Source organism: Candidatus Planktophila vernalis (genome assembly GCF_002288185.1).
GTDB lineage: Bacteria > Actinomycetota > Actinomycetes > Nanopelagicales > Nanopelagicaceae > Planktophila > Planktophila vernalis.
In genome coordinates, this window is record NZ_CP016776.1 from 1,028,251 (window position 1) to 1,143,593 (window position 115,343).

The window sequence follows — 115,343 nt, forward strand, 5'->3', positions numbered from 1 at the left end:
CACCCAACGTTGCAATGATTCGCGCAGCATTAAGGACTGCGGATCTAACCAACGACCCTCATAGAGCAGGCGACCTAAGCGACGACCCTCTGCGTGATAGTTAGCAATAGTGTCTTCATTATGAATTGCACTGATCAAGCGCTCATAAGCAATAAATAGAAGCGCCATTCCTGGAGCTTCATAAATTCCACGGCTCTTTGCTTCAATAATACGATTTTCAATCTGATCAGCCATTCCAAGACCATGGCGACCACCAATTGCATTGGCTTCTTTCATCAAAGCCACAACATCATCAAATGACTTACCGTTGATGGCAACTGGGCGACCTTGAACAAAAGAAATCTTCACATCTTCAGTTTCGATCTTTACAGCTGGGTCCCAGAAGCGAACTCCCATAATTGGTTGAACTAGTTCTACTGAAGTATCTAGATTCTCTAAAGATTTTGCCTCATGTGTTGCACCCAAGATGTTGGCATCAGTTGAGTATGCCTTTTCAGTGCTGTCGCGATAGGGAAGCTTGTGAGCAACTAAGTACTCAGACATCTCTTTACGTCCACCAAGTTCATTAACAAAATCAGCATCTAGCCATGGCTTATAGATTCTCAAATTTGGATTAGCTAAGAGGCCATAACGATAGAAACGCTCAATGTCATTGCCCTTATAGGTTGAACCATCACCCCAGATATTTACTGAATCTGCATGCATGGCACGAACCAGCATGGTTCCTGTTACGGCGCGGCCCAGTGGGGTTGTGTTGAAATATTGTTTTCCGCCTGAGCGAATATGAAAAGCTCCGCAAGCAATTGCTGCTAAACCTTCTTCAACTAAAGCGCTCTTGCAATCAACTAGGCGTGAGATCTCTGCGCCATATTCCTTGGCACGAACTGGAACTGATTCAATATCTGGCTCGTCATATTGGCCAAGATCTGCGGTGTAGGTGCAAGGAATCGCACCCTTTTCGCGCATCCATGCAACTGCCACAGAAGTATCGAGACCACCAGAAAAGGCGATACCGACTTTTTCTCCTACAGGAAGAGATGCAAGGACCTTAGACATGAGTGAAGTCTAACCGATAGTGAAGGTGGGAATTTTCTTAGAAAGGGCAGGCACTACGCCCCACTGTGTGGTGATTTCGCGATATCTGTCGATATCTAGCGCATCAGGTTGTGCCCCAGTCTTTACTGCACGAATCATGATATTTCGAGGCGTGTGTTCACCCCCGATAAATTCAATTATCTCAACGCGATAACCGACAATGCGCAATATCTGTGCACGAAGTGCATCTGTAAGTAAATCGCCCATCCGCTCTTTCATCACACCAAACTTAGTGATCGCCCCCCATGGCTCGGGGCTTTGATCCATCTGCTTTTGAATATCGTGATGACAACAAGGAGCAATCAAAAGTAGTTTGGCCCCGCCATTGACTGCCCAGGCAATTGCATCATCTGTTGCTGTGTCACAGGCATGTAGAGCGATTGCAACATCGGCCTTGTTGGCAGTTGTCGAAGCAATTTCCTCTGCCTTAAAAGTAATTGTGTCTGTGATTCCAAGCTTTGCAGCTATCTCATTGTTTCGATCACGCGATGCTGGGCGAACATCAATTCCAGTGACATGAACGGACATTCCCATGCTTCTTAAATACTGGTGGGCTGCAAAAGTTAGATAGGCATGACCACAACCCAAATCAACAATTGATAGCGGCTTATCTTTGCTTGGCTTTGCAATCTGACCAGCTTCAATTGCTGCGTTAAGTGTGGGAACGAGTAAGCGAAGGAACTCTTCTACTTGTTTGTATTTATCATTCTTCGACGGCTTGATTTGGCCCTTGTGATCTGCAATTCCAACTTCTAGGAGAAAGGGATCAGCAGGATCTAATAGGCGTTCTTTCTTCTTATCGTGAGAAAGGTTCTGTTCAAGGCTTTTGTTTTCAAAGTGGACCTGAGCCTCACCACTTTTGGTCACACGAATACTTGTTGAGCCCTCCACGTTATCCACGGTGATATTTGCATAACCGCTTGAAAGCAGCTCTAGTACTTGAGATTTATCTGCAGCAATGTTTTTTGTAGTTGTTGCTTTGCCATCGTTATAGGTGAGTTGTAAAACTATGGAGCCTTTAATTTCAACAGGTCGTATATCAATTCGCTCGTGCTCTACCTGCATATTGCGTCTTCGACCAGAGAGAACAACTCGAACTAAGGTTTTGGTATCAACGATGAGCGCGCATGCCTGCTCTAGAGCTTGTTCTATTGATTGAGGCATGTGTTATTTAGGCGAAATTACCGCTGTGCCCTTTTCGTGTGGGTAAATGGTGAGAACGTGATTAGGAAGAGCTTTAGCAAAACTCTCAGCTAACTTACGCTCTCCCTCACGATTGACGTCATCTATAACAATAACTGCCTTAGGTGAGAGCTTGGCGATGAACTCAGCGCGGGCTGGCATGCGTGCCTCTGGATTTTTAGATCCTGGTGGACCATCAACTATCAATAAATCAATGCGCTTTAAATCCTTTAAGACCGCTGTGTCATACCAATCAACACCTGAGATATGAGCTTTAAGTTGTGCAACTCTAATCTCAACACCACGTACTTTGTGCTCTTTTAAGACTCCACGAGTTATATCTGCAAATTCGCCTGAGTGATCAATACTTATTACCTTCTTTGCCCCAGCCTTGGCGACTACTAATGTGGAAACTCCTGAACCAAGTTCAACAACTAATTTCGGATTGTGTGTGCGAACTAGCTGAGCCAGAGTTAACAAAAGATCTGGAGAGGCTGCCCAGCTACGCGTTGGTGGAACTGGTGCGCTAAATTTTAAAAGGGATAACAATTGTTGCATTGCCTCACTCTGGCGATAGGACTGCCAAACTTCGGCCTTTAGCTCCTTGGTGGATGCAGCAATCTCTCGTGTAGTTCGCTCAGATCGTGAACTGACCTTTTGATGCAGAGCACGTAGTGAGCGGATGCAATAGGCAATACCTAGTGCGATGATGATTAGCAGTACGAGCGAGAGAAGTTTCACCTAGTAAGTCTAAGTGCGAGGCAGGTGAACTTCAATTGCCAAGCCACCGAGTTCGCTCTTGCGAAGAGTAAATGTCCCCTTATGTCTTTCAATAACTGCATTCATGATGCTCATACCCAGTCCCGTGCCGCCAGTATCTCGGGAGCGAGATCTATCAAAGCGCTTTAAGCCTCGGATTTTCTCTCCATAGGATTCAGGTGGTAAGCCCGGACCACTGTCTTCAATAATGATTGTGATCTGCTTTTCGGCCTTAACACTTACTCGTACTGAGGTGCTTGCGGGTGTGTGTAAGCGAATATTGGTGAGAGCGTTTTGGATAAAGCGCTGTAAATACTTTTCAGAACCAACTAATACGGCACTCTCATCAATCTGAGTGGTAACTGGATGAGTGGGTGCTATTTCTTTAAAGTCAGAGACGCTCTCACGTACTAACTGGGCAATATCAATACTCTCGAACTCAATGTTTCCTTCTTCTCCCAGCTGGGCCAACATCAATAAATCACCAATGAGGAAATCCATTCGCTTTAGCTCGCTGTTGAGTCGCTCAAATGCTGCACTCTCTCGCTCTGGATCTAACTGCTTGCCTTTGAGAAGTTCGGCATATCCCTTCACGACAGTCATTGGCGTGCGCAGTTCATGGGCAGCATCACCTATGAACTCTTGCATCTTCTGCCTTTGCGCCCGCTCTTGTGCCAAGGCCCCAGAACGAGATAACAGTGATGTTGCAATTGATGCCAGGATGTTTGCAAGAATGATGAAAATGAGAAGTCGCCAGAGATTGATATCGAGTGATCGATTGATATCCACTAATGATCCAACGACTATTAACTTATCCCCTTCAGGGATTGGAATAGTTCGAACTCGAAGATCTGGTCCCTCTAATGGTGTGCCAACAGATTGACGTAAAACAGTTACTTCACCACTTGGAGTTGCAAAACCTAAAGTTAAGTCAAGATTATTTTGCTCGATACTGAGCAGGGCGATGCTGACTGCATCCATCGGATTTACTCGAATATCACTTTCAACTTGATTGAGACGTTTATCAATCATGGCAATCTCACTGCGATATGTGCTCACAACAGCAAAGCCACCAATAAGAATTGAGAGGACCGAAGTCACAAGAGCAGTTGAGATAAGTTGCCGAGTTCTTATTTTCATGAAGACTATTTAGGCTCCTGGATTTGAAATCCCACGCCGCGAACCGTCTTAATACCTTCAAAGCCATCTCGGTGCAGTTTCTTGCGAAGGTATGAAATATAGGTATCCACAACCGTGCTTTCGGATTCGAAAGTGATTCCCCAGACTTCATCCAGCAAGAGATTCTTGCTGAGCACTCTGCCCTTTTTCTCTATCAATATCTGTAATAAGCGGTACTCGGTCGGTGAAAGGTCTATTTCTTCACCATTAAAGCTCACTAAATGCTGATCGTCATCGATTGAGATTGGTCCACATGAGAGTAGAGCAGGAGTATCAACATTTTTAGCTGAGCGGCGCAGAATCGCTTTAATGCGCAGAATCAACTCTTCAATTCCAAATGGCTTAACAACATAATCATCGGCACCAATTTTTAGTCCCCGCGTGATGTCGGCTTTATCTTCCCGCGCCGTGAGCATAAGGACTGGGGTTAAATCATTGGTGCTTCGCAAGCGCTCAACTAATTCAAATCCATCCATTAACGGCATATTGATGTCAATAACTAAGAGATCTGGCTTGTGAGTGCGCAAAAGCGTTAACGCAGACATTCCATCTGTGGCTTCGACGGTCTCAAAGCCGGCAATGCGCAAGGTGTCATTAAGGAGTGCTCGGACCCCCGGCTCATCATCAACGATCATAATTAACTGTGCCATAGGGCCACTCTTGCATGATGGGGCTATAAATCCAATAATTTTTCACTCTTCGAGGCCATTTCACAGAATAATCACAACAGTTGGATGCATCATTTAGGCATGAGACTCCGAGGGATAGCACTAGTTGTCATCTCGCTGACCCTCCTCTTTTCATCCAGCATTAATGCATCAGCTGAACCAACGCCTTCACCTTCACCTTCACCTGATTATCAGATTTTAATGAATCAATACAGATTAGATTTAGATCGATACCGTGATTTAGTGCAGGCTCGTGAAAAAGCACGCTCACAAATTAATCGCACATTTATGGTTGCCGTTAATGATGCAAACCATGAGGCTCGTATGACAATGAAAGTAGCGAAAACGGCTGCCATTAAAAATGAAATTCTTTCTAAACAAAAAATCGCTGTTACTGCAGCAAGTGTTGCTCGTGATGCCGCAATAGCTGCACTCGGTGCCCTACCAACTCCGCCTGTAAAGCCAATAAAGCCAGTTGAAATGGGAACGCTCAATAAAATGAAAAATAAGAAATCTTCTCCTTCTCCAACACGATAAAGAATTTACTCAACATCACTTTTCACTAAGTGAGATGTAACATTGAGTGACCGCCCTTATGCATTAAATCGTTATAAAAGCGAGACATTGCTGACCTCAGTTTCAGTCTTCTTGCATTGCTTGGGTTCATCAGATTCGCATAAGTTCACCTCATGAAATCTGCACCGTGGTGGAAAGAAGCCACGATTTATCAGATCTACCCACGCTCATTCTTTGATAGTAATGGCGATGGCGAGGGAGATCTGCCTGGAGTTACTAGCCAACTGGACTATGTGAAGAGCTTGGGTGTGGATGCAATTTGGTTGAGCCCTTTCTATACATCCCCTAACAAAGATGGTGGTTATGACGTTGCTAATCCCCGCGATGTTGACCCTCGATTTGGAAATCTTGAAGATGCGAAAGAGTTAATAGCACAAGCTCATAAGCGCAATTTGCGAGTAATTGCAGATATTGTTCCCAATCATTTCTCCGACCAACATGAATGGTTCCAAGCAGCATTGAAAGCTGGTCGAGGTTCGAAAGAGCGTGAGCGATTCCATTTCTATGATGCAAATGAAGATGGAACTCCCCCCAACAACTGGATCTCACTCTTTGGTGGTCCATCCTGGACCCAAGTGGCAGATGGTCAGTTCTACTTACATCTCTTTGATTCTTCTCAACCAGATTTGAATTGGGAGAATCCTGAAGTAAATGCTGACTTTGAAAAGACTCTGCGTTTTTGGATTGATTTAGGCGTAGATGGATTCAGAATTGATGTGGCCCATGGGTTGATAAAAGAAGACGTATTGACGAATCACTCTGATCCGCAAGGGTTGAGTAACGCATTGCGCCTTGATGTGGCAATGGATTCTGAAGTACGCAACGCACTCTTGCTTACAGTGCCATATTTTGATCGCCAAGGCGTGCATGAGATTTATAGAAAATGGCGCAAACTATTTGACTCATATGTAGGCCGCGAGATCATGGCAGTTGCAGAGGCTTGGGTTCATCCACCAGTAAATGCAACACGTTATGTCCGAGCAGATGAACTCCATCAAGTCTTTAACTTCGATTTACTCACAGCTGAATTTGATTCAAAGGTTCTATTTGATGTTGTAGAGAGATCTATTTCTCTTAATGCCACGGTCAATGCCCTGCCCACATGGGCTTTAAGCAATCATGACTCACCACGTGTTGCTAGCCGTATTGGTGAAGAACAAGCACGCGCACTTGCATTATTTGTTTTTGGTCTGCCTGGCTCTGCCTATGTTTTTGCTGGCCAAGAACTGGGATTACCTGATGGGCAATTACAGGATTCAGATAGACAAGACCCAACATTTCTTAGAACCAATGGGCAGATTAAAGGTAGAGATGGTGCACGTGTGCCATTGCCATGGAGCGGAAACACAACTCCGTTTGGATTTAGTACTGGAAAACCATGGCTCCCAATTTCACAGTGTTGGAGGGATCTAACAGTTGAGAGTGAGCTGGCTGATCCAAAGAGTTCACTTCATTTGTATAGAAATGCCTTAGAGCTGCGTAAAGAGTTCTTAGTTGGAGCAGGTGGAATTGCTTGGCTTGAATCCTCCCAACACGGTGCTAAAAACGATTCTTTGCTCTCATATTCCAGAGGATCTATCACAGTGGTCATGAATCTTTCAGATTCTGCCAAAGAGTGTGATGCATCCGGCAAACTGATAATCGTCAGCGGGGGCACAGTTGATGCTCGAGATGGAAAAAAGGTAATTCCAGCACGTTCAACAGCTTGGTTCTTGGCTTAACTAAATTACTTCTTTGCCTCTTAATGTTTCTCGATTGTAATCTTTACTTTTTTCATGAATCTTACGGATTTGAATATCAAAGCTCTTCATTGCAGCATCAAACGCGGCAAGATCATTGAATTCACTTGCCTCTGCTCGAAGCAGCGGCCCTGAACCATGAGAAGTCAGTATCACTCGGTGTGAGTGCTTACCTAAGCGTGGATTGGATTCATGAAGTATCTCTACTTCAACGCGGTCAATGACCACACCAAAGCGCTCCATGGAATTTAATTTCTCTTCTGCGATATCTCTAAAGTCTTCGGCAAGTTCGGCATTACGTGCATGAATTTGTATCTTCATGTTTATAAGGGTAGTACTAGAACCGCCAATGTCGCTACGAAAGCTAGAAGAAAAGATTTCCCAAGAATCTTTAACGCTGTGGCTCGATCTGCTGCTTTGTCTTGTGGGTCACTCACTCGGGAGAGATCACCGAGTTTGCCGAAATTGAACGTGCCAGCAAAACCATAAGCCAAACAGAACTTACTGCGCGATTGAACAAAGCCCACCGCTGCAACCATTAAGGGTAGAAATATTCCTACTCGTGCACCAGTTGGAGCACTAACTGAAATCAGTCCAATCAAAGATGATATGGAAAGAAATAAACCAACTACAGCAACAAATTGCCTTCTACGAATCTCTTTCTGTCCAATGTTGCATGTTCCTGCTACGTAGGTTGAATCAGACATCTTCAAACTCATCTTCGTCGATCCACGTATCTGCCGCAGTATCTTCTTGGTGTTCTATCCATGAAAGAAATGAGCCCACGGCGCGAAAAGCCAACACGGCAACAGTTACTGCTGCAATGACTCGACGAAAGGCTTTGATCATGAGACAAAAATACTCTCTATTGGGATTTCCCGCGCTAGATAGCGTTCAGGGCCCTAGTTATGTCGTCCCAAATGTCATCAACGTGCTCACAGCCCACTGATAGGCGAATGAGCTGCTCTGGAACAGTTGGAGATTCAATTGGCCAGCGGCGTCTGCGCTCCCATAGTGACTCAACTCCACCCAAAGATGTGGCATGGGCAATCATTGTTGATGATTCACAGACTTTTTGGGTTTGTTCTGCAGTTCCATCAACTTCAAAAGAAACAATGGCACCAAAACCTGGATAGCGAACACGTGAGATTTTTGGATGACTCGTGAGTCGTTTTACTAACTCCTTGGCACTCTCTTGTGACTTATTAAAGCGCAGCGGGAATGTGCGCAATCCACGCAGTGCAAGCCAAGCTTCAAATGGACCTGGGATAGAGCCATTAAAACTACGTGAATCATGCAGACGCTTAAATAGAGCAGGATCACTAATTGAGAGTGATCCCATCAAAACATCACTATGGCCAGATAAGAACTTAGTAACAGAGTGCATAGCAATGTCAGCGCCCATCGCCAAAGGATTTTGCACAAGTGGAGTTGCGAAGGTGTTATCTACAGCAACACCTATTCCTAATTTCTTAGCGGCGGTAATCAAGGCAGGAAGATCAGCCACATCTAAACATGGATTTGTTGGTGACTCTAACCAAACCAGAGCTGCGCCCTTCATTGCATCAATTACTTCTTGAGTATTGACCACATCTACGAATCTAACTTCTAGGCGACCACTTGTGTGAAAAGAATTCAGCAAACTCATCACACCGCTATAGCCTTGATTTGAAGCCACGATTGGTGCACCCATTGGAAGAATTGAAAAGACCGCACTAATTGCTGCCATGCCAGAAGAAAACGTAAGAGTTTGTCCACCCTCTAACTCACTAATTGCATCCTCTAACGATGTCCATGTTTGGTTTCCATAACGGCCATAACCAATAGGGCCACCAGAGTGAAAAGTTGATGTTAAATCAATTGAAGGATTCAGTGGTGCATCTGGTGTGACTGCTGGACGTCCTGCAGTAATTGCGCTGGTTTCAATCTTTTTGCTCATCTGCTAATCCTATGCCGATGCTTCAAGCACTGCCATTGCAGCGTTGTGGCCTGGAATGCCACTGACTCCGCCGCCACGGATTGCACCTGCCCCGCAGATAAATACGCGTGGATCATCAGTTTCCACTCCCCAACGTGTTTGCTGGCTGTCTTCACCGAATGGAAAACTCAAATCCTTATGGAAGATATTGCCACGCGGTAGGCCAACATCGCCCTCAATATCTAGCGGTGACTTAACTTCAATTGCTGCAATGACATTCTCAAGTGGTTCTACTAAATATTGATTAAGTGAGGCTAGAGCGGCTTTAAGTGCAGCAGCTTTAGCCATTTCATTATCAGTATCAAAGAGTGCAGCAGGTGTGTGCAAACCAAAAACCGTCAGCGTCTGATATCCCTGTGCCTGCAGATCCGGGCTAAGAATTGATGGATCAGTGAGCGTGTGGCAATACATTTCAATAGGAAGCATTTCTGGCACAGTGCCACCCTTTGCTTGCAGATATGTTGATTCACACTGCGCAAAAGATTCTTGGGCATGAAAAGTTCCAGCAAAAGCTAATCGTGGATCTATTCCAGATTTTAGTTGAGGCAGAGATTTCAGCAAAATATTGATTTTCATCTGCGAACCTTCAAGACTTGCAGGTGGAGTCTTTCCTCGCAGTCGAGCCAAAACTTGTGGTGCTGCATTGCTCAATACAAAGCTAGAGGTAACCGTAGTTCCATCTTCTAACGTGAGAGTTGCATTTTCTGTATCTGTTGCTACAGATTTAACTCGTGCGTTAACTTTAATCTCAACACCAGCTGCAGTTGCCACACGCACTAACTCTTTGACAAGTGCACCCATTCCACCGCGTGGAACTTTCCACTCACCAGTTCCGTTTCCGATCAAGTGATATAAAAAGCAGATGTTGGCTTGCATCTCAAATGCCGATGAAAACGTACCAATAAGCGCATCAGTCAATACAACACCGCGAACTAGATCATCCTTAAATCGTTCTTCAATTACCTCACCGATTGGGCGCTCCATCAAGTAATCCCAGACTTCTGGCATATTGATCTCTGCCTTTAACTCACTTCTACTCTTTAGAGGCTGCAGCATTGATGGGGCGATTTTTACTGCAAACTCGGCTATTTCATTATAGAAATCCTGCCAAGCCGCCCACTCTGCACCACTTGGATCTAACTCATTAAATGAATCTTCAGTTTCTTTGTCCCAATGGCGTGCCACATAAAGTCCAGAGTCTTTCCCGTTTCGAGAATATGGTGTGTAGCTAGAAACTGTTCTTGAAATGCACTCAAAATCTAACCCCAAATCACTGACAATTTGATCGGGTAATAGTGAAATCATATAGGAGTAACGCGAGAGCATGGCGTCGTATTCGGGAAATGCTCTAACACTCGTAGTTGCTCCGCCCACCTCGGCATTAGCTTCAAGAATGACTACGGACTTTCCAGCTTTAGCTAAATATGTTGCTGCAACAAGGCCGTTATGGCCACCACCAATTATCGCAACGTCATAATGAGTCACTACAAAGATTTCACAATTCGATCAATTGCTTCGGTCAAAATTGTTGGGCTTGTTGCGTAATTTAATCGCACGAACTGTGAACTTTGTGGGCCATACATATATCCAGCATTGAAAGCCACTTTGCCACGCTCTAATAGAGTTTGTGCAGGGTTCTCCCCTAAATTCAATGAAGTTAGGTCTAGCCAAGCAACATAGCTGGACTGCGGCAAATGAGTCTTTACTGATGGCAGTTTGGCGCTCAGTAAATCGCGAACCATTATTGAATTCTCTTCAAGAGTTTTCAGTACTGAATCCAGCCAGACTTCGCCATCTTTAAAAGCGGCGGCCGATGCAAAGGCTCCAAGAATTGATGATCGAAATTTAACTGCTAATGGCATCAACGCCAGCACTTCATCAATTTTCGCATTTTGTGAAACGATCAAAGCTGACTTAAGCCCAGCGATATTCCAGCCCTTAGAGGCAGAGGTAACTGCAACACCAACTTCACGGGCTGTTTCACTGATTGCCAAGAATGGTACGAATTCATGTGATTTAAAAACTAATGGCGAGTGAATCTCATCGCTAATCACTAGGACGTTGTACTTCTTGGCCATATCTGCAATCCGAGTTAGTTCAGCGCGTGAATAGATGCGACCTAGTGGATTATGTGGGGAGCAAAGAAGGTGCACCTTGATTCCAGAGGCATAAACTTTTTCAACTTCGTCAAAATCCAAACTCCATGGATTTACATCGTCACTTTCTGAACCGCTTTTAACAAAGGGAACATCAACTTTTTCTAACTGAACTTCGTTGATCCAGTTATAAAAATTTTGATAGACAGGTGAATTGATAAGAATGCGATCACCTGGCTTCGTAAAGACACGCAAAACTTCAACACAGCCAACCCCAACATCTGCTGCAATTCTTACCTGGGACTTATCTATCTCCCAGCTCCAACGCTTTGCACAGAATGAAGCAAAGCCATCGGCTAATTCAGGAACTGGCCCTAGATATCCAAGGTCTGAGTGATTCACCATCTCGATTAACACATCGCGAATTGGCTGCGCTATCGGAAAGTCCATCTCCATAACGGGAAGAGGCAGAACATCTGCTGCAAAACCTCGCCATTTTTCTGAGCTGTGGGTGAGAAGTTCACTGAGCGCAGGTGCAACAACGTTGTTATCTGACATAGCGGCTAGGTTACCCTGCCCGGCTCAATTAGCGAAAGAGGCTAAAACTAGGCTTCTTCTGGGCTAATGCGCCGTGTTGAATTGCGCACAACTAATGTTGTTGGAAGTACGAGTGACGGTGGATCAATATTTGGTTTGCGCAATCTCTCCATAATCGACCACGCTGCCATTTCACCCATCAATTGCACGGGTTGCTCAATTGTCGTTAACTCCGAAAACTCTGCCATCTCATGACCATCAAATCCAACTATAGAAATATCATCAGGTGCTTTAAGTCCATGTCGGCGCAGTGCTTGCATTGCACCCATCGCCATTTCATCAGATTCACAAAAAATAGCAGTTGGTCGGTTAGGACGTGCTAAGAGATCATCCATTGCACGAGCAGCAGTGTGCATTGTGAAATCGCCGTGGACTTCACGCTGTGGCAACCATTCAAGGCCATTTTCTGCCAGTACTTGCATGAATCCTTTGCGACGATCTTGGGGAACACTAAAGTTAAACGGGTCATCAGGGCGTCCTGACATTAATCCGATTTGCTTATGCCCTTGATTAACTAAGTGTTGAGTTGCTGAGCGAGCTCCAGCAATGTCATCGATTTTTACAGAGGCACATTTTTCATGCTCCATACCAACGAGTGCAATGGGGATTCCAAGGCTGAGCATAGAATCAAACTCTTCAACTGTTGGCGGCAAGCTAATAACAATAAGTGCATCAACGCGGCCCTTGAGTAATTGATGTTGAAATAAGCGCTCTCGGCCTTTCATTTGGCTGAAGTTATAGAGAAGAAGATCAAGTCCAGCTTCGCGCAAGGCTTGTTCTGCACCGCTGATAACTTGTGAGAAATACCAGCGTGAAATATATGGTGCTACAACTCCAACGCTATTTGTCCGCCCAGAGGCGGTATTTGCCGTCGAGGGTGTGAGCGGATAACTTAATTTCTCCGCAGCTGCAATAATTTTTGCGCGAGTGGAATCATTAACATGATGAAGGCCTCGAAGTGCGCGTGAAACAGTTGCCGTGGATACCCCGGCTTCCTCCGCAACTTCCTTAATGCCAGCCATCAAATGCCCCCGCATGCTGTAAAAACCTGCAAATAGTTCCGCAAGAGACTGCAAAATAGGGCATCAGCACTGCAAATGGCAATAGCTAGGAGCGATATAGGACTAAATTGGTGACCATGAGCAATCAAATTGAAACCCAGATTGATGTGTCCCTGACCGAGCGAAATCGTTTAACTGCATTTTTTCGCCTAATCCTCATTGCGCCAATAGCGATTTTCATTTTATCTTTTGCTCCGCAGCAGTTTGATTCCGACAACATGTCATTGATCGCAGGATTTTTTGTTCTGCCTGTAGCTCTATCCATAGTTTTCCGCCAGGCATATCCCTCATATTTATTGGCCTTTAATGATGCCTTCCTATCTCTCTCCACTCGTATTGATGCATACCTGCTCGTACTTACAGATGAATATCCTTCATTAGAAGAAAATGATGTTGTAAGTGTGACTTTCCCAGAAGTAGATCCAAAAGCACTTAACCGTTACCTGCCTCTTGTGAAGTGGTTCTTGGCAATTCCTCTTTACATAGTAGGTCTGATTTATGCCATCTATGCCTTCTTCCTTACAATCTTTGCTTGGGTAAGTGTTGTCCTTACAGGAAACTATCCAGAGTGGTGTGCTGAAGGTGTAGTCGGAACGATTGCTTATTGGAACCGAATTGTCGGTTATGCACTTCTTATGGTTACTGACGAATACCCAACGTTCTCCCTTTAATCTATGGCGGTCCACTCTGCGCAAAAGATGCGACGTATTGTTGCTGAAGTTGCAGAGATGGATCGCAAGTTTGCACCACTGATTGCTCGTCGCCCCCTTTGCACAATTGGTCGGAGTGCCCCAACAGAGTCACATTTTGAATCCTTAGTGAGTTCAGTTATCTCCCAACAACTAGCCGTAAAGGCTGCCGAGACAATTCATGGGCGCTTAGTTGATCTTTGTAAGGGAACAATTAATGCCAAAAAACTAATCAAACTCGATGACAGTGCGCTTCGAGAAATAGGTGTTTCTGGTGCAAAAGCTCGCACATTAAAGGGCCTAGCTGGGGCAGTTGCCGATAAATCAATTCCCATAGATACCATCGATGAAATCCATGATGATCAAGAGATTTATGACAAGTTAACTTCACTATGGGGCATAGGGCGCTGGACTGTTGAGATGTTTATGATGTTTCAACTGGGGCGCTTGAATGTTTGGCCCACTGGAGATTTAGCGGTGCGTCGGGGTTGGGACATGATTCATAAGAACAAGGAAGAAACTCTGGCTAAAGCTTTAGATCTAAAGGGCGAGAAACTGCATCCATACCGAAGTGTTGTTGCCTGGTATTGCTATCAAGCAGTTCATGAAAGCCGCGGGTTGGATTACTAAATATCCTCAAGGATTAATGAGACAGAGTTAATGCACCAGCGTTCATCCGTTGGGACGTCATAACCCTCACCTTTAAAGATATGACCTAGGTGTGAACCGCATGCAGCACATCGCACTTCAGTTCTAACACGTGGAAATAGTGAACGATCTTCAATGAGCTCAACAGCATCATCTGCAGTTGGAGCATAGAAAGATGGCCAGCCGCATCCAGAGTGAAACTTGGTTTCACTGCGGAAAAGTTCGGCGCTGCACGCTTTGCACTTATAGACGCCTACTTTGTCAGTGTCAGTGTATTCACCAGTAAATGGTCGTTCGGTTGCAGCGTTGCGTAGCACTTCATATGAAAGTGGGTCTAGCTTTGCTTTAAGAGCAGCCTCATCAATTGAGACTGGATAGTTCTTTTCACTCATGCATGTATTCCTGCACTTGGGTATGCAATGCCTGTGCTTGAGTGGCAGTCATAACCATTAGGGTTTTTCTGCAAATACTTCTGGTGATATTCCTCTGCTAAGTAGTATGGGACTCCATCAGCGCTTTTAATCTCAGTAACAATTTCATCTAATCCCGCAGAAGTTAAAACGTTTTGATACACATTACGTGAATTAACTGCTGTTACATACTGCTCAGGTGTACTTGTGTAAATCGCAGATCGGTATTGCGTTCCAATATCGCCACCTTGCTGATTTAAAGATGTCGGATCATGCATTGTCCAAAACTCTTCTAACAATCTCTGATAACTCACTTTTGACTCATCAAATGTGACTGCAACCATTTCAGCGTGACCAGTAACTCCTGTGCAGACTTGTTCATATGAAGGGTTGGGACGTGCGCCGCCCATGTAACCAACGGAAGTTTCCTTCACTCCATCCATCTGCCAAAAGCGGCGTTCAGCGCCCCAAAAGCAACCTGTTGCAAAATATGCGATTGAACTCATAGCGCTCATTCTGACAGTAAGGCGAGATAACTGCACCCGCTGATAACCTACTCATGCTCATGAGCCCCCGTAGCTCAGGGGATAGAGCACCGCCCTCCGGAGGCGGGTGCACAGGTTCGATTCCTGTCGGGGGCACTCACTTGATGCATATCACCCTATTTTTCACAATCTTTTTCGATTCATCCTTGTTTATCACTGCATAACAAGGGAGAATTACCTTCTTGCGCAACATTGATGTGCGTATATCAACCGAAAGAATTTACGTGATTTGGGTATGCCCAAATCCTTTATATGAAGGGGGTCTCCCATGGATTGGCGACATCAATCAGCCTGTCGTGATGAAGATCCTGAACTCTTCTTCCCGGTTGGAAATACTGGTCCAGCAATTACCCAAATTGAAGAAGCTAAAAAGGTTTGTAATCGTTGCATCGTTAAAGAACCATGTCTTGCATGGGCGCTAGAGAGCGGACAAGATGCTGGAGTTTGGGGCGGCCTTTCAGAAGATGAGCGTCGTGCACTTAAGCGCCGCGCTGCACGAAATCGTGCACGTTTAATGGAGCAACAGAACCAATTCTAAAGCGGGAATCGTAAGTTAGCTTGAGTTCCTGAATCAGTTGATTGCAATTTCAATACACCTTTAAGTTCATTTTCTGTCAAGGTTCTAACAATCTGAAGTCCTAGATTTGAAGAAGTAGCTAAATCAAAATCCTTAGGTAAACCAACTCCGTCATCAGTAATGTTGATGACACATTCATTGCTATAGCGAGATAGTTCAATAGTGAGAACCGAACCCTGCTCAGCTAAACCATGCTCTAGAGCGTTGTGCATTAACTCTGTAACAACAAGGGAGAGCGGCGTTGCCAGCCTTGATTCAAGTGAACCTAGCTCACCTTTTCGCTCAATTCTTAGTTCACCCATTCGAGGATTTAACTCAAGTGCATGAGTAATCAAACTAGTGAGCACTTCATCAAATGCAACTTCGTTTTCACTACTTGTAGAAAGCGTGTCATGAACAAGTGCGATGGAAGCAATTCTGCGCACCGCTTCATTAAGGGCCGATGATGCACTCGGGTCCTCAATCCTGCGCGCCTGTAAGCGAAGAAGGGCTGAAACAGTCTGAAGGTTGTTCTTAACACGGTGGTGAATCTCTCTAATGGTTGCATCCTTAGTAACAAGCTCTCTATCGCGCCTGCGAAGTTCAGTCACATTTTGAAGCAAAACAATGGCACCAATTCGATCTTCACCTTGCAACAATGGGAGCACCAGTAAGTCAATAGTTGCGCCTTGGTTATCAATATCAACACGTCGCAAGGTCTTTCCATTAAGGCGTGTGCGAATTCCTTCTTCATGAGGATTAGGAGAATTCTTGGCTACTGCTTCTGCTACTTCGCCTAATTTGTTGTTTTCAATCTCACTCTTCCAACCCATTCGGCTAAATGCAGATCTAGCGTTGGGACTTGCATAAGAAATAACGCCATTTACATCCAGGCGAATCAAACCATCTCCCACACGTGGCACTGGCTCAAAAAGTGAACCGGCATCTTTATAAGGAAAGAAACCTTCAGAGACCATCCGATAAAGGCTGTGTGCAATTTCGCGATAATTTAATTCTAAGCGGCTAGGTGAGCGCATTAACTCAGCATTGCGGTGGCGGGTTATGACAGCTATAACTTGCCCATCAAAAACAACAGGGATGGCTTCTTCCTTAATCATTAGCTCGCCGACTTGTTCAGCCTCTGAATCACGAACAATCTCACCGCTAGATAATGCAGAGTCAATTCGTGGACGGTTTCCCCACATCACTTCATCACCAATAACATCATTAGTAAAAACTGTTGCTGCAGTTGTTGGGCGAATATGTGCCACAGCAACATGGCCAGTTGGCCACATCTTCATATCTTTACGGATAGGAACCCAAAGAATGAGATCAGCAAAGGAGAGATCTGAAAGCAGTTGCCAATCAGCAACTAGCTCGCGCAGTTTGTGAGCCTGATCGATTGTCACAGAGCTACGGCTATGGATCAATGTTTCAAACTGGGGCATGTTATTTCCACTCCCCCATATTGATTTCAATCTCTTGGGTAGCAAACCAGATGAGCTCTTCTTCATCAGGAAAGAGAAGGAGTGCACATTGCACTTGTTCCCAGGTGATTGCTGAGTTCAAGGTAACCGAATTCTCATTGACTGTATTGACCTGCTTGGGCTCTAATTCAATGGCTAGAACAATTCCTGGTGCTTTATTCGATGAACGAAGTTCGAGTGCAGATTGCGCTGCCTCAAGAGATAAGAGGTATTCAATCTCTTCTTCACCTAAATCTTCATTCTCCCCAACATAAAAAGGCGTTGGGGCTAAAATTGATTCCAGTTCTTTGCTTCCAGAATTTAGGAAGGCAGCAAGCTCATCATGAGAAATTGGAAGATAGGCTCGCATGCCTTAATAGTATTAGAAGTTAGCGCTTGAGCTCACTGGCCATTGTTGCAATTGATTTACGCAGCGCAGAGCGCATATTGACCTCAATGAGTGTGGCTTTCTCCTCTAGAGCCTTAGATGCCGCCCGAAGATCACGGTTAATGGTTCGAACGCACAAAGGTCTCAGTCTCGTAGTAATTGCCAAAAACTGAGCCTCTTCATCAGCACCTTTCTTGCCTTGAGATCGCATGTTGAGTGTGAAGCTAAGCGCAGATCTAATAGAGGTTTTTTCAAGTAAGGAACAGACTTGTTCTAACCGGTGAATCCCAAGTAAGTCCGGACGTGCAATAACCATGAGTTCATCACCTTGGTCACAGCTCCATGTGGTCATAGTTGAAGTCCAGCGTCTATCTGTAAGGCGATTTGAGAGCCCAGAGATAGATCCTAAATCAATGACAATGTTGTCAAAACTTTGTGTTGCATTTTCCATGAATTGATCAATAGTTCCAGCTTCTTGCTGAGTAATTTCAGCTATAGCAAGTTGTGGGGCAATAGTTCGCCATCCAGATTCTGATTGCACATTGCGAATTGCAATAAGGGCAGCAATAGATGGTGCTCGAAAGTTTGCATCAATGAGCAGTGTTGATTTACCTAAGACACTCAATTCCATAGCTAGGTTGAGCGCAATTGTTGTGCAGCCCGTGTCACTGCCTGCAGAGCCAATTGCTAACACATGAGCTTTGCGATTTGCTCGATTGATCGCACTCACCTGGCGCAGCATCGGGGCCCGCACAAAGCCACGAACAATACTCACCAAATCTGTGGCGGTGGTAGGAATGGGATGTAAGTCCACAAACTCTGTATTTGTCTGAGTTGAAAAGCCAACGACTTGTTTAACCTTTGTGCTCAATTGTTTAACCACATCAAGTGTAATTCCAGGCAAATCTGGTGAATAGATAAGAAGTGAACTAGAAGCTTGTTCCACATTATTTGAGCAATATCTTTCAACCGCTTCAGTATCTATAGCCCGAAAAACCACACTCCATCCTTGGGCAAATAGCGTTCCAGAAACAAAACCTTCAAACTGGGCATCTGAAATTGCCGTAATTACTACTGGTAATTCTTGATTAGACATTAGAACTAATCACCACCAAGCGCCCCATAGTTGTGGCGCTCAGTAGTCGAAGAACTTGAGTTTGCTCCACTGAAACAGTAATCGCAGCATCTGTGCCAAAGTTCTTATTCTTCACATCGGCACTAATTATTGGAACGCTACCAAGAATGAGAATTGGTTCCTGAGGAGATTCACCATTGAGACTATCAATCACCCAGTAGATATCCACCAATGCACCAACATAGATTCCAGCAGCAAGGTCAACAGATCGAATACTTAAAGGGACTGCGCTGCTGGCCATAGTTTTAGCGGTGGAGCTCACTGAATTAACACTCATCACTTCCCCAGCAACAATGTTCTTAATGACAACTTGTCCTAGAGGGTCTAGATCTTTAGGTAGATAAATCATTGAACTCGCAGCTAAATCCATGTCCACTAAAGAGAGATCTCCAGTTGAGATTTGATGTCCACTCTGCAAATCAATAGTTGCAACCCAATACTGTGTCGTTGATTGGGAAAAGGTGGCTAAAAAGAATGCTGAAATAAAGGAGGCGGCAATAAGGGAAATTGCCAGTGGCATTCTGGATCGACTACTTGACGGTGGTTTTCTCATGAGTGCACCTAATTGCATCGGCGGACAAGGCTCATAGCTTTATCCACACTCATCCTTTGTGATGAGAAGAAATCAACCAAATGGTTGAGCAAAGTTAGTGTGGAAAGTTGAACCCTTCACTCATGACCACTAATCGAGTAGTAGAAGAGATATCTATAAGCAGTTTTCGCATTGAGAAGCTAACAAGTGCCACAAACGTTGATTGGCAGCATCCGCTACTGGAAATCTTTAGACCACAAGGGCTGCACCAATCAGCCAAGCCCAGCAAGCTCTACCTTGTTCCATCTCGATTTGATGATGAGTTTGATCCAGATTTTGCACCGGAACCAACATCTGCCAGAGATCTTCCTGAACTACAAGGGTGGACTGAGCGCTTTGCTCATTCAATTGTTGAAATTTGGGCTGGGCGACGATCCCCACGACAAGTTGAATCTCTGTGCCATCACAGAATTTTCTCTGAGTTAGTTCGGCAATCTGGCTCACAGAAAGAAATTGGCCATATTCGTAAAATTCACATTCAAGAGCCTTTGGATGGAATTTGTGAAGCAACAATTACTATTCGATATGAGAACCGCCTGCGCGCGATGCTTGTGCGATTTGAAGGTATAGATAAGCGTTGGTTATGTACTGCTCTTATTTTGCTTTAAGCAGCACCATGACAACGCTTGTATTTCTTACCTGAACCACATGGGCATTGTGCATTACGCGAAACATCCCCAGTAGTTTTCACGCCAGACTCATCTGCTGCCGTGTATTGCAGACCGCTAGAAGAAAGTGGCTTAGCTTCAAGACCTGCACCACTTACTTCTTTGCCTGACGCCTCAACAGTCACCTCGATATTGAATAGGAATCCTGCAATCTCTTCTTTGATTGCATCCATCATTGCTGAGAACAAATCAAAACCTTCGCGTTGATACTCTACGAGTGGATCACGCTGGGCCATCGCACGCAAGCCAATTCCTTCTTGCAAATAGTCCATCTCATAGAGATGTTCACGCCATTTACGATCTAGAACTGAGAGCAAGACTTTGCGCTCAAGTTCGCGCATAGCCTCTGAGCCCAGTGACTCTTCGCGCTTTGCATAAGCTGCTTTGCAATCTTCAATAACTGTAGCTATTAAGAACTCTTCATCAAGTCCAGCTCGTGAACCAACACGAGCAATAAGCTCATCGATAGTAAATGAGATTGGATAAATAGTCTTAAGTGCATTCCATAAGGTATCTAGATCCCAATCCTCTGAATAACCTTCAGAGGTGGCCATGCTGACATAGGCAGTAAGCGTGTCACTAACAAAAGTGGCTACCTGATCCTCAATATCAGCACCTTCTAGAACCATTCGACGCTCACCATAAACCACTTGGCGCTGGCGATTCATTACATCGTCATACTTCAAAACATTTTTGCGCATTTCAAAGTTCTGAGACTCAACTTGAGTTTGTGCTGAGCGAATTGCATTACTGACCATTTTGGATTCAATCGGAGCATCTTCTGGAATGCCTGCAGCTGTTAAGAAACGCTCAACCATTCCTGAGTTAAATCGACGCATTAACTCATCTTGAAGTGAAAGATAGAAACGTGACTCACCAGGATCTCCTTGGCGACCAGAACGACCACGCAACTGATTATCGATGCGTCGAGATTCATGTCGCTCGGTTCCTAAAACATAAAGACCACCGAGTGCAATTACTTCTTCATGACCAACTGCAACCGCTGCCTTTTGGCGAGTGATTTCCTCTGGCCAAGCTTTTTCATATTGCTCTGCATCATCTACAGGTGAAATTCCACGGCGCTGTAATTCAAAATCTGCCATGAACTCAGGGTTTCCGCCAAGCATGATGTCGGTACCGCGACCAGCCATATTTGTGGCAACAGTTACTGCGCCTTTAACACCTGCGCGAGCAATGATTGCTGCTTCGCGCTCGTGGTGCTTGGCGTTTAGAACTTCATGTGGAACTCCTGCTTTGCGCAAGAAACTAGAAAGCTCTTCTGATTTTTCAACGCTGACTGTGCCAACTAGAACTGGTTGACCTTTACGGTGCTTTTCAACAATATCTGCAGTTACAGCAATGAACTTGCCGGCTTCTGTTTTATAGACAAGATCAGGTTGATCTATACGGACCATGCTTCGGTTTGTTGGAATTGGAACAACACCTAGCTTGTAAATCTGATGAAATTCTGAAGCCTCTGTCATCGCTGTACCAGTCATGCCTGAGAGTTTGTCGTAAAGGCGGAAATAGTTTTGCAACGTAATTGTTGCAAGAGTTTGGTTCTCATCCTTAATTTCAATGCGCTCTTTTGCCTCTAGAGCCTGGTGTAGACCCTCGCTATAACGACGACCAGCGAGCATACGACCGGTGTGCTCATCAACGATAAGCAGTTCACCATTCATGACAACATAATCCTTATCGCGCTTAAAGAGCTCCTTCGCACGCACTGCATTATTGAGGTAACCAATCATCGGCGTATTTGCAGCCTCATAGAGGTTTCCAATTTGTAGAAGCTCTTCAACCTTTGTCACGCCATCTTCAAGAATTCCGATTGTGCGCTTCTTCTCATCAATTTCATAGTGAGCATCGCGCTGTAATTTACCGACAAGGTTTGCAAATTCCACATACCACTTGGTTGCTTTATCGGCAGGTCCACTAATGATTAATGGCGTACGTGCTTCATCAATTAAAATAGAGTCAACTTCGTCAACTACAGCGAAGAAATGATCGCGCTGCACGCACTCTTCTAGCGACCATGCCATGTTGTCGCGCAAGTAATCAAAACCAAATTCATTATTTGTGCCATATGTAATGTCAGCAAGGTATGCCTCGCGACGCTCTGCTGGAGTCATGTTGGCCAAAATCACGCCAACCTTTAAACCGAGGAAGCGGTGAATACGGCCCATCCACTCACTGTCGCGCTCTGCTAAATAATCATTTGTAGTAACAACGTGGACTCCACGACCAGCTAAAGCATTTAAATAAGATGGCAGGGTTGCAACTAAAGTCTTACCTTCACCAGTACGCATTTCGGCGATATTGCCTTTATGCAGCGCGGCTCCACCCATAATCTGAACGTCATAATGACGCTGTCCCAAAGTTCGCTTAGCTGCTTCGCGCACTACAGCGAAAGCCTCTGGCATCAAATCATCTAATGTCTCGCCTTTTGAAAAGCGATCTTTGAATAGTTCTGTTTGTTGACGAAGCTCTGAATCAGACATTGCAACGATGCGAGCTTCATGTTCATTAACGACAACAACAATCTTGCTCAGTTCACGAAGGATGCGACCTTCGCCTGCACGCATAAGCTTGTCAAAAAACGCTGGCATCAATGCAACCTTTCAACGCTCACGAACTAATCTCTCGTACCAGTCTCCTATCTTAGAGGCTGAGCCACACAAGCGGTAACCGAGCCCAAGACGGCAAATCCATGTGAATTCAGGGCTCTGGCCGCCTCGCAGACGGTGGCTCCTGTGGTGACTACATCATCAATGAGAATTAAGTCACCCCGAGGATAAATCTTCTGCGCTATTCCAAATGCGCCATGCATATTTTTAGTCCTTGCCGGTGCACTAAGCGTGCTTTGATCTTTTACTTTTCGAAGAATTCTTAACGCTGGAATTACAGGGATGGAAGTTCTCTCAGAAATTTCATCACAAATATCGGGAATAAAACTTCTACCCCTTCTTCGCCTGTTTATCGCCGACGATGGAATCGGCACGAGGCGAACATTGTATTTATCAAAATTTGCCCTGCTCAGTACGTGAACAATCGCATCGATGATTAATTCATCTGCTCCCTTTAATCCACGTTCTTTAGCGGCCAGAATTATCTTGCTAGCAGTTGGTGAATACAGGACCGCCGAATTAACTCGCAATCCGCCAATATGGGTGAGGTAGTAATGAGGATGCCATTCTCTTCTGCAGTTAGAGCAAATAGAGATTCCAATTGCATTACAGCCATAGCAGCGAGTAGGAAATAGGAGTTGACTCAGTTCTGAAAAAACCTGCATGATGCCAAGTTATCGTGAAAAGAATTAAGCAGAACCTACTTGTGGAAACTAGGCTTGAACATCATCTGGAATTAACTTAATCAATCTTGATTCAATTCCTTGTCTAGTTTGACGAGGCAGTGTTAAAACAAAGTGAGCTCCTTTGCCAGGTCTTCCCCAAGCCTCAAGCTCTCCATTATGTAAACGGGCATCTTCTAGTGCGATTGAAAGCCCTAAGCCAGTGCCTCCACGTGTTCGTGCTCGCGAGGGATCAGCGCGCCAGAATCGATCAAAGACTCGGGTAAGGGCATTTTCATCCAAACCAATTCCATGGTCCCTCACACCAACTGCCACATCATGCTCACTTGCCACAATTGTGATTGCAACCGGCTTCTCCTCGGCATGATCAATGGCATTAGAGAACAAATTGCGCAAAATGCGCTCAACTCGTCGAATATCGGCTTTCACAGTGATGCTCTCAGCGATGCTATAAATACGAAGATCTGTAGATTTTTCCTTTGCCACTAAGCCCAAATCTTGCGCACATCGATTTGCTAATAAAACAATGTCGAAATCAACAGCTTCGATGACAGCAACTTCGGCATCAAAGCGACTTACTTCCAGTAAATCCTCCAGTAATCGTTCAAATCGATCTAGTTGTGCCACTAGAAGTTCTGTACTTCTAGCTACGACTGGATCAAAACCATCGCGAGATGCGTTAATTACTTCAGAGGCCATACGAAGAGTAGTCAGTGGTGTGCGAAGTTCGTGGGAAACATCTGAAACAAAACGTTGCTGAACTCGAGAAAGGTTTTCTAGACGTGCAATTTGTTTCTCCAAAGACTCTGCCATCTCATTAAATGCCGTTCCCAAAGTGGCAATTTCATCTTGTGACACCACCTTCATCCGCTGGCGGAAATCTCCAGATGTGAACTCAATTGCAATCGCTGCAGCTTCTCGCACCGGTCGAACAACTTGGCGCACCACCAGCCAAACAATCAAAGAAATTAAGAGAACTAGAGCTAGACCTGTTAGAGCCAAAAGCCGTTGAATAAGATCTAACGTTGCATTTTGGTTTGCAAGAGAAAAGAGCATGTACATTTCATACTGACCAGCACCAGGGATCTGTACTTTTTGACCAAAAGCCAATCCAGGAATTCTTAATCCGCCTGTGTATTGGATAGTGATATTTGAAGAGACTAAATCTGCATTCTTACGCACAAGCTTACTCAATCTCTCTGGAATTGATGTTGGGTCAACTTGATTAGAAGTTATCTCGTAGTTTTGAATTCGAGTATTGCCAGGGCTTCGAATGAAAACAACTTCCCTAGCATTTTCATTTGTTGTCAGTGAAGTGGCTGAACTAATGATGTCGTTGATAACCTTAAATACAGCTTCCTCTTTTTCACCTTCTGCCAACAAAAATCGGTATTCAGCTGAAAATATCGTTGAGCGCGCTTCAATGCGTGATGATTCTAGGTTTACCTTCTTGATACCTGTAGCTAACTGCGAGTTGAGCGCTGATCCCGTTAAATAGATAACGCCTAAGGAAAGCAGAACTGTCGAAATAATGACTCTCGTTGCAAGAGAATTACGAAGGCGTAAGAAAATACGGTTCATAGTTTAGGAACCGCCCATCACTCCAGCTTTGTAACCAACTCCACGCACAGTCACCACAATTTCTGGTCTCTCTGGATCATGTTCAATCTTTGAGCGCAGGCGTTGAACGTGGACATTGACCAGGCGCGTATCAGTGGAATGGCGATATCCCCATACTTCACTGAGCAATGCATCACGGGTAAACACACGGCCTGGCTCTTTAGCAAGAGCTACCAATAAATCAAATTCCAAGCGAGTTAATGAAATCTGTTTGCCTGCTCGCAAAACTTGGTGTGCTTGAACATCAATTGCTAAATCACCAATAGTTAACAAACCTGAGATATCAACATTTGTTCGACGCAAACGTGTGCGGATTCGGGCAATTAACTCAGAAGGGTGTCTAAAGGGTTTAACCATGTAGTCATCTGCGCCGGCTTCAAGGCCTCGAACAACATCATGGGAATCACCTTTAGCCGTCAACATAATGATTGGAACCATTGATTCAGCACGAATTAATTTACAAACTTCAATTCCATCAAGTCCAGGCAACATAACATCCAACAGAACTAAATCTGGTGGATTGTTACGAAATACATCTAGAACTTCATCCCCGCGACTTACGAGGTCTACATCAATACCTGCACCGGTTAAAACAATGCCGAGCATTTCGGCAAGGTCCTGGTCGTCATCGACGACCATAACCAATGTCATTAGCTACCGTGCTCCCAAGAGTTCAAGTACATATCTTGTGCTGGAGTAAGTGTGTCAATGAGACCGCCCATGCTCTTCAACTTCAAGCTAGCAACTTCCTTATCGATATATGTAGGAACGTTGTGAACGCCTGGCTTCAAGTTCTTAGCTTCCTTAACAAGGTATTCAGCAGTTAAAGCTTGATCAGAAAATGACATATCCATAACTGATGCTGGGTGACCCTCTGCTGCGCCTAAGTTAACAAGGCGACCCTCTGCGATGAGAAGTAAACGGCGACCATCAGCCATTACATATTCATCAGTTTGGTGGCGCATCTTTGCATTCTTTTTCGCTGCATGCTGTTCTAGCCAAGCAACGTCGATTTCAATATCAAAGTGGCCTGAGTTAGCCATAATTGCGCCATCCTTCATTACTGCAAAGTGCTCATCGCGCAATACATCGCGGTTGCCTGTAACAGTAATGAAAACATCGCCAAGCTTTGCCGCATCTGCCATTGGCATAACGCGGAAGCCCTGCATCATTGCATCTAATGCCTTAGTTGGATCGATTTCAGTAATGATTACGTCAGCGCCCATTCCCTTGGCGCGCTCTGCAACACCCTTACCGCAGTAACCAAATCCAGCAACAACAAGAATGCGTCCTGCTAGAAGGAAGTTAGTTGCGCGAAATACTGCATCCAGAGTTGATTGACCTGTTCCATAACGGTTATCAAACATGTGCTTTGTGTCTGTGTCATTCACAGCAATCATTGGGAACTGAAGTGCTCCATCTTTTGCCATCTGGTTCAGACGGATAACTCCTGTTGTGGTTTCTTCGCAGCCACCAGCAATATTTGGAATTAACTCTTTACGTGTTGTGTGAAGAGTGTTGACGAGGTCGCAACCATCATCGAAAACTTGGTGTGGTTCGATATCAAGAGAAGCATTGATGTGCTTGTAGTAGCCATCACGATCAACAGCGTTGCGAGCAAAAACTGAGATTCCGTACTCATGGACCAAAGCTGCTGCAGTGTCATCTTGAGTTGAAAGTGGATTTGATGCACAGAGAGCGATATCAGCGCCGCCAGCTTTTAGCACGCGCATCAAGACAGCTGTCTCAGTTGTTACGTGCATACATGCAGAGATGCGAACACCGGCAAAAGGTTGTGACTTTTCAAAACGTGCACGGATTTGAGAAAGAACAGGCATATTGCGCTCTGCCCATTCAATGCGCATGCGTCCTTGTGCAGCAAGAGATGCATCTGCAATATCGTGCTTTGGAAGAGTAGAAGTTACAGGTACGTTCACGAAAAGCTCCTTTTATCGACTGCGGTCAGGAGCCTAGGTTACTGCCCCCACGCCTAAAGCGAGTCATGAAGGCGCGCACCTAGCCACGAATAAGGGCGAGAACCTCGTCACGTAGTGCGTTCATACGCTCTGGCTCCCTGGCCTCAACGTTAAGTCTTAGTAGTGGCTCTGTATTAGAGGGGCGCAGATTAAACCACCATGTGTCCCCATTAACCGTGAGTCCATCAAGATGATCAGTTGTCACCCCGGGCATTGAGCTAAATGTGGCTTCCACCAATGCAGTTGCTGCAGCTGTATCGGCAACTTTTGAATTGATTTCACCACTAAGGCAATATCGCTGATACGGCTTTAAAATCTGCGACATCGATTTATCTGACTCCCCCAAAGCTGCAATCGCATGAAGTGCTGCAAGTGCTCCAGAATCTGCTCTCCAGAAATCATCAAAGTAAAAGTGCCCTGAGTGCTCTCCGCCAAAGATCGCTTTACTCTCCGCCATCATTTTCTTAATATAAGAATGACCAACTCGAGAGCGAAGTCCAACGCCACCATTTTCTTCAATGACTTCTAATACAGCCCTTGATGAGATTAAATTATAAATAATCTTCGCTCCAGGATTTTTCTTGAGCTCACGCTGTGCAATCAATGATGTTAAGTCGGATGGATTAACTGCATTTGCTTTCTCATCAACTAAAAAGCATCGATCAGCATCGCCATCAAAAGCTAAGCCCAAATCCGCTCCATGTTCCAAAACTGCCTTTTGAAGATCTCTCAAATTCTTTTCATCTATTGGATTTGCCTCATGATTTGGAAAAGTTCCATCAAGTTCAAAGTACATCGGGATTAATTCACAGTTAAGGCGTGCAAATATGGCAGGAGCCGTGTGGCCAGCCATGCCATTTCCTGCGTCCACAACGATTTTAAGTGGACGAATATTGGAGAGATCCACAAGGCTTAAAAGGTGATCCACATACTCTTCAAGCATGTTCCGTTGTGTTTCAACCCCCACTGATCGAAGCTCAAGTGGAGAACCTTTTCGAACAAAGTTCTCGATTGTTAGTAATCCAGATTCCTTACCAATTGGGCGAGCCTGACTTAAGCAGAGTTTTATACCGTTGTATTCAGCGGGGTTATGGCTGGCGGTAAACATCGCACCCGGTAAACCAAGTTTGCCCGAAGCAAAATACAACATGTCTGTTGACGCTAAACCAATTCGAATGACATCCATTCCTAAGGAAGTGACTCCAGCAGAGAATGCATCTGCAAGTGGAATTGAGGATGGTCGCATATCTTCACCAATGACAACTGTTCCTGGTTCACGTTGCTGTTGTAGGAAGTGTGCAAAGGCAACACCTGTAGCAAAAGTGAAGTCAGGAGTTATCTCTTCATCAACGAGTCCTCGAATGTCATAGGCTTTAAAAATATTTGCTATCTCTTGCGACATTAATCAATCCTTAGGATGGAACAGCTCGTAAATGACCTCGACGTCCGATGGAGGCATGTGAATCATCTTCACTTGATTCTGCAGGAGTTTCTTCAGTGCGCTTTGCAACTTCACGCACTGCATCTGCAATAGCCATCAAGTCATCATCTGAAGGACCTGGTTCATTTCCAGTTAACTCTTGTTTAATCACATTCCATCCATGTGGAACCTTCAAGCGCTCTCCATGACTTGCACAGAGATCGTAAGCATGTGGTTCTGAATACGTAGCAAGTGGTCCAACTACAGCAGTTGATTCAGCATAGATATATGTAAGAGTCATTGTTGCAACAGAACGGCAGCCCACGCGAGAGCAAGCGCGTCCAACCTGTGCTGGTGACTTCATGGTTAGAACATTAGTGGCCTGTGTGCCAATTTTTTGGGATTGTTAGGGATTTAGAACGCGAATGTTTGAATTTGGAACTTCCACTCGGGTCAGAGCGCTACCGTTCACAATAGGGATAAATCCATAACCATTAGTTGAGGCTATGAGTGCGCCGGCAAAGACTCCTTTACTGCTGGAAACAATGGTGATTGATCGGGCATTTGCAGGAACGCGCCATGTAGCAATATCGCTACCTTTAACTGATGCACTCACAGTCTTACCATTTACTAATTTGGCTTGGACTTTCACAGAGATTGATTCTCCAGCAAATGTGATGAGTGGTGATAGTCCCGTCACAGCAATAGACATTGGCGTAAGGGGTGGCGTTGCCGTGCTCCAAACAAAGTCCTTGTGGCGACTGATCGTCACAGAAGAGGAAACTGAAGCGACGATTGGTTCTGCAGATGTCACTCGAACCGCAAAGGCACTAGCTGAGATTTTTGGCTCAAAGGAAAACTCAGAGACAACTCCTGCTTCAATTGAACGCGAGCTCATGCCGACAGGTATGAACTTTCCATCAGCAGATAAAACTTCTAATGTAAATGTTGTGTTGACATCTCCTGGTGTAAGGATTCGTAACGTATGTGAGGCTGAAGCTTTTTGACCCGCTTTAGGAAGCTGGTTTGGAATCGCTGGGATTACAACTTCCTTAGATGCAGTGGGATATGAGTTTACAAAATCACCACCGAGAGCCTTTAATCCAGCACCTTGTTCATCAATCATGAATGCATTTACGCGACCAGATCGTGGAGTCACTTGAACTGCCAAAGATTTATCCCCCGGTGCAAGTGAGTCTAGTGAGAGTTGAATGTAGCTCTTCGACTTTAAATTCACAGATTTAATGGGTTGCTTCGCATTCTCGGTATAACTCTGAACATCCACAATGGAATCGCTCAATCCACTATTTATGAGAATTAATCGTCCGCGGCTTGTGACATTTGCCGTACCACCAACAAACCATGCTGCAGCGTTTGGACCAGAACACAATGTTCCACCCGCCCAACTTCCAGTTCTACTTTGCCAAATAAGTGGAGTGGTTCCCTCAGCAGAAATAACTAGGGAATCTTTGGTTACTGGAAAGCGAAGTGCCTTAAAAGGCACAGTCTTACTGCTTCGATTTTCCAATCGTTGGTATTGAGTCTTACGTGAAGAGATAGATATCTGTGAAGTTAAACCATTGAGCGTTGGCGGACAAACCACCACTGGGTAGCTTTCAGAGAAATTGCTTGGCTTCGAGACTGTCGTTACCCCTGATGCAATCACGAAACATGCAATAAGTGCAGATAAGAAAAGAAAAGGCTTTTCGAATTTCATGCCAGCTCCTTCTCTGAAATTTCGCGCTTTCTGCGACCAGCAGGTGCAGCCAAGATAATTACCAAGGTCCAAGCGATTAGCTGAAGTGACAGCCACGCTCTCCTAATGGTTCCATCGTGAAGCAATGATATTTCGCCAGCTTCCTTTACCTGGAACTGTGGCAATGACTGTTCATCTTTAGCGCGATCTAATCGATATCCATTTTGCAAGATTTGCCATGATCGATCAAAAGTTTCTGTCAACGTAATGGAGCCTGGACCGTTAACGGTGGTACGAGCTCCTACTTCACCAGCCTCTAACACAGAACGTGTTCCATCTTTTGCAGTAAAAATGATTCTTCCAGTAACTCCAGTGACTCTCCAAACAACACCAGCTGAAGTTGCTGATGTGCGAGCAAAACCACCAAGACCATCGATGGTGCGGATAACATTGCGACTAAATGGGTTTTTAACAAATACATACTTGATTCCATAGGAAGAAAAGACTTGGCTACTGCTAATTCCAGAACCATCAATGAGTTCTTGAGCTGCTAGTTCAATCGCTCGTACTTGCCCAGGTGCCACATCTGGTTCACCCAGTGAAATATCCTCACCTCGTGAAATGTAGTACTGAATTGATTTTGAGTTCTCAGCGCCAACTTCACGTAAGACTAATGTTTTAGTATCAGCTTCAGCAGTGAGAAAAGCTGGCATAACTCCCTTCATATTGCTCTGCACAGGTGAATCTGCACCAGCAGTAATGGACCAGCCAACACTAGAGAGTGAATAAAGCGAGGTAATAATTAAAAGTAGGCCAGCTAAAATATGCCGGTAATGAATATTGCTTGCAATGAGCACAGTTCGTAAACGATCCAAAATGACAACACCGGCTGCCACAGATGCAAGAGTTGCTCCAACTAAGAAAGTTCCAACCCAAGTTCTAGTCCCAGCGCTATTGCCGTGCACTGTGATTGAGATAGATGAGAACAGAACTGCTGCAGACAAAAATGAAATACCAACTTGTGCGAAAGAGCGCGCATTGGAGGATGAAAAAAGAGCGATAACTAAGAGAAGCAGAATCGGACTAATTGCCCACCAAGGAAGAGATCCAGCGCCTCCAGGATTACCTGAGAGAACTAGCGCGGTAGGACCGCCTGCAAGGTTTAAACCTGGTTCAGCAAGAAAGCGTGCAGGGCGAATGAGTGCTTCAAATGAATATGGAGCAACCAATACAAATGGGAATATCAGCAACGTTAAACGCTTGTAGAGCCTTGCCAGAAATAATGGCTTCTCCAATTTCTCGTTGTAGTCACCCAAAATTGCAATTCCTATAACTCCCAAGCTCACAAGAGTTGTTATCAAAGTAAATGAAGTTAAGACAGCTAGCAAAATAGTTAACGCATAGATGCGACGCCAGTTGTTGGTCTCTACTTGCTTCCAATCACTGAGGATCATCGGGATTTGCGGTGCAATTATTAAAGCCACAAGAGTTGCCAATCGCCCTGAGTTCACTGAAGCTAAAGCCACAGGTGAGAGGGCATACAAGAAACTAGCTGGGATTGTTATGAATTGATTACTAGAGAGCTTTCGCAGGAATGTGTGGGCCGACCACATAATGAGTAAAGGTGCAGCTAAAAAGAACAATGTTATGAGAAGCGGTGCTTTACCCAGAAATAAAGTGGAGGCTAGTGCCACAACTGCAATCCATGCTGGGGATGCATGTGAACTACCCATTCCAACTTGGTGCCACGATTCAAAATAGAAGCCCCATAGATCTCGAGCGCCACTTGGCGAAGCAGCAAGTGCGCCGCCATTTAAAGCACCGAGACGATTTCGAGATTGAATAAGTGTGATTATGGCCAGTAAGAGATATCCAAAGATTGCTGGGTTCTTTAAGACTTTACTAATCTGGAAACGTTGAGTTGGTACTAGTAAATCCTCTTCCTCGAGTGAGCTTAAAACAGATGGTGAAGAGCTCTCTGGAACAGGAAGAATTCTGGCTCTAATTACTTCAGTAACACGCGCTGCCGATAAGCGAATCTGTGACCATCGAGGTGGAATGTAAGAAGAGATGACTCGAGCAGAAACTAACCGCTTTGTTTTTCTAAATTTTCTAGCTTTAACTATTTCAGCTGGCTTAACAATCAAGGTGGCCACAGCCAATAATTCATCGGCTGCATACCCAGGTAGTTTTGCAAGCAAATAACCAATTGAACGTGCCATCGCAGATCCGAGTAACTGAATTGATAGCCATGGAATCATCCACCACGATGAGTTAGCTAATAAAACATATGCTGCATTACGGCGATCTAAAAGTAATGGTCGGTGTAAGAAGGCGCCGTTAACATCCACACTACGTCGCTCTGATGCCGAAGCCTGGGCATGGTGAGCAACAGCAGCTGTCGTGGCGATAACTCCATGACCGGCAACTCTTGCCCTCCAGCCAAAATCAATATCATCGCGAAACAGGGAAAGGTTTGAATCAAAACCGCCAAGTTCTTCGAATATGTCACGGCGTATTAGAGCGCCTGCAGTGCTAACTGATAAAACATCATGAACACCATCATGTTGACCTTGGTCATATTCATCGGTCTCTAATCCAGTCCAGCGAGCACCGTTACCAGCAATGCTTATTCCAGCTTCGAGTATGTGAGTGCGATCATGCCAACCAAGAAGTTTTGGACCAACCATTGCAACTTGAGGTCGATCTTCAATTGCTTCTAAGAGTTTTTCAAGGGCGGTAGGTGTTGGTGCGCAGTCATCATGGATTAACCAAATCCATTCGCTATTGCCTTCAATGTGTTTTGGCATTTTTGCTACTGCGAGCGCAACCGCATCGCCAAATCCGCAATCACGATCTGCAGAAATTAAAGGAATACGGGCAGCTTTAATAAGTTTTGTGGATGAATCATTGGAATCTGTATCAACTGCAACAATTTGGTCTGCAGGTCTAGTTTGAGAAGCTAATGCTGCGACAACTGCAGGCAACCAAGTTTCACCGTCGTGTGTAACAACAATTGCGGTGACTAAATGTCTATCGGTTACTGCCACAACTAAACCACCATCTCTTAAAGAGTTGGGATTAAAAGCTTACGCAGAACGGCGCTTTAAGCGACGACGTTCGCGCTCTGATAGTCCGCCCCAAATTCCAAAACGTTCGTCATGTGCAAGTGCGTATTCCAAGCACTCTGAACGAACATCGCAGGAAAGGCAAACACGCTTTGCTTCGCGAGTTGAGCCGCCTTTTTCAGGGAAGAAAGCTTCTGGATCTGTTTGCGCACATAGTGCGCGTTCTTGCCAAGAGAGTTCAATACTCTCGCCGGTCGCTAGTGTGATTTTTGGGCCAGTCGTGGGGGTTGGGGAGTTCGTGGCTTCAGGTTTAATCGGCATAGTCGATTCTCCTTGAAAACTTCTGGTCTCATCCCTCTTGGAAAAGACTTACTTAAGAGTGAATTACACGCGTGTAAGTCGAATAAGTCAAGCCGAGACGAGCCCTTATTGGAGGAGATTTACGCTTAAATCAAGCTGGGATTTCAATTATTTCTGTATTTGTCACAAAAGATACCGATATTTTAGCGAAATCGGCCACTACTGCCCCGGATGCGATAAATGAATTAACAATTGTTGCACCTGCTCCCACGTGAGCTCCTGATTCAATAATCGATCCAGAGATATGTGCATCGGCGCCAACTACTGCCCCACGCGAGATGCAGCTACCGCCATCAATGCGGGCAGATGGGTCTACCTGCGCGCCCTTCATAGTTAAAAATTCCTTGCCCGCGCTCTCAACGAGTCCTGAAGTTAAGGCTGAGGCATCAGCTATCCCTGTTACTAAATCCCGTGATCCTTTAAGAAGTGCTTGTGGTGTGCCGATATCTAGCCAATAAGAATCATCAATGAAACCAAATACTTTGCCGTGGCTATCTACAAGATTTGGGAAAACTTCTCTTTCAACACTGACAACTCGATCTGGCTCAATTGATTGAATTACTGAAGATTTGAAAACATAGCACCCAGCGTTGATGGTATTTGTAACTGGATTTTCCATTTTTTCTAGAAAAGCTGTGACACGACCATCAGAATCTGTAGGAACACAGCCATAAGCACGAGCATCCTCTACTGCAGTTAAATGCAATGTTACATCGGCATTATTCGCTTCATGTTCTTGAATTTGAAGGGCTAAGTTGTGTGAACTTAAGACATCTCCATTAAAAACAACAACAGTTTCATCTCCAGGCAATAATTTTGCAGCATTTCTAATGGCACCGCCTGTTCCCAAAGGCTCTTTTTCAACGGCATAAAGCAGTTTCATTCCCCATTTAGATCCATCGCCAAAATAAGGGATGAATACTTCAGATAAATATGAAGTAGCAAGAACTACTGTTGTAATTCCTGCCTTTTTTGCCAAAGCTAGTTGGTGCTCTGTTACGGGCAAACCAGCAACTGTGAGCATTGGTTTTGGTGTGTTTTTAGTAAGTGGCATCAGACGTGTGCCAAAGCCACCAACTAGAAGGATTCCAACTGCCATCGGCTAAGCCTTTAAGCGGTTAACTGCATCTTTTATGGCTGCATCGGTCACAGTCATTGCGATGCGAATGTGGTTCTTTCCCTTTTCACCATAGAAACTACCTGGGGTTGCCAGGATTCCGCGCTCGGCTAACCAGTCAACACTTGTCCATGCATCTTCATCACGTGTGCACCAGATGTAGAGACCTGCATCGCTAAATTCAATTTTAAATCCGCAAGCTTCAAGTGCTGGTCTTAGCGCATCACGTCGTGCGTTATATCGCGCGCGTTGCTCGGCAACATGTGAATCATCACCCAGTGCAACAGTCATTGCTTTTTGCACGGGCAGTGAAACCATCATGCCTGCATGCTTTCGAAGTTCACGAATCTTTGCAATGAGCGAAGAATCACCAATCAAAAATGCAGCACGATAGCCAGCCATTGATGAGCGCTTAGATAATGAGTGAAGTGCCAGAATATTCTTGTTATCGCCTTGAGTTAAAGCCATGATTGAAGTTGGTGCTGCACTGTGCTCAAACTCCAAATAGCACTCATCTGAAATCAGGACTGCATCATTGGCGCGTGACCATGCAATGCACTCTTTGATTTCTTCAACACTATGAACTCGCCCAGTTGGATTTGATGGTGAGTTCAGCCAGGCTAAATCAGCGCTCGGCCAGCTCTGTGCGCTAATTGGAACTGGTACTGACTGTGCTTGTGCGATCAATGCACCCACGTGATACGTCGGATAGGCAATTTCTGGAATGAGAACTTTCTTAGATTCTAAAATTGTAGGTAACCATGCAACTAACTCTTTAGAACCAATGACAGGTAGAACATCAAAATCACCGGTGGCACCTAAACGAGATTTTGCCCATGCTGTTATTGCAGCTCGTAGTTCGGGTGTGCCCGCAGTTACTGGGTAACTAGGTGAGTTAGAGGCATCGCGTAAGGCTGTTTGAATAAATTCAGGTGTGGGATCTACAGGAGTTCCAACGGAGAGATCAATAATCCCACCAGGGTGAGCGCGAGCCTTATCTCCATAGGGGGCAAGAGCGTCCCAGGGGAAATCTGGGAGTGAAGAGCGCAAGAAGAATTACTCGCTCTTAGGTGGAAGAGCTTTTACTAGTTCGTGGTCGGTGCCAGTTGCTCCGACTTTGCTTGCACCACCTGGTGAACCGATTTCAACGAAAAATTCAGTGTTAACTTTTCCAAATTGCTTCCACTGTGGTGGGACATCATCCTCATAGTAAATAGCCTCAACGGGACACACAGGCTCACACGCACCGCAGTCAACACATTCATCAGCTTGGATATAGAGCATGCGGTCGCCTTCATAAATGCAGTCCACAGGACATTCAGCGATGCATGATTTATCTTTCACATCGATACATGGTTCGGCGATCACATAAGTCACGACTTGCCTCCGTAAGAAATATTAGTTACCAACTCTCAGATTCTAATCGTATCGGCTCTCCTGGCGCGATATTTGAAGTTAAGGTTTATCGTTGAGCCATGAATCAGGGTCTAGAGGCCACTTTTAGCGCCCTCATCGGAAAGCGAGTCACCATCCGCTTGCATGATCCCGAGGGTGGATTTCGCGACATCGTGGGCCATCTCGAGTCCCCTATCACCCTTCGCAATCGACATGGAAAGCTCATCGAATTTTCCTACGACAAGATTGCTCTCTGGAGAGAAGTGGTTGAAAAAAAGTGAGCCTTCGACTCTATGACACAGCTTCCAGAAAGCTTGAACCTGTCACTTCAACTAATGGCACGACAACTATGTATTGCTGTGGGCCTACCGTTTATCGGGATGCACATGTTGGAAATTTAAGGACCTTCCTACTTTCAGATTTGGTGCGCCGAGTTCTAACCGTCAATGGCGTTAATGTGAAACTTATTCAAAACATTACCGATGTTGGGCACATGTCTGAAGATATTGAGAACGAAGACAAAATGCTTGCCCAAGCTAAAGCTGAATCTATAGATCCATTTACTGTGGCTCGAAAATATGAGGCAGGTTTTCACACAGACTTAGCACGCCTGAATATTGAAAAAGCAGATGCTTATCCAAGAGCTAGCGAATCAATTGAGTTAATGCTTGCCATGATTGAGGAACTCATCTCTAAGGAATTTGCATATGTGGGTGAGGATGGCACGGTCTATTTTTCTGCCCAAGCATTTCCAAGTTACGGCGCAATAAGTGGTAATCGCTTAGATGCACTCAAGCCTGGCCATCGCTATGAATACAGTGAAGATGGCGCAAAACGTTTTCACGCTGACTGGGCGCTCTGGAAGAACGCTGGTGGTCGTAAAGAAATGATTTGGGATTCACCATGGGGTCCAGGTTTTCCTGGTTGGCATATTGAATGTTCAGCAATGTCACTTCATTTCTTGAATTCACATATCAATCTTCACGTTGGAGGAATTGATCTGCGTTTTCCACACCATGAAAATGAGCGAGCTCAATCAAATGCCATTACAGGAAATGAGAGCGTGGATCTCTGGCTTCATGGAGAGCATCTGCTTTTTGAAGGCCGCAAGATGTCAAAAAGCGCCGGAAATGTTGTTCTTCTTAAAGATGTTATAGAGCGCGGCTTTGATCCCCTTGCCGTCAGACTTTGTATTCTAGAAAACCGCTATCGATCTCAAATGGACTTAACGTGGGCCTCAATTGAGGCTGCTGACTCAACGTTGAAACGTTGGCGCAAAAAGATAAAGACATGGGGAACGCAGATTCCTGTGAAAGATGCAGAGTTCTTAGAAATTCTCGATAACGATTTGGACACTCCAAAAGCCATTCAGTATCTGCGCACTTTGGAAAAGAATGAAAACATCAATAATCGTGCAGCGCACTTTCTATTTGCAGATCAGATATTGGGGCTTGATCTTGCAAGAGAAGAAGTAATTAGCGCTTTAACTTTAGAACAAGAAGACATTCTTAAACTGCGCCAGATTGCAAGAAATGAAAAGCGATGGGCAGACAGTGACGAGTTAAGAGTAAAACTAGAGCAGAGTGGCCTTGAAATTATGGATGGTCCTGATGGGCAAACTTGGAATTGGCGTTAAGCAGGAAGTAAAACTGCAACTACTAAAGCTAGAAATCCAATATTGATCAGTGATATTCCAACAGAGGTACCTTCAATTAAGTACTCCTGATTGATACCTGGAAAGCCTGCACGTAAGACCACGAAGGTCCAAGCTGCTGCTGCCAATACTTTTAGAGTTCGCCCGCCCCACATGCGACCAATACTCCAAATACCGACCAAGGTTGCAAGTAGAACAAAGATCAAACCAAATGGAACTAAAGAAGCATGAAGAAAAACCGAACCCGCTCCGAGTCCAGCGCCAATCACAATTGCATGGATTTTTCTCATCACAGAACAACTCCAGAAGTTAAATCACTTTCACGGCCTTGTTCATCAAAAGGCTCACTCTTTGGCCCTTTAACTAAGGTGTAGTACTCATGGCCCCAGACTTGTAAACCTAGGTTGTTTGAAAGGGCAAAGAATGGCCCATCTAACGCAATCTGTGTTTCATGGGCTTTCATAGCTGCCATCTTGGCATCCACAAAATCATTACCGTCAATTAAAGTGGTTACAAATGAATCATCTTTTACAAATGGCAGATCATCAATACTTTCAGCCCCAAAGAAATCAGAGCCAATCTCTTTCATGGCTTCCATCCCTTGCGCGATAACTGATTTAGGAACCGTATTCCAATAAATCTTTTGGATTTGCCACGTTGCTAATTCACTTGCCCTCATAGCAACTAAATGCGCTTTTATATGATCTGGGTGTCCATAGCCACCGATTTCATCATAAGTAATCAAAACGTGCGGCTTTATCTCTTCAATTATTGTGACTAACTCGCCAGCTGCCAAATCCAAATCTGCTTGCCAAAAAACATCAGGGCGATTATTTGGTTCCGTTCCCATCATTCCACTATCTCGATAGTTTCCTAAAAATCTAAAATCTGTAATGCCCAGTGCTTTCATGGCAAGTGCTAATTCAATTTCGCGGTGCTTTCCTAATTCATCTTTTTCGCTGCTAGCTAAATGAGAAAGGGAGGGGACCAGAACTTCTCCCTCTTCACCACGCGTGCACGTCACTAAAGTTACTTGTGCGCCTAATGATGCATAAAGAGCCATGGTTGCACCGTTGTTAATAGTTTCATCATCTGGGTGCGCATGCACAAGCAGAATTCGATAACCCTGATAAGAATTTTTCACTGCTTCTCCCATGCAAGTATTCCCCCGCCTAGGTGGCGTGAATTCATAAAGCCTGCTCCTTGAATGATGGCTAGACAATGTGCAGATCTAACCCCAGAGCGACAATGAAGAATAATCTCTTTATCTCTGGGAAGTAGATCTAAAGCCGTTGCGTCGAAAAAATGCGCCTTAGGAATCAATACTGAACCAGGGATTCTAGAGCTTGCAAATTCATCAGGCTCTCTGACATCAATGAGAATAAAGTCATCATTTGCAGCAAACTTCTTCTTTAGGTCTTCAACGGAGATTTCTGGTGCTGAAGCAACACCGCAAAAGCTTTCATAGTTCTCTAAAAGGCTCACCTGCGTTGGATTCTCACCGCATATTACACAGAGTGGATTTTTGTGAATATCAATCTTTGAATGCTCTGCCTCTAACGCTTCATAGATCATGAGCTTTCCAATTTGAAGCTCGCCTATGCCGGTGATGGCTTTAATAACTTCATTAACTTGAATCGATGCAATTGATGCACACAAAACACCCAACACGCCTGCATCTGCACAGTTTTGAACTGTCCCTGGTGCAGGAGGTTCTGGATGTAGACAGCGATAGCAAGGTCCAAGAGAGCTCCAGAAAACTGCAGCTTGCCCATCAAAGCGATTAACTGAACCCCACACATAAGGTTTGTTGAGTAAGACTGCTGCATCGTTAATTAAGTAGCGCGTTGCGAAGTTGTCTGTGGCATCAATAACAATGTCGTATCCGGCCATAATTTCAAGAACATTTGAAGGATTGACTCTTACTGGATAAGTAGTGACTGAAACTAATGGGTTACTTTCTTCAATTTTTGATTTAGCAACATCGACTTTCTTTTTTCCGATATCAGACTGGCCATAAAGGACTTGGCGGTGCAGATTGGTTTCATCAACAGTATCAAAATCAACTATTCCAATAGTTCCAACGCCAGCTGCTGCTAAATACATAAGCGCTGGAGAACCAAGACCACCTGCACCAATGCACAAAACCTTTGCATTTCGAATGCGCTCTTGGCCACTTGCTTGAATCTGTGGAATAACAATCTGGCGACTATATCGACGCGCTTGCTGAGCACTCAGTGCTGGGCCAGGATTTACAAGCGGTGGTGTTTTCATAGGAGGTTAATTCTGCCGTATTCACGCATGTGTTGCTACAGCTATTAGCGCATTCACCTATAGAGCCTCTACGATTACACCAATGAGCACTATTGATTCATCAAATAAGCCGCGTTTGCCGCGTGACGAGCGCCGCGCACTTTTGCTCTCAGCAGCCCTAGAGGTTTTTACTGCTGCTGGTTATCACTCTGCGGCAATGGATGAAATCGCAGATCGCGCAAATGTTAGCAAGCCAGTTTTGTATCAGCACTTTCCGTCAAAATTAGAGCTTTATCTTGCAGTTCTTGATTTACACATTGACTCATTAGTTTTTGAAATTCAGAGAGCTATCGCCTCAACTCCTGATAACGCTAATCGTGTGCATGCCACTGTTGATGCATATTTTGCTTTTATCGAAAAAGAGGGTGAAGCTTTCAGACTTCTCTTTGAAAGTGACATGAGTGTTGAGCCATCTGTGCGTGAGCGCCTTAATCGAATGACTTATGACTGCGCAGCTGCTGCTAGTGCCGTAATTTCTATTGATACAGGTCTTCCAAAAGAAGCTTCAATGCTCTTAGGTGTTGGAATGATTGGCTATGCCCAAGTAACAGCGCGGCATTGGTTAGATCGAGACAGTGCATTAACGCGTGAACAGGCAGTTGAATTGGTCAACAACCTCATGTGGCGAGGAATTTCGGGTTTCCCTCGCAATTAACTCCGATAGGATTACTTCTATGAGCTCCACTAATAAACAAATTTCTGGCGCCGCTTAACGTGTCGAAAACTTTCGCAGAACTCCCACTACGCCCTGAAACCATTGAGGCTCTTCATGCTCATGGCTTCATCGCTCCATTTGCTATTCAAGAGATGGTTTTGCCAATCGCACTCAGTGATGGTGATGTTATTGGTCAAGCTAAAACAGGCACCGGAAAGACTCTGGCCTTTGGCGTTCCAGTTATCGAGAGAGTTATTGCACCTAATGACAAAGAGTGGGCAGATTTTGAGCACAAGGGAATGCCACAGGTTTTAATCGTCGTTCCAACTCGCGAACTTTGTACACAAGTAACCAAAGACATTGAAGAGTTAGCAAGTAATCGTGGAATTAGAACATTAGCTGTTTATGGTGGACGCGCATTTGAACCACAAATTGAAGCGCTACAAGCTGGAATTGAAATAGTTGTTGGAACACCTGGTCGCTTGCTAGATCTTTCTCGCCAAGGACAGCTGCGCCTAAAGCAAGTTTCACGCTTAGTTCTAGATGAAGCAGATGAGATGTTGGATCTTGGTTTCCTGCCAGATGTTGAAAAGATTTTGGCAAACACACCAAATCGCATGCAAACCATGTTGTTCTCAGCAACTATGCCTGGAGACATCATCGCTCTTGCCCGTCGCTTTATGAATCAACCTATTCATATTCGAACACAAGATTCAGAAGATGAAGGCGCAGTTGTTACGCGTATTAAGCAGCATGTTTTACGCGCTCATGCCATGGATAAGATTGAAATGCTCGCTCGTATTTTGCAAGCCGAAGGTCGTGGACCAACCATGGTTTTCTGCCGCACCAAGCGCACCTGCCAAAAGACGGCAGAAGACTTAATGGAACGAGGCTTTAAAGCTGCGCCTATCCATGGAGATCTTGGTCAAAATGCGCGTGAAAAAGCTTTGGGTGATTTCAAAGCAGGCAAATCAGATGTTCTTGTTGCAACAGATGTTGCGGCACGTGGAATTGATATTGATGGAATTACACATGTAATTAATTACCAGTGCCCTGAAGATGAAAAAACTTACGTGCACCGTATTGGTCGCACAGCTCGTGCCGGAGCACATGGAATTGCAGTCACATTCGTTGACTGGGATGAATTAGCTAGATGGAAGATGATTAACCAGGTTCTAGATCTCGGTTTAGCTGAACCAGAAGAGACTTATTCCTCTTCTCCACACCTCTATGAAGTTCTAGATATCCCAGCAGGTTCAACAGGGCGAATCACGAAGAGCAAGCCCGTAATAGAACAAAAGGCTGCCCCTGAAAAACGTGTTGAGAAGAAGGTTGAATCAAAGCCAAAAGTTGAGCGAACTCGCACGCGTACTAAGAAGTTTAAAGAGAGTTAAGTAGTAACAAAAACTCGAATTGCATCCACCAGCATCTGAACTGCAATGGCGGCAAGTAACAAACCAGCAATGCGTGCCACAAGTGTTACGCCAGCTTCCTTTATTACTTTCATGATGGTTGTGGAAGCCATCAGCGCTGCTGCAATAGCAACATGAACTGCAATTACTGCACCAACTAAGCCCGCAGCCATGCTTGGGCTATCTATTTGCTGAACGAAAATCATTGTTGCAACGATTGCACCAGGTCCAGCAAGTAAAGGTGTTCCTAGAGGCACAAGTGCGATATTTTCATCTTTAGAATCACCGCGACCGCTTCCCTTGCCTCCGGTTAAAAGATCTAAGGAGATAAGCAAAAGTAGTAGTGCGCCAGCAGCTTGTAATGCTGCGATTGAGACATTGAGATAGCTCAAAATAAAGCGACCAAATAATGCAAACATCGAAATTACAAGCAGAGAAACTAAAGCAGCTTTGATAGCAAGAATCCTGCGCTCTTTTGCAGACTTATCTGCAACGAGGGCTAAGAAAATTGGCGTAGCACCAGGTGGATCCATGATTACAAATAAAGTTACAAATGACTGGACGGCAAAGGTTAAAGCGCTAACTTTCATGCCCGTACCACCCTTCGTTTATCAGCAAGAGATTCCAGTTTTTCCCATTGAGCTGGGCTGGTTTGGAACTCTGCAAGTGCGTTGAGTTTACCGCTTCCGTGATAGTCGCTGGAGCCAGTTATTACTAAATCTAATTCCGTGGCAATTGAGCGCAACATCTCTCTTTCCTCTGGATTTTGATCTCTGTGATCAACTTCTATTCCGTTTAATCCAGCAGCAACTAACTCTTGAAAATCACTTGCCTTAAGAATTTGACCGCGATGTGATGCAAAAGGATGTGCAATTACAGCCACTCCTCCAGCCTTTCGGATCATTGCAATTGCTTGAGCAGGAGTGGGTGCTGCGTGAGAAACATAAAACTCGGATTCATTATTGAGCATGCCTTGAAAAGCTTCATCCCGCGTGCTTATGACTCCCTTGTTTACTAATGCATCTGCTAAATGAGGACGCCCAAGAGTTGCACCTTCAGGGCGCGCAGCTTCAACATCTGCCATTGAAATATCAATTCCAGCAGCTTGCATCTTTTCAACCATCTTGCGCATCCGCGGTAATCGTCCATCGCGCGTTTCCTCAAGCATGACTTGCATCTGCTCATGTGCACCATCAAAGAGAAGCCCCAACATATGCACGCTAATGCCGTCTTCGGTTAAGCAGGATATTTCACTGCCCAGTGCTAGTTGTAAATTTCCACGTAAACTTTCAGTGGCCTCTTGCCAACTAGAAGTGGTGTCGTGATCACTGATACCCAGAACCGTTAATCCTTGAACTATTGCTTTATTTACTAGCTCGCGGGGACTATCTGTTCCGTCGCTTTTGTTGGTGTGCGTATGTAAATCAATCATGGAGCCAGCTCCACTGCCCCAGGTCTTGAGCGAGTAACAACTAAAACACATCCAATTAATATCAAAGCGATTCCAGGCAAAATTCCAAGTGGTGGTTTTTGTCCAAGCCACCAAATCGCAAGTAGTGAACTTACAGGTACTTCGAAAAAGATAATAAGAGAAACAATTGCTGGTGATACTCGCTTGAGTGCGGCATTAAACATTGAATGGCCCAAAATCTGTGCGCCAACAACTAGGCCTAAAAGAATCCACCATTCGCGCCCATCAAAATTAAATATTGGAAATCCCATCAGCAACGCCATTGGTAGAGCGGTCATGGCACAAACGAAATAGCAAACTGTCGTGTATACGGTTGTCTCCACTGTGCGCTGTGCTCGTGAACCAGCCATCATGTAAAGAGCAGCCAGGGCTGCAGAAACTAGTGCGGCAATATCTCCCAAAAATGCTCGAAGAGAGATCTGTAAATCAATCCCTGAAATCAAAAGCACGCCAGAAAAACTAACAACCATCCCAAGCCAGGCTTTGGAAGGAATATGACCACCACTGAGCTTTACAAACAAAGCAGCAAAAATTGGTTGCAGTGCAACAAGTGCTGTACCTGCTGCAACTGTTGTCCAGCGCATTGCTAGAAAGAATCCAACGAAGTGAATAGCTAAAATGAAGCCGGCAATAACCGACCACTTAATGCCTTCGCGATCTCTTGGATGTTTAAGAGCAAAGGGAAGTGTTAATAACGACCCACCAAGATTTCTCCAAAAAATCAACGTGGGAATTGACATTGCACTCATTGCAATAAGTGGGCCTGAAGTTCCAATGCCCATGATTCCAATACCGAGACGAATTAAGTCGGGTCTTGCCGGAATAGTTGTGTGACTATCGCGCGAATCTGCTTGCGAACTCAATTGCTCTCCGGAGAAATACCTAGGCGAACACCCACTAGAGATTTACTTCGCTTAACGAGAATTTCTGCAATCGCAAGAATTGACTGCGCAGAATCAGAATCAGGTGCAGCTTGAACTAGCGGTACTCCATCATCGCCACCGGTTCTAAGCTCTGGATTAAAGGCGATCTTGCCAAGAAGCGGAACATCGATGCCAACAAGTGCCGATAAGCGCCTTGAGGTTTCCTCACCGCCACCAGAACCAAAGAGTGCAATCTTCTCACCGCATGTTGGGCAGCCATATTCAGACATGTTTTCAATAACACCGATAACACGTTGATGAATTTGGTGCGCAATTCTCCCTGCACGTTCTGCAACCTCGGCTGCAGCAATTTGAGGTGTTGTTACTACAACTATCTCTGAGTTTGGAATCAGCTGTCCTAGAGAAATTGCTAAATCGCCAGTGCCAGGAGGTAGATCAATGAGCAAAACATCTAGATCACCCCAGTGAGCATCTGAAAGAAGTTGCTCGAGCACGCGGTGTAATAGTGGCCCACGATAAGCAACTGGATCTGAGCGCTCTGGCTTAAACATCTCCATTGAAACTACTTTTACGCCAAAAGACTCCAGTGGGATAAAGAGCTGATCAATAGCAGTTGGTCGCTGACCCATTAAACCCATCAAACGAGGGATTGAGTGACCATAGACATCTGCATCTAAAATTCCAACGCGTAAACCTTTTTTAGCAAATGCAACTCCAAGGTTTGCAGTCACAGATGACTTTCCAACACCACCTTTTCCAGAAGCAATGCCAATAACTCGTGTCAGGGATTCTGGTTGGGCAAAGGTAATTGTTTTTTCACGGCCACCACGAACCACTTTTTTAACATAATCACGTTGCTCTTGTGACATGACTCCAAAAGCTAATTCAACGCTCTTCACGCCTTCGACATTCTTTAGGGCCGTAGTGATATCACCACGTAGTCGATCTTGCATTGGACAACCAGAAATCGTTAACAAAACTTTAATACTCACGTCGCCGTTGACCTCAGTGAGCTCTTCAACCATTCCAAGTTCAGTTATAGAACGATGGAGTTCTGGATCCTGAACCTTTGAGAGTGCAACATTGAGTGAATCGATTAAGTTCATATGAGGTCTGGGTCAATCTTTGCAGTTGGTCGTTTTGGTTTTGTCGCTGGAGTTTCATCCAATAAATCACCCAACTGTTTTTTAACAAAAGTCTTTGGATGTAGATCTGCTGGCTGAAGATTTTCAAAGCCAGGTCCTAAGTTCTCTCGAAGTTCAGCAGTTGCTGTCTGTGACAAGGTGCGAACCTTCTTAACCCACTTTGCAGCCTCTGCAGCAGCCTTTGGAAGTCGCTCTGGACCCAGCAAAAGCATTCCCACAATAGCCAGGCCGAGAATTTCACCCGCGCCGAGATCAAAGAACATAGCGAAAGCCTACCTGCTAAATCGGTCTCTAGTTATTGCCAGCTACCAAGGTAACGGTGACCGTGACCTCTTTATTATCTCGGATATAAGTCAGGGTGACCTTATCCCCCACATTCATAGCGCGTATGGCAACAATTAATTGTTCAGGGGAATCAATGGCCTTATTTTCAAATTTGATGATTAAGTCACCCGCACGAATTCCAGCTTTAGCTGCTGGTCCGCCAGGCAAAATAGATGTGCCCGAATTAGCAACAAGTGCACCAACTCCACTGTAATTCATATCCAATGAAACGCCTAAGAACGGATATGTTGCTTTACCAGATTTAATCAATTGATCCGCAGTTTTTCTCGTTTGATTAATTGGAATTGCAAAACCCAAACCAATGGAACCGGTCTGTGACACTGAACCAAGGGTTGCGATTGCTGAATTAACGCCAATGACCGCCCCCGTTGCATCAACTAGTGGGCCGCCAGAATTTCCTGGGTTGATTGCAGCATCAGTTTGTAGTGCATTAATGAATGAGCTTCCAGAACCAGAATCACCAGCAGTTACAGGTCGATCCTTAGCGCTAATAATTCCAAGTGTCACAGTGCCTGAGAGTCCAAGCGGTGAACCAATTGCAATCACTGAGTCTCCGACAGCAACTTTGTCACTGTCTCCAAACTCAAGTGCCGGCAGATTTGTGGCACTGATTTTTATAACCGCTAAATCATAAGAAGCATCACGACCAATGATGGTCGCGCTGTAGATATCACCATTGTTTAAGGTAACTCGTATTGCACCATTTCCGTTACCGACACTGGCAATAACATGATTATTGGTCAGGATGTAACCATTGCTATCGAAAATAAAACCGGAACCAGTTCCCCCACGACCTGTTGCTGAGCGAGTATTAACAGAAACAACTGAGGGCAAAACTCTGGCAGCAATACCTGCAACAGAATCTGGTGCACGCTCGATTGTGCTGGAAGAATTAACAATGTTGGCAGAATTAAAAATAGTTCCACCTGTAGCTGTAACTCCTAGAAAACCACCAAGGCAACTTGCCAGTAACGCGATGATAAATACCTTGCCTCGCGAGCTCTTGCTTGGCGCACTTGTTTCCCACCAAGGTCGAACACTGTGGGTTACCTTTTGTCTAGGAAAAATCATGTTCATATCTTCCTATAACTTTGTTGCAACTAACAAACCATCGCCAGTTGGAAGCAAGGTACTCACCCAATGCTCTGTGTCATTTTTAATGATTTTCCCAGCATCGCGAAGTGCCACAGTTTTAGGGTCTCTCTGAGCTGGATCGTTGACCTTTGAGCCTCCAAAAAAGCTATCAATAACCATTGCCCCGCCACTTCGTAAAATGCGATGCGCTTCACTGATTACAAAGGCTAGATCTTGAGGATCATGGCGGACTACAACTAAGTCATAAGCTCTATCAGTTAACTTTGAAATAACATCTAGAACTGAGTTGGTAATTAATCTGTAGCGAGTAGGAGAAATCTCTGCATCAGCAAATGCCAACTTTGCAATCTGTGTATGTTCCATTTCATCATCTATAGAAGTTAGAGTACCGCTAGCCAACATGCCATCTAGCAACCACAGACTTCCAACACCTGAGCCTGTTCCAATTTCAACGACTGATTGCGCGGAGAGTGTAAAAGCTAAATGCTTGAGATAAGCACCTACACCTGGTGTGACATCGTGTGCACCAATTTCAACGCCGCGAGCACGTGCATAGGTTTTGAATGGATCTTCAGTTATAAAGCTTTCTGCATATGAATGAGGATCTATTTTCATTTAAGATTCATAATCCACTGAGTTAACAAGCGAACCCCATATCCAGTTCCACCTTTAGGATTCTCTCCTGCATCAGCTTCACTTCGTGCAGGGCCAGCAATATCTAAGTGAACCCAACGGCGATTGCCAGCAAAGTGTTCTAGGAAAAGTGCTGCAATAATTGAGCCCCCAGAGTATTTTATTTTTTTAGCTATATTATTGAAATCAGCCACATCACTTGCAAGAGCATCTCTATAGTCATCAACTAGTGGCATATGCCAGACTCGATCACCAGATTCAATTCCTGCAAACTCCAAATCACGTGCAAGTTGCTCATCTCGCGTATACATCGCGGCATGCTGCTTACCAAGTCCTAGGGTTGCTGATCCAGTTAAAGTTGCAATATCTACCAAATAATCAGGATCTAAGTTTTTATCGGCATATGCCAAGCCATCAGCTAGAACTAAACGTCCCTCTGCATCAGTATCAGTTACTTCAACAGTTGTTCCGCCATAGTGAGTAATAACATCACTTGGACGCTGGGCGGTGCCTGAAAATGCGTTCTCAGCACACATCATTAACGCTGTGACGCGAATATTTGGTTGCAATTCCTCCAGCGCAGTTAGCGTTGCCAGAATTACCGCCGCTCCTGTCATGTCACTTTTCATTGGGATCATCAAGTCATAAGGGCGTTTGAGAACTATTCCACCAGTGTCATAGGTGATTCCTTTGCCCACTAATACAACGTGCGGAAGGGCATTAATCGCGTTTTTCTTCTTTGAAGGCGCGTACCCAACTTCAATAAAACGTGGTCCAGGTTTGGGAGATGAATTACCAACAGCTCGCAATCCACCAAATTCTTTGAGTTCTTTTCCAGCAAGTACTTTTACTGTGAGCCCGGTTCCTTTGGCGAATTCTTGGGCTTTTGTAGCCATCCACGCAGGATTCTTAATATTAGAAGGCGTATGCACCAAATCACGAGCGCGCGTAATTGCTTTCGAAATAGCGATAGCAACATCTATAACCTCTTTTTCATTTGTAGCTACTAGGAAATTTGGCTTACCTGCAGGCTCTCCAGTTTTGAGATTCCAAAGGTAGGCACCTAATGTCAGAGCGATTGCATGTGCTTTAACGTCTTTACTATTCATTGCACATGCAGAGTAGACGGTGGTGTTCTTGCCACGAACTTTTCTAGCAATTGTTGTGGCGGCAATACGAAGTGATGCAGTTGATGAATCACCAACTCCAACTAGAAATATACGATCTGTTTGGGCATCCTGTGAACTAACAGGAATTTCAAATAATTCCCCCGATTTGTAAGTGGGAGAAAAGAATGACAGCTCATCCAAAAGGTTGATTTCAAAAAACTTTTCAATATCCTGAACTAGATTGCCAGGAGCAGAAAATGAAACAACTCCTTCTGAATCTTTAGCAAAAGCGAGCGCAATTGAATCAGCGCTAGTGGCTATTGAGAGTTGAGGCTTGGCAGCTTTAAGTGTCCAGAACATGCGTTGAAGGCTATCGCCTGTTAGTGATTTACTTCTTAACTAATGCAACCGCGGCATGAAGTGCGGCGCTGAGATTATTAGCTTCTTCAGAGTTGAGTTCGACGACTAGGCGTCCGCCACCCTCTAGTGGAATTCGCATCACAAGTGAGCGAGCCTCTTTAGTGACCTCCATTGGACCATCACCGGTACGAGGTTTCATGGCTGCCATGTGGGGACTCCTTTAAAGATGGACGAGGAAAGTTCAAGAGGAGAAGTATCTCGCATTTAGAGCACAAGCGCGAAATCGAGAAGGCGTTAAAAGCCTAGAACCGCGCTCAATCTGGCTTTTCCAGCCGAAATGACAGCATCAACTGCGCGCTCTGGCACCTGAAGCGTTAGGGCAATCTCACTCGGTGACATCTGGCGCATGTAATGCAAGGTCAAGATGATCCGCTCTTCTTCAGGCAGCGAGGCCAGCACCTGGGCCAATGTTGGGGACTCGCTCATGGTTATAAGGCTACTGGCTCTTAACGCCTATGCGGGTGAGGATGCTCTCAGCGGAATGTTCGTGCAAAGCGGGATAAAGAGATTCGCACACCAATATAGAGCGCAGGAAGCATCGCCAAGAAGAGTACGCGCGGAGCTATTACTTCTTCAGACCAGTCAAAGATTGTTGTATCTGAAGAGATTTCACGTAAATGAAATCTGCCTGTTCCTTTGATTATTTTGCCGGTATGGAGCACATCGCATGTGTGTGGAGGCTGCCATGAAGTAACTGTCATTGAATCCAAAACTCCTAATGGACCAACGCCAGTGAATGCATTAATAGATGTTCCAACGCCTTCTGTGATCTCTGAAGTCACCCAGACTTTAGTCTGAAGCATCCACTCGCCTTGTTTTTCCCATTGCGCCAGCGAATCCCAAACTTTTTGTATTGGTGCATTAATTTTTAAAGAAATTGCAATGTGATTACTTGACATTAAGAACATGCCTTTAGTGCTTGCGTTACATCTGTTGTCCAAGAAATTAACTCACGCATTCCCGGCTTAATAAAGTTTTCAACTTCTAGGTGCTCGACTAGTTCATGTAAGGGGTTATAGATTCCAAATGGATCTAGAATTACAACTGGCTTATTGTGAAACTTTAAATAACGTCCCACCCAAATCTCAAAGAACTCTTCAAGAGTTCCTGCGCCGCCAGGCAATGTAATAAACGCATCTGCGATATCGGTAATCATCGCCTTGCGCTCACCCATCGTCTCAACGACATGTAGTTCATCGTTATCGTGATCAGCAAATTCAATATCAACAAGGGCTTGTGGGATAACGCCGATAGTTCGTCCGCCGCCCTGACGAGCTCCCCTAGAAACTGCGCCCATCATTGAAATGTGACCGCCCCCAGTGACTAATTCCCATGAGTTAGCTGCAATAGCCCCACCGAGTTCAAAGGCAAGGTCTACATACTTAGGGTCAATCGTTGGCGAAGATGAACAAAAGACTGCAATGCGCATGCGGGTAAGGATAGGGGTTAGGCTTAGGACATGACCACCATTGCATCTGGCCACGGCATTGCAACGATGGCTGCCGGAAAAACTCTTGATGTTTGGTTTCCAGCGCCGCAACTTGCTTCCTTGTCAGCAACTGTTCCAAATGAACTAAGCGCGTTAGTCGGCAAAGATGATGCTCGCGGAGTGACTCGAGAACTTGTTGCAGTTGAAATTGATATCACCGCGGCGCCTGTTGATGCAAAAGATGCGTATTTGCGTTTACATCTGTTATCACATCGCTTAGTTAAGCCTCATGGCCTCTCACTCGAAGGCGTTTTTGGCTTACTCAATAATGTTGTCTGGACAAACTTTGGTCCTTGCGCTGTTGAAGGTTTTGAATTAACTCGAGCACGTCTAAAGGCTGCGTACGGTCACGTAACTGTTCTTTCTGTCGATAAATTCCCACGCATGGTTGATTACGTAATTCCAAGTGGAGTTCGAATCGCTGATGCTGATCGCGTAAGACTGGGAGCACACTTAGCTTCTGGCACAACAGTCATGCACGAAGGATTTGTGAATTTCAATGCCGGAACACTTGGAACTTCAATGGTTGAGGGTCGCATCTCAGCTGGGGTTGTTGTTGGCGATGGCTCAGATATTGGTGGCGGCGCATCCATTATGGGAACGCTCAGTGGTGGAGGAAAAGAAGTTATTTCAATCGGTGAAAAATCACTTCTGGGCGCAAACTCTGGCTGTGGAATTTCACTCGGTGATAACTGTGTGATTGAAGCTGGAACTTATGTAACAGCTGCTTCAAAAGTTCGTTTGCCTGATGGAGAGATTGTGAAAGCTGCAGCACTCTCTGGTGGCAATAACTTACTCTTTCGTCGCAATTCACTCGATGGAGCACTTGAAGCAATTAACCGCACTGGTACTTGGGGCGGACTTAATTCAATTCTGCACGCTAACTAAGCTAAACCATGCTGAAGGTATTTTAGTTCTACTTCTAAAAGTCTCACCGCGCAGAGCAACCTTCACGCCAGTACTAGACGTTGCTTGAATCTGAGCAACTGTTCCACTTTCATTCATTCCTAAGATCTCTAAACTCACTACATCAGGCAAAACAAATGCGGCAGCAATAACGCTCTGTGGTACTTCTCGATTCCAAGTAACAAATCGTGGATTGATAGTGAGGTCCAATGAACCAGGATCATCAACAATCTGCGTGTAAGCCCTGGCACTACCCCAGGCATTTATCGAAAGCTCTGTCTTGCCACCTGATGAAGAGGAGAAATAAGCAGTAATTGGCAAACCAGATTGTGTGATCGTTAAACCCGCAGTTCGCGTTACAACATCTTTCCAAACCACACCGAACTTCTTTTCAATCTCCTTGGCATAACCCAGGAAAGTTTGATCAGAAATCGTTCCATATAAATCACAATCACAAGCACTTCTATATACCCCCGCCTTACTCAACGCATAGGTGCGTGAAGCAATTGCTTGCGCTTCAAGTGCGGCAATCGGCCAAAAGGATGGCATCTCACTAATACCCCAGAGGTATTCATCAGCTAACCGAACTGAGTTTGTCATTGCAATTCGATATCCCGTTGGGGTTTTAATAGCCTTTACTTGAATCTGTCCATATCGAAGTCGCTGAGATACACCTGAGTGATTAACGGATATGACTGTCTCTGGTCCTTCTAAATAGCGAGTGCCAGACCAACGAACCGTGAAAACTCTGCTGCGAGGTAGTACTTGTGAAGTTTTCCCATTTGTTATCCGTGGGCTAACCGTTGAACCAATAATTGAGAAACTAATTGAATCTGCCAAGGAAAATACTGGGATAACGCTTTCACCACCCGCATCACCTTGAATGATTTGAAGCTGTGATCCCTTTAACGTGCTTGAAATCTTTGCGCTAGAAATGAGGTTTCCAATATTGACTCGTAGAATTTTCGAATCATCTTTTGGTTCAATCTCAACATCCTTATAGAAATACTTAATAATCTGCTCAGCACTTTGACCAGCATTGGCCATGTAGCGTGCACCCATCTGACTTAAGCCAACGCCATGACCATATCCTGAACCTTGAAATGAAAAGGTTGCAGGTATATCCACTGCATGTGCAGTGGGAATCAATGTTGAAAAAACTAGCAATAGCGCTAGAAAAGCTTTAGACATCCTCATCGATGGCTGCGCTCTTTCCTAGCTGCAAAAACTCGCGATATGCAGTAATTACAGTTTTTGGATCTCCGCGTTGAACGAGCTTTCCCTTATGGAGCCAAGCAACGTCATTGCAGACATCTTCCAAAGTAGCCATTGCATGACTGACTAAAATTAATGCACGATCATCACTTCGTAGTTCCTTGATGCGATTAAGAGATTTTTCTTTAAACTTTGCATCACCGGTGCTCAATGCCTCATCGACAATCAAAATATCTGGTCGAACAGTTGCTGCAACCGAAAATGCTAAGCGGGCATACATACCTGATGAATATGTGCGCATTGGGGCGTCGATTGCCTCACCTAATTCCGAGAATTCTGCTATTTCTTCGAAGTGGCTATCAATTTCATCGCGTGACATTCCTGCAGCTAATCCACCTAAATAAACATTGTCTCGGCCTGACATTGAAGGGTTAAAACCAACGCCCAGAGCAAGCAAAGTACTAACGCTTCCATAGACTTCAATTCGCCCTTGTGTGGGAGGCAAAATTCCTGCAATAACGCGCATCAGTGAAGATTTGCCTGCACCATTTGTTCCAATAATTCCTAATACCTGGCCATATTCAACATCAAGATTTACTTCATCCAATGCACGGATAACGCGAGTTTGTTTTCCGCCACGACCCAATGACTTAACGCGTGCTTTTAGAGTTGGTCTACGATCAATTGCAGTGGTGTATGTAAGGCCAAGTCCGCGAACTGATACGGCAACTTCATTGGTCTTATGAGAGTTAGAGACGGACGGCAAATTCACGCTCCCTTGATAAAAAGAAGTATGTGCCTATCAAGAAAATTCCAACTGCCCAACCAAGACCGATGAGCATGTGAGAAGTAAGTGGTGCCTGCCCATGAACTAAAGCACGCGACCAACTATCTAAAATTGGAAACAGCGGATTGAAGAGTTCAAGAGTTCTTAGCTCAGGCTTCAAGTCGGATGCTTCATACAAGATGGGTGACAAATACAAAAGTGTGCGTGTCATGTATGGCAAGAAACTTGCAATGTCGCGGAAATACACATTGATACAGGAAATTGTCACCGCAAGGCCCAATGCCAACAACATGGTTATTAGCAGTACTGGAATAGCCCAAAACATTTCCCAAGCAAATGGCAGACCCAAAACTGTCCTGATTGCCAGAAAGACGGCAAGAGTTGGCAGGAATTTAAAGATTGCAATTACAACTGCTGAGACTGGCAACATAATTCGAGGAAAGGCTGTATTTAGAATTAAGCGTTGGCCTGCTGTAATTGACTTCACGCCACCTGTTAAAGAGTTAGCTACTAAATAAAAGAGAAAAAGCGTTGCAGTGAGATGTGCATACCGCGTGCTGTCAGATGACCCGCTAATGATCACGATTAGCAAGAAATAAACAGCTGATAACAGCAAGGGATTAAGAACTAGCCATAGTTGACCAAATGCTGAGTCAAAATGCTGTTCCCGAAGTTCTGAGCGCGAGTATTCAGAGATGAATGTGCGGCGCGACCAGAGAGACTTCCAATATTTCCTCAGGGGTGGCAGGCCAGCACGAAATGGCTCATAGACCTGCGTTGGAGTGCTCACGGTCGTAAGGTTACCGCAGGCGCTAACGACTTTGGCGAAGTTAGAAAGCCAATACCCCATGTCATATGCATTGTCAGCAAAATAAGTGGCAACGAGACAAATTCAGCAAGTGATTTTCCAATTCTTGCCGATGCGATGAGAATAAACAACGCATATACCAATGCTGGTACGAAAAGAATAGGTGAAACAACTGCGCCAAGAATCAGTGATGAAGCAACGCCGATTACGGTAAATGGTGGGGCAAGATATCTGTAGTTAATTGTTCCCTCATGTCTGCGAGATACAACTCGTCGCCAACGGCCATATTCGAAATACTGTTTAGCAAGAGCTTTAACAGTTGAACGCGGACGATAAGTCACAACTAATCGAGGATCAAAAAAGATTGTTCCTCCAGCAGCACGCAAACGAAAATTAAGCTCCCAATCTTGTGCACGTGTGAATCTCTCATCAAATCCACCCACTGCAACCAAAGCTTGTTTTCTAAATGCCCCTAGGTAAACCGTATCCACCGATGCAGCTCCACCACCTGTGTGAAAACGTGAGGCACCAACACCTAAAGGACTACGCATTGCTCGCGCAACGCCTCTCTCAAAAACAGTGTGACCTTCTGCAGCCATGATTCCGCCAACGTTTACGGCACCAGTTTCTTTCAAGATTTCAAAAGCAAGAGATAGGTAATTCTTAGGGATTTTTGAGTGGCCATCTACTCGCACAATGATGGAGTATCTACTTGCAGCAACTGCCAAATTAAGTCCTGAAGCTGTGCGTCCTGAAGGATTTGAAACAACTACAACACGCGAATCCACTTTAGCCAATGATTGAGCAATCACTTCTGTTCCATCATTGGAAGGCCCAATTGCCAAAATAATTTCAATCTCGCCGCCAAAATCCTGATCAAGAACAGCCTTCACAGCCTCTTCTAAATATTTTGATTCGTTGAGGACCGGCAGGATGACTGAGATTTTGGGCTCCGGTGAGCCATATAACTCATTTGCTGATGTCGTCATAACCCCTACACCGTATCGTCCAAGTACTCTTACACGGTGAAAGCGACGCGACCAATACGCATTATTACTTCCCTATCCCTTGCCGTTGTCGCAATCTCGGCATTTTCTTGGTTGGGATTAGGCCAAGTCAGCGGAGCAATTAACCGTATCGATGTGTTTGGCTCACTCGATAATCGCCCAGATAAGCCAAGTTCAGCACTCAATTATTTGTTGGTGGGTTCAGATACACGCGAAGGTTTAACTAAAGAACAATCAAAGTTGTTGCGAGTAGGAACTACCAAGTCAGCAGCAGGTGCACGATCAGACACAATGCTTCTTGTTCACATCAGTAAATCTCGAGATAAAGCAACCATCATCTCTATTCCACGAGATTCACTTGTGACTATTCCAGAACATCCCTCTTCCTTAAACAAAGAAAAGATTGTTCCTGCAGCAAAAGGAAAAATTAACGCTGCTTTTGCTTGGGGTGGAGCACCACTTTTAATTCAAACTATCGAACAAGAAACAAACATTAAAATTGACCACTATATTGAAATCGGCTTCGCTGGTTTCGCAGGAATGGTTGATGCATTAGGCGGAATTGATGTTTGTACAAAGCGCGACATTGATGATCCAAATAGCCACCTTGTATTGAGCGCTGGAGTTCACACTCTTAATGGAATTGAGTCGCTCAAGTATGTTCGTACTCGTGACTTTGACGGCATGGGTGACCTTGGGCGCATGCAACGCCAACAGCAATTCATGAGCGCAGTGCTAAGAAAAGTGACAAGTACTGGCGTTCTTCTCAATCCAGTTAAGTTAGTCAATTTCTTCAATGCCACTATTGCAACAGTTCGAACAGATTCTGAACTCAATCGAAATGACTTAATAGTTTTGGCCAAACAACTCAAGAATCTCTCCCCAAGTAAGGTCCGCACTCTCACAATTCCTTTAGGTAACGCAAATGCTCGCGTACCAGGGCTTGGATCGGTTGTGACCTGGGATTCAGTGCTTGCACCTGATCTATTTAACCGTTTGCGTGAAGATCTACCGCTAGTTGATGAGGTAACCCCTTCACCTTCAGCATCTTCAAGCGCTTCAGCATCACCAACTGTGATTGATAAATTCAAGACTCGTACCGCTGATGAAAATCCTTGCGGAGCACTGAAGTAAACTCGCGCCCATGACTTTGACTCTCTCAGTAGTTGGCTGCGGCTATCTAGGCGCAACACACGCCGCATGCATGTCTTCTCTTGGCTTTACCGTTATTGGTGTTGATACCGATCCCAATAAAGTGGCGATGCTGCAAAATGGCGAGCTTCCTTTCTACGAACCTGGGCTAGATACCTTGCTTGCACAAGAGATGAAGACAGGTCGACTTTCATTTACTACTGATTTCTCTGCAGTTAAAGATGCTGATATTCACTTTGTTTGCGTTGGAACTCCACAGAGTAAAGATGGACTTGCTGCTGATCTGACTTACGTGCGTTCTGCAGTTGCTGAAATAGCACCGTATCTGAAAGATGGCTCTTTAGTTGTTGGAAAATCAACTGTTCCTGTTGGAACCGCGCAATCACTTCGTGATGAGCTTGCAAAAACGGCGCCGCAAGCAGATCTAGCCTGGAATCCAGAGTTCTTGCGCGAAGGTTTCGCTGTTGAAGACACACTCACACCTAATCGCTTAGTCGTCGGTGTTGCTAACGATCGCGCTGAGCAGATACTTAAGGAAGTTTATAAGCCAATCATTGACTTAGGTACTCCATGGATTAGAGCGGATCTTCCAACAGCAGAGCTAGTAAAAGTTGCGGCTAACTCATTCCTTGCGACAAAAATTTCTTTCATCAATGCTATGGCTGAAGTTTGTGAAGCTGCTGGCGGTGATGTGACAGTCCTTGCACAAGCAATTGGATATGACCCACGTATTGGAAACAAGTTCTTGCAAGCTGGTATCGGTTTTGGTGGCGGTTGCCTTCCAAAAGACATCCGAGCATTCATGGCACGCGCAGAAGAGTTGGGCGCCAAGCAAGCCCTTGAGTTCTTGCGTGAAATTGATGCAATTAACTTGCGCGCACGCCAGCGTGTTATCGATGTTGTTCGAGACGAACTTTCAGAGGATCTAACTCAATACAAGATTGCTGTTCTCGGAGCTACTTTCAAACCAGATAGTGATGATGTGCGTGACTCCCCAGCACTCGACATCGCAGTTCAGTTACAAGCAGCTGGAGCAGCTGTGGTTGTTCATGATCCCAAAGGAATTGAACCTGCACGCAAGCGTTTTCCAAAGCTTGAATATGCAGAAGTAGTCACAAATGCTGTTAAAGACGCTGACTTGATCTTGCACTTAACTGAGTGGAAAGAGTATCGAGCAATCGATCCATCAACTCTGTCTTCACTCGTTAAAAGTAAAATCATTATCGATGGTCGCAATATGCTCGACCGAGAACTATGGCGCAAAGCTGGTTGGAAGTTCCATGCTTTAGGACGCACTGATTAACGAGCAAGAAAGCATTGATGCAGTCCTTGCAATGAAAACCTGGGCTGTTGTTGGGCTTGGAAATACCCCAGAGCGCGCAGCGTTCGGCGTGGCAAAGCTTTTACAAGATAAAGGTCACCGCATCATTCCTGTTTATCCTCGTGCAGAAACTGTGCATGGTGAGGTTGGCTATAAAACTCTTTCAGAGATTCCAGGTTCCGTAGATGTTGTTGATTGTTTTGTTAATTCCACTCTTGTTGGCAAAGTTGTGGATGAAGCAATCGCTATTGGTGCCAAAGCAGTATGGCTGCAATTAGATGTTATTGATAACGATGCAATTGCTCGTGCACAAGCTGCGGGGTTAGTAACAGTGATGGATCGTTGCCCAGCTATTGAATATAGAAAGAAAAGCTAAAAACCAGTTTTTTGCCCACGACGTGAATTTAAGTTCGCGCCTTTAGCTTTAGCTTCAGTATTAATCTCCTTTAATGCATCTGCAACTTTGGCGCTAATTGCTGAATCAGAGATTCCTAGAATTCTGGCCGCCAGTAAGGCTGCGTTCTTGGCATTACCCACTCCAACAGTTGCCACGGGAACACCTGCAGGCATCTGCACAATAGAGAGAAGTGAATCCATTCCATCAAGGTTTTTTAGTGCAACAGGAACACCAATTACTGGAAGTGTGGTTAAGGAAGCAACCATCCCAGGTAAATGCGCAGCTCCACCAGCGCCAGCAATGATTACTTTAAATCCTTTGCCTGCGGCGCTTTGTGCAAACTCAACCATTTCAAGTGGCATGCGATGAGCTGAAACAACATCTGCCTCATAAGAAATTCCCAATTGATCTAGAACTTTCGCAGCCTCTTCCATTACCGGCCAATCAGAATCTGATCCCATGATGATTGCTACATCACTCATCAATTTCTCCGCTCATGTAATCAAGGGCATGCTGCACTTCTTGGGTTAATTCTAGGAGGTTATCTCCCAGTAAATTAACATGGCCAATCTTGCGCCCAGGGCGTACTTCCTTCTTATAGTGGTGGAATTTCAACTCTGGCGTGCGGGCCATGAGATGAAGATATGGACGATACATATCTTCCTTATCCCCGCCCAAGATGTTGCCCATGACGGCAATGGGGGCAGTCATCTGCGGATTTCCAAGAGGAAGATCTAATACAGCTCGCAGATGTTGTTCAAACTGAGATGTTAGAGAACCTTCAATTGTCCAGTGTCCAGAATTATGTGGGCGCATCGCTAATTCATTGATGAATAACTCTTGGCCCTTAACGAAGATTTCAACTGCCATAACCCCAATGACACCAATTTCATTTGCAATATCAAGAGCTAACCTCTGAGCCTTCTCACTTAAATCATTTGAGAGTTGTGGGGCCGGTGTAATTGTCATTACGCATATGCCATCACGCTGAATTGTTTGCGTTGGAGCCCAGGTTGTTGCCTGTCCATGCGGAGATCTAGCCACCATGACAGCTATTTCATAATCAAAATCAATCAGTTCTTCAATTAAGACTTTGCCAACTTCTTTCAATACTGCAGCGAGCTCTGTTTGGCTATTGATTTTCCATACTCCGCGGCCGTCATAACCACCTGAGATAGCTTTAGCAATTACTGGAAATTCACGCACTTCTTCGGCTTTAGTTACCACGGCGTTCTTTGGTGAAGGAAAATTGCTCAGGCGCTCTCGCATTGCAGCTTTATCTTGGGAAAATATAAAGCTGGCAGAACTTGGACGGACTACAACTCCATCTGCTTCTAGTGCCTTAACAATGCTTAGGGGAATTAGTTCATGCTCAAAAGTGATTACATCGCACTTACGGGAAAATGCACGGACAGTTTCTAGATCTTTATAGTCACCGACTACGTGGTTTGTTATCTGTGCTCCACTTTCTTGAGCATTATTTGCAAGTAATAAGAGATTGACTCCAAGTGCTGCGGCAGGAGCAACGCTCATGCGTGCTAGTTGCCCAGCACCAATCACGCCGACTGTTGGAAAATGATTACTCACTGGCTTATCGTAGATGAACTACGTCTCCAGCTTGCACATGTGTTCCTGAGTCTAAAATCAACTCGCCCCGGGCTGAAATGCACATTGCAATTCCTTTTTCTATCAAATCATTTGGATAGTGAATCTGAACTTTTGTTCCAAGGGTTGAACACAGGGATGCATATAGCCCCGTGATTGATTCATCACCCAGATCCCAGCTGGTGAAAATCGATTCGAACTCATTTAATACATTGGCCAAAAGGTGGTTCCGATCAATATTGGTTGCACCTTCAATTGCAAGTGATGTTGCAGTTGGGACAGGTAATTCACCTATCGTCATTCCTACGTTAATTCCAATTCCAACAACAACACCTTCTCCATGAATTTCAGATATTAATCCTGAAACTTTTTTTTCCTTAATTAAAATATCATTTGGCCACTTAACTGTTGCATTATACTTTTTGAGAACTTGTGCAACAGATGCACCGGCGATTAAGGAGATCCAACCCCAGTCTTCTTTTTTCCTCTGTGGTTTCAAATAAAATGAAAATAAAAGAGCACTATTTTTCGGTGCCTCAAAAGTACGCGACATCCTCCCGCGCCCAGCTCTCTGAAAATTCGCAGTAATGACATCACCAGGTTTTACTTTTCCGGCAATCGCACGTGTTGCTAAAGCGGTCTGAGTCGATGTGGTGACATCAACCACGCTTACTCGCCAGTACTGCGTAGTCAATGAGTTGATAACTGACTTATCAAGTGCCGCTCTTAGCATTTGCTTGCCCATGACATGTACCGTAGGGGTATGAGCCGTGATCTGCATACAACTGCCGGGAAAATCGAAGATCTGCGTGCCCGCGTTGAGGAAGCCGTACACGCTGGTTCGGCACGCGCCGTTGAAAAGCAGCATGCTAAAGGCAAGAACACTGCCCGCGAGCGTATTGAAATGTTGGTCGATCCAGATTCATTTACGGAAATTGATGAGTTCGCGCGCCACCGCTCAACACAATTCGGGATGGAAAATAATCGTCCATACGGTGATGGCGTTGTAATCGGAACTGCGACAGTAGATGGACGACCTATTGCTTTGTACTCACAAGATTTCACAATCATGGGTGGATCACTGGGTGAAGTTCATGCCGAAAAGATTGTAAAGATTGCTGAGTTTGCACTAAAGAGTGGAATTCCACTTATTGGAATTAATGACTCCGGTGGAGCGCGTATTCAAGAAGGCGTTGCATCTCTTGCAGGCTATGGAAAAATCTTTCGCCTTAACACTCGCTCATCCGGTGTGATTCCTCAGATCTCATTGATTCTTGGCCCTTGCGCAGGAGGCTCTGCATACTCTCCAGCACTTACAGATTTCACTGTGATGGTTAATGAAACATCACACATGTTTATTACTGGTCCTGACGTCATTAAAACTGTGACTGGCGAAGAAGTGGGAATGGAAGAGCTAGGCGGTGCTCGTACTCACAATGTTCGAACCGGTAACTCTCACTACTTAGCTGAAAATGAAGCTGATGCAATTGATTACGTTAAAGCGCTTCTTTCATATTTGCCATCAAATAATATGGATAGAGCTCCGCATCTTCCGCCAACAGAGCTTTTGGAAAAGAATGCAAAAGATATTGCACTAGATACTTTGATTCCAGATAGTCCAAACCAGCCATATGACATGAAGGTTTTGATTCAAGCATTGGTAGATGAAGCAGAGTTCTTAGAAGTCCATGCACTCTATGCGCCAAACATTGTTGTTGGATTTGCCCGAATTGAGGGTGAAACCATTGGAATCATTGCAAACCAGCCTAATCAATTGGCTGGAACACTAGATATTAACTCCAGCGAGAAAGCTGCACGTTTCTTGCGCTTTTGCGATGCATTCAATATCCCCATCCTGACACTTGTTGATGTGCCTGGTTTCTTGCCTGGTACTGAACAGGAATGGGATGGAATCATTCGCCGTGGAGCTAAGTTGCTCTACGCCTACGCAGAAGCATCTGTACCACTTGTAACACTCATTACTCGTAAAGCATATGGCGGCGCATTTATCGTTATGGGCTCTAAGTATCTTGGTAGCGATATCAACTTCGCGTGGCCAAGTGCAGAGATTGCAGTTATGGGAGCACAAGGCGCAGTTAACATCTTGTATCGCAAGGAAATTGCTGAAGCCAAAGATCCAGTTGCTGCAAGAGCTGAGTTAATCGATGAATACAACGAATCACTTGCAAATCCATATTTAGCTGCTGAGCGCGGAACAATCGACACAGTTATTGAACCAAATCAGTCACGTGCATACATCACGAAGGCTTTTAGAACTTTGCGTACAAAGCGCGACACATTACCGGCCCGCAAACACGGAAATATTCCGCTGTAATGGAGTTTTCAATCATCAAAGGCAATCCAACGCCTGAAGAGTTAGCGGCACTTAAAACCGCTTTGGCTCAACATAAGCGTGAAGAGCTAAAGCCTGTGATCCGCAGAAGTGTTTACGGTTTACCGCAACTACGAGAAGCCTTGCCCCATCAAATTACTTTCGGCGCTCGAAAGAATTCATAAACGATGCCAAAAATAGTTTTAGCTTCTGCATCCGTGTCCAGACGACGCTTACTTGAGTCAGCTGGATTAAAGCCAACCATTATGGTGAGCCATGTTGATGAGGAAACTGATTTTTTCAATGCAATGTCTCCTGCCGATATGGTGATTGCTCTAGCTATAACCAAGGCTCACACAATTCGAGAGCAAATAGATTTTCCAGCAATAATCATTGGTTGTGATTCAACCTTTGAATTTGATTCAAAATCCTTAGGTAAGCCAGAAACTCCAGAAATTGCAATCGAACGTGCTTCAAGAGTGCGCGGTAATTCTGGACTGCTCCACACTGGTCACTGCATTATTGATACAACAAAGGACAAAGAGATTTCAAGTATCGTCACAACAAAGGTGACCTTTGACAACATGACTGATGCAGAGATTGCAGACTATGTTGCTACCGGTGAACCCTTACATGTTGCTGGTGGATTCACCCTTGATGGGTTTAGCTCCCCCTTTATTCCTTCAATTGAAGGTGACTACACAAACGTAGTTGGAATCTCTATGCCATTTGTGAGAAAAGCCTTTGAGCAACTTGGCTACTCCTGGCCTGAGGTTAAGGTGATGCAATGAAGCGCGTTTTAATTGCCAACCGTGGAGAAATTGCAGTACGCGTAATTCGCGCATGTAAAGATCATGGCTTAGAAAGTGTTGCGGTTTATTCAGAGGAAGATCGCAATGCAATTCATTCTCAGATGGCTGATACTTCCTATTCTCTGCATGGAACAACCGCGACTGAAACATATTTGAATATTGAAAAACTCATTGGAGTTGCCAAGCAATCAGGTGCAGATGCCGTTCACCCTGGGTATGGATTCTTATCTGAAAATGCAAACTTTGCTCAAGCCGTTATTGATGCTGGTCTTATTTGGATTGGACCTCCTCCTGCTGCAATTCGGGCACTGGGCGATAAAGTCTCTGCACGCAAAATCGCAGCTAAAGCAGGTGCACCACTAGTTGCTGGAACTAAAGATCCAGTTGAAGGACATGAAGAAGTTTTAGCTTTTGCTAAGGAACATGGATTACCTGTTGCCATTAAAGCTGCCCATGGTGGTGGTGGACGTGGTTTAAAGGTCGCGCATACGATGGAAGAGATTCCAGAACTATTCGCATCTGCAGTTCGTGAGGCCATAAGCGGTTTTGGCCGCGGTGAATGCTTTGTTGAACGCTATTTGGATAAGCCCCGCCACGTTGAAACCCAAGTTTTAGTGGATAAGCACGGTCATGCCGTAGTCGTAAGCACGCGCGATTGCTCACTGCAACGCCGCCACCAAAAACTAGTTGAAGAAGCACCCGCTCCATTTTTAAGTCAAGCCCAGATTGATGAGCTCTATCGATCCAGTAAAGCCATCATGAAAGAGGCTGAATACATCGGTGCGGGTACTTGTGAATTCTTAATTGGACTTGATGGCACTATTTCATTCCTAGAAGTAAATACTCGCTTGCAAGTAGAGCATCCGGTGAGCGAAGAAATCACAGGCATTGATTTAGTGCGTGAACAATTTAGAATTGCAATGGGTGAAGCACTTGGCTTTGATGATCCAGTTATCCGTGGACACTCAATCGAGTTTCGTATTAACGGTGAAGATCCAGGTCGCTCATTCTTGCCTGCGCCAGGCCGAATTACTGAATGGGTTATTCCAACTGGTCCTGGCGTAAGAGTCGATGCTGGCTTTAGAAATGGTGACACTATCGGCGGCAACTTTGATTCATTACTAGCAAAACTTATTGTTACGGGTGCAACTCGCGAACAAGCAATAGACCGTGCTCGTCGTGCACTTGCTGAATTTTCAATCGAAGGCTTAGCTACCGCCCTGCCTTTCCACCGTGCGATTATGGAAGATCCTGCGTTTACACAAGATTTCAAGATTTATACCAGCTATATTGAAAATGAATTTAACAATGACATTCCTATGTATCACGCACCGGTTGTGCCACTTGAAACACATATGGCACCTGAGCAATTAGTTGCTGAAGTAAATGGGAAGCGTTTTGAGGTTTTAGTACATGCTCCTAAGCCTGTAGTTAAGCGCCATCGGGCAAAACAATCGATGGCAGGGGGCGCTGGTGGCTCTGCACTTGCCAGCCCTATGCAGGGAACTGTTGTGAAGATTGCAGTTAATGAAGGTGACCGAGTTGAAATTGGCGATCTAGTAATCGTTCTAGAAGCGATGAAAATGGAACAGCCGTTAATGGCACATAAAGCTGGTGTGATTAGTAATTTGAGCGCAGTCATAGGGGCCACAGTTTCTAGTGGAACAGCTCTTTGTGACATCATTGATGCATGACAAATAGCGAGCTCCTCTATTCCGATCCATTAGCCGCAGCAGCTGCTGCTGCTAAAGAAATCACAGAACGCACAGGGGTTGCATCTCATGATGTTGCCTTAGTAATGGGTTCTGGTTGGGTGAGCGCGGTTGATGCGTTGGGAACTCCAGCATATGAATGTAATGCCGAAGATATAACTGGCTTCCTTCCCCCAACAGTTGAAGGCCATTCGGGAAAAGTTCGCTCTTACGAAATTGAATCAAATGGCAAGAAACTACGAGCACTTGTATTTTTAGGGCGCACACACCTCTATGAAGGTAAAGGTGTTGAACCTGTAGTGCATAGCGTGCGAACTGCGGTTAAAGCTGGATGCAAGGTTGTCATTTTAACTAATGCATGTGGTGGCATAAACAAGAGCTACAAAGTTGGCCAGCCAGTACTTATTCGTGATCACATTTCATTAACAGCAGTCTCTCCACTATCTGGTGCCACTTTTGTTGATTTGACTGATCTCTACAGCAAGCGCATTCGTGAAATTGTTAAGAAGGAAGATTCTTCACTTGAAGAAGGTGTCTACGTGCATTGGCGTGGACCAACTTATGAAACTCCTGCAGAGATTTTAATGATGCGCACTATGGGCGCAGATTTGGTGGGTATGTCAACAGTGCCTGAAGCAATTGCCGCTCACGCACTTGGCGCTGAAGTTCTTGGAATCTCATTAGTTACTAACGCAGCTGCCGGTGTTACTGGTGAAAAACTAAACCATGAAGAAGTTATTGCCGCTGGAAAGGCCGCTGCAGATCGAATGGGCGCTCTTCTCAAAGGGGTAATCCCGAAGTTATTCTAAGAACATGGATCTGACTCAAGAAGTTCAAGCATGGATTGCTGATGATCCAGATCCAAAGACTGCTGCCCAATTACAGCAATGGCTCGATTCCAAAAATGAAGTAGAACTACGCGCATCATTTAACGGCTTTTTGCAGTTCGGAACTGCTGGATTACGCGGTCCTATTCGCCCAGGGCCCTCTGGTATGAATCGCGCAGTAGTTGGTCGTACTGCAGCAGGATTAGTCGCTTATATGAAAGAGCGGAATTTAACTTCCGTAGTGATTGGTCGCGATGCTCGTTATGGCTCAGAAGATTTTACCTTTGAAACCGCTGAAATTATGAGTGGTGCCGGCATGAAGGTATATATCTTGCCCCGCCCGCTTCCAACGCCAGTATTAGCTTTTGCAACCAATGAATTGAAATGCGATGTGGGAATCATGGTCACTGCAAGCCATAATCCACCGCAAGATAACGGATACAAAGTTTATTTAGGTGGCACCGTTGATGGAATTCATTATCGTGGATCACAAATAATCTCTCCAACAGATGAATCAATCGCCAAAAAGATTGATTCGATTACTTCTCTTGCCTCGCAACCCCGTGGCAAAGAATGGACAGTTCTTGGTGAAGAAGTTGTTCACAAATATGTCGGGATTACCGCTGCTCTTGCCCAACGTCCTGGAAACCTAAAAATTGTTTATACGGCTATGCATGGTGTTGGGACCCAGACTCTTCAACATGTTTTTCATAAAGCAGGTTTTCCTCAACCTATTCTTGTGGATGCACAAGCACAACCAGATCCAGATTTTCCAACTGTTGCATTTCCTAACCCCGAAGAGCCAGGTGCAATTGATTTAGCTCTCGAGACAGCACGTACATTTGATGCTGATTTAGTGATTGCTAATGATCCAGATGCAGACCGCTGCGCTGCTGCAGTTAAGGATCCAAATAAAGGCTGGAGAATGCTACGTGGGGATGAGTTAGGTGTAATCCTTGGTGAAACCATCGCCCGAACAACAAGTAAGGGCATCCTCGCAAACTCGATTGTTTCATCATCAATTCTGAGCAAGATTGCTGCCCACTACAAACTTGAGTTCAAAGAAACGCTCACCGGCTTTAAGTGGTTAGCAAAAATTGATGGATTAACTTTTGGCTACGAAGAAGCCTTGGGATATGCCGTTGATGCAATAACAGTTAACGATAAGGATGGAATCTCTGCTGCAATCAAACTAGCTCAGATCGCCACTGATTTAGCGGCCGAAAACAAAACACTTCTTGATTTACTCGATGAAGTTTGGGCTCGTCATGGCTTCCATGCAACTGAACAAATCTCCATTCGCCTGACAGATCTTTCGCAAGTGGGTGTGATCATGGGAGGTTTGCGCAGCAATTCCCCTAAGGAAATTGCTGGCCGTTCAGTTACATCTATTGATGACCTCGCTAATCCAAGTGATGGTTTGCCTCCCACTGATGGTTTGCGTATTTGGCTAGATGGTGGAATTCGAATCATCATTCGTCCAAGTGGCACAGAAGCAAAGATGAAGTGTTACATTGAGGCAATTGCAAAGGATTCTGCAACTGCGCAAACAGTTCTGGATCAGTTACGAGCCCCACTGAAGGAATTGCTATCGTGAGTTTTTATGGTTTAGTCGATGGTACTGAAGCCTCCCTAAAAAAATATTTGGGTTCGCTATCAGGGGTTGACCAAGTTGGTGCAGATGCTCGTGCAGCCATGCTTGCTACTCGCAGCATTAAGACAACTTCTAAGCGCTGGGCAATCGACACTGCAATCACCATGGTGGATCTAACAACTCTAGAAGGAGCAGATACTCCTGGAAAAGTTAAGGCGCTGTGCACAAAAGCGGTTCGTCCTGATCCAACAGATTCAACGGTCCCAAGTGTTGGCGCAGTGTGTGTTTACAACGATATGGTTGAAATTGCCCGCACACATTTAGATCTTATTGGCGGCCAACATGTTGGTGTGGCGGCTGTTTCAACTGCTTTTCCTTCTGGTCGTGCATCAATGGCAGTAAAGATTCAAGATACAAAAGATGCCGTCGATGTTGGTGCATCTGAAATAGATATGGTCATTGACCGGGGCGCATTTCTCTCAGGACGATACATCGAAGTCTTTGATGAGATTGTAAAAATTCGTGAAGTTTGTGGCACTAAGGCCCATTTGAAAGTTATCTTTGAGACAGGCGAGCTTGTTACTTATGACAATGTTCGTAAAGCTTCCTTCTTGGCAATGGCTGCTGGAGCAGATTTCATTAAAACTTCCACAGGCAAAGTGGCACCAGCTGCTACCGCCCCTGTTGTTCTTGTGATGCTTGAAGCGGTGAGAGATTTTTATGCAATGACCCAGGTGCGAATTGGTGTGAAACCAGCCGGTGGTATCAGAAACACAAAAGATGCCATTAAGCAGCTAGTCCTAGTTAATGAGACTGCAGGGCCAGAGTGGCTCAAGCCTTCACTATTTCGTATCGGAGCAAGTGCTCTGCTTAATGATTTGTTAATGCAACGCATGAAAATGGATGATGGCTACTACGCTAGCCCTCAGTACGTGACGATCGACTAATGGAGGAAAAATTGTCTTTTGAATACGCGCCGGCTCCAGAGTCACGCGCCCTCGTTACGATCAAGCCTAAGTATGGCCACTTCATCGGCGGAAAGTTTGTTGCAGGAAGTAAGCACTTCCCCACAATCAACCCAGCAACTGAAGAAGTTCTATCTCAAATTTCACTAGCCGGAAAAGCTGATGTTGATGCTGCTGTAAAGGCTGCACGCAAGGCATACACAACTACGTGGTCAAAAATGTCTGGCAAAGAGCGTGGAAAGTACCTGTTTCGTATCGCCCGCATCATGCAAGAGCGCTCACGTGAGTTCGCAGTTCTTGAGACCCTAGATAACGGTAAGCCGATTCGTGAATCACGCGATGTTGATGTTCCACTTGCTGCCGCACACTTCTTTTATCACGCAGGCTGGGCTGACAAGCTTGAATATGCAGGTCTTGGAACAACACCTAAAGCTCATGGTGTTGCAGGACAGATTATTCCTTGGAACTTCCCATTATTGATGTTGGCGTGGAAGGTTGCACCGGCACTTGCTGCTGGAAACACTGTTGTATTAAAGCCAGCTGAAACAACTTCACTCACCGCACTTTTATTTGCCGAAGTATGTCACCAGGCAGAACTTCCAGCAGGTGTTGTAAACATCGTAACTGGTGATGGTTCAACTGGTGCACTCATTGTTAATCACCCTGGAATCGACAAGATTGCATTTACTGGATCTACTGAGGTTGGCAAGATAATTGCTCGAGCTGTTGCTACTACCAATAAGAGTGTAACTTTAGAACTTGGTGGAAAAGCTGCCAATATCATCTTTGAAGATGCAGCAATTGATGAGAGCGTAGAAGGTATTGTTAATGGAATTTTCTTTAATCAAGGCCATGTCTGCTGTGCTGGTTCGCGCTTAATTCTTCAAGAGAGTATTGCTGATGAAGTTATTGAGAAGCTAAAAAATAGAATGGCTAAGATTCGTGTCGGTGATCCCATGGATAAGAACACTGATTTGGGAGCCATTAACAGCAAGGAACAACTATTAAAGATTCGTGAACTTACTGCTGCCGGAGATTCTGAAGGCGCTGAGCGTTGGAGTGCGCCATGTGATTTGCCAGGCAAGGGCTTCTGGTTTGCACCAACAATCTTTACTGGTGTGACTCAAGCCCACCGCATTGCACGCGAAGAAATCTTCGGTCCAGTGCTTTCAGTATTAACTTTTAGAACACCTCAGGAAGCTATAGATAAAGCCAATAACACTCCTTTTGGACTCTCTGCGGGTATCTGGAGTGAAAAGGGATCCAAGGTCTTATGGGCATCTCAGCAACTCCGTGCTGGTGTGATCTGGGCAAATACCTTCAATAAATTTGATCCTACTTCCCCATTTGGTGGATACAAGGAATCTGGTTGGGGTCGTGAAGGCGGACGACATGGTTTATCTGCGTATTTGAAGGGAGTCTCACATGAGTAATCGAATTGATGTGAAAAGGACCTACAAACTATTTATTAATGGGGCGTTCCCTCGCACAGAATCTGGTCGCACCTATGAAGTTAAGAACGCTAAAGGTGTATTCATTGCAAACCCATGCCTAGCATCTCGTAAAGACTTAAAGGATGCAGTTGTAGCAGCTCGTGCAGCCCAACATGGATGGAACAAAGCAACTGCATATAACAAGGGACAAATTCTTTACCGACTTGCAGAAATGCTTGAAGGTCGTCGCGCGCAGTTTGTGGATGAGATTGTCACAGTCACTGGTGTATCAAAAGCCAAAGCTGAGAAAGAAGTAACAGATTCTGTAGATCGACTCGTTTGGTATGCGGGATGGAGCGACAAGATCTCTTCACTTTCAGGTGCTCTCAACCCTGTTGCTGGTCCTTATTACAACTTCACAATCCCAGAAAGCATGGGCGTGATTGCAGCGATTGCTCCAGAGACGCCTTCTTTGCTTGGTTTAATTGATTCAATTGCACCAATCATTGTTGGTGGTAACACCGTGGTTGTTCTTGCTAGTACCAAAGCTCCACTTTCTGCGATGAGCTTTGCTGAAGTGATTGCAACAAGTGATGTTCCAGCTGGAGTAATTAATATTTTGACTGGAAAGAAAGATGAAATCACCCCATGGATGGCTTCACACATGGATATTGATGGCTTAGATATCTCAGGTTTAGGTGCTAAAAAGCATGCAGACGTTAAAACAGCTGGAACTGAAAACCTAAAGAGAATCTATAGCTTCAAGAGCGCTGATCCTGGACGCATTCTGGCATTCATGGAAAACAAGACGGTCTGGCACCCAATAGGGCTATAGCCAGCCTTTATCAATGGTTTTAAACCACAACTGCTCAACTGCTTCTACATCTAAATCTAGAACAACTCGGACTGCAGCAGAATCAGTTAAATCATTAGGTTCGATGGACTTTAGAAATGGTGCTCTACGATCACAGATAGTTTGACCGCGCGCAGGGCCTTGGGATGTGTCGACAACAACGTCAAAGACTTCAGTTGTAAATAGCTCTGGATGAATCACACATGCAACTGCCCCATAGTCGCCCAAAGTAATGGGAGAGACATGCAGGCGCTCAATAAATGCTTGAATAAGCGTTGCAGCAAACTGTGGAGCAGGATCAGATGATTTGAGTAGCTTTGCTGCATTCTCACTTGTTGCACCTGGACGCATGAAAACATCAAGTCCATACATAGTTATTGGAACACCGCTTTGGAAAACGATTGCGGCTGCTTCAGGATCGTGCCAAACATTGAATTCGGCTGCAGCTGTTGCATTACCGGCAGATGCTGATCCGCCCATTAAAACAATTCGATGTAGTTTCTTGGCAGTTTCTGGAAACGCTCGCAAAAACAAAGCAATGTTTGTAAGCGGAGCAATTGGAACAAGAGTTACTGGCTCTTTTGATTCTTCAATTAAATCGCGAAGGAGTTCAATGGCAGAGCGAGAATCAACTTTTCGATGAGAGGGCGTAATCCCAAGATCACCCATTCCATCTGCGCCATGCACATATTCGGCATACTCTGATTTACCAAGTAGCGGACGAACAGCGCCTCTAGCAACTGGAATATCTCCTGCACCGGCTGCATCTAAAACTTTCAAAGTGTTGGCAATAACCTGGTCAACATTTGTGTTGCCATCCACGCAGGTAACTCCAAGTAAGTTGATTGCTGGATGCATTGCGGCAAATAGGACTGCAAAGGCATCATCAACGCCGGTATCAACATCAAGAATGATTGAAGTTTTTTCCATAAGCGATAGCCTAGCGGTATGAGCAAAGCAGTTATAGCGGTAGTAGGCAGTGCAATGATTGATTTAACTGCCTATGCCACAGTGATTCCGGCTCCTGGGCAAACCTTAGAAGGTGATCTATTTACTACTGGTTTTGGCGGTAAAGGAGCTAATCAAGCCGTAATTGCCGCCCATTGCGGAGCCGAAGTTCACTTTGTTGGAAAGCTAGGACGAGATCTATTCGGTGACTCAATTGCTGAAAATTTCAAAAAGCTTGGTATTGATTCAGAATATGTAGAGCGTAGTGATACTCCAAATGGTGTGGCACATATCTGGGTCGATGCCAATGGTGAAAATAGAATCATAATTATTCCTGGTGCCAATCATGAGATTGAATCTAAAAAGGCTATTGAAGCTATCGAGTCAATCGCAGGCTTAGCGGTCGTTGTTGCACAATGTGAAATAAAACAAGAAGTGACTCTGGCTGCATTTTCTGCCGCTAAAAAGCGAGGTTGTGTAACAATCCTAAATCCAGCACCATACCAACCACTAAGTGAAGAACTATTTGCAGTGACCGACTGGATTATTCCTAATGAAACTGAATTCAAAGAACTCCTTGGTCAAGACCCAACAAGTGATGAAGTACTTAAGAAATTTAGACCGGGTAAGAATTCAATTGTGACTTTAGGATCTGAAGGTGCTGTGTTAATTACTTCCGAAGGAAACCTCACTCGAGTGAGTGCTCCAAAAGTTAATCCCGTAGACACCACTGGTGCAGGTGATGCATTTGTTGGCGTTTTTGCTTTCGGCTTAGCCAGTGGAAAGAATCCAGAAGATGCGATGAAGTTAGGAGTTAAAGTTGCATCTATGAGTGTCACGCGAAAAGGTGCGCAATCCTCATATCCTTCTCAAGCAGAGATTGACACGCTTTCATAACCTCGTAAAACAAATGTAGGTCTGCGCACTGGATCCCCAGCTAATCGCATATTTGGATACTTCTCCCACAGCGCTGGAAGTGAGACGCTCATTTCTAGGCGAGCAAGAGGTGTGCCCAAACAAAAATGAATTCCTGCTCCGAAACCAATATGTGGGTTTGGATCACGAGTTAAATCCATTTCATCAGCACGCTCAAACACTGCAGAATCACGATTAGCAGAACCAATCAGGGCCGCAATCTTCTGCCCCCTCTCTATCTTTACGCCTCCCAGCTCCGTATCAACTGTTGCCGTGCGCTCAAATAAGTGAAGCGGGGCATCAAATCGCATGAATTCTTCAAGGGCTGTATCAGTTATTGCTCGTGAGTTTTTGCGTAGAAGCTCGGCTTGATCTGGGCGCTCAAGAGCTGCAACCATTCCATTTCCAAATGCATTCACACTTGCTTCATGCCCGGCATTGAGTAGAAGCACACACGTTGCCACTAGTTCATGAGAGTTGAGCTTTTCCCCATTTTCTTCAACCATTGCTAAATCAGTGATGAGATCTTGACCAGGATTCTTCTTACGGTGTTCAGCCAAAGAGCGCACATATTCAGCAAATTCGGCTGCTGCTATTTTGGCTTCCATTTGATACTGCTCGGATGGATTGACTTCATACATCTTCACAATTGACTGTGACCATGGACGCAATAAGTGCTCTTCAGATTCTGGAAAGCCCAATAAGTCAGCAATAATTTTCACAGGTAACGGTTCTGCATATTCTGCAATCAAGTCGAAGTTCTCTCCTGATTTAACCTTCTCGTCTATGGCATCCAATAATTGTTGCGTGATGCGTTCAACGACAGGTCGCATACCTTCTATCTTGTTTCGATTGAAAGCTTTTGCAACTAAGGAACGAAGGCGTGTGTGCTTAGGAGGTTCGCTATCTAATATCGAATCGGAGTGAAGCCAGTTGAATGTTTCCCATTCAAAATCTGGCTTCTTATCTGTGAAAATACGGCCTAATGACTTATTTCTAAATACGTCGTTTGCATCGCTATGGCGAGCAGCTAAAAATATCTGCATTCCCTCGTGCCAGACGGGCTTGCCAAATTCGCGAAGTTCTTTTAACTGCTCGTATGGATTAGCAACAAAAGTGGGGTTATTGAAATCAATCATTACTCAGCAGAGATTTTCGCATAGCCGGGTTTGATGACCCCATCAATGATCTTTAAGCGCTCTGGATATGGAATAAACGCGCTTTTCATCGCATTAATGGTGATGCGCTGTAGCTCTGCAAAATCCCAACCAAAAGCTTTTACTGCTTCTTCCATCTCAAATGACATAGAAGTTTGGCTCATTAAGCGATTATCTGTATTGAGTGTGACTCTAAAGCGCAAGCGGGCCAAGGCCCCGATTGGGTGCTCGGCATAACTCTTTGCCGCACCTGTTTGAAGATTTGATGTTGGGCATAGTTCAAGTGGAATTCTGCGATCACGAACGTATGAAGCTAGTTGACCTAACTTTGGCTCAGGGCCTGAGAAATCAATGTCATCAATGATTCGAACACCATGACCTAAGCGTTCAGCACCACAGAGTTGAATTGCCTCCCAAATAGAAGGAAGTCCGTATGCCTCACCTGCGTGAATTGTGAAGTGAGCATCTTCTTTACGCAAGTAATCAAAAGATTCTTTCTGATCACTTGGTGGAAAGCCATCTTCTGGGCCAGCAATATCGAATCCAACAACACCTTTGTCGCGATACTTAACTACTAGCTCTGCAACTTCTTGAGAGAGTTTGTTTTGGCGCATTCCGCAGAGCAACGAGAAGACCTGAATCTCATGACCTTCAGCTTTTGCCTCTGCCATTCCTTGCTTGTAACCTTCAATTGTTGCATCAACAACATCGGCCATCGACAAACCTTTTTCAGTAAAGAGTTCTGGTGCACCGCGAACTTCAGCATAAACAACACCATCTCGTGCTAAATCCAATGCGCACTCACGAGCAACTCGAATAATGTCTTCACGTCGCTGCATCACTGCAATAGTGTGGGAAAAAGTGTCTAGGTAGCGAACTAGTGAACCTGAATCACATGATTCACGGAACCATGTTGCAAGCTCGAGAGCATCATGAGTTGGAAGTGCGGTGTAACCAATTTCTTGTGCAATATCAATAATTGTTTGAGGACGTAATCCACCATCTAAGTGATCATGTAGCAGTACTTTTGGGACGCGCTTAATCTGGGCTGGTGATGGTTTACTTGTAAGACTCACCTTAAAGCTCTCAATCCGTAATTCGCTCGACTACTAGTGGCAATCTATCGATTTTTCCATCTTTTGGTAAATCGCCGATAGTTACTGAATTAGTTAGTGATTCTTGCGCACGGGCAAAAGCTGCTGGCGTATCAGTGTGCAATGTATACAGCGGTGCTCCTGCGGCCACAACATCGCCTGGTTTTGAGTGAATTTCTATCCCAGCCCCAGCCTGAACTGCTTCGCCTTGGCGTGATCGGCCTGCACCTAAGCGCCAAGCAGCCAGTCCCACTTTCATTGCATCCATTGAAAGAATCGTTCCACTTGATTGGGCAGTAACAGTTAAATTCTCTTTTGCAGTTGGAAGCTTTGCATCGGGATCTCCGCCTTGGGCGCTAATCATCTGGCGCCACACATCCATTGCTTTTCCATTTTTTAACATTTCAGCTGGATCAACGTTTGTGATTCCAACTGTCTCTAACATCTCTCGCGCAAGTAGAACAGTGAGTTCGACGATATCTGATGGACCTCCACCTGCTAAAACTTCGACAGATTCACGCACCTCTAAAGCATTTCCTGCAGTTAGTCCCAATGGAATATCCATAGCCGTTACAAGTGCAATTGTTTTCACGCCAGCACGTTTTCCAAGACCCACCATTACATGAGCTAACTCTTTAGCCTTCTCAGGATCACTCATGAATGCGCCAGCACCAGTCTTAACATCAAGTACTAGTGCACTCGTTCCTTCAGCAATCTTCTTACTCATAATCGATGATGCAATGAGTGGAATAGCCTCCACTGTCGCAGTCACATCACGCAGTGCATACAACTTCTTATCTGCCGGAGCTAGCCCTGCTCCTGCTGCACAAATTACTGCTCCGCAATCTTGCAAAACTTTAAGCATCTCTTCATTTGATAGTGAGGCTCGCCAACCAGGAATAGATTCCAACTTATCTAAAGTTCCGCCCGTGTGGCCAAGACCTCGACCAGAAAGTTGTGGGACAGCAGCACCGCAGGCAGCAACTAGTGGCGCAAGAGGCAAAGTAATTTTGTCTCCCACTCCACCTGTTGAGTGCTTATCCACTGTTGGTCGCGACAATGCTGACCAGCTCATGCGCTCACCGCTATTGATCATTGCATCAGTCCAACGAGAAATTTCACGAGATTCCATGCCGTTAAGCAAGATTGCCATTAATAGTGCAGACATTTGCTCATCGGCAACTGCGCCGCGGGTGTATGCGTCAATCACCCAATCAATTTGTGGATCAGTTAATGAATGCCGATCACGTTTTGCAGCGATTACTTCCGCTGCTGAGAAAGCCTCAACCTGCGACATTTAGCGCTCGTTGCGGTCTAAATCATCAGGACCAAAAGCCCAAGGCAACATTGCAGCCATTGTCTGAGGTCCATCATCGGTCATCAAGAGTGCATTCGATCCACCATGCTCGAACAACAGTTGGCGACAACGCCCACATGGTGCCAAGTGATTTCCCTGTCCATCAACGCATGAGATCGCAACTAAACGACCTCCGCCTGTTGCAATGAGGTTTGAAACTAAACCACACTCTGCACAAAGTCCTAAGCCATAACTGGCATTTTCAACATTACATCCAGAGACTATGCGTCCATCATCTACTAGCGCAGCAACACCAACTGGAAACTTTGAATAAGGAGCATAGGCCGTTTTCATTGCTGCAACTGCAGCATTGTGCAACGCATCCCAATCTATAGCCTTCATTACATTCCACCACGACGGTATGGAATACCGTCAGCTGCTGGCATTCGAAGTCGCTGTGATGCAAGGGATAGAACAAGAAGAGTTGCAATATATGGAGTCATTGTTACTAATTGACCTGGAAGTTCATCGACTGCCAAGTAGAACCATAGGAATCCAGCTGACATAACACCACTAATCGCTGCAGAAACTAACTTGCCCTTGCGCACATCGCGATAAACAAGGTAGGCAAGAGTTACAACAATTAAAAGAATAAGGGCATGGATTGCCGCTGAATCGCGTAACTGCAGCGCATCAGCGAATCCAAATAAACCAGCACCCATCAAAATTCCACCTGGGCGATAATTTCCAAAGAGTAATGCGGCAAGACCGATATATCCTCGTCCGGCTACCTGATTTTCTTGATAGTGGTTTGCCGCAACAATTGCTAAGAATCCACCACCTAATCCAGCCAAACCGCCTGAGATGAGAACACCTGAATACTTCATGAGGTAAACATTTACACCTAGTGATTCAGCGGCAATTGGTGCCTCACCAGCGCTGCGTAGTCGAAGCCCGAATGATGTTTTCCAAAGAATAAAGAACGAGATTGGAACTATTGCTACTGCAATTGCAGTTACATAGGAAAGATCTCCGGTGAAACCACGAAGAATTGATGCTACGTCAGAGATGAAAAACCATTGTTTTTCAGCGATTGGCGTCAAAATATCAGGGCTCTTCCAACCAAAGTAAGTTCCACCTGAAAGTACAGGCAATCCATTGTTTGAGATTGGGCCAACATCTGGTGATTGCGATGGCCCTGGCCACGATCCACCTTGGTAAAGGATTGTTGAAAGATAGCGAACTAATCCAGCGGCGATGATGTTGATAGCAACACCAGAGACCACATGATCTACACCGAAAGAAATTGTTGCAATTGCGTGCACAAGTGCACCCACTGCTCCAAAGAAAATTGCAGCTGCCAAGCCCAGCCACGGACCATGTTTAGAACCAATAAATCCACCAGCCCAAGCACCAAGAATCATCATGCCTTCAAGACCGATGTTTACAACTCCTGCGCGTTCAGAAAATAAACCACCTAGTCCTGCTAAAACAATTGGGACTGAGAGCAGAAGCGCTGCGGATGCAGTTCCAACACTAGTTAAGTCACTTGCACCAGTAATCAAGCGAATTATCGAAATGATAAGTAAAACGAGTGTTGCGTTAAGTAAGAGTTTGGTTGCTTTAGTTTTCATGCTGCCGCCACCTTTGCTAGTTCTTTACTCTGCAGTGTTATCTTGTAGCGACGAATAACTTCATAGGCAATAACTGAGCTAAGGAGAATAGAACCTTGCATAATCACATAAGTCTCAGGAGCAATATCGATGAGCTCAAGTGAACGTGAGCTCACTTCAAGGAAAGCGAACAATACTGCGCTAATTGCCATTCCAACTGCGCCATTTCGACCTAGTAGCGCTACAGCAATAGCTGTGAACCCTACTCCAGATCTAAATCCCATGGTGTAGGAATGAGTGTCACCGAGAATATCTGGAAGTCCAGCCAATCCAGCTATTGCACCTGAAATAACTAAAGCAAAAAAAGTCATTTTCTTTGAATTTACACCGCTCACACGAGCTGCAATTGGGTTGGCACCGGAAGCTCTTAATTCAAAACCAAAACGTGTGCGGTTAACAATGAACCAGAAAGCAATTCCAAGTGCAATCGCGACCAACAACATTCCATAAACGCCGCCGCCAGGTTGATCTTCTACGCCTAATTTGTTCAATAATGGCATCAAATCTGGAATGTGCGCAGAGGGTGGAAGAACCTTGGTTGTTAAATTATTAGAGCCTTCAACAATGTCTGCAAAATATTGAGCGAAGAGAAAAGAGGTTAAACCTACGGCGAGGGAGTTCAACATGATTGTTGAGATAACTTCGCTCACACCCCGCTTAACCTTGAGATATGCAGCGATCGCAGCCCATAAGCCACCAACAGTCATAGCAATCAAAAAGACTGCCAGCACGTGAAGGACGGGTGGTAAAACAAACTTAGCAGCCAGGTATGCACTGAAAAGGGCACCTAAACGCAGTTGGCCTTCAATACCAATATTAAACAAACCTGCTCTAAAAGTTACGGCGATCGCAATTGCTGCAATGTAATAAGGGGTTGCAATGTTGAGAACCTCAAGTAAAGAGCCGGCTTGTGTACCAAACTCCCACATAGTCTTGTAAGCATCCATCGGAGATTTTTTCGATGCTAAAACTGCAAAGCTAGAGACAACAATTGAAACAACAGCTGCAGCTATCGGCGCTGCGACTGCTAGAAGTACCTTTGAGGTTGATGGTTTTTTCATTGTGCACCAGTCATCGCAGAACCAAGTTGCTCAGGAGTTGTCTTCTGAGGATTAAGTTCTGCAGTAATCACACCACGCAGCATCACCAAAAGTCGATCAGACATTCCAATGAGCTCTTCCAGGTCAGCTGAGATTAATACGATTGCCATTCCCTTTTCGCGCGCACTGCGAAGTTCATCCCAAATTGCCGCTTGTGCACCCACATCCACGCCACGTGTTGGGTGGGATGCAACAAGAAGTGCGGGGGCCTTACTCATTTCACGACCTACGATAAATTTTTGTTGGTTACCACCTGATAACGCAGTGGCCAAAGTGTGTGGTCCTGGTGCGCGGACATCAAACTCATCCATGATTACTCGAGTATCTGCAATTGTTGCTTTCTTATCTAATATAAAACCACGCATAACGGGCTTACTTCTTTGATGTCCAAGAATTCTATTTTCCCACAGTGGTGAATTCATCATTAATGCCTGTCGCTGACGATCCTCTGGAATCAAGCCAATACCTGCATCATGGCGGTGAGCCACCGAGTAGTGATCTATATTTTCGCCTTTAAATTCAACCTGGCCAGTGTATTCGCGCAAGCCCATAATCGCTTCAACTAATTCAGCTTGGCCATTTCCCTCAACTCCAGCTATGCCAATAACTTCACCAGCCTGTAAGTCAAAAGAGATGTGAGAAATCAAATCGCGGCTACCTGATTTAGTAGGAACCGAAACATCCTTAAGTGAAAGTGTCACTTCAGGGCGGCGAGTATCACCATGAGTAGTTGGCTGTGGAAGTTCGCTGCCAACCATGAGTTCAGCTAACTGTCTTGCCGTGACATCTTTAGATTTCACCTGGGCAACAGTTGACCCGGCGCGCACCACAGTCACATCATCGGCAACGCGCAATACCTCATCAAGTTTGTGAGAGATAAAGATAATTGCCATTCCTTCGGCGCGCAGACCTTTGAGTGCATTGAACAGGTCATCTACTTCCTGAGGAACTAGTACCGCTGTTGGCTCATCAAAAATCAAAATTCGAGCACCACGATAAAGAACTTTCAAAATTTCAACACGTTGGCGCTGCCCAACGCCTAGCTCTTCCACCAAAATATCTGGATCAACATCTAAACCATAAGCCGCAGACATGTCAGCAACTTTCTTGCGAGCTGCAGCAAAATCAATCGTAATTCCATGTTTCGGTTCAGCACCTAAAATGATATTTTCCAAAACTGTGAAATTATCAGCCAACATAAAGTGCTGGTGAACCATTCCAATGCTGGCATCGATGGCATCGTTAGGGTTTTTGAAATTAATCGCCTGGCCATTGACTAAAATCTCGCCACCATCTGGGCGTTGCATGCCATACAAAATCTTCATAACGGTGGACTTGCCTGCACCGTTTTCGCCAACAAGGGCATGAACAGTTCCAGTTTCAACTTTCATTGAGACGTCTTTATTTGCGATTACGCCTGGGAAACGCTTGGAGATGTGTCGCAGTTCAACAGCTACTGACACTTAATGACTCTCCTTTGAGTTGATAATTAAAAAACATTTGGCCCAACAAGGAGATTTAACTCCATTGTTGGGCCAAATGCCACTATTTAATCTGTGATTATGGCTTTGTTGGAACCTTAATCTTGCCAGACTTGATTCCTGCTGCAGCCTTGTCGATTGCAGCTTTGAACTTGGTGATGTATCCGCCAGAGTATGAAACTCCAACGCCATCTAGAGCCAAGTTGTATTGACGTCCGTAGATACCAGCCTTGGCATCGATAACGTCGTTAACTGAAGAACCAGCAACTGATGTTGCGATTACGTCATAGACAGCACGGTCAACGCGCTTGATCATTGATGTAAGCATGTTCTTCTTCTCAGCAGCTGTAGCTGATAGGTACTGATCAGAGTCAACTCCGATAGTCCAAACCTTCTTGCCAGCCTTTCCTGCATCTAGTGCAGCTGCGAAGTTACCCGCACCTGAACCACCAGCAGCTGAGTAAATAACATCTACGCCCTTATCGATCATTCCCTTTGCAATAACCTTTAACTTAGCTGGGTCATTGAAACCAGAGAAATCAGGGAACTCAGTTACGTACTTAGCGTCAACTGTTGCAGACTTCTTTGTTGCCTTAACACCAGCAACAAATCCTGCTTCAAACTTCTGAAGTAGTGGTGTGCGAACTCCGCCGATGTAACCGATCTTTCCTGATTTTGATCCAAGTGCTGCTGCAACGCCAGCTAGGTATGAACCTTGCTCTTCAGCGAACACAAGTGATGCAACATTGAGAAGATCTACAGATGCATCATCGATAATTCCGAATTGAACATTTGGATAATCAGATGCAACAGCCTTAATTGGGCCTCCGTATAGGAAACCAACTGCGATGATTGGGTTGTATCCAGCCTTAGCGAGCAAGCGGAGCTTGTCTTCGCGCTCTGAATCTGAACCAGTTGTAACTGTTACTTCTTTAGCAGTAACACCAAACTTCTTCTTGGCAGCATCTAGACCAGCTGCAGCAGAGTCATTGAAAGACTTGTCTCCGCGGCCACCGATGTCATAAGCAAGTCCAACTTTTACCTTTGATGCTGCAGTAGCTGATGGTGCAACAAATGCAGTTGCTGCAATAGCTGCTGCAGCGATAACTGCTACGAGACGAAATACTTTCTTCAATTTTCCTCCTTCAAGGGGCTCCCCTACACCAACTAAACGCTGACATAGGAGCTCTGTGTATAAGTGAGCCTAGTAGTTATGCATGAATAAACTCAACACACGCCAGCAGAATTAGGCGCGAGGCATGTAACGTTTTGGATAAGTCTCAACCTGGAGTTGATACTGCTATTGCTGGGTTACTTAACGATCCCCAGGTTTTCATAGGCCTTTTCAAGGGTTTGTGACGCCACTACACGGGCTTTTGTTGCCCCGTCATGCAAAATATCAAGCAAGTGCTTCTCATCGCTCAATAAATCAATTGCCTTTGCGCGAATCGGTCGGAAATATTCAACAACAACCTCAGCCACAGCCCCTTTAAAGTCGCCATATCCCTTGCCATCAAATTCAGCTTCTAAGGCTGGGATTGTTTTGCCCGAGAGCGCACTGTGAATCGTCAGTAAATTACTAATTCCAGGCTTTTCTTTTTCATCAAATTTCACTTCGCGCCCAGCATCAGTTGCCGCACTCTTAATCTTCTTAGCATTTGATTCTGGGGTATCCATTAACTCCAAAACGCCTGCAGCAGAGCCAGATGATTTACTCATCTTGGCTGATGGATCTTGAAGGTCTTGAATTTTAGCTGCAGTTTTTAAAATAAAGTTTTCTGGGATCGTAAAAGTCTGACCAAAGCGAGTATTAAAGCGTCCTGCTAAATCACGTGTTAACTCAATGTGCTGGCGCTGATCTTCACCGACTGGAACTAAGTTTGCTTGATACAACAAAATATCTGCTGCCTGCAACATTGGGTATGTAAAAAGTCCAACCCGGGCAGAATCAGACCCACCCTTTGCAGATTTATCTTTGAACTGTGTCATGCGACTTGCTTCGCCAAAACCAGCCATGCATTCCATGAGCCAACCCAATTGATTGTGTTGTGGAACTTGTGACTGAACAAATAGCGTTGACTTTTCTGGTGAAATTCCTAGAGAAATTAACTGGGCAGCAGAAGCCAATGTCCGCTTTCGCAATAGTGCAGGTTCGATTTCGCCAGTGAGTGCATGCAAATCCACAATGCAATAAAAGGCATCATGGCCATCTTGTAAATCTACCCATTGCTTAACGGCGCCTAAGTAGTTACCCAGGTGGAAGGAATCACTGGTTGGTTGGATTCCAGATAAAACTCGCTTGGCGCTCATGCGCTAATTCTTTCACACATCATGCGTTGCGAGAGATCAATAGCTGGCCAGCGCGCTTACCTTCCATAGAAAGCACTGTAATTCGCACTCCATCGACCACTACTACGTCATGCTCCTTAGGAATTCGGCCCAAATGATGCATGACAAAGCCGCTGGCTGTTTCATACGGACCATCTGGAACTTCTAGGTTAGTTTGCTCAACTAAATCCTCAATTGAAATAAGGCCATCGACCTCAAAATCACCCGTGCGAGATTCGATTGCAATATCAGTCTCATCTTCATCATATTCATCTCTGATATCACCGATTAAGCACTCAACTAAATCTTCCAAGGTCACAATGCCATCAGTGCCACCGTATTCATCAAGAACGATTGCAACGTGCTGGCCTTGTTTACGCATCTCAGAAAGTGCAGGCAAAATTCCTTTTGTTCCAGGCAAAAAGATTATGGATCGAACTAGTTCAATAATCTTTTTTTCTCTAGTTGCCAAAGAGGTATCTAGTAAATCGCGCACGTGAATAAAGCCAATCACTTCATCGGAAGAACCCCGAATGACTGGATAACGAGAATGGGCTTTATCGACCGCTAAATCAATAGCCTTGCCAACAGTTAATGAAACATCCATGAAATCTACTTCAGTGCGTGGGACCATAACTTCATGGATCTGTCGCTCGGAGGCGTTAAAGACTTCTTCAACAATGTCTCGTTCTTCATCACTTAATGCGGCATGGCCAGATACAAGATCCAATAACTCTTCTTCAGAGATTTGGCTTCTAGCCTCTTTGGGATCGATGCCAAATGCGCGCAGAACAATGTCTGTAGATTTTGACAGTAGCCAGATCAATGGGCGGAAAATGTTGGCAACGACATTAATGATTCCAGCCGTTGCCAAGGCAATCTCTTCAGCCCTAAATAGAGCCACTCTCTTTGGAACTAACTCGCCAAAGACTAAAGAGAAATAAGCAATCACTAAAGTGACACCCAGCAGAGAAATAGTCGTACTCCAGGCGTTGGAAATGCCTAGAGACTCCAGCCACGGAATGACATAGTCACCTAGCTGATCAGCACCAAGGGCGGCAGAGAGAAAGCCGCTGACTGTTACGCCAATTTGAACCGCAGCCAGCAATCGGTTGGGGTGTGCGGCTAGGGCTGCAACGCGAGCGCCACGTTTGCCACGGGTCGCAATTTCTCGGACTTGGCTATCTCGAAGTGAGATGAGGGCGATTTCAGCTGCTACGAAGAATGAGGCCAGAACAATAAGGCCAGCGATCAGGGCTAAATCTGTAAGTAACGTACCGACCGAGTGAGTCTCCATTAGGTCTCTAACTATACGGCAATGCTCGAAGGGCCGGTCTAGCCAATTTCCCCCTTTACGCGTAACCTTCGGTGCGTTGGTCCACCCGGACCATCACCTTCATCCACGGACCGTCGGGCACGTACCTGCCCGGAGAAGGAGAGCAATCTCATGGCATCAGTAGTTTTCGAAGCCGCATCACGTATCTATCCAGGAACAACTGCACCTGCAGTCGATAAATTAAATCTCACTGTCAATGACGGTGAGTTTTTGGTTTTAGTTGGCCCATCAGGTTGCGGTAAGTCAACATCACTTCGTATGTTGGCAGGACTTGAAGAAGTCGATAACGGAAGAATCTTGATCGGCGATCGCGACGTTACAAACGTTGCACCAAAAGATCGCGATATCGCGATGGTATTCCAGTCATATGCGTTGTACCCACACATGACAGTTGCAGAAAATATGGGCTTCGCACTAAAGATCGCTGGAACTCCAAAAGAAGAACGTGAACGCCGCGTTCTTGAAGCAGCTAAGTTGCTAGACCTTGAACCATACCTAGAGCGCAAGCCAAAAGCTCTTTCAGGTGGACAGCGTCAGCGCGTTGCTATGGGTCGCGCAATTGTTCGCGAACCTCAGGTTTTCCTTATGGATGAACCTCTATCAAACCTTGATGCGAAGTTGCGCGTTGCAACTCGTACACAGATCGCTGCATTGCAGCGTCGCTTAGGAATCACAACTGTTTATGTAACACACGACCAGGTTGAAGCTATGACTATGGGTGATCGTGTTGCAGTTCTTAAGGATGGCTTGCTCCAGCAAGTAGACACACCTCGTAATCTCTATGACAACCCAGCAAATGCTTTCGTTGCAGGCTTTATTGGTTCTCCTGCCATGAACTTGCTCAACGCTCCAATCGTGGGCGGCAAGGCAATGCTTGGAAATCTTGGACTTGCAGTTCCAGCCTCTGCTGGAAATGAAGTAACTGTTGGTGTTCGCCCAGAAGGCTTCACACCATCAACTGAGGGATTCCATGTTTTGGTTGAAGTAGTTGAAGAACTAGGTTCAGATGCTTTCGTTTATGGAAAGCCAGCTGATACAAATGTTAAGTTCGCTAATGCAACAGATGAAGGCGCACAGATCATTGTTCGCTGGGATCCAAAGAATCCTCCAAAGGCAGGTCAAACAATCACTGTTACTGCAAATCCAAGTGCAGTTCACTTGTTTAACTCAACAACTGGAGAGCGTATTTAAGCTATTAAATAAGAAAACCCGCCGTATCCATACGGCGGGTTTTTTTATTTAATTTTTATGCCATAGCTTTTTTTAGGTTTTCATCGATTGAATTCAAGAACTCCTGTGTAGTTTGATATGGAGCATCATTTGAAATCAACAGTGATAAATCCTTAGTCATCTTGCCTTGCTCAACAGTCTCGATACAAACGCGCTCGAGGGTGTCGCAGAACTTAGCAAGATCGGCGTTGTTATCTAGCTTTGCACGGTGTGCAAGACCACGAGTCCACGCAAAGATTGATGCAATTGGATTTGTAGAAGTCGCCTTGCCCTTTTGGTGATCACGGTAGTGACGAGTAACAGTGCCGTGTGCAGCTTCAGATTCAACAACCTTTCCATCTGGTGTCATCAAAACTGAAGTCATTAACCCGAGTGAACCATAACCCTGAGCAACGGTGTCTGATTGAACGTCGCCGTCATAGTTCTTACATGCCCAGACATAGCCACCTTCCATACGAAGTGACATGGCAACCATGTCATCGATGAGACGGTGCTCATACCAAATGCCTGCAGCATCAAATGCGCTCTTGAACTCTGCTTGGTAAATCTCTTCAAAGATATCTTTGAATCGACCGTCGTAGGCCTTCAAAATTGTGTTCTTTGTTGAGAGATAAACTGGATACTTACGGATTAGTCCGTAGTTCAAAGATGCACGAGCAAAATCACGGATTGATTCATCCAAGTTATACATACCCATGGCAACACCTGATGACTTGAAGTCATAGACAGTGTGCTCGATTGGCGCAGATCCATCTTCTGGAACAAATGACATTGTGAGCTTGCCTGGACCTGGAACCTTGAAATCTGTTGCACGGTACTGATCACCAAATGCGTGGCGACCAATAACAATTGGCTTAGTCCAGTGTGGAACTAAACGTGGAACATTGCTAATAATGATTGGCTCACGGAAAATTACACCGCCCAAGATGTTACGGACAGTTCCATTAGGAGACTTCCACATCTTCTTAAGACCAAACTCTTCAACGCGGGCCTCATCAGGAGTAATAGTTGCGCACTTAATGCCAACGCCATGCTTTTGAATTGCATGAGCTGAATCAATAGTTACTTGATCATCTGTGGCATCACGGTTTTCCATACCAAGGTCGTAGTACTCAAGATTGACGTCCAAATAAGGAAGGATTAATGAGTCTTTGATGAACTGCCAGATGATGCGAGTCATCTCGTCGCCATCTAGTTCAACAACAGTGCCTTCAACTTTGATCTTGGCCATGTAACGCGCTCCCTTAGAGTGTTTGTACGTCTGCTTGTTTTGCACGAACCGCTTCAGCTGCTGCCTTGAGGGCTTCAACTTCAGAATCGGTCAACTTACTTTCAACAACTTTCTTGATTCCACTACGGCCAATCTCTGCTTCAACGCCTAGATAGACACCAGAAATTCCATATTCGCCATCAACCCATGCACACACTGGCATTACCGCACCAGAATCTTCAATAACAGCTTTTGCCATTCTGGCAGCTGCTGCAGATGGTGCGTAGTAGGCAGATCCTGTCTTAAGAAGTGCAACAACTTCAGCGCCACCATTGCGTGTGCGATCAACTAATTCATCAATTTCAACTTGTGATAGCAAATCACTTAGGGCCTTGCCATCTACTGTGCAACGACTTGGAACTGGAACCATCGTGTCACCGTGTGAACCTAGAGTGAGAGTCTTAACTGAACCAACTTTAACGCCCAGCTTTTCGGCAACAAAGTTAGTAAAGCGGGCAGTATCGAGCATTCCTGCTTGGCCCATAACGCGATTCTTTGAAAACTTAGTTGCAAGCTGAGCAAGGGCAGTCATTTCATCGAGTGGATTTGAAACCACAATGATTACTGCATTAGGAGAATGCTTAGCAATGTTTTCGGCCACTCCGCGAACGATTCCCGCGTTAACACCGATGAGATCCATACGGCTCATGCCGGGCTTGCGTGGAAGTCCTGCAGTAATGACAACTACATCAGAGTTAGCTGTTGCTTCATAACCAGCACCGTCAGGTGATGTTGTTGCGCCAATAATTTTTGTCTCAAAACCTTCAATTGAACGAGACTGGTTCATATCAAGGGCTAGACCTTCAGGCTTACCTTCAAGAATGTCAGTTAAAACGACGGTGTCGAAGATGTTGTACTCGGCTAAACGAAGCGCAGTTGTTGAACCATAAAAACCTGCACCGACTACTGTGACTTTTCCGCCCATGGCGTACTCCTTATGTTCGCTCAATACGCCCAACTCTACCCTCAGCGAGGAAGTGCAATTGCCAGAGCAAATAGGGCTATAGCTATTAGTAGTGGGAAATAAAACTCGAATTTACGTTGATTCCGAGCCTTTATGGCCATCCCTGCGGTTCCAGCAGCGATGAAAAGTGACGCACCTCGCACTACTCCAAATATGCCTAATGCAATCCCAATCAGGATTGCGACATTGCTAGCAAGAGTTAAGAGACGATCATTTATCCGCATGCATCAACAACATTCTTAACTAACATCGCGCGCGTCATTGGTCCAACTCCACCTGGCATTGGCGCAACCCATGAAGCCACATCCATCACAGATGGATCAACATCACCAAGCAAGCCTTTATCAGTGCGAGAAATACCAACATCAATTACTACAGCGCCCGGCTTTATCATTGAAGCTTTCAAGAAATGTGCTTGTCCAATTGCAGCGACAATGATGTCGGCGTTCTTGGTATGCATTGTTAAATCTTTAGTTCCAGTGTGTGTCAAAGTTACAGTCGCATTTTCTTGTTTGCGAGTGAGCAATAATCCAAGAGGTCGGCCAACAGTTAATCCACGTCCAATGACAGTTACTTCGGCGCCTTTGGTACTAATTCCATAGTGAGTTAAGAGTTCAACAATTCCATGAGGTGTGCAAGGTAGCGGTGCGTCATAACCTGAAACTAAGCGGCCTAAGTTCATTGGGTGCAAACCATCAGCATCCTTTGATGGATCAATTGCTTCTAGGACTCTTTGAGTGTTAATTCCCTTAGGCAATGGAAGCTGCACGATGTAGCCGGTGCATTCTTTAGATGAATTCAAATCTTTAATCGCCGCCATAACATCGGCTTCACTTGCGCTATCTGGAAGATCCACGCGAATTGAGTTAATACCAATTTCATGGCAGTCGCGGTGTTTTCCACCAACGTATGAATGTGATCCTGGATCATCACCCACAAGGACTGTTCCAAGACCTGGAGTGATTCCGCGTGATTTAAGTTCAGTAACGCGGATAGCTAATTCGCCTTTGATTTTTGAAGCTAATGCTTTTCCATCCAGAATTTGTGCGCTCATAGCGCTCATCCTAATAGCCGTTTAGGCGTGAGAGAAATGCCGTACGCCTGTGAAGAACATCGCAATACCAGCCTTTTTTGCTGCTGCAATCACCTCTTCATCACGCACGCTTCCACCTGGTTGCACTATTGCAACCACTCCAGCATCGATCAAGATCTGTAACCCATCAGCAAATGGGAAGAAAGCATCACTTGCAGCAACAGAGCCTTTTACTCGCTCGCCTGCTCTATCAACAGCTAATTTCGCAGAATCAACCCGGTTTACTTGACCCATACCAATTCCAACTGAAGAAGTCATTTTTGCTAACAAAATCGCATTGCTTTTAACACTTCTCACACTTCGCCATGCAAACTCGAGATCTTTCATAGTTTGTTCATCAACTGGTCCACCACTAACTTGCTTCCAATTACTTGGTGAATCTCCTGGTGCATCAATCAAATCAGTCTCTTGAAGAAGAACTCCCCCTAATACAGGGCGCAGTTCAAGTGGAGCAATTTCAGGAACTGCACACTTTAGAATTCGAATTGAAGGCTTTTTCATGAGAAGCTCTAATGCATCTTCATCATAATCAGGAGCAATTAATACTTCGGTGAAAATATCTGAAAGTGGTGTTGCCATTGCAAGATCCACTTTACGATTCGCAGCTACTACCCCACCATAGGCAGAAACTGGATCACAATCATGGGCATGCTGGTAAGCAACTGCAACTCCAAGTGCACACACTGCAATCCCACAAGGGTTTGCATGTTTCATAATTGCAACTGCTGGGTCGCGATGATCGAGAACGGCCCTCCATGCAGATTCTGCATCGGTGTAGTTGTTAAATGACATCTCTTTTCCATGTAGTTGAACTGCATTCACAATTCCAACAGGGCCACCTGAATAAATCGCTGCGCTTTGATGAGGATTCTCCCCATAACGCAAAACATTCTCACGATGCCAAATCCGTCCAAACCATTCGGGCAGTTCATCGCTTTGACCCAGCCAATTGGCAATCGTTAAATCGTATTCAGCTGTAGTTCTAAAAACCTCTAGTGCTAACTCTTTACGCTCTGATTGTGTGAATCCCCCGGCTTTAATTGCAGAGAGCAACTGGTCATATTGTGTAGGCCTGCAAATAACAGCAACAGAACCATGGTTTTTAGCAGCCCCTCGCAGCATGGAGGGACCACCAATATCAATTTGTTCTATGCATTCTGCAAAGTCTGCCCCTGATGCGATGGTGGCAGCGAATGGATAAAGATTGATAATTACTAAATCAAAAGGTTCGATATCTAAATCTTTAATTGCCGCTAAATGCTCTGGGTTATTTTGATCCGCCAAAATTCCTGAGTGCACGCGTGGATGCAGGGTCTTTACTCGCCCACCCATAATCTCTGGAAAACCCGTGTATGCACTTACTTCTGTCACTGTAATACCGGCAGCTTGTAATGTTTTTGCAGTTGATCCAGTTGAAAGAATTTCAACCCCAGCACCACTGAGAGCATTTCCTATTTCAAGCAAGCGCTCTTTGTCATAGACACTTACCAGTGCTCTACGAATAGATTTGCGATCAGACATTGCGCTCCAAAGTTGGAAGAATCAGGGCGATGGTCGCAACAATGAGACCGCGTTCAACTTTCTTAATTCTCTCATGAAGTGTGGCCTCATCATCTCCTGGCAGCACTGGTACTTCCATCTGAGTAATGATTGGGCCTGTATCAACGCCATCATCAACCCAGTGGACCGTTGTGCCAGTAACTAGAACTCCAGCAGCCAGGGCATCACGGACGGCATGGGCACCAGGAAACTGTGGCAGTAAGGCGGGATGAGAATTAATAGTTGGAAAGCGATTCACAAAATCTGCAGGCAAAATTCGCATAAAGCCTGCGCTCACAACGAGATCAGCAGATAGTGAAACTACTGTTTGAATGATTCCTTGGTTCCACTCATCGCGTGAATTCTTCATAGGTATGACAAAGGTCTGGATGTTAGCTTCCTTTGCCCGTGTTAGAGCGTGTGCATCAGGGTTATCACTAATGAGTGCAACAATTTCAATATCAAGTTCTTCTGCATCAATTATTGCTTGGGCAAGAGAGCCTGAACCTGAAGCCAACAACACAACACGAGCAGCCATTAGCGCCTTCCAAGACGAGGCAAATACAGGGCCAGAAATGCACCCAGGGATAGTTCAGCTACCAATGTCAGTGTGAATTTCCAAGGTGAAACTCCAACAGCAGACATCGCATCAGTTAAAAGAGCTCCGCTTCCTGCAATTCCAATTACTACACACATAAGCGCGCTAACAACCAAACTCTGAACCAAGATTTTCATATTCAAATCAATAGTCCAACTAGCAAGTAAGGCTCCTGTCAGAATAACTAGAACAATTCCAAAGAGAGCAAAGAGTGACTTACCCGTTGGCAACGCACCGAGCAATGGAAAAGCTGGAATTGAATTAAGGTCAAATCTCCACGGCGCAACCATTGTTCCTGAACCAACGGCAAAACCAGCACCGGAGAAATAGCCCAAGGTTGCAACCACTGCATTTGGAATATAGAGAATGTTAAGTAGGAGTAGCAGCAACCCACCTAATATTCCAGGCTCTAGAACTGTCGTTAAGTTCTTAACGGTTGAGAGATGAGTGAATATTGAAATTCCTAGAATAATTGAAGAAATGCCGAGCAATAGCGCTAAAGCTCTTGAACCATATAAAACTGCCTGACCAAAAACCAAACGGCGCCCAACTGTTGCTGCAGTAACGAGTACTAGTGGGAAGACAAAGATCGGCGCTAAATACCAAACTGGCTTAATAGATTGTGTTGATGAGAAATAAGAAAGAAGCATTGCGGCAACGCTGTACTCAATGGCAAAAAGAAGTCGAGCCAATGGCAGTAATGACGTGTCGTTATCTAGGCGATCGATGACACGATTAATTCCACTTCGGATTGCAAAAATTGGCAATATAACTGCGCCTAATGGCAAGTAGGAGAGATATCCAGCGATATTTGCTGGTGGTAGAGCTAGAGAAAACGGTACTTGATGCGCACCTAGCCAAATCCATAGCGCTGCACGCAGCGGATCTCCCGTATTTCCAGTTGCACTTCCAGCAGTTGCCCAAGCAAGGAGTGCTATGAAAGAAATTGGGAATAGAACAAAGGCAATGCTGCGCGCGACTTGGACCATAGTGGTTCCAAGTACGCGGCCAAACATGGTCTTAGCGGCCTAGGATCGCGCGCAATAAACGCGCGGTTTCACTTGGAGTTTGACCAACTTTCACACCAGCTGCTTCAAGAGCATCTTTCTTTCCTTGAGCAGTTCCTGAAGAACCAGAAACAATGGCACCAGCATGACCCATTGTCTTTCCTTCAGGTGCTGTAAAGCCTGCAACATAACCAACTACTGGCTTAGTCACATACTCGGCGATAAATGCAGCTGCGCGCTCTTCTGCATCGCCACCAATTTCACCAATCATCACAATTGCTTTGGTATCAGGGTCATCTTGGAATGCACGAAGGCAATCAATATGTGTAGTTCCAATAACTGGATCTCCACCAATACCTACTGCTGTACTAAAACCGATATCTCGAAGCTCATACATCATTTGGTAAGTAAGAGTTCCTGATTTAGAAACCAAACCAATCGGTCCAGCACCAGTGATATCTGCCGGAATAATTCCAATGTTGGATTTTCCTGGGCTAATCAAACCTGGGCAGTTAGGACCAACAATACGAGTTGTGCCCTTAGTTAGTGAATAGGCATAGAAACTTGCAGAGTCATGAACTGGAATTCCTTCAGTAATCACAACTACTAAAGGCATAGCAGCATCAATGGCATCAATGACTGCAGCTTTAGCAAACTTAGGTGGAACGAAAACTACTGATGCATTAGCACCAGTTGCACTCATTGCTTCGGCAACGGTATTAAAGACTGGAAGTTGGTGGCCATCAATATCGACTACCTGTCCACCTTTGCCAGGTGTAACTCCACCAACAATCTTTGTGCCAGAGGCCAACATACGACGGGTGTGCTTGGTTCCTTCAGAACCAGTCATTCCCTGGACAATTACCTTGGTGTTCTCATTTAAGAAGATAGACATTTACTTTGCCGCCAATTCTGCAGCACGATCAGCTGCGCCATCCATTGTGTCTAGCTGCTGCACCAATGGGTGTGCTGCTTTATTCAAAATTGCTCGGCCTTCCATAACGTTATTGCCATCAAGGCGAACAACGATTGGTTTAGTTGCCTTTGAGCCAAGTAATTCAAGGGCTTGAACGATTCCTGTTGCCACGGCATCGCATGCAGTGATTCCACCGAATACGTTAACAAAAACGCTCTTCACATCTTTATCACCCAAAATAATTGAAAGACCGTCGGCCATCACTTGAGCCGATGCGCCTCCACCAATATCGAGGAAGTTCGCAGGGCGGACTCCACCATGCTTTTCTCCAGCATAAGCAACAACATCTAATGTGCTCATTACTAGACCAGCACCATTACCAATAATTCCGACTTCGCCTTCTAGTTTGACGTAGTTAAGACCCTTTTCCTTAGCTGCAGCTTCTAGTGGATTCTCAGCAGCTTGATCTATGAGTGCTTCATGATCTGGTTGACGAAAATCTGCATTGTCATCAAGAGTTACTTTGCCATCGAGTGCAATAACTTTGCCATCTTTAGTTTTAACCAGTGGGTTAACTTCAACCAAAGTTGCATCTTCTGACTGGAAGACTTCCCACAATTTCACAAGGACGCTGGCAACTTGATCAGCAACATCTGCTGGGAAATTAGCTGCACTAATAATCTCTTTAGCCTTAGCTGCGCTAATTCCATCAACTGCAGATACTGGAATCTTTGCAAGCTTTTCAGGAGCAGTGTGAGCTACTTCTTCAATATCCATTCCGCCAGATACTGATGCCATAACAAGAAATGTGCGGTTAGAGCGATCTAGCAAAATTGCTAAGTAGTATTCAGATTCAATCGGTGCAGCTGCAGCAATCATTACTGTGCGAACGATGTGACCCTTGATATCCATTCCAAGAATTGCACCGGCTTTTTCACGAGCATCTGCTGGATTTTCTGCAAGCTTTACTCCGCCTGCTTTTCCTCGGCCACCAACTTTTACTTGAGCCTTAACAACTACTTTGCCACCAATCTTTGTTGCCACAACCTGTGCCTCATCGGCAGTAGTTGCAATTGCAGCTGCCAAGACAGGTACGCCATGTTTTTCAAAGAGATCGCGAGCTTGATATTCAAAGAGATCCACTGGTGCTCCACATTCTAATTAGGCCCTAATCCTAGAGCTTCTCGACGGGTGCATAGCGCAGTAGTAATCGCTTCTCTCCGTACTGACCGAAGTTAATTGTGGCTTCAGCCTTTTCTGCCTCCCCGGCAACTGCAACTACAGAGCCCAAACCAAATGTGTCATGTGACACACGATCACCAATTTGAAGCTCCATTACTGAAATCTTCTTACCTGTTGCTCGTGGTGGTGGCGCTGATGCCACACGAGATTTACGAACTAGTGACGGTGTTAGAGATGCACCACCTTGATTGCGCCACTCAATAACATCTTCAGGAATCTCATCAAGAAAGCGTGATGGTGGATTGTAATTTGGTGCACCCCAAGTTGAGCGATATTCAGCACGTGAAATATATAAACGTTGACGTGCACGAGTGAGGCCAACGTAGGCAAGTCGGCGCTCTTCTTCAATTTCATCTTTTTCACCAAGAGTGCGCGAATGAGGAAAGATTCCATCTTCCATTCCCGTGAGAAAAACAGTTGGGAATTCAAGTCCCTTAGCAGTATGCAAAGTCATCATTGTCACGACACCGCCATGGTCTTCACCTTCTGGAATCTCATCGGCATCAGCTACCAAAGAGACCTTCTCTAGAAAACCAGCTAAGGAGATTTCTTCGTCTTCGCCTAATTCCTCAATTGGTCGCTCTTCATACTCCATTGAAACCGCGACTAATTCTTTTAAGTTTTCAACTCGTACTTCATCTTGTGGATCAACGCTATCGGCTAATTCTTTTAGCAACCCAGATTGTTCAAGAGCAGCTTCAACAATGACTGATGGTCTGGTTTTTGCTTCAACTAAGACATTTAAAGCGCTGATCATTGAGGTGAAATCATTAATCGCTTGCGCAGCACGTGAGGGTAATCCTGGAGCTTCAGAGCAACGAAGCAAACCTTGCCAAAATGAAATGGAGTTCGCGTTTGCAAACGCATCCACATAATCTAAAGATGTATCACCGATGCCTCGTTTAGGGACATTGATAATGCGTCGCAGAGAAATCTCATCTTCTAGGTTGGCCAAGACGCGCAAATAGGCAAGCAAGTCTTTGACTTCTCGGCGCTCATAGAAGCGCAAACCGCCTACGACCTTATAAGGCAGTGCATTACGCATGAATACTTCTTCAAAAACACGGGACTGGGCATTTGTTCTATAGAAAATTGCCGTATCGCCGGGTTGGGATTTTGATTCCTTTTGCAATTGTCGAATTTCATCAGCAATAAAAACTGCTTCATCATGTTCACTCTCGGCCACATAGCCAACAAGAGGTGCACCAGATCCGGCATCGGACCACAAGTTCTTTTCTTTGCGGCTTTCATTGCGAGTAATGACTGCGTTAGCTGCATTTAAAATATTTTGAGTTGACCGATAATTCTGCTCAAGCAAAACTGTGCTGGCATTTGGGTAATCAAGTTCAAACTGCAGGATATTGCGAATGGTTGCACCACGAAAGCCATAAATACTTTGGTCGGCATCTCCCACCACACATAGCTCGGCAAGTGGAATACCTTCGGCTTCTGTGCCAACTAGCTCTTTAACCAATATGTATTGGGCATGATTTGTGTCCTGATACTCATCTACCAATACATGACGAAAGCGTGATCTAAAACGGGCTTTGGCTTCTGGATAACGCTGTAGTACTTCAACTGTTTTTAGAATCAAATCATCGAAATCCATAGCGTTGGCACGCTGTAACCGTTGTTGATAGATCGTATAGACATCAGCAACTACTTGTTCAAATTGGTTGCTGGCTGCATTTATGTAATCTTGTGGCCCAAGAAGTTCATTTTTCGCATTTGAAATCATTGCTTGGAACTGACGGGCTGGGTAACGCTTGGCATCTAAGTTGAGTTCTTTAGCAACAATTGTGACCAGGCGCAGCGAATCTGCTGAATCATAAATAGAGAAAGAGTTGCTATAGCCAAGGCGCATAGCTTCTTGCCGCAAGATGCGAACACAGGCTGAGTGGAAAGTAGAAACCCACATTGATTTTGCAATTGGTCCTACCAATTCAGCAACGCGCTCTTTCATTTCTCCGGCAGCTTTATTGGTGAAGGTGATAGCAAGAATTTGATACGGAGCGACATTTCGCCGTGACATTAAATATGCAATTCGACGCGTTAAAACACGAGTTTTACCGGAACCAGCACCGGCCACAACAAGTAATGGACCACCTGCATGAGTAACTGCTTCTGCTTGCTGAGGGTTGAGCCCAGCTAGCAGCGGATCAGTACTCGTCATGGTGATGAGTCTATTAGGCTAAGCGACATGGAACCCATCGCCGATAGTGAGATCAAGCGAGTCTTGGTCGTTAGTGCCCACCCAGATGATTCAGATTTTGGAGCATCAGGAACCATTGCCCAGTGGGTCAAGAAGGGCATTGAAGTTGCCTATGTCTTTTGCACTAATGGTGATCAAGGTGGCGAAGAGTCTGGTTTCACAAAAGAAGAGATGCCTGCGATTAGACAACGTGAACAACGTGCAGCTGGTGCAGCAATCGGTGTTACCGATATTACTTTTCTTAATTACGTCGATGGTCATCTTGAAGCAACTATTGGTCTTCGAAAAGATTTAGTGCGACAGATACGCAAATCGCAACCAGATCGCATGGTTTGCCAAAGTCCTGAAAGAAACTGGGATCGCATTGGTGCAAGTCACCCGGACCATTTAGCTGCAGGTGAGGCAGCAATTCAAGCGGTGTATCCAGATGCACGAAATCCTTTTGCATTTACAGATTTACTTGATCAAGAAGGTTTACAGCCATGGCGAGTAAAAGAAGTGTGGGTAAGTGCCTATGCAAACCCAGATCACTTTGTAGACATCACTGATACTTTTGATTTGAAGATAAAGGCGTTACAAGCACATGCATCTCAAACCGCTCATAACCCAGAATTAGAGAATATGGTCCGCGAGTGGGGTCAGCGTAATGCTGGACTTGGTGGATTGCCTGAAGGTCGTATTGCTGAAGCTTTTAAAATAGTTAACACGAATTAATTATTTAACGCTAACTTTTCTTATTTCCACAGTTTGGATTGGAAAACCATCGTTGGCGTAGTAAGGCTTATTGTCGCTGGCATTAAGTTTGTAGGCACCGACAGCGCCAATTTTCTTCACTAAATCCAACCCCTTGGTTACCTTGCCCCAGATTGTGTAATTAGGGCCAAGAGTGGTGTCTGCATAAATAATGAAAAACTGTGAACCATTTGTGCCTGGACCAGAGTTAGCCATGGCAACTGTGCCTACTGGATAGTTGTTGGCTTTGTTGGCTGGAAGATTTTCATCTTTATATCCTTTCCAGCCTGTTGGGTTTCCAGAACCAGAAGCGGTTGGATCTCCACATTGCAATACAAATAGACCTTCAGTTGTGAGTCTGTGACAAAACGATAAATCGAAGTATTTTGCTCTTGCAAGTGCTGAGAGCTTAGTAATCGTCAACGGCGCTTTATTTGTGAGCAGTGAAATCACTATTGCTCCGCAATTGGTATCAATAGTCATTGTCTTAGGGAGCGCTTTTGCAACTGACATAGGCTCTTTAACAGTTGCTGGAGCATGGGCCTTAGCAGTTGGTGTCTTACATCCAGGAACTGTTGTTGGCTTCTCTGCTGCTTGAATCGGTGCAATTGAGAATACTGACATTAATGCCACTGCTAAAACTAAAGATAACTTCTTCACATCTATTCCCATTCAATCGTTCCTGGCGGTTTACTTGTCACATCTAACACGACTCTATTCACTTCACGCACTTCGTTAGTTATACGAGTCGAAATCTTCTCTAGAACTTCATATGGTACGCGAGACCAATCAGCAGTCATTGCATCTTCACTAGATACAGGGCGCAAAACTATTGGATGACCATAAGTACGTCCATCCCCCTGCACGCCAACACTTCGAACTTCGGCCAAGAGCACCACTGGGCATTGCCAAATATCGCGGTCAAGTCCAGCGGCCTTTAACTCAAAGCGGGCAATTGCATCTGCTTCGCGCAATAAATCAAGACGCTCTTGCGTTACTTCACCAACTATGCGAATTCCAAGACCTGGGCCAGGAAATGGTTGACGCCAAACAATCTCTTCAGGTAGCCCTAACTCCAACCCCACCTGTCGAACTTCATCTTTAAACAAAGTTCTAAGTGGTTCAACTAAAGTGAATTTCAAGTCATCTGGCAATCCGCCAACATTGTGGTGGGATTTGATGTTGGCAGTTCCGCTGCCGCCACCGGACTCAACTACATCTGGATACAACGTACCCTGCACTAAGAATTCAACATCCCCACCCGCCGCAATATCGCGGGCTGCAGCCTCAAATGATCGAATGAACTCACGGCCAATAATCTTTCGCTTCTCTTCAGGATCAGTTACACCCTTAAGTGCATCCAAAAACTGCTTCTTTGCATCAATAACAACTAACTGAACTCCAGTTGAGGCAACAAAATCTCGCTCTACTTGCTCAGCCTCACCTTTACGCAATAGCCCATGATCAACAAAAACACATGTTAACTGCTTGCCGACTGCTTTTTGGATAATGGCTGCGGCAACCGCTGAATCTACTCCACCAGATAATCCACAGATTACTCTTTTGTCACCAATTACTTGCTTGGCTTTAGCTACTTCAGTCTGTGCAATGTTTCCAGTAGTCCACGTTGCATCGCACTTTGCGGTGTTGATTAACCAATTGCGAAGGATTGCTTGACCATGTTCGCTATGTAAAACTTCTGGGTGAAATTGAACTCCAGCCATTTGCCCTGTTGCATCTTCAAAGGCTGCGATTGGTGTGTCAGCAGTGACAGCACAGATGCTAAATCCAGCAGGAGCAGTTGTTACAGCATCACCATGTGACATCCATACTTTTTGCTGGGCTGGAAGACCGCTAAAAATCTTTGAAGCAGATTGCACGCTAACGTCCGTACGACCGAACTCTGATTTACCAGTCTGACTAACAACTCCACCAAGGGCAGCAGCCATTACTTGAAAGCCATAACAAATTCCGAAAGTTGGAATTCCTAAGCTAAGAATTGCAGCATCAAATTGCGGAGCATTTTCGGCGTAAACACTTGAAGGTCCGCCAGATAAAATAATTGCTGAAGGATTCTTCTCACGAACTTGCGCTGCAGTAATTGTTGAAGGGACAATTTCACTATAGACATGAGCTTCCCGAACACGGCGTGCAATCAACTGGGCATACTGCGCCCCAAAATCGACTACAAGTACGCCGCGATCATTAGGCACGGTGAATAAGTACCTCTACGCGCTGGAACTCCTTCACATCTGAATAACCACATGTAGCCATTGCACGGCGGAGAGCACCAAACAAATTCATTGATCCATCAGAAGTGTGTGATGGTCCAAGCAAAATCTCTTCTAACGTTCCAACAGTTCCAACGTTTACGCGCTCTCCACGTGGGAGAACTTGGTGATGTGCCTCTGATCCCCAGTGCCATCCAAGTCCTGGTGCCTCTGTGGCTTTAGCAAGTGGAGAACCCATCATGACTGCATCCGCACCGCATGCAATTGCCTTAGCGATATCACCGCTGCGACCAACTGCTCCGTCTGCAATCACATGAACATAACGTCCACCTGATTCATCAAGATATTCACGACGTGCAGATGCAACTTCAGCGACAGCCGATGCCATTGGTACTTCAATTCCCAAAACTTTACGCGTTGTGTGTGCTGCTCCGCCACCAAAACCAACTAGGACTCCAGCAGCACCAGCACGCATCAAGTGCAGCGCAGCAGTTGCAGTTGCAACACCGCCGACAATTACTGGAACATCTAGCTCATGAATAAACTTCTTTAAATTCAGCGCTTCATCTTCTGCGGCCACATGTTCTGCGCTCACAGTCGTTCCGCGAATCACGAAAATATCAACACCGGCATCAATAACTGCTTTATGGAGTTCAGCTGTGCGAGCTGGTGAAAGTGATGCTGCAACAGTCACACCAGCATCACGGATTTGTGCGATGCGAGCCTTAATTAGCGCTGGCTTAATTGGCTCGTTATAAATCTCTTGCATGCGCTTAGTTGCATTTTTATCTGGCATTGATGCGATTTCACCCAGCGGAATACGTGGGTCTTCATAGCGAGTCCATAGACCTTCAAGGTTTAGAACACCGAGTCCACCAAGTCGTCCAATTTCAATTGCAGTCTCTGGAGAAACTACAGAGTCCATTGGTGCAGCCATCATGGGCAAAGCAAATTTATAAGCATCAATTTGCCAATTAGTTGAGACATTTTCAGGATCACGCGTGCGGCGACTTGGCACAATTGCTATGTCATCAAATGAATACGCACTTCTTGCACGCTTACCTGGAGCTAACTCAATCTCTTTCACTAGCGGCCTTTCCCTTGATAATTTGGTGCATCAGCAATGTGTGCAACATCGTGAGGATGACTTTCCTGCAGTCCAGCAGCAGTAATTTGAATTAAATGTCCATCACGACGCAAAGTTTCAATATCTGGAGCTCCTGCATAACCCATTCCTGAGCGAAGTCCCCCAACAAGTTGGTGAACTACTTCAGCAACTGTCCCGCGAAAAACAACTTTGCCTTCAATTCCTTCTGGAACAAGTTTGTCTTCAGATAGAACATCATCTTGCATATAGCGATCTTTAGAATATGACTTCTTTTCACCGCGTGATTGCATCGCACCTAAAGATCCCATGCCGCGATATGTCTTGTATTTAACGCCATTTATCTCAACAAGTTCACCTGGTGCTTCTTCGCACCCAGCAAGTAATGAACCTAGCATTACTGCATTTGCACCAGCTACTAAAGCTTTAACAATGTCACCTGAATATTGAAGCCCGCCATCAGCGATTAAAGGAATGCCAGCTTTATTACATGCTTTTGACGCTTCCATAATTGCTGTAATTTGCGGAACACCAACTCCGGCAACTACACGTGTAGTGCAAATAGAACCTGGGCCCACGCCAACCTTTACTGCATCTGCTCCTGCATTAATGAGGGCTTGCGCACCTGCGCGAGTTGCAACATTGCCGCCGATAATTTCAGTTGTTGGCGAAAACTTTTTAATGCGCGAAATTGCATCAAGTACTGCGCGGTGGTGACCGTGTGCAGTATCAACAACCACAACATCAACACCTGCCTCAATGAGTGCCTTGGCACGAGCAAATCCATCGTCGCCAACACCAACGGCAGCTCCTGCAAGTCCGACGTTTTTTACTAACTTCACGTGCGTTACTTGTTCATCAATTGGAAGATTGCGGTGAATGATTCCAATTCCGCCAGCTTTTGCCATCGCAATTGCCATCGCAGATTCGGTCACCGTATCCATTGCTGAAGAAACTAATGGAACAGCGATTGTGATGTTTCTAGTTAAACGTGTAGATGTATCAACTTCAGATGGCACAACTTCAGATGCATCTGGCAAGAGAAGGACATCGTCATAAGTCAGGCCGAGCATCGCGACTTTATCGTTCTCGCTCATATGCCCTCCCGCCTTAGGTGAGTGTCCTTAAGAAGTCGGGAGTCTATCGGGAATAGCCCGTAAGACAGAAACCACCGTTACAACGGCCAGAATAAAGAGAGGAATTGCGACTATGTAGAGGCCTGCGTCAAATTGATATTTAGAAACACCAATTGCAATCAAATTTGCCAGAAAAGCTGGGGCACGGCCAAAGTATTTTCCCCTGCGATAACCAGCTGCTGCTGCAAACAATCCTCCAGATCCAAGAGCAATAAAAATTAACTCTCCCAGAAGTGGGCGGATTTCAACACTATCTGCATTTATAGTCAAAACAATGAGCCATACACCTAGTGATGCAATCACAGCTGATTCAAAAATCAATAGGGCTGCCACTAGTGCGCGAGCCTTGGCTGCTTTGGCAGGATCTTGTGTCATGGAAGAGAGATTAACTTATCGTGGCCACGAAAACACTCTTTTCTCACACGATGGGATACATGATTCTCAAACGCATCTTGCTGCTCCCACGTACTTCTACGAACAACTCAAACAAGAGATTGCCCTTAGCGACCGTACAGGAGAAATGTTTTCCTTGATACGAGTAATTTTCAATCGATCTAATAACGAGGGTGAATCTGTGGAGGCAAAAATAGGCGCAGCCGACATCTTGTACTTTTCAGAAGCCCTAAAAGATCTCACCCGAAAACAGGACTGTGTTGCCAGAGTGGGAGTTAATGAATGCGTAATCTTGGTGCGTGCCAGGGCAAGCAATGTTGAGGCACTCCTTAGCAGACTTTTACACTCGCATAAATTGACTGTGGAAAACACCTTACAGATCTCATGTGCAACAGTTGAATTTGCTCCCGGAGAAAAAGCTCTCACCATTCTCAACCGTCTAGATGCTATGAGTTTATCCACTCGCTAATTAGCATCTGAATAAGAATGTCAGCGGTCCTCATACATTCGCACACATGGACCTAGACCTAAACATTACTTTTGGAGCGATAGCTCCCTATATGAGTGACCCAACAATTGAAGAAGTTTGGATTAACTCACCTGAGCGCATTTTCATTGCACGTGCTGGTAAAAGCGAACTCACAAACTTGCTGTTAACTGCTGATGAAGTGCGAAACATCGTGGAGCGAGCTCTGATGTGGGGCGGTCGTCGTCTTGATCTCTCACATCCTTTTGTTGATGCTCGCCTGCCAGATGGCAGCCGTTTACACGTCGCAATCCCAGAAATCACTGCACAGCATTGGGCAGTAAATATTCGCAAACACCTTATGAGAAATATGAGTGTTGAAGATCTTATAAATCTAGGAGTGATGAGTCCTTTAATTGGAACTGCGCTTATAAATTCAGTGCGTGCAGGCCTTAACATTCTTGTTAGTGGCGGCACCCAAGCTGGTAAAACGACCTTGCTTAATGCTTTGGCTGGGGCTATTCCACGTAGTGAGCGATTAGTAACAATTGAAGAAGTTTTTGAACTCTCTCCTCAACTACCCGATGTTGTGCAAATGCAAACACGAAGTGCAAACTTGCAAGGCGAAGGAGAAATTCCTCTACGTCGCCTGATTAAAGAGTCACTTCGAATGAGGCCATCACGCATAATTGTTGGCGAAGTTCGTGAAGCTGAAGCTTTAGACCTACTCATAGCGCTTAATTCAGGTCTGCCAGGCATGGGCACATTGCATGCGAATTCACCTCGGGATGCAGTTATCAAACTCCAGACACTTCCATTACTGGCTGGCGAAAACATCTCACATAAATTTATTGCTCCAACCGTTGCATCAGCAATTGACCTCATCGTTCATGTCTCTCTAGATTCAGACGGAGTTAGAAGAGTTAAGGAAGTTGCCTCACTCACAGGCCGATACGAAAATGATCGCGCCGAAATAGAGACTCTGTGGCAGTGGAATGGAACTGAGTATGAAAGAGGAATTGGCAGTTTGCCTCATCCTGAAAAATTCGCAGTTATCGGACTCCCCTTAACGAATTGGTTCCGGCCATGAAAAACAGTATTCGTGTTTTTATCTCAGCTTGTGTGACTACTGGGCTAATCCTTCTTATTACATCTTCTTTTTCGATTGCAATAGCTTTTGGGGCTCTCGTGGCTGGAGCGGTCTTTGTAACTCTAAAGAATAAGAGTGCTCACAGCGAATCACATCTCATCGCTGCCTGGCCAGAAGTAATTGACCACCTTATGTCAGGGATTCAATCTGGTTTATCACTCTCAGAATCCCTCGTTGGTTTAGCTACTCGAGGACCTGAAATTCTGCGCCCAGCCTTTGCCGAGTTTAGAGACTCCCTCTTTCGTCATGCTGATCTAGAACTAGCGTTACAAGAGCTGAAATCACTTTTTCATCATCACGGAAGCGATCAGATATTTGAGGCTTTACTCATTTCTAAAGCACTTGGTGGAAGCGAACTCATGTCCATTCTTAGAACCTTAGGAGACTTTCTCCGTCAAGATTTAGCATTACGCCGTGAAATCGAAGTCAAACATGGATGGATTAAAAACTCTGCGCATATTTCAGCAATAGCACCTTGGATTTTATTGCTTATGCTCTCAACACAACCCAGCACTGCGCTTGCTTTTTCAACGCCAACTGGTGGAATGATTTTAGTAGCGGGTTTAGTAATGACTGCGATTGCATATCTATGGATGAACCGCCTTGGGCGACTTCCTCAAACTCCAAGAGTGTTCACGCATCATGCAACTTTAAGGAATTCAATAAGTCAGCGAGTAATTCGATGATTCAGATACTTCTCGTGTCCATGCTCTTTGCCATTCCTGGAGCCCTACTAATTGCCTTTAACGATATTGGTCCACTTTTGGAATTGGAATCAAGGAGTCGCAAAGCAGCTATAAGTAGTAGAGATCGAACCAACATTCATGCTCGATTAGAAGAGTTGGGTCGACGAAGTGAGCGCGACTATCAAAACTTCCGGATTCGCCAGTTTGGATACTGCTGCTCAGGAGCTGCTTTAGCGATGGTTCTATTCCTTATGGCAGGCAAATCACCATTATCTGCCTTTGTCTTCTCCGCTATTTTCGGTGTCATTGTTCTTGTAGTCATTGATCGCGAACTAACTTCACAGATAAAGAAACACCGCGTGGCAATCGAGGCAGAATTTCCTGCAATTATCGAAATGATGACACTTGCAATAGCAGCCGGTGAAACTCCCATGCAGGCGATGTTACGAATTGCTGATTCAGCGCAAGGAGAGCTATCTCGAGAATTTGCAGTTGTAATTGATGAAATTCGTGCAGGCCAGCCACTTCATGTGGCACTTGATTCAATGGGACGCAGAGTGAAGTCTGTGATGATTCGACGCTTTGTTGATGCCGTAATTACTGCAACCTTGCGCGGAGCTCCACTTATTGAAGTTCTTTCACGTCATGCTGTTGAGGCTAGAGGCAATCAGAGAAATCGAGTTTTGAGTGCGGCAGGAAAGGCTGAAATCTCCATGATGATTCCAGTTGTCTTCCTTATCCTGCCGATCTCAATTCTCTTTGCCTTGTGGCCATCACTAACAAATTTGAATCTGTTCGCAAGTTAAGCAGCTTCTTCCTCACGTGCAGCAACTTCGCTCAGTGATGGTCGTCCAGCTTTGCGCTTCTTGGCAATCACTCGACCATCTTCAAATAGTTCTCCGCCCCATACACCCGCAGGTTCTGCACGTGATATCGCACCTTCAAGACATTGTGCGCGCACAGGACATCCACCGCAGAGGGACTTGGCTTCTGCGATAGCAAGATCTGCTTCAGAGAAGAAGAGTTCTGGATCTGCTGTATGGCATGGCAAATTAAATGATGAACCATCGGAATAGGTGCCCGTTACTGCATCTAAACCAATCTTTTCATCTGCCCAGCCTGGTACTAGTAGTTCACTGAAGAGAACGCTCATAGTTCTCACCTCTTCTTCCTGTTAGGTCTTGCTGTGGTTTCTTTTGTTGGGGAAATAAAAAAGGCCCGAATCCTTGTGGATTCGAGGCCTTTGGCTTCTAGTTCTTATTCGATGTTATCGAGTAGAACCACCAGTGGCCTCGTATCCGGCATAAAAGGCTGCGTAAAACGCAGGCTTTGTTGTATGCCAAGCAGCAGGCTTATTGGTTGTATGAGCAGAAGGAATGACAGCAGAACGCGTTGCGTTTGCTGGAACGAATGAGCTGTTAGACATATTCGCTTCCCCTCTATTCACTTCGTTTCCGCCATGAAAACGATGAAAGGCAAGGGTAAAGCATGGGGCCAACCTCGTGCAAGTTAATTAAATCCCGCATACCCACGGGTAATTAAGGGGTGATAAGGCCAGCTTCTGCCAAGAAGCGTGAGGCTTTCTTGGAATAGCTCATGTGCAGATCTACTTTCGCCCGCGTGATTCCAACATAAAACAAACGGCGCTCTTCATCAATAGATGCTTGATCACCTGTAGTTGAGTTGTTTTCAAGTGGAAGCAGGCCTTCACTTACTCCCATCAAAAACACGCGCTCCCATTCAAGACCCTTAGCCGCATGCAAAGTGGCAAGGGTTGTAACAGGCATTGTTGGTGGGTTGTTTTGTTGCACACGATCTTCTAACTCACGTAAATATGTGCGCAGATTCTTAGGTGTAAAGCCACTATCTGCATCAAGCTCGCGCGCCAAGTGCAACAACGCTGCAATTCCATCAATATGCGCTCCAGTTAAAAACGGTTGCGCCAGTGTGCGCAGCTCATCTAGCCAGGAAACTCCTTCGGTAGGAATAACTGACGCGTTTCGAACAAGCTTTAGGAATTCGCGCACATCTGAGCGATCAAAGAATCTTTCGCTATTGCGCACTTGGTAAGGAACTTTGGCAGCATTCATCGCACGTTCAACTGCGTTGAGTTGACTGTTAGTACGAGCCAAGACTGCGATTTCCTGCGGAGCCGTTCCTTGAGAAATCAACTGAGTGATTGAACTAATGATTCCTGCAATCTCAGAAGACTCATCGTTATATGCATCTACTGATGGCTTATCACCATGATCATTGAGGGCAACTAACTCTTGGCCCATCTGAGCTTTGCGCAAAACAGAGTTAGCCATAAAAGTAATTTCAGGAGTTGATCGATAACCAGTTGTTAGACGAACTACTTCGGCTTCTGGGAAGCGCTGCGTAAATGAATTGAGGAACACAGGAGTTGCTCCAGCAAATGAATAGATTGTTTGTGCAGGATCACCCACAACGCAGATTTCTTGGCGTGAACCTAGCCAAGCATTAATCAAACGTTGCTGCAGTGGTGAAATATCCTGATATTCATCCACGGTAAAGAAGCGGTATTGATCCTGCACGCGCTCACGAACTTCACGCTCTTGCTCAATCATGGCCGTTGTAAGGAGCAAAACATCTTCAAAATCCATCGCGCGCTCTTGGTGTTTAACTGATTCATAAGCCGTGTAGACCTTGGCCATTTGTTCTGGATTGATTCGAGGTTTTACCGTGCGCTTCCCCAGCTCAGATAAGTAATCAACTGGTGCAACTTCACTGACCTTTGACCACTCAATCTCAGAGGCGATATCTCGCATCAAATCACGCGATGTAATCGATAACTCCCCCGTTAACTCAGCGCGCTTGATGGCCTCGGTGATGAAGGCAGTCTTTGAGGTAATCAGATCTGGCGTGCGACCACCAAATACTTGTGGCCAAAAAAAGGTGAGCTGTTTAAGAGCAGCTGCGTGAATAGTGCGCGCAGCAACCGATGGCACACCGAGTGAGCGAAGGCGCATGCGCATCTCCCCTGCAGCACGGGCTGTGAAGGTAAGAGCTAATACTTTGTGTGGATCCATCACATTAATTGCTGCCGCATATGCAATGCGGTGAGTGATTGCTCGAGTTTTTCCAGTTCCAGCACCGGCAATAACACACACAGGACCACGTGTAGCAAGAGCAACGGCTCTTTGTTCGTTATCGAGAGATTCTAAAATCTCTTCTGCGCGAAGATCTGACATTAACGCCAGGATTCCCCACCAGTTAAATCACTAACAACATAACCTTCTTTGCCAACATACCAAGCTGTAATCATTTTGCGAGCAACAGAGATTGATGGTGGCAACAAAATATCACTACTTGCCACAGCCTTCTTCATCTCATCTCTTGTAAACCAACGAATCTCAGTGATTTCTTCACCATCAGGTCGCGCATTTTCTGGGTGATCTGTAATTGCTTCAAAGGCAATCATGATTGAAGCTGGGAAAGGCCAGGCTTGTGAGCGCAAGTAATTAATATCGTTGCAATACACACCAGCTTCTTCAAAAACTTCACGTGATACACACTCTTCAAAAGATTCACCTGGTTCAACAAAGCCTGCAAAAGTTGAGAAACGCTTTTCTGGCCATACTGGTTGATGACCTAACAGGATTCGGTCTGTTGAATCTTTTACTAAAACAATTACTGCTGGATCTGTGCGGGGGTGATGTTGTGTTGAGTCTTCAACACACACACGTACTGATCCCCCTAAATCACTTACTGTGGCAGCACCGCACCGTGCACAACACGGATGTGTTGCATGCCAGTTAGCAAGACCAACTGCATGCATTGCTAAGGAGATTTCAACTTCATCCAAGCTACTTCCCAGTTCGCGAAGAGTTGCAAACCCTTCATACTTTTCTTCTTTGGTAGCAGGTTCGTTTATCCACGATGTTCGCCAGGCGAAATATGGTGTGCTGTCATCGCGGCCAAGGCCTAAGAAAAAGCGATCACCTTCTATAAATGAATCCATCTGTGCAGAAACTGTGGCTGCATCACAAAAAACAAGAGCATCATCAGTTGCACTGATTCGCCCATCGATGATCTGAACAATCATCGCCTTTTTCCAGAGCTCTTCTAAGGCCGTGGCATCTGTGCGCAGGTGGCTAGCGCGATTAATCGGGGATAAGGATTGATTGCGCGCGCTCATAGGGGTGAACGCTACTAGCATCGCCCCATGCGCATAACATCGTGGAATCTGCTGCACGGGCTGCCCATTCCCCCCGATGAAGACGCCGATCCGCAGGCTCTGCTCTCTGCCGCCCTTAGCCAGCTAGCCACTGATGTCATTGGCCTGCAAGAAGTCGATTACTTCCTTGAGCGATCAGGTAATCACAATCAAACGGGCAATGTTGCTTCAATTGTGGGCGCAAAAGATTGGGCCTTTGCTCCATCACTTATGGGATCACCAGATGAAGATTACCGAAATCCAACTGAGAGTGATAACAAACTCATTACAAATAAAAGTGATGTAGCACCAGGATCTTATGGAATTGGAATGGCTTCAAAGATTCCAGTTGATTCCTGGCACCGCTTAGAACTTAAAGGCTCACCCGTTGGTGTCTTGATGGCATTTCCAGTTGATGGAAAGTTAAAACGTGTCTATGTCAGAGACCATCCACGAAGTGCACTTGCTGCCAAATTAGATAATGGCTGGCTCATTATCAATACTCATCTTTCATTTGTGCCGGGATTTTCGCTCGCCCAGTTAATAAAGATTAAGCGTTGGGCAAATACTTTGGGTGTAACAGATAAATCTAAGATTCTAATCATGGGAGATCTCAATATTCCTTTTGCCATATTTGCCCACGGATTTAAGTGGAGATCTCTGGCAGCTATGCGCACATTTCCAAGTTGGTATCCAAAGGTGCAGATTGACTACTTTCTTTCCCAAAAGTTAACTGCAAAAGATGTTCAACATATCCAATACCCTCACTCAGGAATGAGTGATCACTTACCACTGCAGATTGAAGTTGATTAAGCCGATTCTTTACTTGCATTTGTAATTAATGCAATAAGAGCACCTTCATCGAGTAAGTCTGCTGGGCGATCAGTAACAGAAGTTGGAACATAGTGAAAAGCCGCACTGATCTTTGAGATATCTGTGCCTGAGAGCTTTGCCCAAGCCAATCTATACATCGCCAACTGCACAGCAGCTGATGCATCCAACTTCGTTGATCCAGTTTTCCAGTCCACTACTTCAAAACCATCAGCTGTTGAATAGATGGCATCGATGCGACCACGCACCAAAATGCCGCCGATAGTTGTCTCAAATGGCACTTCAACGCGGGCAGGTGTGCGATTAGCATAATCACTGCCCAGCCAGGCTTTCTTCAAATCTTCCAGCTTTGAATCTTCTTCCAACGGATCTAAGTAATCCAAGTACTCATCACCAAAGAGCGTTGCTGCATCAGTGAATTGGCGCTCAACCCATAAGTGGAAAGCAGTACCACGACGTGAATATTGATCTTGTCCACGCGGCATGGGGCGGCGAATATTGAGTGCAAGTTCTTGTGGATCCTTATGCAAGGCAACAAGGGTGGAAGTGGAAAGACGTGGAGGCAGCGCGACGCGAATAGTTTGATCTTTCACTTTGCGTTGCTCATTAATCAATGCCTGAGCATCACCAATCCAGGAGTTAACCTCATCAGAATTAGATTCTTGCAGCGAATGGATGGATGCAGATTTCACTAATTCAATGGCAGCATCAAATGCTTGGCGACGATTGCCTAATGGATCGCGTGGCCATTGGGCAGAGGTTGGATTTTCAATCGTTGGGTTTTCTGCGCCATCTTCAGGTGCTGCAACATCACTTACTAACGAGCCACCTAATCCGCTTGCCGCTGCTGCAATCATCGTGAAGATCTCACTTGGTGCAACAGATTGTGTGCCATCTCGCCACCATGATGTTGTGCAGAGTAGATGCGATTTAGCGCGCGTGATAGCAACGTAAGCAAGGCGCATCTCTTCACGCATCTTGATGTTATTAGTGCAATCCTTACCAAAGGCTTTGATTGCCTTTGCCGCATCGCTGTTCTTTTCTATGCCATGCAGAGAAAATCGTGGAAGCTCATGTGCATCCCCGCGCAGCTCAAAGGGCACATGTTTTTCATTCTTAAGCCAATTATCTGAATCACCAGTATTTCCACCAGGAAATGTTCCTTCAGCTAATCCGGGCACAACAACAACATCCCACTCAGCACCTTTTGCCATGTGAATGGTCAAAATCTGCACTACATCACTGCGAATTTCAGGTGCTCCTGCCTTTAGTCCACCTTCAGCATCGGCAGCTATATCTAGCCATACGAGGAAGGCTGAGACTGTTCCGCCTGTGCGCTCAAACTTTGCTGCTTCATCAAGGAAGCGATCTAAGTGTCTGCGACCAGATTGATTGCCATCGCGCAGAGTTATTTCACTTTCTAGGGTTAAGTAGTTTTCGATCTCACTAATCAGATCAGTGATCTGCCCACCAGCTCTGGCGCGTAATCGTCGTAAGTCACTGGCAAATCGGACCAGGCGTTGATATCCAATATCGCTAAAGCCAAACTTCTTCGCATCTGCAATTTCATCTAAGGCATCGATAATCGATCCCGCAAATTGATCATCGGCTTCTAACTGTTCTGGGTTACCGGCGGCAATCTTTTTAATAAATGTCTTTGAATCAGCATGCATAGCTTTAGCGCGATCACGTGAAAATGTGCCTAACGCTGCAATGTCACGTGGCCCTAGATTAATTCGTGGTCCAGTTAAATGACGCATCAATGCAGAACCTGCATCAGGGTCAGTAATTATCTTTAACATTGTCACAACATCGGCTACTTCTGGAACGTGAATCAATCCACCGATTCCAATTACTTCCACTGCGATTCCAGCTTCATGCAACGCTGCTTCTATCGCAGTAATCTGACTGCGCTTTCGCACAAGCACGGCGCATGTCTTGCCAGTTGAGGGAGCCCAATTCTTTTGAACGTATTCAGTAATCGCCTGAGCTTCAGCATCAATAGTTTCAAAGATTCCGTAGGCAACTTCACCTTTGCCTGCTTTTGGTCGCGCTTCTAGTTCAACAACTTGTTGCCCGCCTGCTAACTTAATTTCACCGCTAATGCGATTAGCAACCGACAAAATCATTTCATCATTGCGAAAGGTTGTTGGAAGAGAGAACTGAGCATTGCCCACTTGATCAACGTTCTTAGGGAAATAGGTAGCAAAAGATGCCATGGTGCCGGCAGAGGCTCCGCGCCATGTGTAAATAGCTTGTGATGGGTCTCCCACAGCCATTACTGGATGACCGCCTCCATAGAGAGATGAAAGCATTCGCACCTGTGACTGCGACGTATCTTGATACTCATCGAGCAAAACAACTTTGTACTTACCGCGCTCTAACACACCAACATCTTCAAAGTTCTGAGCAATATCTGCAGCTAATGACATCTGATCATCAAAGGAGAACTCTCCCGCGGCTTTGCGTCTTTGCATAAAGGTTTCAACCATAGGAAGCAGTGAGTTTCTCTGACGCATAGCTTTAGCAACATCACGGACCTCAGCGTTACTACTTCCAGTTAGAGGTTGTAGAGACAATAGAACTTCATTGCCGATACGCTCAATCTCTTCAGCCTTTACTTGATGCTCCAGCATTAACTTAGAGAGCCCCAACAAATCTTTGATGACAGTACTGACTGCGCTTTGATTTCGATATGAATCATCAGACCAGTTGCGCACGATATCAGATGCAATCTGCCAAATTGCAGCCTCACCCAAAGGCTCTGCATCTGCATCTATGCCATAGCGAATTGCATGCTCACTTAGTAGCTTGCCTGCATAGGAGTGATAGGTAGTAACAGATGTGGCAGTCGAAGTAATGTGTTTGAAGTCTTTGTCAGTAGCTAATTGACGTAAGCGCTTTCGAATACGAACAGAAAGCTCTCCTGCAGCTTTGCGCGTAAAAGTTAGCCCCAGGATCTGATCAGGTGTAACAAAGCCATTTGCCACCAAATACAACACACGATTAGACATCGTTTCAGTCTTACCTGAACCAGCACCAGCAATTACTACTGAAGGCTCTAGTGGACTACTAATAATTTCGGATTGATATGTTGTAACAGGCTTGAGTCCAAGCTTTTCAACTATCTCTTCCGGTGAATATTTAGCTACTCGCTCCATGTTTGTAAATATCACTGCTCAATCACCGTCCGTCCATCATTTTGAACGGGGCAGGATTTGCGCACTGGGCAGCCTTTACAGCGCTTATTTACGGTGGCAAAGAAAGTAGCAGCTCCCATGCCGTCTGCAATCTCATTCAATTTCTCTTTTGTCGCCTCAACATCAATAACATGTTGTGGTCTAAGGGTTGCACCTGCGGTACTTGTGCCCAGATACACCAGCTCTGCTCCAGCACTGACATTGCCTTGTGTAAAGCCACCTTCAGCAATACCCACTTGGTAACTTGCTAGCTGCAGATTCTCTTTGGCATCCTTTAATGAAATGGCCGTTCCACCGGTCTTGAAATCAATAATAAATAGTGAACCATCGGCTTCAACCTCTAATCGATCCACAATTCCTCGAATTCGAGCACGACCCAATTTCACATCAAATCTAATTTCAGCATCCACAACTTCTCGCTTGGATTCATTGTGGTAGGTAACAAACTTCTCAAGCATTGTTACAGCGTTTTCTAAATGTGAAGCACTGACCCAGCCAGACTCTGGATCAATAAGCTTCCATGAACTTTCTAGATTTGCAATCAAATCTTGCTTAGATGTTCCTGGCTCTTGCACCATCTTGGCGGCAAATGCGTGAATGGCAGAACCTAAAACTTGAGCGGTGCTATCACCATCAGTGCCACCATTATTTTGCAGGAACCATTTGACTCCACATTCAACAAATGATTCAGCTCCACTAGGAGACACAACAACTTCTAAATCTGGATCAATAACTGGAGCATCTGTACTCAGTGGCACAGATCCAATCCAACTTGCAGGATCTGCTAAATATATTCCTTCAGCTGCCATTGCACTAAGCAAAGAAGCCGCTTCTTTCCCATTTTCGCCATCTAATTGACTACGAAGTTCTGCGACAAGAGCAGGGGCGGTAATAGGCCTTGGTACTTCGGTTATCTCCGGCTCTAGCGCTTCATCAATCTTTTTTACTAGAACTTCAACAGATTCAAAGAACTGTGAAGGCTCTTCATCATCTCGCTGCACGGCAGTAACAAATAGTGATTGTTTGGCGCGGGTTAGCGCCACATGAAACAACCGCTCTTCATCTTGCAATAGACCGCTGGCAGCAATGACATCTAGCTGATCCCGGGCGATATCAGGGTTGCGCTTGCGCTCAACTAAACGCTCTGCACCAAGTAGTGAGGAGCGTTGCTTAAGGTTTGGCCAAGAACCTTCTTGTAATCCTGCAATTGCAACTAAATCCCACTCACGTCCCTTAGCACTGTGAACTGTAAGAATTTCAACGAAATCTGGTCGCACACCTTTAGCCGTAATTACATCGCCAGCAATATCTTCCGTTGCAATTTCAGCAATGAAAGCACCAGGGCCAGAGAGTGGGAAGCGCTCTGAATATCTAGCCGCACTTTCAAACAACTGCATCATTGCATCAAGGTCACGGTCTGCTGCAGCCCCGCGAACTCCAGGACGTAACGCTTGATTGCGCCACGTGCTAGCTAATTTTGCTCCATCACTTGTGACTGCGTTATCCCAAATAGCCCACAGCAGTTCATCTGCTGTTGCTTTCTTGTTTCTAGCAACTGCCCGAGCTTTTTCTAGCAGCTCATGCACGCGCACAATCTCAGTTGCACCTTCAATAAACAACTCACCTGAATCAAGGGCGGCAATGAGCAACTGAGTTCCCGTGCGATCGTCACCATCTGCCCGAGCAGCAATCAACGCCCGGCGAATTCGACGCAATGAAATCGAATCTGCCCCGCCAAATTCACTCATCAGCAAACGCTCAGCAGAATCAAAGTTGAGCGGTTGTTGTTTAAGTGCAATGCGAGCTAAAAGTAAGAAGGGCGCAATTGCGGGATTACCAGCTAAAGCTTGGAGTTCAGATGCAACGGGAATACCAACCTGAGAAAACGCTCGTCGCAGCGATGATGCCTGTATTCCAGGGCTGCGCAAAATAACTGCCATGTTGCTATATGAAATACCTTCACGCAGATGCGCACTACGGAACTGATGGGCAATAAATGCTGCCTCTTCTGCCCCTGATCTAAAACGATGGACCTGTACTTGGCCCGTTTTTTCATTGCCACAGCTGCGTTTGCGCGTGGTCTGTGAACCCTTCATACTTTTGGCAAAGCTCAATCCCACATCAAAAATACTTGAAGAATTTCTAAAGCCTGTGTTTAAAATAATCTCTTTCACCCGATATGGATCAAGGGCTGCCGATAAACCATCAGGATCTGCTCCGCGAAAGCGACCAACCGCAGAGTCTGCATCAGCAGCGATGATGACATCATTGCCGGTGAGCATGGCAAGCAGTGCGCGCTGGGCAGGATCAGACTCTTGAAACTCATCAACCATAATTGTCGTAAAGCGTGCTCGCAGAGCTGAGAGAACATCTGGGTTGTTATGAAGGTGAATTGCTGCGCGTGAGACTAATTCAGATGGATCAATGCGCAGCTTTGCATCGGTTGCACTAATTTCTCGCATCACCATTGAATTCAAATAGCGCTTCCAAAACTTAGCAGCAGCCGACCAATACTTCTCACCCTCAGTTGTCCCAAGCTTTTCTAACTCATCTGGTCCAATACCTCGCTCAGAGGCACGCAAGATTAAATCGCGAAGCTCACGAGCAAAACCATTGGTGGTTAGCGCTGCATGTAAATCTTCTGGCCACTCTTTATAACCATCTGCAATATCACCTTGCAAGAGCTCTTTGATATAACTCTCTTGCTCTGGACCACTAAGCAGAATTGGTTCAGGATCATCCTTTGCTTTCATCTTAATAATTGAAAAAGCAAGTGAGTGAAATGTTCTAGCTAAAGGTTCAAACATTGTTTTAGTCGTGCGAAGTGCGATGGCATCACGTAATTCAGAAGCTCGTTCGCGACCAAAGGTGAGAAGAAGAATTGAATCTGGATTTTGGCCCTCTCGGATGCGAGCAAGTGCAGCTTCAACTAAAACCGTTGTTTTACCTGTGCCAGGTCCACCGTGTACAACTAATGCAGAACCGCGATGTGTGACTGCGCTTTGCTGATCAGGGGAAAGCGTAGGTATGACACGAGGAGCGCTAGGTGCAACGAAGGAAAAGGGCGCTTTACTCACAGTGAGCATCTTGCCCGAAGGGTGCGACAAATAGGCTTGTTTGAGCCTGCTGGGAAAGAAAAGTATTGATTCAATGCCTGGACTTGGATTCCCATTTCAGCACATATCTGCTCAGTAGGAATTAACTTTTCTTTCTAGGCGCCTTCTCAATTAAAGAGATGATAAATAAAACGGCCAGCACATAGAAAGAAGCTCCATTAAGGCTCTCACCTGGCGGGGTTGCTTCGGCAGTTACAGGCATAATCTTCCCTGAAATTAAGCGAAAGATTGGCTCAATGACAAGAGTCAACGCAATTAGTGGCGTCAGGCCTGGATATTTGAAAAATAAAACATAAAGCAGAAGCACAAGCAGTAGCTGAGTCGCTCCCCATTGGTGAAATATCGCAATTATGTTGTCTCCACCCTCAACAGAAATGTCA

The 115,343-nt window shown here is 45.2% G+C and carries 117 protein-coding genes and 1 tRNA gene (2 of these 118 only partly in view); 32 read left to right on the forward strand and 86 right to left on the reverse strand.

Annotation, left to right across the window (positions count from 1 at the left end; all coding sequences use genetic code 11):
* The 5 genes in view from argG to A7sIIA15_RS05425 are tightly spaced (at most 9 nt apart) and all read right to left on the reverse strand, a layout consistent with a single transcriptional unit that may run on beyond the window.
* Positions 1-1,056 carry the 5' portion of an argininosuccinate synthase gene (gene argG, locus A7sIIA15_RS05405; protein WP_095686134.1) on the reverse strand. Its footprint begins 270 nt before the window's first position, so the window shows 1,056 of its 1,326 coding nt (coding positions 1-1,056); the start codon lies at positions 1,054-1,056; its stop codon lies off the left edge, out of view.
* A 9-nt stretch (positions 1,057-1,065) separates the two neighbouring features.
* Positions 1,066-2,259 (reverse strand): class I SAM-dependent methyltransferase, encoded by a 1,194-nt coding sequence (locus A7sIIA15_RS05410; protein WP_095686135.1) that lies wholly within the window; start codon positions 2,257-2,259, stop codon positions 1,066-1,068.
* A 3-nt stretch (positions 2,260-2,262) separates the two neighbouring features.
* The gene (locus tag A7sIIA15_RS05415) at positions 2,263-3,018 is read right to left on the reverse strand and encodes a class I SAM-dependent methyltransferase (protein ID WP_095686136.1); all 756 of its coding nucleotides are present in this window, start codon (positions 3,016-3,018) and stop codon (positions 2,263-2,265) included.
* 9 nt (positions 3,019-3,027) lie between these two features.
* Positions 3,028-4,176: a sensor histidine kinase gene (locus A7sIIA15_RS05420; RefSeq protein ID WP_095686137.1), complete on the reverse strand. Its 1,149-nt coding sequence runs from the start codon at positions 4,174-4,176 to the stop codon at positions 3,028-3,030.
* 5 nt (positions 4,177-4,181) lie between these two features.
* Positions 4,182-4,865, reverse strand: a complete 684-nt coding sequence (locus tag A7sIIA15_RS05425; protein ID WP_095686138.1) for a response regulator transcription factor — start codon at positions 4,863-4,865, stop codon at positions 4,182-4,184.
* Positions 4,866-4,964: 99 nt separating this feature from the next.
* On the opposite strand from A7sIIA15_RS05425, the gene A7sIIA15_RS05430 reads away from it, so the two are divergent.
* Complete coding sequence (locus tag A7sIIA15_RS05430; RefSeq protein ID WP_095686463.1) at positions 4,965-5,420, forward strand: hypothetical protein; 456 nt, start codon at positions 4,965-4,967, stop codon at positions 5,418-5,420.
* Positions 5,421-5,572: 152 nt separating this feature from the next.
* On the forward strand, positions 5,573-7,180 hold the full coding sequence (locus tag A7sIIA15_RS05435) for a glycoside hydrolase family 13 protein (protein WP_095686139.1): 1,608 nt from the start codon (positions 5,573-5,575) through the stop codon (positions 7,178-7,180).
* Here the strand turns inward: A7sIIA15_RS05435 and hpf are convergent, their stop codons facing one another.
* The 7 genes from hpf to A7sIIA15_RS05465 are packed head-to-tail and all read right to left on the reverse strand — an operon-like array spanning position 7,181 to position 12,891.
* On the reverse strand, positions 7,181-7,519 hold the full coding sequence (hpf, locus tag A7sIIA15_RS05440; protein ID WP_095686140.1) for a ribosome hibernation-promoting factor, HPF/YfiA family: 339 nt from the start codon (positions 7,517-7,519) through the stop codon (positions 7,181-7,183).
* 2 nt (positions 7,520-7,521) lie between these two features.
* Complete coding sequence (locus A7sIIA15_RS05445; RefSeq protein WP_095686141.1) at positions 7,522-7,905, reverse strand: hypothetical protein; 384 nt, start codon at positions 7,903-7,905, stop codon at positions 7,522-7,524.
* Entirely contained in the window at positions 7,898-8,047 is a 150-nt protein-coding gene (locus A7sIIA15_RS07105) for a hypothetical protein (protein WP_190279118.1), read from the reverse strand. Before A7sIIA15_RS07105 ends, A7sIIA15_RS05445 begins: the two co-directional genes overlap by 8 nt.
* A 34-nt stretch (positions 8,048-8,081) precedes the next feature.
* The gene (locus A7sIIA15_RS05450; protein ID WP_095686142.1) at positions 8,082-9,137 is read right to left on the reverse strand and encodes a trans-sulfuration enzyme family protein; all 1,056 of its coding nucleotides are present in this window, start codon (positions 9,135-9,137) and stop codon (positions 8,082-8,084) included.
* Positions 9,138-9,146: 9 nt separating this feature from the next.
* Positions 9,147-10,661, reverse strand: a complete 1,515-nt coding sequence (locus tag A7sIIA15_RS05455) for a phytoene desaturase family protein (RefSeq protein WP_095686143.1) — start codon at positions 10,659-10,661, stop codon at positions 9,147-9,149.
* Positions 10,661-11,830 (reverse strand): MalY/PatB family protein, encoded by a 1,170-nt coding sequence (locus A7sIIA15_RS05460; protein ID WP_095686144.1) that lies wholly within the window; start codon positions 11,828-11,830, stop codon positions 10,661-10,663. The genes A7sIIA15_RS05455 and A7sIIA15_RS05460 overlap by 1 nt, the downstream gene beginning before the upstream one ends.
* 47 nt (positions 11,831-11,877) lie before the next feature.
* A complete protein-coding gene (locus tag A7sIIA15_RS05465; RefSeq protein ID WP_095686145.1) occupies positions 11,878-12,891 on the reverse strand; it encodes a LacI family DNA-binding transcriptional regulator in 1,014 nt (337 codons plus the stop codon).
* Between the two features lie 116 nt (positions 12,892-13,007).
* On the opposite strand from A7sIIA15_RS05465, the gene A7sIIA15_RS05470 reads away from it, so the two are divergent.
* Positions 13,008-13,601 carry a DUF4389 domain-containing protein gene (locus A7sIIA15_RS05470; protein WP_095686146.1) on the forward strand — a complete coding sequence of 198 codons (594 nt, stop codon included), beginning with the start codon at positions 13,008-13,010 and terminating at the stop codon, positions 13,599-13,601.
* Positions 13,602-13,604: 3 nt separating this feature from the next.
* The gene (locus tag A7sIIA15_RS05475; protein WP_095686147.1) at positions 13,605-14,249 is read left to right on the forward strand and encodes a DNA-3-methyladenine glycosylase family protein; all 645 of its coding nucleotides are present in this window, start codon (positions 13,605-13,607) and stop codon (positions 14,247-14,249) included.
* Here A7sIIA15_RS05475 and msrB read toward each other — a convergent pair.
* Positions 14,246-14,659, reverse strand: coding sequence for a peptide-methionine (R)-S-oxide reductase MsrB (msrB, locus tag A7sIIA15_RS05480; RefSeq protein ID WP_095686148.1), 414 nt, complete (start codon positions 14,657-14,659; stop codon positions 14,246-14,248). The genes A7sIIA15_RS05475 and msrB overlap by 4 nt on opposite strands.
* On the reverse strand, positions 14,656-15,183 hold the full coding sequence (gene msrA / locus A7sIIA15_RS05485; protein ID WP_223298241.1) for a peptide-methionine (S)-S-oxide reductase MsrA: 528 nt from the start codon (positions 15,181-15,183) through the stop codon (positions 14,656-14,658). Before msrA ends, msrB begins: the two co-directional genes overlap by 4 nt.
* A gap of 63 nt (positions 15,184-15,246) precedes the next feature.
* On the opposite strand from msrA, the gene A7sIIA15_RS05490 reads away from it, so the two are divergent.
* Both A7sIIA15_RS05490 and A7sIIA15_RS05495 read left to right on the forward strand, forming a co-directional pair.
* A tRNA-Arg gene (locus A7sIIA15_RS05490) sits at positions 15,247-15,318 on the forward strand.
* 172 nt (positions 15,319-15,490) lie between these two features.
* Positions 15,491-15,760, forward strand: coding sequence for a WhiB family transcriptional regulator (locus A7sIIA15_RS05495; RefSeq protein WP_018206988.1), 270 nt, complete (start codon positions 15,491-15,493; stop codon positions 15,758-15,760).
* Here the strand turns inward: A7sIIA15_RS05495 and A7sIIA15_RS05500 are convergent.
* Genes A7sIIA15_RS05500 through A7sIIA15_RS05515 form a run of 4 tightly spaced genes read right to left on the reverse strand, consistent with a single transcriptional unit; the run spans position 15,757 to position 19,320 of the window.
* Entirely contained in the window at positions 15,757-17,226 is a 1,470-nt protein-coding gene (locus A7sIIA15_RS05500; RefSeq protein WP_095686150.1) for a sensor histidine kinase, read from the reverse strand. The two genes, A7sIIA15_RS05495 and A7sIIA15_RS05500, sit on opposite strands and share 4 nt — an antisense overlap.
* A gap of 1 nt (position 17,227) precedes the next feature.
* A complete protein-coding gene (locus A7sIIA15_RS05505) occupies positions 17,228-17,614 on the reverse strand; it encodes a DUF6912 family protein (RefSeq protein ID WP_095686151.1) in 387 nt (128 codons plus the stop codon).
* Between the two features lie 19 nt (positions 17,615-17,633).
* Positions 17,634-18,728: a tyrosine-protein kinase family protein gene (locus tag A7sIIA15_RS05510; protein WP_095686152.1), complete on the reverse strand. Its 1,095-nt coding sequence runs from the start codon at positions 18,726-18,728 to the stop codon at positions 17,634-17,636.
* Positions 18,721-19,320, reverse strand: a complete 600-nt coding sequence (locus A7sIIA15_RS05515; protein ID WP_190279119.1) for an SAF domain-containing protein — start codon at positions 19,318-19,320, stop codon at positions 18,721-18,723. The genes A7sIIA15_RS05510 and A7sIIA15_RS05515 overlap by 8 nt, the downstream gene beginning before the upstream one ends.
* 122 nt (positions 19,321-19,442) lie before the next feature.
* Here A7sIIA15_RS05515 and A7sIIA15_RS05520 point away from each other — a divergent pair, with 122 nt between their 5' ends.
* Positions 19,443-19,967 carry an Rv3235 family protein gene (locus tag A7sIIA15_RS05520; RefSeq protein WP_095686154.1) on the forward strand — a complete coding sequence of 175 codons (525 nt, stop codon included), beginning with the start codon at positions 19,443-19,445 and terminating at the stop codon, positions 19,965-19,967.
* On the opposite strand, the gene secA is transcribed toward A7sIIA15_RS05520, so the two are convergent.
* The 13 genes from secA to fdxA all read right to left on the reverse strand — a co-directional run bounded on the left by secA (position 19,964) and on the right by fdxA (position 35,971).
* Positions 19,964-22,636, reverse strand: a complete 2,673-nt coding sequence (secA, locus tag A7sIIA15_RS05525) for a preprotein translocase subunit SecA (RefSeq protein ID WP_095686155.1) — start codon at positions 22,634-22,636, stop codon at positions 19,964-19,966. The two genes, A7sIIA15_RS05520 and secA, sit on opposite strands and share 4 nt — an antisense overlap.
* Positions 22,637-22,683: 47 nt before the next feature.
* The gene (locus A7sIIA15_RS05530) at positions 22,684-23,319 is read right to left on the reverse strand and encodes a ComF family protein (RefSeq protein ID WP_150123728.1); all 636 of its coding nucleotides are present in this window, start codon (positions 23,317-23,319) and stop codon (positions 22,684-22,686) included.
* A gap of 48 nt (positions 23,320-23,367) precedes the next feature.
* Positions 23,368-24,918: an MtrAB system histidine kinase MtrB gene (mtrB, locus tag A7sIIA15_RS05535; protein ID WP_095686157.1), complete on the reverse strand. Its 1,551-nt coding sequence runs from the start codon at positions 24,916-24,918 to the stop codon at positions 23,368-23,370.
* A gap of 3 nt (positions 24,919-24,921) precedes the next feature.
* Positions 24,922-25,608: an MtrAB system response regulator MtrA gene (mtrA, locus tag A7sIIA15_RS05540; protein WP_095686158.1), complete on the reverse strand. Its 687-nt coding sequence runs from the start codon at positions 25,606-25,608 to the stop codon at positions 24,922-24,924.
* Positions 25,608-26,894 (reverse strand): adenosylhomocysteinase, encoded by a 1,287-nt coding sequence (ahcY, locus tag A7sIIA15_RS05545; RefSeq protein ID WP_095686159.1) that lies wholly within the window; start codon positions 26,892-26,894, stop codon positions 25,608-25,610. The genes mtrA and ahcY overlap by 1 nt, the downstream gene beginning before the upstream one ends.
* Before the next feature lie 79 nt (positions 26,895-26,973).
* Positions 26,974-28,335, reverse strand: a complete 1,362-nt coding sequence (locus A7sIIA15_RS05550) for a phosphomannomutase/phosphoglucomutase (RefSeq protein WP_095686160.1) — start codon at positions 28,333-28,335, stop codon at positions 26,974-26,976.
* Positions 28,336-28,345: 10 nt separating this feature from the next.
* Positions 28,346-28,717 (reverse strand): DUF3499 domain-containing protein, encoded by a 372-nt coding sequence (locus A7sIIA15_RS05555; protein WP_095686161.1) that lies wholly within the window; start codon positions 28,715-28,717, stop codon positions 28,346-28,348.
* Positions 28,718-28,759: 42 nt separating this feature from the next.
* Positions 28,760-30,070, reverse strand: coding sequence for a DUF5719 family protein (locus tag A7sIIA15_RS05560; protein ID WP_095686162.1), 1,311 nt, complete (start codon positions 30,068-30,070; stop codon positions 28,760-28,762).
* Complete coding sequence (locus A7sIIA15_RS05565) at positions 30,067-33,099, reverse strand: glycosyltransferase family 2 protein (protein WP_095686163.1); 3,033 nt, start codon at positions 33,097-33,099, stop codon at positions 30,067-30,069. Before A7sIIA15_RS05565 ends, A7sIIA15_RS05560 begins: the two co-directional genes overlap by 4 nt.
* A gap of 39 nt (positions 33,100-33,138) precedes the next feature.
* Positions 33,139-33,438 (reverse strand): WhiB family transcriptional regulator, encoded by a 300-nt coding sequence (locus A7sIIA15_RS05570; RefSeq protein WP_018225795.1) that lies wholly within the window; start codon positions 33,436-33,438, stop codon positions 33,139-33,141.
* 130 nt (positions 33,439-33,568) lie between these two features.
* Entirely contained in the window at positions 33,569-34,576 is a 1,008-nt protein-coding gene (locus A7sIIA15_RS05575) for a nucleotidyltransferase family protein (protein WP_095686164.1), read from the reverse strand.
* Between the two features lie 3 nt (positions 34,577-34,579).
* Complete coding sequence (gene dapC / locus A7sIIA15_RS05580; RefSeq protein ID WP_095686165.1) at positions 34,580-35,644, reverse strand: succinyldiaminopimelate transaminase; 1,065 nt, start codon at positions 35,642-35,644, stop codon at positions 34,580-34,582.
* A gap of 6 nt (positions 35,645-35,650) precedes the next feature.
* The gene (gene fdxA / locus A7sIIA15_RS05585) at positions 35,651-35,971 is read right to left on the reverse strand and encodes a ferredoxin (protein ID WP_029168592.1); all 321 of its coding nucleotides are present in this window, start codon (positions 35,969-35,971) and stop codon (positions 35,651-35,653) included.
* 98 nt (positions 35,972-36,069) lie between these two features.
* On the opposite strand from fdxA, the gene A7sIIA15_RS05590 reads away from it, so the two are divergent.
* Complete coding sequence (locus A7sIIA15_RS05590; protein ID WP_095686166.1) at positions 36,070-36,270, forward strand: LSm family protein; 201 nt, start codon at positions 36,070-36,072, stop codon at positions 36,268-36,270.
* Positions 36,267-37,625 (forward strand): cysteine--tRNA ligase, encoded by a 1,359-nt coding sequence (cysS, locus tag A7sIIA15_RS05595; RefSeq protein WP_095686167.1) that lies wholly within the window; start codon positions 36,267-36,269, stop codon positions 37,623-37,625. Before A7sIIA15_RS05590 ends, cysS begins: the two co-directional genes overlap by 4 nt.
* On the opposite strand, the gene A7sIIA15_RS05600 is transcribed toward cysS, so the two are convergent.
* From A7sIIA15_RS05600 to A7sIIA15_RS05610, 3 genes are read right to left on the reverse strand one after another with little or no spacing between them, the layout of a single operon-like run.
* A complete protein-coding gene (locus A7sIIA15_RS05600; RefSeq protein ID WP_150123729.1) occupies positions 37,622-37,936 on the reverse strand; it encodes a hypothetical protein in 315 nt (104 codons plus the stop codon). The genes cysS and A7sIIA15_RS05600 overlap by 4 nt on opposite strands.
* On the reverse strand, positions 37,933-38,799 hold the full coding sequence (gene mshB / locus A7sIIA15_RS05605; RefSeq protein ID WP_095686169.1) for an N-acetyl-1-D-myo-inositol-2-amino-2-deoxy-alpha-D-glucopyranoside deacetylase: 867 nt from the start codon (positions 38,797-38,799) through the stop codon (positions 37,933-37,935). Before mshB ends, A7sIIA15_RS05600 begins: the two co-directional genes overlap by 4 nt.
* Positions 38,784-39,917: a ThiF family adenylyltransferase gene (locus tag A7sIIA15_RS05610; protein ID WP_095686170.1), complete on the reverse strand. Its 1,134-nt coding sequence runs from the start codon at positions 39,915-39,917 to the stop codon at positions 38,784-38,786. The genes mshB and A7sIIA15_RS05610 overlap by 16 nt, the downstream gene beginning before the upstream one ends.
* 82 nt (positions 39,918-39,999) lie before the next feature.
* On the opposite strand from A7sIIA15_RS05610, the gene A7sIIA15_RS05615 reads away from it, so the two are divergent.
* Together A7sIIA15_RS05615 and A7sIIA15_RS05620 are read left to right on the forward strand one after the other, a co-directional pair.
* Positions 40,000-40,611, forward strand: a complete 612-nt coding sequence (locus A7sIIA15_RS05615) for a TetR/AcrR family transcriptional regulator (protein ID WP_095686171.1) — start codon at positions 40,000-40,002, stop codon at positions 40,609-40,611.
* A gap of 59 nt (positions 40,612-40,670) precedes the next feature.
* Entirely contained in the window at positions 40,671-42,005 is a 1,335-nt protein-coding gene (locus A7sIIA15_RS05620) for a DEAD/DEAH box helicase (RefSeq protein ID WP_095686172.1), read from the forward strand.
* Here A7sIIA15_RS05620 and A7sIIA15_RS05625 read toward each other — a convergent pair.
* The 12 genes from A7sIIA15_RS05625 to A7sIIA15_RS05680 form a co-directional block, all read right to left on the reverse strand.
* A complete protein-coding gene (locus A7sIIA15_RS05625; RefSeq protein ID WP_095686173.1) occupies positions 42,002-42,613 on the reverse strand; it encodes a MarC family protein in 612 nt (203 codons plus the stop codon). The genes A7sIIA15_RS05620 and A7sIIA15_RS05625 overlap by 4 nt on opposite strands.
* Positions 42,610-43,455: a PHP domain-containing protein gene (locus A7sIIA15_RS05630; RefSeq protein ID WP_095686174.1), complete on the reverse strand. Its 846-nt coding sequence runs from the start codon at positions 43,453-43,455 to the stop codon at positions 42,610-42,612. The genes A7sIIA15_RS05625 and A7sIIA15_RS05630 overlap by 4 nt, the downstream gene beginning before the upstream one ends.
* Positions 43,452-44,357: a DMT family transporter gene (locus A7sIIA15_RS05635; protein ID WP_223298243.1), complete on the reverse strand. Its 906-nt coding sequence runs from the start codon at positions 44,355-44,357 to the stop codon at positions 43,452-43,454. The genes A7sIIA15_RS05630 and A7sIIA15_RS05635 overlap by 4 nt, the downstream gene beginning before the upstream one ends.
* Complete coding sequence (locus tag A7sIIA15_RS05640; RefSeq protein WP_095686175.1) at positions 44,354-45,484, reverse strand: Mrp/NBP35 family ATP-binding protein; 1,131 nt, start codon at positions 45,482-45,484, stop codon at positions 44,354-44,356. Before A7sIIA15_RS05640 ends, A7sIIA15_RS05635 begins: the two co-directional genes overlap by 4 nt.
* Entirely contained in the window at positions 45,481-45,786 is a 306-nt protein-coding gene (locus tag A7sIIA15_RS05645; RefSeq protein WP_095686176.1) for a twin-arginine translocase TatA/TatE family subunit, read from the reverse strand. Before A7sIIA15_RS05645 ends, A7sIIA15_RS05640 begins: the two co-directional genes overlap by 4 nt.
* Before the next feature lie 28 nt (positions 45,787-45,814).
* A complete protein-coding gene (locus A7sIIA15_RS05650; protein ID WP_095686465.1) occupies positions 45,815-46,939 on the reverse strand; it encodes a S1C family serine protease in 1,125 nt (374 codons plus the stop codon).
* Between the two features lie 12 nt (positions 46,940-46,951).
* Positions 46,952-47,578 (reverse strand): O-methyltransferase, encoded by a 627-nt coding sequence (locus A7sIIA15_RS05655; RefSeq protein WP_095686177.1) that lies wholly within the window; start codon positions 47,576-47,578, stop codon positions 46,952-46,954.
* Complete coding sequence (locus tag A7sIIA15_RS05660) at positions 47,575-49,065, reverse strand: leucyl aminopeptidase family protein (RefSeq protein ID WP_095686178.1); 1,491 nt, start codon at positions 49,063-49,065, stop codon at positions 47,575-47,577. Before A7sIIA15_RS05660 ends, A7sIIA15_RS05655 begins: the two co-directional genes overlap by 4 nt.
* Positions 49,066-49,093: 28 nt before the next feature.
* Complete coding sequence (locus A7sIIA15_RS05665) at positions 49,094-49,273, reverse strand: DUF3117 domain-containing protein (RefSeq protein WP_017956423.1); 180 nt, start codon at positions 49,271-49,273, stop codon at positions 49,094-49,096.
* A gap of 86 nt (positions 49,274-49,359) precedes the next feature.
* Positions 49,360-49,551, reverse strand: a complete 192-nt coding sequence (locus A7sIIA15_RS05670) for an RNA polymerase sigma factor (RefSeq protein ID WP_095686179.1) — start codon at positions 49,549-49,551, stop codon at positions 49,360-49,362.
* A 47-nt stretch (positions 49,552-49,598) separates the two neighbouring features.
* The gene (locus A7sIIA15_RS05675; RefSeq protein WP_095686180.1) at positions 49,599-50,024 is read right to left on the reverse strand and encodes an SRPBCC family protein; all 426 of its coding nucleotides are present in this window, start codon (positions 50,022-50,024) and stop codon (positions 49,599-49,601) included.
* Positions 50,024-50,554: an LOG family protein gene (locus A7sIIA15_RS05680; RefSeq protein ID WP_095686181.1), complete on the reverse strand. Its 531-nt coding sequence runs from the start codon at positions 50,552-50,554 to the stop codon at positions 50,024-50,026. The genes A7sIIA15_RS05675 and A7sIIA15_RS05680 overlap by 1 nt, the downstream gene beginning before the upstream one ends.
* Positions 50,555-50,584: 30 nt before the next feature.
* Here A7sIIA15_RS05680 and dapD point away from each other — a divergent pair, with 30 nt between their 5' ends.
* Complete coding sequence (dapD, locus tag A7sIIA15_RS05685; protein WP_095686182.1) at positions 50,585-51,502, forward strand: 2,3,4,5-tetrahydropyridine-2,6-dicarboxylate N-succinyltransferase; 918 nt, start codon at positions 50,585-50,587, stop codon at positions 51,500-51,502.
* Here the strand turns inward: dapD and A7sIIA15_RS05690 are convergent.
* Genes A7sIIA15_RS05690 through A7sIIA15_RS05705 form a run of 4 tightly spaced genes read right to left on the reverse strand, consistent with a single transcriptional unit; the run spans position 51,482 to position 55,319 of the window.
* Positions 51,482-52,711 (reverse strand): SpoIID/LytB domain-containing protein, encoded by a 1,230-nt coding sequence (locus tag A7sIIA15_RS05690; protein ID WP_095686183.1) that lies wholly within the window; start codon positions 52,709-52,711, stop codon positions 51,482-51,484. The two genes, dapD and A7sIIA15_RS05690, sit on opposite strands and share 21 nt — an antisense overlap.
* Positions 52,704-53,507 carry an ABC transporter ATP-binding protein gene (locus tag A7sIIA15_RS05695; protein ID WP_095686184.1) on the reverse strand — a complete coding sequence of 268 codons (804 nt, stop codon included), beginning with the start codon at positions 53,505-53,507 and terminating at the stop codon, positions 52,704-52,706. Before A7sIIA15_RS05695 ends, A7sIIA15_RS05690 begins: the two co-directional genes overlap by 8 nt.
* Positions 53,485-54,312 carry an ABC transporter permease gene (locus A7sIIA15_RS05700; RefSeq protein ID WP_190279120.1) on the reverse strand — a complete coding sequence of 276 codons (828 nt, stop codon included), beginning with the start codon at positions 54,310-54,312 and terminating at the stop codon, positions 53,485-53,487. Before A7sIIA15_RS05700 ends, A7sIIA15_RS05695 begins: the two co-directional genes overlap by 23 nt.
* Positions 54,309-55,319 (reverse strand): glycosyltransferase family 2 protein, encoded by a 1,011-nt coding sequence (locus tag A7sIIA15_RS05705; RefSeq protein WP_095686186.1) that lies wholly within the window; start codon positions 55,317-55,319, stop codon positions 54,309-54,311. Before A7sIIA15_RS05705 ends, A7sIIA15_RS05700 begins: the two co-directional genes overlap by 4 nt.
* 36 nt (positions 55,320-55,355) lie before the next feature.
* Between A7sIIA15_RS05705 and A7sIIA15_RS05710 the strand changes: the two genes are divergently transcribed.
* Genes A7sIIA15_RS05710 through A7sIIA15_RS05720 form a run of 3 tightly spaced genes read left to right on the forward strand, consistent with a single transcriptional unit; the run spans position 55,356 to position 58,186 of the window.
* A complete protein-coding gene (locus A7sIIA15_RS05710; protein ID WP_095686187.1) occupies positions 55,356-56,471 on the forward strand; it encodes an LCP family protein in 1,116 nt (371 codons plus the stop codon).
* A 10-nt stretch (positions 56,472-56,481) separates the two neighbouring features.
* Positions 56,482-57,792 (forward strand): UDP-glucose dehydrogenase family protein, encoded by a 1,311-nt coding sequence (locus tag A7sIIA15_RS05715; RefSeq protein ID WP_095686188.1) that lies wholly within the window; start codon positions 56,482-56,484, stop codon positions 57,790-57,792.
* 31 nt (positions 57,793-57,823) lie between these two features.
* A complete protein-coding gene (locus A7sIIA15_RS05720; RefSeq protein WP_095686189.1) occupies positions 57,824-58,186 on the forward strand; it encodes a CoA-binding protein in 363 nt (120 codons plus the stop codon).
* Here the strand turns inward: A7sIIA15_RS05720 and purE are convergent.
* From purE to A7sIIA15_RS05735, 3 genes are read right to left on the reverse strand one after another with little or no spacing between them, the layout of a single operon-like run.
* Positions 58,183-58,689, reverse strand: coding sequence for a 5-(carboxyamino)imidazole ribonucleotide mutase (gene purE / locus A7sIIA15_RS05725; RefSeq protein ID WP_095686190.1), 507 nt, complete (start codon positions 58,687-58,689; stop codon positions 58,183-58,185). The genes A7sIIA15_RS05720 and purE overlap by 4 nt on opposite strands.
* Positions 58,682-59,794 (reverse strand): 5-(carboxyamino)imidazole ribonucleotide synthase, encoded by a 1,113-nt coding sequence (locus A7sIIA15_RS05730; RefSeq protein ID WP_095686191.1) that lies wholly within the window; start codon positions 59,792-59,794, stop codon positions 58,682-58,684. The genes purE and A7sIIA15_RS05730 overlap by 8 nt, the downstream gene beginning before the upstream one ends.
* Before the next feature lie 4 nt (positions 59,795-59,798).
* Positions 59,799-60,557, reverse strand: a complete 759-nt coding sequence (locus tag A7sIIA15_RS05735; RefSeq protein WP_190279121.1) for a biotin--[acetyl-CoA-carboxylase] ligase — start codon at positions 60,555-60,557, stop codon at positions 59,799-59,801.
* A gap of 18 nt (positions 60,558-60,575) precedes the next feature.
* On the opposite strand from A7sIIA15_RS05735, the gene A7sIIA15_RS05740 reads away from it, so the two are divergent.
* The 9 genes from A7sIIA15_RS05740 to A7sIIA15_RS05780 are packed head-to-tail and all read left to right on the forward strand — an operon-like array spanning position 60,576 to position 70,322.
* On the forward strand, positions 60,576-62,147 hold the full coding sequence (locus A7sIIA15_RS05740) for an acyl-CoA carboxylase subunit beta (protein ID WP_095686192.1): 1,572 nt from the start codon (positions 60,576-60,578) through the stop codon (positions 62,145-62,147).
* Entirely contained in the window at positions 62,147-62,329 is a 183-nt protein-coding gene (locus A7sIIA15_RS05745) for an acyl-CoA carboxylase subunit epsilon (RefSeq protein WP_095686193.1), read from the forward strand. Before A7sIIA15_RS05740 ends, A7sIIA15_RS05745 begins: the two co-directional genes overlap by 1 nt.
* Positions 62,330-62,332: 3 nt before the next feature.
* Positions 62,333-62,935, forward strand: a complete 603-nt coding sequence (locus tag A7sIIA15_RS05750; protein WP_095686194.1) for a Maf family protein — start codon at positions 62,333-62,335, stop codon at positions 62,933-62,935.
* On the forward strand, positions 62,932-64,650 hold the full coding sequence (locus tag A7sIIA15_RS05755; RefSeq protein WP_095686195.1) for an acetyl/propionyl/methylcrotonyl-CoA carboxylase subunit alpha: 1,719 nt from the start codon (positions 62,932-62,934) through the stop codon (positions 64,648-64,650). The genes A7sIIA15_RS05750 and A7sIIA15_RS05755 overlap by 4 nt, the downstream gene beginning before the upstream one ends.
* Positions 64,647-65,477, forward strand: a complete 831-nt coding sequence (locus A7sIIA15_RS05760) for a purine-nucleoside phosphorylase (protein WP_095658089.1) — start codon at positions 64,647-64,649, stop codon at positions 65,475-65,477. The genes A7sIIA15_RS05755 and A7sIIA15_RS05760 overlap by 4 nt, the downstream gene beginning before the upstream one ends.
* A gap of 4 nt (positions 65,478-65,481) precedes the next feature.
* Positions 65,482-67,092, forward strand: a complete 1,611-nt coding sequence (locus tag A7sIIA15_RS05765) for a phospho-sugar mutase (protein ID WP_095686196.1) — start codon at positions 65,482-65,484, stop codon at positions 67,090-67,092.
* Positions 67,089-68,036 (forward strand): deoxyribose-phosphate aldolase, encoded by a 948-nt coding sequence (gene deoC / locus A7sIIA15_RS05770; protein ID WP_095686197.1) that lies wholly within the window; start codon positions 67,089-67,091, stop codon positions 68,034-68,036. The genes A7sIIA15_RS05765 and deoC overlap by 4 nt, the downstream gene beginning before the upstream one ends.
* A complete protein-coding gene (locus A7sIIA15_RS05775; protein WP_095686198.1) occupies positions 68,036-69,487 on the forward strand; it encodes an aldehyde dehydrogenase family protein in 1,452 nt (483 codons plus the stop codon). The genes deoC and A7sIIA15_RS05775 overlap by 1 nt, the downstream gene beginning before the upstream one ends.
* Positions 69,480-70,322 (forward strand): aldehyde dehydrogenase family protein, encoded by an 843-nt coding sequence (locus tag A7sIIA15_RS05780; RefSeq protein WP_095686199.1) that lies wholly within the window; start codon positions 69,480-69,482, stop codon positions 70,320-70,322. Before A7sIIA15_RS05775 ends, A7sIIA15_RS05780 begins: the two co-directional genes overlap by 8 nt.
* Here A7sIIA15_RS05780 and A7sIIA15_RS05785 read toward each other — a convergent pair.
* Positions 70,317-71,270 (reverse strand): nucleoside hydrolase, encoded by a 954-nt coding sequence (locus A7sIIA15_RS05785; RefSeq protein WP_095686200.1) that lies wholly within the window; start codon positions 71,268-71,270, stop codon positions 70,317-70,319. The two genes, A7sIIA15_RS05780 and A7sIIA15_RS05785, sit on opposite strands and share 6 nt — an antisense overlap.
* Positions 71,271-71,288: 18 nt before the next feature.
* On the opposite strand from A7sIIA15_RS05785, the gene rbsK reads away from it, so the two are divergent.
* Positions 71,289-72,185: a ribokinase gene (gene rbsK / locus A7sIIA15_RS05790; RefSeq protein WP_095686201.1), complete on the forward strand. Its 897-nt coding sequence runs from the start codon at positions 71,289-71,291 to the stop codon at positions 72,183-72,185.
* Here rbsK and A7sIIA15_RS05795 read toward each other — a convergent pair.
* From A7sIIA15_RS05795 to A7sIIA15_RS05840, 10 genes are all read right to left on the reverse strand, one after another.
* Positions 72,158-73,342, reverse strand: coding sequence for a cytochrome P450 (locus tag A7sIIA15_RS05795; RefSeq protein WP_095686202.1), 1,185 nt, complete (start codon positions 73,340-73,342; stop codon positions 72,158-72,160). The genes rbsK and A7sIIA15_RS05795 overlap by 28 nt on opposite strands.
* The gene (locus A7sIIA15_RS05800) at positions 73,342-74,436 is read right to left on the reverse strand and encodes an adenosine deaminase (protein WP_095686203.1); all 1,095 of its coding nucleotides are present in this window, start codon (positions 74,434-74,436) and stop codon (positions 73,342-73,344) included. The genes A7sIIA15_RS05795 and A7sIIA15_RS05800 overlap by 1 nt, the downstream gene beginning before the upstream one ends.
* 10 nt (positions 74,437-74,446) lie before the next feature.
* Positions 74,447-75,751, reverse strand: a complete 1,305-nt coding sequence (locus tag A7sIIA15_RS05805) for a thymidine phosphorylase (protein WP_095686204.1) — start codon at positions 75,749-75,751, stop codon at positions 74,447-74,449.
* Positions 75,752-76,153: a cytidine deaminase gene (locus A7sIIA15_RS05810; RefSeq protein WP_095686205.1), complete on the reverse strand. Its 402-nt coding sequence runs from the start codon at positions 76,151-76,153 to the stop codon at positions 75,752-75,754. It abuts the gene before it with no gap.
* A complete protein-coding gene (locus A7sIIA15_RS05815; RefSeq protein WP_095686206.1) occupies positions 76,153-77,385 on the reverse strand; it encodes an ABC transporter permease in 1,233 nt (410 codons plus the stop codon). The genes A7sIIA15_RS05810 and A7sIIA15_RS05815 overlap by 1 nt, the downstream gene beginning before the upstream one ends.
* Positions 77,382-78,485, reverse strand: a complete 1,104-nt coding sequence (locus tag A7sIIA15_RS05820; RefSeq protein ID WP_095686207.1) for an ABC transporter permease — start codon at positions 78,483-78,485, stop codon at positions 77,382-77,384. The genes A7sIIA15_RS05815 and A7sIIA15_RS05820 overlap by 4 nt, the downstream gene beginning before the upstream one ends.
* Complete coding sequence (locus A7sIIA15_RS05825; protein WP_095686208.1) at positions 78,482-79,987, reverse strand: ABC transporter ATP-binding protein; 1,506 nt, start codon at positions 79,985-79,987, stop codon at positions 78,482-78,484. Before A7sIIA15_RS05825 ends, A7sIIA15_RS05820 begins: the two co-directional genes overlap by 4 nt.
* Before the next feature lie 97 nt (positions 79,988-80,084).
* Entirely contained in the window at positions 80,085-81,140 is a 1,056-nt protein-coding gene (locus tag A7sIIA15_RS05830; protein ID WP_095686209.1) for a BMP family lipoprotein, read from the reverse strand.
* Positions 81,141-81,316: 176 nt separating this feature from the next.
* Complete coding sequence (trpS, locus tag A7sIIA15_RS05835; protein ID WP_095686210.1) at positions 81,317-82,315, reverse strand: tryptophan--tRNA ligase; 999 nt, start codon at positions 82,313-82,315, stop codon at positions 81,317-81,319.
* Between the two features lie 19 nt (positions 82,316-82,334).
* A complete protein-coding gene (locus A7sIIA15_RS05840) occupies positions 82,335-83,630 on the reverse strand; it encodes a hemolysin family protein (RefSeq protein ID WP_095686211.1) in 1,296 nt (431 codons plus the stop codon).
* A 150-nt stretch (positions 83,631-83,780) separates the two neighbouring features.
* On the opposite strand from A7sIIA15_RS05840, the gene A7sIIA15_RS05845 reads away from it, so the two are divergent.
* Positions 83,781-84,860, forward strand: coding sequence for an ABC transporter ATP-binding protein (locus tag A7sIIA15_RS05845; RefSeq protein ID WP_095658073.1), 1,080 nt, complete (start codon positions 83,781-83,783; stop codon positions 84,858-84,860).
* 55 nt (positions 84,861-84,915) lie between these two features.
* Here A7sIIA15_RS05845 and A7sIIA15_RS05850 read toward each other — a convergent pair whose 3' ends face one another.
* Genes A7sIIA15_RS05850 through pcrA form a run of 10 tightly spaced genes read right to left on the reverse strand, consistent with a single transcriptional unit; the run spans position 84,916 to position 95,701 of the window.
* The gene (locus A7sIIA15_RS05850) at positions 84,916-86,130 is read right to left on the reverse strand and encodes an NADP-dependent isocitrate dehydrogenase (RefSeq protein ID WP_095686212.1); all 1,215 of its coding nucleotides are present in this window, start codon (positions 86,128-86,130) and stop codon (positions 84,916-84,918) included.
* Between the two features lie 13 nt (positions 86,131-86,143).
* Entirely contained in the window at positions 86,144-87,094 is a 951-nt protein-coding gene (gene mdh / locus A7sIIA15_RS05855) for a malate dehydrogenase (RefSeq protein ID WP_095686213.1), read from the reverse strand.
* A gap of 41 nt (positions 87,095-87,135) precedes the next feature.
* Positions 87,136-87,357, reverse strand: a complete 222-nt coding sequence (locus A7sIIA15_RS05860) for a hypothetical protein (protein WP_095686214.1) — start codon at positions 87,355-87,357, stop codon at positions 87,136-87,138.
* The gene (locus A7sIIA15_RS05865) at positions 87,348-88,187 is read right to left on the reverse strand and encodes a bifunctional methylenetetrahydrofolate dehydrogenase/methenyltetrahydrofolate cyclohydrolase (protein WP_095686467.1); all 840 of its coding nucleotides are present in this window, start codon (positions 88,185-88,187) and stop codon (positions 87,348-87,350) included. Before A7sIIA15_RS05865 ends, A7sIIA15_RS05860 begins: the two co-directional genes overlap by 10 nt.
* Positions 88,188-88,208: 21 nt before the next feature.
* Positions 88,209-89,747 (reverse strand): bifunctional phosphoribosylaminoimidazolecarboxamide formyltransferase/IMP cyclohydrolase, encoded by a 1,539-nt coding sequence (gene purH / locus A7sIIA15_RS05870; RefSeq protein ID WP_095686215.1) that lies wholly within the window; start codon positions 89,745-89,747, stop codon positions 88,209-88,211.
* Positions 89,740-90,303: a phosphoribosylglycinamide formyltransferase gene (gene purN, locus A7sIIA15_RS05875; protein WP_095686216.1), complete on the reverse strand. Its 564-nt coding sequence runs from the start codon at positions 90,301-90,303 to the stop codon at positions 89,740-89,742. The genes purH and purN overlap by 8 nt, the downstream gene beginning before the upstream one ends.
* Complete coding sequence (locus A7sIIA15_RS05880; protein WP_095686217.1) at positions 90,303-91,379, reverse strand: cell division protein PerM; 1,077 nt, start codon at positions 91,377-91,379, stop codon at positions 90,303-90,305. The genes purN and A7sIIA15_RS05880 overlap by 1 nt, the downstream gene beginning before the upstream one ends.
* Positions 91,380-91,383: 4 nt before the next feature.
* Complete coding sequence (sucD, locus tag A7sIIA15_RS05885) at positions 91,384-92,265, reverse strand: succinate--CoA ligase subunit alpha (RefSeq protein ID WP_095686218.1); 882 nt, start codon at positions 92,263-92,265, stop codon at positions 91,384-91,386.
* Positions 92,266-93,429 carry an ADP-forming succinate--CoA ligase subunit beta gene (gene sucC, locus A7sIIA15_RS05890; protein ID WP_095686219.1) on the reverse strand — a complete coding sequence of 388 codons (1,164 nt, stop codon included), beginning with the start codon at positions 93,427-93,429 and terminating at the stop codon, positions 92,266-92,268.
* A 31-nt stretch (positions 93,430-93,460) separates the two neighbouring features.
* On the reverse strand, positions 93,461-95,701 hold the full coding sequence (pcrA, locus tag A7sIIA15_RS05895; protein WP_095686220.1) for a DNA helicase PcrA: 2,241 nt from the start codon (positions 95,699-95,701) through the stop codon (positions 93,461-93,463).
* Positions 95,702-95,728: 27 nt separating this feature from the next.
* On the opposite strand from pcrA, the gene A7sIIA15_RS05900 reads away from it, so the two are divergent.
* Entirely contained in the window at positions 95,729-96,454 is a 726-nt protein-coding gene (locus A7sIIA15_RS05900) for a PIG-L deacetylase family protein (RefSeq protein ID WP_095686221.1), read from the forward strand.
* Here the strand turns inward: A7sIIA15_RS05900 and A7sIIA15_RS05905 are convergent, their stop codons facing one another.
* Genes A7sIIA15_RS05905 through A7sIIA15_RS05925 form a run of 5 tightly spaced genes read right to left on the reverse strand, consistent with a single transcriptional unit; the run spans position 96,455 to position 101,319 of the window.
* The gene (locus tag A7sIIA15_RS05905) at positions 96,455-97,144 is read right to left on the reverse strand and encodes a peptidylprolyl isomerase (protein WP_223298245.1); all 690 of its coding nucleotides are present in this window, start codon (positions 97,142-97,144) and stop codon (positions 96,455-96,457) included. It lies immediately after the preceding gene.
* Positions 97,135-98,685: a glutamine-hydrolyzing GMP synthase gene (gene guaA, locus A7sIIA15_RS05910; protein ID WP_095686222.1), complete on the reverse strand. Its 1,551-nt coding sequence runs from the start codon at positions 98,683-98,685 to the stop codon at positions 97,135-97,137. The genes A7sIIA15_RS05905 and guaA overlap by 10 nt, the downstream gene beginning before the upstream one ends.
* Positions 98,678-99,790: a GuaB3 family IMP dehydrogenase-related protein gene (locus A7sIIA15_RS05915; protein ID WP_095686223.1), complete on the reverse strand. Its 1,113-nt coding sequence runs from the start codon at positions 99,788-99,790 to the stop codon at positions 98,678-98,680. The genes guaA and A7sIIA15_RS05915 overlap by 8 nt, the downstream gene beginning before the upstream one ends.
* Entirely contained in the window at positions 99,790-100,905 is a 1,116-nt protein-coding gene (gene guaB / locus A7sIIA15_RS05920) for an IMP dehydrogenase (RefSeq protein WP_095686224.1), read from the reverse strand. Before guaB ends, A7sIIA15_RS05915 begins: the two co-directional genes overlap by 1 nt.
* Before the next feature lie 27 nt (positions 100,906-100,932).
* On the reverse strand, positions 100,933-101,319 hold the full coding sequence (locus A7sIIA15_RS05925) for a hypothetical protein (RefSeq protein ID WP_095686225.1): 387 nt from the start codon (positions 101,317-101,319) through the stop codon (positions 100,933-100,935).
* Here A7sIIA15_RS05925 and A7sIIA15_RS05930 point away from each other — a divergent pair.
* From A7sIIA15_RS05930 to A7sIIA15_RS05945, 4 genes are read left to right on the forward strand one after another with little or no spacing between them, the layout of a single operon-like run.
* On the forward strand, positions 101,318-101,806 hold the full coding sequence (locus A7sIIA15_RS05930) for a diguanylate cyclase domain-containing protein (RefSeq protein WP_190279122.1): 489 nt from the start codon (positions 101,318-101,320) through the stop codon (positions 101,804-101,806). The genes A7sIIA15_RS05925 and A7sIIA15_RS05930 overlap by 2 nt on opposite strands.
* Positions 101,807-101,852: 46 nt before the next feature.
* Complete coding sequence (locus tag A7sIIA15_RS05935) at positions 101,853-102,893, forward strand: TadA family conjugal transfer-associated ATPase (protein WP_095686227.1); 1,041 nt, start codon at positions 101,853-101,855, stop codon at positions 102,891-102,893.
* The gene (locus tag A7sIIA15_RS05940) at positions 102,890-103,639 is read left to right on the forward strand and encodes a type II secretion system F family protein (protein WP_095686228.1); all 750 of its coding nucleotides are present in this window, start codon (positions 102,890-102,892) and stop codon (positions 103,637-103,639) included. The genes A7sIIA15_RS05935 and A7sIIA15_RS05940 overlap by 4 nt, the downstream gene beginning before the upstream one ends.
* The gene (locus A7sIIA15_RS05945) at positions 103,636-104,445 is read left to right on the forward strand and encodes a type II secretion system F family protein (RefSeq protein ID WP_190279123.1); all 810 of its coding nucleotides are present in this window, start codon (positions 103,636-103,638) and stop codon (positions 104,443-104,445) included. Before A7sIIA15_RS05940 ends, A7sIIA15_RS05945 begins: the two co-directional genes overlap by 4 nt.
* On the opposite strand, the gene A7sIIA15_RS05950 is transcribed toward A7sIIA15_RS05945, so the two are convergent.
* The 4 genes from A7sIIA15_RS05950 to nudC form a co-directional block, all read right to left on the reverse strand.
* The gene (locus tag A7sIIA15_RS05950) at positions 104,442-104,792 is read right to left on the reverse strand and encodes a WhiB family transcriptional regulator (RefSeq protein WP_095658056.1); all 351 of its coding nucleotides are present in this window, start codon (positions 104,790-104,792) and stop codon (positions 104,442-104,444) included. The genes A7sIIA15_RS05945 and A7sIIA15_RS05950 overlap by 4 nt on opposite strands.
* 114 nt (positions 104,793-104,906) lie before the next feature.
* Entirely contained in the window at positions 104,907-105,065 is a 159-nt protein-coding gene (locus tag A7sIIA15_RS07110; RefSeq protein WP_190279124.1) for a hypothetical protein, read from the reverse strand.
* Between the two features lie 112 nt (positions 105,066-105,177).
* On the reverse strand, positions 105,178-106,851 hold the full coding sequence (locus A7sIIA15_RS05955) for an ATP-dependent helicase (RefSeq protein WP_095686230.1): 1,674 nt from the start codon (positions 106,849-106,851) through the stop codon (positions 105,178-105,180).
* Entirely contained in the window at positions 106,851-107,798 is a 948-nt protein-coding gene (gene nudC / locus A7sIIA15_RS05960; RefSeq protein ID WP_095686231.1) for an NAD(+) diphosphatase, read from the reverse strand. The genes A7sIIA15_RS05955 and nudC overlap by 1 nt, the downstream gene beginning before the upstream one ends.
* A 27-nt stretch (positions 107,799-107,825) precedes the next feature.
* Between nudC and A7sIIA15_RS05965 the strand changes: the two genes are divergently transcribed.
* Positions 107,826-108,629, forward strand: coding sequence for an endonuclease/exonuclease/phosphatase family protein (locus A7sIIA15_RS05965; RefSeq protein ID WP_095686232.1), 804 nt, complete (start codon positions 107,826-107,828; stop codon positions 108,627-108,629).
* Here A7sIIA15_RS05965 and A7sIIA15_RS05970 read toward each other — a convergent pair.
* The 3 genes from A7sIIA15_RS05970 to A7sIIA15_RS05980 all read right to left on the reverse strand — a co-directional run.
* Complete coding sequence (locus A7sIIA15_RS05970; protein ID WP_095686233.1) at positions 108,626-111,808, reverse strand: ATP-dependent helicase; 3,183 nt, start codon at positions 111,806-111,808, stop codon at positions 108,626-108,628. The genes A7sIIA15_RS05965 and A7sIIA15_RS05970 overlap by 4 nt on opposite strands.
* 11 nt (positions 111,809-111,819) lie before the next feature.
* Positions 111,820-114,924, reverse strand: coding sequence for an ATP-dependent helicase (locus A7sIIA15_RS05975; protein ID WP_095686469.1), 3,105 nt, complete (start codon positions 114,922-114,924; stop codon positions 111,820-111,822).
* Positions 114,925-115,045: 121 nt separating this feature from the next.
* Positions 115,046-115,343, reverse strand: partial view of a hypothetical protein gene (locus A7sIIA15_RS05980; protein WP_095686234.1) — the 3' portion only. Its footprint extends 161 nt past the window's final position; the window shows 298 of its 459 coding nt (coding positions 162-459); its start codon lies off the right edge, out of view; it ends in the stop codon at positions 115,046-115,048.

Bases quoted from the DNA above. Each gene is read 5' to 3' on its own strand.
- A7sIIA15_RS05410 (WP_095686135.1), bottom strand. From the start codon at position 2,259: ATGCCTCAATCAATAGAACAAGCTCTAGAGCAGGCATGCGCGCTCATC.
- A7sIIA15_RS05420 (WP_095686137.1), bottom strand. From the start codon at position 4,176: ATGAAAATAAGAACTCGGCAACTTATCTCAACTGCTCTTGTGACTTCG.
- A7sIIA15_RS05425 (WP_095686138.1), bottom strand. From the start codon at position 4,865: ATGGCACAGTTAATTATGATCGTTGATGATGAGCCGGGGGTCCGAGCA.
- A7sIIA15_RS05430 (WP_095686463.1), top strand. From the start codon at position 4,965: ATGAGACTCCGAGGGATAGCACTAGTTGTCATCTCGCTGACCCTCCTC.
- A7sIIA15_RS05435 (WP_095686139.1), top strand. From the start codon at position 5,573: ATGAAATCTGCACCGTGGTGGAAAGAAGCCACGATTTATCAGATCTAC.
- hpf (WP_095686140.1), bottom strand. From the start codon at position 7,519: ATGAAGATACAAATTCATGCACGTAATGCCGAACTTGCCGAAGACTTT.
- A7sIIA15_RS05445 (WP_095686141.1), bottom strand. From the start codon at position 7,905: ATGTCTGATTCAACCTACGTAGCAGGAACATGCAACATTGGACAGAAA.
- A7sIIA15_RS07105 (WP_190279118.1), bottom strand. From the start codon at position 8,047: ATGATCAAAGCCTTTCGTCGAGTCATTGCAGCAGTAACTGTTGCCGTG.
- A7sIIA15_RS05450 (WP_095686142.1), bottom strand. From the start codon at position 9,137: ATGAGCAAAAAGATTGAAACCAGCGCAATTACTGCAGGACGTCCAGCA.
- A7sIIA15_RS05460 (WP_095686144.1), bottom strand. From the start codon at position 11,830: ATGTCAGATAACAACGTTGTTGCACCTGCGCTCAGTGAACTTCTCACC.
- A7sIIA15_RS05465 (WP_095686145.1), bottom strand. From the start codon at position 12,891: ATGGCTGGCATTAAGGAAGTTGCGGAGGAAGCCGGGGTATCCACGGCA.
- A7sIIA15_RS05470 (WP_095686146.1), top strand. From the start codon at position 13,008: ATGAGCAATCAAATTGAAACCCAGATTGATGTGTCCCTGACCGAGCGA.
- A7sIIA15_RS05475 (WP_095686147.1), top strand. From the start codon at position 13,605: ATGGCGGTCCACTCTGCGCAAAAGATGCGACGTATTGTTGCTGAAGTT.
- msrB (WP_095686148.1), bottom strand. From the start codon at position 14,659: ATGAGTGAAAAGAACTATCCAGTCTCAATTGATGAGGCTGCTCTTAAA.
- msrA (WP_223298241.1), bottom strand. From the start codon at position 15,183: ATGAGTTCAATCGCATATTTTGCAACAGGTTGCTTTTGGGGCGCTGAA.
- A7sIIA15_RS05495 (WP_018206988.1), top strand. From the start codon at position 15,491: ATGGATTGGCGACATCAATCAGCCTGTCGTGATGAAGATCCTGAACTC.
- A7sIIA15_RS05500 (WP_095686150.1), bottom strand. From the start codon at position 17,226: ATGCCCCAGTTTGAAACATTGATCCATAGCCGTAGCTCTGTGACAATC.
- A7sIIA15_RS05505 (WP_095686151.1), bottom strand. From the start codon at position 17,614: ATGCGAGCCTATCTTCCAATTTCTCATGATGAGCTTGCTGCCTTCCTA.
- A7sIIA15_RS05510 (WP_095686152.1), bottom strand. From the start codon at position 18,728: ATGTCTAATCAAGAATTACCAGTAGTAATTACGGCAATTTCAGATGCC.
- A7sIIA15_RS05515 (WP_190279119.1), bottom strand. From the start codon at position 19,320: ATGAGAAAACCACCGTCAAGTAGTCGATCCAGAATGCCACTGGCAATT.
- A7sIIA15_RS05520 (WP_095686154.1), top strand. From the start codon at position 19,443: ATGACCACTAATCGAGTAGTAGAAGAGATATCTATAAGCAGTTTTCGC.
- secA (WP_095686155.1), bottom strand. From the start codon at position 22,636: ATGCCAGCGTTTTTTGACAAGCTTATGCGTGCAGGCGAAGGTCGCATC.
- A7sIIA15_RS05530 (WP_150123728.1), bottom strand. From the start codon at position 23,319: ATGCAGGTTTTTTCAGAACTGAGTCAACTCCTATTTCCTACTCGCTGC.
- mtrB (WP_095686157.1), bottom strand. From the start codon at position 24,918: ATGAACCGTATTTTCTTACGCCTTCGTAATTCTCTTGCAACGAGAGTC.
- mtrA (WP_095686158.1), bottom strand. From the start codon at position 25,608: ATGACATTGGTTATGGTCGTCGATGACGACCAGGACCTTGCCGAAATG.
- A7sIIA15_RS05550 (WP_095686160.1), bottom strand. From the start codon at position 28,335: ATGTCGCAAGAGATAGCAAATATTTTTAAAGCCTATGACATTCGAGGA.
- A7sIIA15_RS05555 (WP_095686161.1), bottom strand. From the start codon at position 28,717: ATGAAGTCACCAGCACAGGTTGGACGCGCTTGCTCTCGCGTGGGCTGC.
- A7sIIA15_RS05560 (WP_095686162.1), bottom strand. From the start codon at position 30,070: ATGAAATTCGAAAAGCCTTTTCTTTTCTTATCTGCACTTATTGCATGT.
- A7sIIA15_RS05570 (WP_018225795.1), bottom strand. From the start codon at position 33,438: ATGCCGATTAAACCTGAAGCCACGAACTCCCCAACCCCCACGACTGGC.
- A7sIIA15_RS05575 (WP_095686164.1), bottom strand. From the start codon at position 34,576: ATGGCAGTTGGAATCCTTCTAGTTGGTGGCTTTGGCACACGTCTGATG.
- A7sIIA15_RS05590 (WP_095686166.1), top strand. From the start codon at position 36,070: ATGAATCAGGGTCTAGAGGCCACTTTTAGCGCCCTCATCGGAAAGCGA.
- mshB (WP_095686169.1), bottom strand. From the start codon at position 38,799: ATGGGAGAAGCAGTGAAAAATTCTTATCAGGGTTATCGAATTCTGCTT.
- A7sIIA15_RS05610 (WP_095686170.1), bottom strand. From the start codon at position 39,917: ATGAAAACACCACCGCTTGTAAATCCTGGCCCAGCACTGAGTGCTCAG.
- A7sIIA15_RS05615 (WP_095686171.1), top strand. From the start codon at position 40,000: ATGAGCACTATTGATTCATCAAATAAGCCGCGTTTGCCGCGTGACGAG.
- A7sIIA15_RS05625 (WP_095686173.1), bottom strand. From the start codon at position 42,613: ATGAAAGTTAGCGCTTTAACCTTTGCCGTCCAGTCATTTGTAACTTTA.
- A7sIIA15_RS05630 (WP_095686174.1), bottom strand. From the start codon at position 43,455: ATGATTGATTTACATACGCACACCAACAAAAGCGACGGAACAGATAGT.
- A7sIIA15_RS05640 (WP_095686175.1), bottom strand. From the start codon at position 45,484: ATGAACTTAATCGATTCACTCAATGTTGCACTCTCAAAGGTTCAGGAT.
- A7sIIA15_RS05645 (WP_095686176.1), bottom strand. From the start codon at position 45,786: ATGTTCTTTGATCTCGGCGCGGGTGAAATTCTCGGCCTGGCTATTGTG.
- A7sIIA15_RS05650 (WP_095686465.1), bottom strand. From the start codon at position 46,939: ATGATTTTTCCTAGACAAAAGGTAACCCACAGTGTTCGACCTTGGTGG.
- A7sIIA15_RS05655 (WP_095686177.1), bottom strand. From the start codon at position 47,578: ATGAAAATAGATCCTCATTCATATGCAGAAAGCTTTATAACTGAAGAT.
- A7sIIA15_RS05660 (WP_095686178.1), bottom strand. From the start codon at position 49,065: ATGTTCTGGACACTTAAAGCTGCCAAGCCTCAACTCTCAATAGCCACT.
- A7sIIA15_RS05665 (WP_017956423.1), bottom strand. From the start codon at position 49,273: ATGGCAGCCATGAAACCTCGTACCGGTGATGGTCCAATGGAGGTCACT.
- A7sIIA15_RS05670 (WP_095686179.1), bottom strand. From the start codon at position 49,551: ATGAGCGAGTCCCCAACATTGGCCCAGGTGCTGGCCTCGCTGCCTGAA.
- A7sIIA15_RS05675 (WP_095686180.1), bottom strand. From the start codon at position 50,024: ATGTCAAGTAATCACATTGCAATTTCTTTAAAAATTAATGCACCAATA.
- A7sIIA15_RS05680 (WP_095686181.1), bottom strand. From the start codon at position 50,554: ATGCGCATTGCAGTCTTTTGTTCATCTTCGCCAACGATTGACCCTAAG.
- dapD (WP_095686182.1), top strand. From the start codon at position 50,585: ATGACCACCATTGCATCTGGCCACGGCATTGCAACGATGGCTGCCGGA.
- A7sIIA15_RS05690 (WP_095686183.1), bottom strand. From the start codon at position 52,711: ATGTCTAAAGCTTTTCTAGCGCTATTGCTAGTTTTTTCAACATTGATT.
- A7sIIA15_RS05705 (WP_095686186.1), bottom strand. From the start codon at position 55,319: ATGACGACATCAGCAAATGAGTTATATGGCTCACCGGAGCCCAAAATC.
- A7sIIA15_RS05715 (WP_095686188.1), top strand. From the start codon at position 56,482: ATGACTTTGACTCTCTCAGTAGTTGGCTGCGGCTATCTAGGCGCAACA.
- A7sIIA15_RS05720 (WP_095686189.1), top strand. From the start codon at position 57,824: ATGAAAACCTGGGCTGTTGTTGGGCTTGGAAATACCCCAGAGCGCGCA.
- purE (WP_095686190.1), bottom strand. From the start codon at position 58,689: ATGAGTGATGTAGCAATCATCATGGGATCAGATTCTGATTGGCCGGTA.
- A7sIIA15_RS05735 (WP_190279121.1), bottom strand. From the start codon at position 60,557: ATGGGCAAGCAAATGCTAAGAGCGGCACTTGATAAGTCAGTTATCAAC.
- A7sIIA15_RS05740 (WP_095686192.1), top strand. From the start codon at position 60,576: ATGAGCCGTGATCTGCATACAACTGCCGGGAAAATCGAAGATCTGCGT.
- A7sIIA15_RS05745 (WP_095686193.1), top strand. From the start codon at position 62,147: ATGGAGTTTTCAATCATCAAAGGCAATCCAACGCCTGAAGAGTTAGCG.
- A7sIIA15_RS05750 (WP_095686194.1), top strand. From the start codon at position 62,333: ATGCCAAAAATAGTTTTAGCTTCTGCATCCGTGTCCAGACGACGCTTA.
- A7sIIA15_RS05755 (WP_095686195.1), top strand. From the start codon at position 62,932: ATGAAGCGCGTTTTAATTGCCAACCGTGGAGAAATTGCAGTACGCGTA.
- A7sIIA15_RS05760 (WP_095658089.1), top strand. From the start codon at position 64,647: ATGACAAATAGCGAGCTCCTCTATTCCGATCCATTAGCCGCAGCAGCT.
- A7sIIA15_RS05765 (WP_095686196.1), top strand. From the start codon at position 65,482: ATGGATCTGACTCAAGAAGTTCAAGCATGGATTGCTGATGATCCAGAT.
- A7sIIA15_RS05775 (WP_095686198.1), top strand. From the start codon at position 68,036: ATGGAGGAAAAATTGTCTTTTGAATACGCGCCGGCTCCAGAGTCACGC.
- A7sIIA15_RS05780 (WP_095686199.1), top strand. From the start codon at position 69,480: ATGAGTAATCGAATTGATGTGAAAAGGACCTACAAACTATTTATTAAT.
- A7sIIA15_RS05785 (WP_095686200.1), bottom strand. From the start codon at position 71,270: ATGGAAAAAACTTCAATCATTCTTGATGTTGATACCGGCGTTGATGAT.
- rbsK (WP_095686201.1), top strand. From the start codon at position 71,289: ATGAGCAAAGCAGTTATAGCGGTAGTAGGCAGTGCAATGATTGATTTA.
- A7sIIA15_RS05795 (WP_095686202.1), bottom strand. From the start codon at position 73,342: ATGATTGATTTCAATAACCCCACTTTTGTTGCTAATCCATACGAGCAG.
- A7sIIA15_RS05805 (WP_095686204.1), bottom strand. From the start codon at position 75,751: ATGTCGCAGGTTGAGGCTTTCTCAGCAGCGGAAGTAATCGCTGCAAAA.
- A7sIIA15_RS05810 (WP_095686205.1), bottom strand. From the start codon at position 76,153: ATGAAGGCTATAGATTGGGATGCGTTGCACAATGCTGCAGTTGCAGCA.
- A7sIIA15_RS05815 (WP_095686206.1), bottom strand. From the start codon at position 77,385: ATGAAAACTAAAGCAACCAAACTCTTACTTAACGCAACACTCGTTTTA.
- A7sIIA15_RS05820 (WP_095686207.1), bottom strand. From the start codon at position 78,485: ATGAAAAAACCATCAACCTCAAAGGTACTTCTAGCAGTCGCAGCGCCG.
- trpS (WP_095686210.1), bottom strand. From the start codon at position 82,315: ATGAGCGCCAAGCGAGTTTTATCTGGAATCCAACCAACCAGTGATTCC.
- A7sIIA15_RS05840 (WP_095686211.1), bottom strand. From the start codon at position 83,630: ATGGAGACTCACTCGGTCGGTACGTTACTTACAGATTTAGCCCTGATC.
- A7sIIA15_RS05845 (WP_095658073.1), top strand. From the start codon at position 83,781: ATGGCATCAGTAGTTTTCGAAGCCGCATCACGTATCTATCCAGGAACA.
- A7sIIA15_RS05850 (WP_095686212.1), bottom strand. From the start codon at position 86,130: ATGGCCAAGATCAAAGTTGAAGGCACTGTTGTTGAACTAGATGGCGAC.
- mdh (WP_095686213.1), bottom strand. From the start codon at position 87,094: ATGGGCGGAAAAGTCACAGTAGTCGGTGCAGGTTTTTATGGTTCAACA.
- A7sIIA15_RS05860 (WP_095686214.1), bottom strand. From the start codon at position 87,357: ATGCGGATAAATGATCGTCTCTTAACTCTTGCTAGCAATGTCGCAATC.
- A7sIIA15_RS05865 (WP_095686467.1), bottom strand. From the start codon at position 88,187: ATGAGCGCACAAATTCTGGATGGAAAAGCATTAGCTTCAAAAATCAAA.
- purH (WP_095686215.1), bottom strand. From the start codon at position 89,747: ATGTCTGATCGCAAATCTATTCGTAGAGCACTGGTAAGTGTCTATGAC.
- purN (WP_095686216.1), bottom strand. From the start codon at position 90,303: ATGGCTGCTCGTGTTGTGTTGTTGGCTTCAGGTTCAGGCTCTCTTGCC.
- A7sIIA15_RS05880 (WP_095686217.1), bottom strand. From the start codon at position 91,379: ATGTTTGGCCGCGTACTTGGAACCACTATGGTCCAAGTCGCGCGCAGC.
- sucD (WP_095686218.1), bottom strand. From the start codon at position 92,265: ATGTCTATCTTCTTAAATGAGAACACCAAGGTAATTGTCCAGGGAATG.
- pcrA (WP_095686220.1), bottom strand. From the start codon at position 95,701: ATGACGAGTACTGATCCGCTGCTAGCTGGGCTCAACCCTCAGCAAGCA.
- A7sIIA15_RS05900 (WP_095686221.1), top strand. From the start codon at position 95,729: ATGGAACCCATCGCCGATAGTGAGATCAAGCGAGTCTTGGTCGTTAGT.
- A7sIIA15_RS05905 (WP_223298245.1), bottom strand. From the start codon at position 97,144: ATGGGAATAGATGTGAAGAAGTTATCTTTAGTTTTAGCAGTGGCATTA.
- guaB (WP_095686224.1), bottom strand. From the start codon at position 100,905: ATGAGCGAGAACGATAAAGTCGCGATGCTCGGCCTGACTTATGACGAT.
- A7sIIA15_RS05930 (WP_190279122.1), top strand. From the start codon at position 101,318: ATGGAAGAGAGATTAACTTATCGTGGCCACGAAAACACTCTTTTCTCA.
- A7sIIA15_RS05925 (WP_095686225.1), bottom strand. From the start codon at position 101,319: ATGACACAAGATCCTGCCAAAGCAGCCAAGGCTCGCGCACTAGTGGCA.
- A7sIIA15_RS05935 (WP_095686227.1), top strand. From the start codon at position 101,853: ATGGACCTAGACCTAAACATTACTTTTGGAGCGATAGCTCCCTATATG.
- A7sIIA15_RS05940 (WP_095686228.1), top strand. From the start codon at position 102,890: ATGAAAAACAGTATTCGTGTTTTTATCTCAGCTTGTGTGACTACTGGG.
- A7sIIA15_RS05945 (WP_190279123.1), top strand. From the start codon at position 103,636: ATGATTCAGATACTTCTCGTGTCCATGCTCTTTGCCATTCCTGGAGCC.
- A7sIIA15_RS05950 (WP_095658056.1), bottom strand. From the start codon at position 104,792: ATGAGCGTTCTCTTCAGTGAACTACTAGTACCAGGCTGGGCAGATGAA.
- A7sIIA15_RS07110 (WP_190279124.1), bottom strand. From the start codon at position 105,065: ATGTCTAACAGCTCATTCGTTCCAGCAAACGCAACGCGTTCTGCTGTC.
- A7sIIA15_RS05955 (WP_095686230.1), bottom strand. From the start codon at position 106,851: ATGTCAGATCTTCGCGCAGAAGAGATTTTAGAATCTCTCGATAACGAA.
- nudC (WP_095686231.1), bottom strand. From the start codon at position 107,798: ATGAGCGCGCGCAATCAATCCTTATCCCCGATTAATCGCGCTAGCCAC.
- A7sIIA15_RS05965 (WP_095686232.1), top strand. From the start codon at position 107,826: ATGCGCATAACATCGTGGAATCTGCTGCACGGGCTGCCCATTCCCCCC.
- A7sIIA15_RS05970 (WP_095686233.1), bottom strand. From the start codon at position 111,808: ATGGAGCGAGTAGCTAAATATTCACCGGAAGAGATAGTTGAAAAGCTT.